Source organism: Methylorubrum extorquens, assembly GCF_024169925.1.
Lineage (GTDB): Bacteria > Pseudomonadota > Alphaproteobacteria > Rhizobiales > Beijerinckiaceae > Methylobacterium > Methylobacterium extorquens_A.
This window is the reverse complement of sequence record NZ_JALJXF010000001.1, coordinates 2,536,472-2,650,835: the sequence shown is the minus strand read 5'-3', so window position 1 is coordinate 2,650,835 and position 114,364 is coordinate 2,536,472. Positions and strand designations below refer to the sequence as shown.

At 69.6% G+C, this 114,364-nt stretch carries 97 protein-coding genes and 1 pseudogene (2 of these 98 cut by a window edge); 51 read left to right on the top strand and 47 right to left on the bottom strand.

The window, feature by feature from the left end; translation table 11 throughout:
• The 5 genes from J2W78_RS12460 to J2W78_RS12440 form a co-directional block, all read right to left on the bottom strand.
• Positions 1 to 1,253: the 5' portion of a sensor histidine kinase gene (locus J2W78_RS12460; protein ID WP_253370865.1), read on the bottom strand. The gene continues 499 nt to the left of window position 1, outside the view; 1,253 of the gene's 1,752 nt are visible here — the first part of the coding sequence; the start codon lies at positions 1,251 to 1,253; its stop codon lies off the left edge, out of view.
• 107 nt (positions 1,254 to 1,360) lie between these two features.
• Positions 1,361 to 2,293 (bottom strand): glycosyltransferase family 2 protein, encoded by a 933-nt coding sequence (locus J2W78_RS12455; protein WP_253370863.1) that lies wholly within the window; start codon positions 2,291 to 2,293, stop codon positions 1,361 to 1,363.
• The gene (locus tag J2W78_RS12450) at positions 2,290 to 3,195 is read right to left on the bottom strand and encodes a glycosyltransferase family 2 protein (protein ID WP_253370861.1); all 906 of its coding nucleotides are present in this window, start codon (positions 3,193 to 3,195) and stop codon (positions 2,290 to 2,292) included. Before J2W78_RS12450 ends, J2W78_RS12455 begins: the two co-directional genes overlap by 4 nt.
• Before the next feature lie 70 nt (positions 3,196 to 3,265).
• Positions 3,266 to 4,768 carry a M48 family metalloprotease gene (locus J2W78_RS12445; protein WP_437178548.1) on the bottom strand — a complete coding sequence of 501 codons (1,503 nt, stop codon included), beginning with the start codon at positions 4,766 to 4,768 and terminating at the stop codon, positions 3,266 to 3,268.
• Between the two features lie 6 nt (positions 4,769 to 4,774).
• The gene (locus J2W78_RS12440; protein WP_437178561.1) at positions 4,775 to 5,647 is read right to left on the bottom strand and encodes a thermonuclease family protein; all 873 of its coding nucleotides are present in this window, start codon (positions 5,645 to 5,647) and stop codon (positions 4,775 to 4,777) included.
• 732 nt (positions 5,648 to 6,379) lie between these two features.
• On the opposite strand from J2W78_RS12440, the gene J2W78_RS12435 reads away from it, so the two are divergent.
• The 3 genes from J2W78_RS12435 to trmB all read left to right on the top strand — a co-directional run bounded on the left by J2W78_RS12435 (position 6,380) and on the right by trmB (position 8,924).
• On the top strand, positions 6,380 to 6,787 hold the full coding sequence (locus J2W78_RS12435; protein WP_253370855.1) for a helix-turn-helix domain-containing protein: 408 nt from the start codon (positions 6,380 to 6,382) through the stop codon (positions 6,785 to 6,787).
• A gap of 214 nt (positions 6,788 to 7,001) precedes the next feature.
• Positions 7,002 to 8,177 (top strand): methionine adenosyltransferase, encoded by a 1,176-nt coding sequence (gene metK / locus J2W78_RS12430; RefSeq protein WP_253370853.1) that lies wholly within the window; start codon positions 7,002 to 7,004, stop codon positions 8,175 to 8,177.
• A gap of 9 nt (positions 8,178 to 8,186) precedes the next feature.
• On the top strand, positions 8,187 to 8,924 hold the full coding sequence (trmB, locus tag J2W78_RS12425; protein ID WP_253370851.1) for a tRNA (guanine(46)-N(7))-methyltransferase TrmB: 738 nt from the start codon (positions 8,187 to 8,189) through the stop codon (positions 8,922 to 8,924).
• A 360-nt stretch (positions 8,925 to 9,284) separates the two neighbouring features.
• Here trmB and topA read toward each other — a convergent pair whose 3' ends face one another.
• From topA to J2W78_RS12405, 4 genes are all read right to left on the bottom strand, one after another.
• A complete protein-coding gene (topA, locus tag J2W78_RS12420) occupies positions 9,285 to 12,005 on the bottom strand; it encodes a type I DNA topoisomerase (protein WP_253370849.1) in 2,721 nt (906 codons plus the stop codon).
• Positions 12,006 to 12,153: 148 nt separating this feature from the next.
• On the bottom strand, positions 12,154 to 13,116 hold the full coding sequence (locus J2W78_RS12415; protein WP_437178549.1) for a molybdopterin-dependent oxidoreductase: 963 nt from the start codon (positions 13,114 to 13,116) through the stop codon (positions 12,154 to 12,156).
• Positions 13,113 to 13,985, bottom strand: coding sequence for a cytochrome b/b6 domain-containing protein (locus tag J2W78_RS12410; RefSeq protein WP_253370847.1), 873 nt, complete (start codon positions 13,983 to 13,985; stop codon positions 13,113 to 13,115). The genes J2W78_RS12415 and J2W78_RS12410 overlap by 4 nt, the downstream gene beginning before the upstream one ends.
• A 163-nt stretch (positions 13,986 to 14,148) precedes the next feature.
• Complete coding sequence (locus tag J2W78_RS12405; protein ID WP_253370845.1) at positions 14,149 to 14,460, bottom strand: hypothetical protein; 312 nt, start codon at positions 14,458 to 14,460, stop codon at positions 14,149 to 14,151.
• A 274-nt stretch (positions 14,461 to 14,734) separates the two neighbouring features.
• Between J2W78_RS12405 and J2W78_RS12400 the strand changes: the two genes are divergently transcribed.
• The 7 genes from J2W78_RS12400 (at position 14,735) to J2W78_RS12370 (ending at position 21,930) form a co-directional block, all read left to right on the top strand.
• The gene (locus J2W78_RS12400; protein ID WP_253370843.1) at positions 14,735 to 15,682 is read left to right on the top strand and encodes an aspartate carbamoyltransferase catalytic subunit; all 948 of its coding nucleotides are present in this window, start codon (positions 14,735 to 14,737) and stop codon (positions 15,680 to 15,682) included.
• 5 nt (positions 15,683 to 15,687) lie between these two features.
• On the top strand, positions 15,688 to 16,992 hold the full coding sequence (locus tag J2W78_RS12395) for a dihydroorotase (RefSeq protein ID WP_253370841.1): 1,305 nt from the start codon (positions 15,688 to 15,690) through the stop codon (positions 16,990 to 16,992).
• The gene (plsY, locus tag J2W78_RS12390; protein ID WP_253370839.1) at positions 16,989 to 17,597 is read left to right on the top strand and encodes a glycerol-3-phosphate 1-O-acyltransferase PlsY; all 609 of its coding nucleotides are present in this window, start codon (positions 16,989 to 16,991) and stop codon (positions 17,595 to 17,597) included. The genes J2W78_RS12395 and plsY overlap by 4 nt, the downstream gene beginning before the upstream one ends.
• 31 nt (positions 17,598 to 17,628) lie before the next feature.
• Positions 17,629 to 18,822, top strand: a complete 1,194-nt coding sequence (gene dprA / locus J2W78_RS12385; protein WP_253370837.1) for a DNA-processing protein DprA — start codon at positions 17,629 to 17,631, stop codon at positions 18,820 to 18,822.
• A gap of 318 nt (positions 18,823 to 19,140) precedes the next feature.
• On the top strand, positions 19,141 to 19,974 hold the full coding sequence (locus tag J2W78_RS12380; protein ID WP_253370835.1) for an SGNH/GDSL hydrolase family protein: 834 nt from the start codon (positions 19,141 to 19,143) through the stop codon (positions 19,972 to 19,974).
• Positions 19,971 to 21,122, top strand: a complete 1,152-nt coding sequence (locus tag J2W78_RS12375; RefSeq protein ID WP_253370833.1) for a hypothetical protein — start codon at positions 19,971 to 19,973, stop codon at positions 21,120 to 21,122. The genes J2W78_RS12380 and J2W78_RS12375 overlap by 4 nt, the downstream gene beginning before the upstream one ends.
• A gap of 127 nt (positions 21,123 to 21,249) precedes the next feature.
• A complete protein-coding gene (locus J2W78_RS12370) occupies positions 21,250 to 21,930 on the top strand; it encodes a DJ-1/PfpI family protein (RefSeq protein ID WP_253370831.1) in 681 nt (226 codons plus the stop codon).
• On the opposite strand, the gene ruvX is transcribed toward J2W78_RS12370, so the two are convergent.
• Positions 21,927 to 22,424 carry a Holliday junction resolvase RuvX gene (ruvX, locus tag J2W78_RS12365; RefSeq protein ID WP_253370829.1) on the bottom strand — a complete coding sequence of 166 codons (498 nt, stop codon included), beginning with the start codon at positions 22,422 to 22,424 and terminating at the stop codon, positions 21,927 to 21,929. The genes J2W78_RS12370 and ruvX overlap by 4 nt on opposite strands.
• Positions 22,421 to 22,999 carry an SMI1/KNR4 family protein gene (locus J2W78_RS12360; protein ID WP_253370827.1) on the bottom strand — a complete coding sequence of 193 codons (579 nt, stop codon included), beginning with the start codon at positions 22,997 to 22,999 and terminating at the stop codon, positions 22,421 to 22,423. The genes ruvX and J2W78_RS12360 overlap by 4 nt, the downstream gene beginning before the upstream one ends.
• A gap of 214 nt (positions 23,000 to 23,213) precedes the next feature.
• Here J2W78_RS12360 and J2W78_RS24735 point away from each other — a divergent pair, with 214 nt between their 5' ends.
• The 4 genes from J2W78_RS24735 to J2W78_RS12345 all read left to right on the top strand — a co-directional run bounded on the left by J2W78_RS24735 (position 23,214) and on the right by J2W78_RS12345 (position 25,713).
• Positions 23,214 to 23,345: a hypothetical protein gene (locus J2W78_RS24735; RefSeq protein WP_301288575.1), complete on the top strand. Its 132-nt coding sequence runs from the start codon at positions 23,214 to 23,216 to the stop codon at positions 23,343 to 23,345.
• Between the two features lie 200 nt (positions 23,346 to 23,545).
• Positions 23,546 to 23,833: an Asp-tRNA(Asn)/Glu-tRNA(Gln) amidotransferase subunit GatC gene (gene gatC / locus J2W78_RS12355; RefSeq protein ID WP_253370825.1), complete on the top strand. Its 288-nt coding sequence runs from the start codon at positions 23,546 to 23,548 to the stop codon at positions 23,831 to 23,833.
• 96 nt (positions 23,834 to 23,929) lie between these two features.
• Positions 23,930 to 25,411, top strand: a complete 1,482-nt coding sequence (gene gatA / locus J2W78_RS12350) for an Asp-tRNA(Asn)/Glu-tRNA(Gln) amidotransferase subunit GatA (protein WP_253370823.1) — start codon at positions 23,930 to 23,932, stop codon at positions 25,409 to 25,411.
• Positions 25,408 to 25,713 carry a hypothetical protein gene (locus J2W78_RS12345; protein ID WP_253370821.1) on the top strand — a complete coding sequence of 102 codons (306 nt, stop codon included), beginning with the start codon at positions 25,408 to 25,410 and terminating at the stop codon, positions 25,711 to 25,713. The genes gatA and J2W78_RS12345 overlap by 4 nt, the downstream gene beginning before the upstream one ends.
• 186 nt (positions 25,714 to 25,899) lie before the next feature.
• Here J2W78_RS12345 and J2W78_RS24895 read toward each other — a convergent pair whose 3' ends face one another.
• From J2W78_RS24895 to J2W78_RS12325, 4 genes are all read right to left on the bottom strand, one after another.
• Positions 25,900 to 26,094: a hypothetical protein gene (locus J2W78_RS24895; RefSeq protein WP_437178550.1), complete on the bottom strand. Its 195-nt coding sequence runs from the start codon at positions 26,092 to 26,094 to the stop codon at positions 25,900 to 25,902.
• A 145-nt stretch (positions 26,095 to 26,239) separates the two neighbouring features.
• Complete coding sequence (locus J2W78_RS12335) at positions 26,240 to 29,404, bottom strand: multidrug efflux RND transporter permease subunit (RefSeq protein WP_253370819.1); 3,165 nt, start codon at positions 29,402 to 29,404, stop codon at positions 26,240 to 26,242.
• A 78-nt stretch (positions 29,405 to 29,482) separates the two neighbouring features.
• Positions 29,483 to 30,808: an efflux RND transporter periplasmic adaptor subunit gene (locus tag J2W78_RS12330; RefSeq protein ID WP_253370817.1), complete on the bottom strand. Its 1,326-nt coding sequence runs from the start codon at positions 30,806 to 30,808 to the stop codon at positions 29,483 to 29,485.
• A 379-nt stretch (positions 30,809 to 31,187) separates the two neighbouring features.
• Entirely contained in the window at positions 31,188 to 31,556 is a 369-nt protein-coding gene (locus J2W78_RS12325) for a hypothetical protein (protein ID WP_253374028.1), read from the bottom strand.
• A gap of 441 nt (positions 31,557 to 31,997) precedes the next feature.
• Here J2W78_RS12325 and J2W78_RS12320 point away from each other — a divergent pair, with 441 nt between their 5' ends.
• On the top strand, positions 31,998 to 32,597 hold the full coding sequence (locus J2W78_RS12320) for a L,D-transpeptidase (protein ID WP_253374027.1): 600 nt from the start codon (positions 31,998 to 32,000) through the stop codon (positions 32,595 to 32,597).
• A 72-nt stretch (positions 32,598 to 32,669) separates the two neighbouring features.
• On the opposite strand, the gene J2W78_RS12315 is transcribed toward J2W78_RS12320, so the two are convergent.
• The 10 genes from J2W78_RS12315 to urtA form a co-directional block, all read right to left on the bottom strand.
• Complete coding sequence (locus J2W78_RS12315) at positions 32,670 to 33,722, bottom strand: aliphatic amidase (RefSeq protein ID WP_253370815.1); 1,053 nt, start codon at positions 33,720 to 33,722, stop codon at positions 32,670 to 32,672.
• 76 nt (positions 33,723 to 33,798) lie between these two features.
• The gene (locus J2W78_RS12310) at positions 33,799 to 35,259 is read right to left on the bottom strand and encodes a carbohydrate porin (RefSeq protein WP_253370813.1); all 1,461 of its coding nucleotides are present in this window, start codon (positions 35,257 to 35,259) and stop codon (positions 33,799 to 33,801) included.
• A gap of 166 nt (positions 35,260 to 35,425) precedes the next feature.
• A complete protein-coding gene (locus tag J2W78_RS12305) occupies positions 35,426 to 35,743 on the bottom strand; it encodes an FmdB family zinc ribbon protein (RefSeq protein WP_253370811.1) in 318 nt (105 codons plus the stop codon).
• Between the two features lie 64 nt (positions 35,744 to 35,807).
• The gene (gene fmdA, locus J2W78_RS12300; RefSeq protein ID WP_253370809.1) at positions 35,808 to 37,037 is read right to left on the bottom strand and encodes a formamidase; all 1,230 of its coding nucleotides are present in this window, start codon (positions 37,035 to 37,037) and stop codon (positions 35,808 to 35,810) included.
• Between the two features lie 168 nt (positions 37,038 to 37,205).
• Complete coding sequence (locus J2W78_RS12295) at positions 37,206 to 38,222, bottom strand: alpha/beta fold hydrolase (protein WP_253370807.1); 1,017 nt, start codon at positions 38,220 to 38,222, stop codon at positions 37,206 to 37,208.
• 11 nt (positions 38,223 to 38,233) lie between these two features.
• A complete protein-coding gene (gene urtE, locus J2W78_RS12290; RefSeq protein WP_253374026.1) occupies positions 38,234 to 38,923 on the bottom strand; it encodes an urea ABC transporter ATP-binding subunit UrtE in 690 nt (229 codons plus the stop codon).
• 133 nt (positions 38,924 to 39,056) lie between these two features.
• Positions 39,057 to 39,845: an urea ABC transporter ATP-binding protein UrtD gene (urtD, locus tag J2W78_RS12285; RefSeq protein ID WP_253370805.1), complete on the bottom strand. Its 789-nt coding sequence runs from the start codon at positions 39,843 to 39,845 to the stop codon at positions 39,057 to 39,059.
• Between the two features lie 10 nt (positions 39,846 to 39,855).
• Entirely contained in the window at positions 39,856 to 41,025 is a 1,170-nt protein-coding gene (gene urtC, locus J2W78_RS12280; RefSeq protein ID WP_253370803.1) for an urea ABC transporter permease subunit UrtC, read from the bottom strand.
• Between the two features lie 13 nt (positions 41,026 to 41,038).
• Positions 41,039 to 41,965, bottom strand: coding sequence for an urea ABC transporter permease subunit UrtB (gene urtB / locus J2W78_RS12275; RefSeq protein WP_253370801.1), 927 nt, complete (start codon positions 41,963 to 41,965; stop codon positions 41,039 to 41,041).
• Positions 41,966 to 42,074: 109 nt separating this feature from the next.
• Positions 42,075 to 43,328: an urea ABC transporter substrate-binding protein gene (urtA, locus tag J2W78_RS12270; protein ID WP_253370799.1), complete on the bottom strand. Its 1,254-nt coding sequence runs from the start codon at positions 43,326 to 43,328 to the stop codon at positions 42,075 to 42,077.
• Positions 43,329 to 43,787: 459 nt separating this feature from the next.
• On the opposite strand from urtA, the gene J2W78_RS12265 reads away from it, so the two are divergent.
• Both J2W78_RS12265 and J2W78_RS12260 read left to right on the top strand, forming a co-directional pair.
• On the top strand, positions 43,788 to 47,003 hold the full coding sequence (locus J2W78_RS12265; RefSeq protein WP_253370796.1) for a hybrid sensor histidine kinase/response regulator: 3,216 nt from the start codon (positions 43,788 to 43,790) through the stop codon (positions 47,001 to 47,003).
• Positions 46,996 to 47,898 (top strand): response regulator transcription factor, encoded by a 903-nt coding sequence (locus J2W78_RS12260; protein ID WP_253370794.1) that lies wholly within the window; start codon positions 46,996 to 46,998, stop codon positions 47,896 to 47,898. The genes J2W78_RS12265 and J2W78_RS12260 overlap by 8 nt, the downstream gene beginning before the upstream one ends.
• Before the next feature lie 60 nt (positions 47,899 to 47,958).
• Here the strand turns inward: J2W78_RS12260 and J2W78_RS12255 are convergent, their stop codons facing one another.
• Positions 47,959 to 48,723: an SDR family NAD(P)-dependent oxidoreductase gene (locus tag J2W78_RS12255; protein WP_253370792.1), complete on the bottom strand. Its 765-nt coding sequence runs from the start codon at positions 48,721 to 48,723 to the stop codon at positions 47,959 to 47,961.
• A 423-nt stretch (positions 48,724 to 49,146) separates the two neighbouring features.
• Here J2W78_RS12255 and J2W78_RS12250 point away from each other — a divergent pair, with 423 nt between their 5' ends.
• From J2W78_RS12250 to J2W78_RS12240, 3 genes are all read left to right on the top strand, one after another.
• On the top strand, positions 49,147 to 49,950 hold the full coding sequence (locus J2W78_RS12250; protein WP_253370790.1) for an invasion associated locus B family protein: 804 nt from the start codon (positions 49,147 to 49,149) through the stop codon (positions 49,948 to 49,950).
• Between the two features lie 554 nt (positions 49,951 to 50,504).
• Positions 50,505 to 51,275, top strand: coding sequence for a precorrin-6A synthase (deacetylating) (cobF, locus tag J2W78_RS12245; RefSeq protein WP_253370788.1), 771 nt, complete (start codon positions 50,505 to 50,507; stop codon positions 51,273 to 51,275).
• Between the two features lie 247 nt (positions 51,276 to 51,522).
• Positions 51,523 to 52,851 (top strand): hypothetical protein, encoded by a 1,329-nt coding sequence (locus tag J2W78_RS12240; RefSeq protein ID WP_253370786.1) that lies wholly within the window; start codon positions 51,523 to 51,525, stop codon positions 52,849 to 52,851.
• Positions 52,852 to 52,974: 123 nt separating this feature from the next.
• Here the strand turns inward: J2W78_RS12240 and J2W78_RS12235 are convergent, their stop codons facing one another.
• The gene (locus J2W78_RS12235; RefSeq protein ID WP_253370784.1) at positions 52,975 to 53,541 is read right to left on the bottom strand and encodes a hypothetical protein; all 567 of its coding nucleotides are present in this window, start codon (positions 53,539 to 53,541) and stop codon (positions 52,975 to 52,977) included.
• A gap of 359 nt (positions 53,542 to 53,900) precedes the next feature.
• Here J2W78_RS12235 and J2W78_RS12230 point away from each other — a divergent pair, with 359 nt between their 5' ends.
• From J2W78_RS12230 to J2W78_RS12220, 3 genes are all read left to right on the top strand, one after another.
• Entirely contained in the window at positions 53,901 to 54,581 is a 681-nt protein-coding gene (locus tag J2W78_RS12230; protein ID WP_253370782.1) for a ParA family protein, read from the top strand.
• On the top strand, positions 54,565 to 54,918 hold the full coding sequence (locus J2W78_RS12225; RefSeq protein ID WP_253370780.1) for a ribbon-helix-helix domain-containing protein: 354 nt from the start codon (positions 54,565 to 54,567) through the stop codon (positions 54,916 to 54,918). Before J2W78_RS12230 ends, J2W78_RS12225 begins: the two co-directional genes overlap by 17 nt.
• 234 nt (positions 54,919 to 55,152) lie before the next feature.
• Entirely contained in the window at positions 55,153 to 56,565 is a 1,413-nt protein-coding gene (locus J2W78_RS12220) for a septal ring lytic transglycosylase RlpA family protein (RefSeq protein WP_253370778.1), read from the top strand.
• 172 nt (positions 56,566 to 56,737) lie between these two features.
• Here the strand turns inward: J2W78_RS12220 and J2W78_RS12215 are convergent, their stop codons facing one another.
• Positions 56,738 to 58,636 carry a hypothetical protein gene (locus J2W78_RS12215; RefSeq protein ID WP_253370776.1) on the bottom strand — a complete coding sequence of 633 codons (1,899 nt, stop codon included), beginning with the start codon at positions 58,634 to 58,636 and terminating at the stop codon, positions 56,738 to 56,740.
• 298 nt (positions 58,637 to 58,934) lie between these two features.
• Positions 58,935 to 59,261, bottom strand: a complete 327-nt coding sequence (locus J2W78_RS12210) for a HesB/IscA family protein (RefSeq protein ID WP_004447459.1) — start codon at positions 59,259 to 59,261, stop codon at positions 58,935 to 58,937.
• Between the two features lie 132 nt (positions 59,262 to 59,393).
• On the opposite strand from J2W78_RS12210, the gene J2W78_RS12205 reads away from it, so the two are divergent.
• A complete protein-coding gene (locus tag J2W78_RS12205) occupies positions 59,394 to 60,641 on the top strand; it encodes a deoxyguanosinetriphosphate triphosphohydrolase (protein ID WP_253370774.1) in 1,248 nt (415 codons plus the stop codon).
• A gap of 27 nt (positions 60,642 to 60,668) precedes the next feature.
• Here J2W78_RS12205 and J2W78_RS12200 read toward each other — a convergent pair whose 3' ends face one another.
• The gene (locus J2W78_RS12200) at positions 60,669 to 61,202 is read right to left on the bottom strand and encodes a hypothetical protein (RefSeq protein ID WP_253370772.1); all 534 of its coding nucleotides are present in this window, start codon (positions 61,200 to 61,202) and stop codon (positions 60,669 to 60,671) included.
• 145 nt (positions 61,203 to 61,347) lie between these two features.
• Here J2W78_RS12200 and J2W78_RS12195 point away from each other — a divergent pair, with 145 nt between their 5' ends.
• From J2W78_RS12195 to J2W78_RS12160, 8 genes are all read left to right on the top strand, one after another.
• A complete protein-coding gene (locus J2W78_RS12195) occupies positions 61,348 to 61,809 on the top strand; it encodes an acyl-CoA thioesterase (protein ID WP_253370770.1) in 462 nt (153 codons plus the stop codon).
• Positions 61,810 to 61,900: 91 nt separating this feature from the next.
• Entirely contained in the window at positions 61,901 to 63,670 is a 1,770-nt protein-coding gene (gene argS / locus J2W78_RS12190) for an arginine--tRNA ligase (protein WP_253370768.1), read from the top strand.
• 29 nt (positions 63,671 to 63,699) lie between these two features.
• Positions 63,700 to 65,133: an SPOR domain-containing protein gene (locus tag J2W78_RS12185; protein WP_253370767.1), complete on the top strand. Its 1,434-nt coding sequence runs from the start codon at positions 63,700 to 63,702 to the stop codon at positions 65,131 to 65,133.
• A 193-nt stretch (positions 65,134 to 65,326) separates the two neighbouring features.
• Positions 65,327 to 66,355: a beta-N-acetylhexosaminidase gene (gene nagZ / locus J2W78_RS12180; protein ID WP_253370765.1), complete on the top strand. Its 1,029-nt coding sequence runs from the start codon at positions 65,327 to 65,329 to the stop codon at positions 66,353 to 66,355.
• A 266-nt stretch (positions 66,356 to 66,621) separates the two neighbouring features.
• On the top strand, positions 66,622 to 66,909 hold the full coding sequence (locus J2W78_RS12175; protein ID WP_012254652.1) for a twin-arginine translocase TatA/TatE family subunit: 288 nt from the start codon (positions 66,622 to 66,624) through the stop codon (positions 66,907 to 66,909).
• Positions 66,910 to 67,041: 132 nt separating this feature from the next.
• On the top strand, positions 67,042 to 67,521 hold the full coding sequence (gene tatB, locus J2W78_RS12170) for a Sec-independent protein translocase protein TatB (RefSeq protein ID WP_253370763.1): 480 nt from the start codon (positions 67,042 to 67,044) through the stop codon (positions 67,519 to 67,521).
• The gene (gene tatC / locus J2W78_RS12165; RefSeq protein WP_253370761.1) at positions 67,518 to 68,318 is read left to right on the top strand and encodes a twin-arginine translocase subunit TatC; all 801 of its coding nucleotides are present in this window, start codon (positions 67,518 to 67,520) and stop codon (positions 68,316 to 68,318) included. The genes tatB and tatC overlap by 4 nt, the downstream gene beginning before the upstream one ends.
• Positions 68,319 to 68,445: 127 nt before the next feature.
• Positions 68,446 to 69,156, top strand: a complete 711-nt coding sequence (locus J2W78_RS12160) for a metal ABC transporter permease (RefSeq protein WP_253370760.1) — start codon at positions 68,446 to 68,448, stop codon at positions 69,154 to 69,156.
• A gap of 7 nt (positions 69,157 to 69,163) precedes the next feature.
• Here J2W78_RS12160 and J2W78_RS12155 read toward each other — a convergent pair whose 3' ends face one another.
• Positions 69,164 to 70,339 carry an MFS transporter gene (locus J2W78_RS12155; RefSeq protein WP_253370757.1) on the bottom strand — a complete coding sequence of 392 codons (1,176 nt, stop codon included), beginning with the start codon at positions 70,337 to 70,339 and terminating at the stop codon, positions 69,164 to 69,166.
• 420 nt (positions 70,340 to 70,759) lie between these two features.
• Here J2W78_RS12155 and msuE point away from each other — a divergent pair, with 420 nt between their 5' ends.
• The 10 genes and pseudogenes from msuE to J2W78_RS12105 all read left to right on the top strand — a co-directional run bounded on the left by msuE (position 70,760) and on the right by J2W78_RS12105 (position 80,085).
• Positions 70,760 to 71,329 (top strand): FMN reductase, encoded by a 570-nt coding sequence (gene msuE / locus J2W78_RS12150; protein WP_253370755.1) that lies wholly within the window; start codon positions 70,760 to 70,762, stop codon positions 71,327 to 71,329.
• Between the two features lies 1 nt (position 71,330).
• Positions 71,331 to 72,315 (top strand): annotated as a pseudogene (locus tag J2W78_RS12145) (aliphatic sulfonate ABC transporter substrate-binding protein).
• A gap of 8 nt (positions 72,316 to 72,323) precedes the next feature.
• On the top strand, positions 72,324 to 73,169 hold the full coding sequence (locus J2W78_RS12140; protein ID WP_253370752.1) for an ABC transporter permease subunit: 846 nt from the start codon (positions 72,324 to 72,326) through the stop codon (positions 73,167 to 73,169).
• A gap of 21 nt (positions 73,170 to 73,190) precedes the next feature.
• Complete coding sequence (locus J2W78_RS12135) at positions 73,191 to 73,961, top strand: ATP-binding cassette domain-containing protein (protein ID WP_253370750.1); 771 nt, start codon at positions 73,191 to 73,193, stop codon at positions 73,959 to 73,961.
• A 31-nt stretch (positions 73,962 to 73,992) separates the two neighbouring features.
• Positions 73,993 to 75,180, top strand: coding sequence for an FMNH2-dependent alkanesulfonate monooxygenase (ssuD, locus tag J2W78_RS12130; protein WP_253370748.1), 1,188 nt, complete (start codon positions 73,993 to 73,995; stop codon positions 75,178 to 75,180).
• A gap of 17 nt (positions 75,181 to 75,197) precedes the next feature.
• The gene (locus J2W78_RS12125; protein WP_253370746.1) at positions 75,198 to 76,175 is read left to right on the top strand and encodes a sulfonate ABC transporter substrate-binding protein; all 978 of its coding nucleotides are present in this window, start codon (positions 75,198 to 75,200) and stop codon (positions 76,173 to 76,175) included.
• Positions 76,176 to 76,236: 61 nt separating this feature from the next.
• Positions 76,237 to 77,199 (top strand): aliphatic sulfonate ABC transporter substrate-binding protein, encoded by a 963-nt coding sequence (locus tag J2W78_RS12120; RefSeq protein ID WP_253370745.1) that lies wholly within the window; start codon positions 76,237 to 76,239, stop codon positions 77,197 to 77,199.
• Between the two features lie 42 nt (positions 77,200 to 77,241).
• Entirely contained in the window at positions 77,242 to 78,624 is a 1,383-nt protein-coding gene (locus tag J2W78_RS12115) for an FAD/NAD(P)-binding protein (RefSeq protein ID WP_253370743.1), read from the top strand.
• Positions 78,625 to 78,955: 331 nt separating this feature from the next.
• Positions 78,956 to 79,165, top strand: a complete 210-nt coding sequence (locus J2W78_RS12110; protein WP_253370741.1) for a hypothetical protein — start codon at positions 78,956 to 78,958, stop codon at positions 79,163 to 79,165.
• A 236-nt stretch (positions 79,166 to 79,401) separates the two neighbouring features.
• Positions 79,402 to 80,085 (top strand): DUF2147 domain-containing protein, encoded by a 684-nt coding sequence (locus tag J2W78_RS12105; RefSeq protein ID WP_253370739.1) that lies wholly within the window; start codon positions 79,402 to 79,404, stop codon positions 80,083 to 80,085.
• A gap of 113 nt (positions 80,086 to 80,198) precedes the next feature.
• Here J2W78_RS12105 and J2W78_RS12100 read toward each other — a convergent pair whose 3' ends face one another.
• The gene (locus J2W78_RS12100) at positions 80,199 to 81,359 is read right to left on the bottom strand and encodes a zinc-binding metallopeptidase family protein (RefSeq protein ID WP_253370737.1); all 1,161 of its coding nucleotides are present in this window, start codon (positions 81,357 to 81,359) and stop codon (positions 80,199 to 80,201) included.
• A gap of 179 nt (positions 81,360 to 81,538) precedes the next feature.
• On the opposite strand from J2W78_RS12100, the gene J2W78_RS12095 reads away from it, so the two are divergent.
• From J2W78_RS12095 to J2W78_RS12085, 3 genes are all read left to right on the top strand, one after another.
• On the top strand, positions 81,539 to 84,889 hold the full coding sequence (locus tag J2W78_RS12095) for a DUF2126 domain-containing protein (protein WP_253370735.1): 3,351 nt from the start codon (positions 81,539 to 81,541) through the stop codon (positions 84,887 to 84,889).
• A 137-nt stretch (positions 84,890 to 85,026) separates the two neighbouring features.
• Positions 85,027 to 87,504, top strand: coding sequence for a circularly permuted type 2 ATP-grasp protein (locus J2W78_RS12090; RefSeq protein WP_253370733.1), 2,478 nt, complete (start codon positions 85,027 to 85,029; stop codon positions 87,502 to 87,504).
• Positions 87,501 to 88,397, top strand: a complete 897-nt coding sequence (locus tag J2W78_RS12085; RefSeq protein ID WP_253370731.1) for a transglutaminase family protein — start codon at positions 87,501 to 87,503, stop codon at positions 88,395 to 88,397. The genes J2W78_RS12090 and J2W78_RS12085 overlap by 4 nt, the downstream gene beginning before the upstream one ends.
• Positions 88,398 to 88,406: 9 nt before the next feature.
• Here J2W78_RS12085 and J2W78_RS12080 read toward each other — a convergent pair whose 3' ends face one another.
• Complete coding sequence (locus J2W78_RS12080; RefSeq protein ID WP_253374025.1) at positions 88,407 to 89,573, bottom strand: multidrug effflux MFS transporter; 1,167 nt, start codon at positions 89,571 to 89,573, stop codon at positions 88,407 to 88,409.
• A gap of 313 nt (positions 89,574 to 89,886) precedes the next feature.
• Positions 89,887 to 90,492: a hypothetical protein gene (locus J2W78_RS12075; protein WP_253374024.1), complete on the bottom strand. Its 606-nt coding sequence runs from the start codon at positions 90,490 to 90,492 to the stop codon at positions 89,887 to 89,889.
• Between the two features lie 236 nt (positions 90,493 to 90,728).
• On the opposite strand from J2W78_RS12075, the gene J2W78_RS12070 reads away from it, so the two are divergent.
• The 3 genes from J2W78_RS12070 to J2W78_RS12060 all read left to right on the top strand — a co-directional run bounded on the left by J2W78_RS12070 (position 90,729) and on the right by J2W78_RS12060 (position 96,411).
• Complete coding sequence (locus J2W78_RS12070) at positions 90,729 to 92,534, top strand: serine hydrolase (protein WP_253370729.1); 1,806 nt, start codon at positions 90,729 to 90,731, stop codon at positions 92,532 to 92,534.
• A 201-nt stretch (positions 92,535 to 92,735) separates the two neighbouring features.
• Positions 92,736 to 94,259, top strand: a complete 1,524-nt coding sequence (gene adh, locus J2W78_RS12065) for an aldehyde dehydrogenase (protein ID WP_253370727.1) — start codon at positions 92,736 to 92,738, stop codon at positions 94,257 to 94,259.
• A 475-nt stretch (positions 94,260 to 94,734) separates the two neighbouring features.
• Positions 94,735 to 96,411, top strand: coding sequence for a methyl-accepting chemotaxis protein (locus tag J2W78_RS12060; protein ID WP_253370725.1), 1,677 nt, complete (start codon positions 94,735 to 94,737; stop codon positions 96,409 to 96,411).
• A gap of 110 nt (positions 96,412 to 96,521) precedes the next feature.
• On the opposite strand, the gene J2W78_RS12055 is transcribed toward J2W78_RS12060, so the two are convergent.
• Genes J2W78_RS12055 through J2W78_RS12045 form a run of 3 tightly spaced genes read right to left on the bottom strand, consistent with a single transcriptional unit; the run spans position 96,522 to position 99,607 of the window.
• The gene (locus J2W78_RS12055; protein ID WP_253370723.1) at positions 96,522 to 97,814 is read right to left on the bottom strand and encodes a type III PLP-dependent enzyme; all 1,293 of its coding nucleotides are present in this window, start codon (positions 97,812 to 97,814) and stop codon (positions 96,522 to 96,524) included.
• 4 nt (positions 97,815 to 97,818) lie between these two features.
• The gene (locus J2W78_RS12050; RefSeq protein ID WP_253370721.1) at positions 97,819 to 99,336 is read right to left on the bottom strand and encodes an AMP-binding protein; all 1,518 of its coding nucleotides are present in this window, start codon (positions 99,334 to 99,336) and stop codon (positions 97,819 to 97,821) included.
• Positions 99,337 to 99,355: 19 nt separating this feature from the next.
• Complete coding sequence (locus J2W78_RS12045) at positions 99,356 to 99,607, bottom strand: acyl carrier protein (RefSeq protein WP_003602486.1); 252 nt, start codon at positions 99,605 to 99,607, stop codon at positions 99,356 to 99,358.
• A 210-nt stretch (positions 99,608 to 99,817) separates the two neighbouring features.
• On the opposite strand from J2W78_RS12045, the gene J2W78_RS12040 reads away from it, so the two are divergent.
• Positions 99,818 to 100,345 (top strand): DoxX family protein, encoded by a 528-nt coding sequence (locus J2W78_RS12040; RefSeq protein ID WP_253370719.1) that lies wholly within the window; start codon positions 99,818 to 99,820, stop codon positions 100,343 to 100,345.
• Here the strand turns inward: J2W78_RS12040 and J2W78_RS12035 are convergent.
• Positions 100,302 to 101,783 carry an MFS transporter gene (locus J2W78_RS12035; protein ID WP_253374023.1) on the bottom strand — a complete coding sequence of 494 codons (1,482 nt, stop codon included), beginning with the start codon at positions 101,781 to 101,783 and terminating at the stop codon, positions 100,302 to 100,304. The genes J2W78_RS12040 and J2W78_RS12035 overlap by 44 nt on opposite strands.
• 295 nt (positions 101,784 to 102,078) lie before the next feature.
• On the opposite strand from J2W78_RS12035, the gene J2W78_RS12030 reads away from it, so the two are divergent.
• The gene (locus J2W78_RS12030; protein ID WP_253370717.1) at positions 102,079 to 102,966 is read left to right on the top strand and encodes a DUF3313 domain-containing protein; all 888 of its coding nucleotides are present in this window, start codon (positions 102,079 to 102,081) and stop codon (positions 102,964 to 102,966) included.
• 82 nt (positions 102,967 to 103,048) lie between these two features.
• Here the strand turns inward: J2W78_RS12030 and J2W78_RS12025 are convergent, their stop codons facing one another.
• Positions 103,049 to 104,854 (bottom strand): adenine deaminase C-terminal domain-containing protein, encoded by a 1,806-nt coding sequence (locus J2W78_RS12025; protein ID WP_253370715.1) that lies wholly within the window; start codon positions 104,852 to 104,854, stop codon positions 103,049 to 103,051.
• An 85-nt stretch (positions 104,855 to 104,939) separates the two neighbouring features.
• The gene (locus J2W78_RS12020; protein WP_253370713.1) at positions 104,940 to 105,659 is read right to left on the bottom strand and encodes an RlmE family RNA methyltransferase; all 720 of its coding nucleotides are present in this window, start codon (positions 105,657 to 105,659) and stop codon (positions 104,940 to 104,942) included.
• Between the two features lie 230 nt (positions 105,660 to 105,889).
• On the opposite strand from J2W78_RS12020, the gene J2W78_RS12015 reads away from it, so the two are divergent.
• Complete coding sequence (locus tag J2W78_RS12015) at positions 105,890 to 106,339, top strand: DUF4440 domain-containing protein (protein WP_253370711.1); 450 nt, start codon at positions 105,890 to 105,892, stop codon at positions 106,337 to 106,339.
• Between the two features lie 209 nt (positions 106,340 to 106,548).
• Here the strand turns inward: J2W78_RS12015 and J2W78_RS12010 are convergent, their stop codons facing one another.
• The 7 genes from J2W78_RS12010 to J2W78_RS11980 all read right to left on the bottom strand — a co-directional run.
• Complete coding sequence (locus J2W78_RS12010; RefSeq protein ID WP_253370709.1) at positions 106,549 to 107,676, bottom strand: Ppx/GppA phosphatase family protein; 1,128 nt, start codon at positions 107,674 to 107,676, stop codon at positions 106,549 to 106,551.
• A 160-nt stretch (positions 107,677 to 107,836) separates the two neighbouring features.
• Positions 107,837 to 108,991, bottom strand: a complete 1,155-nt coding sequence (locus tag J2W78_RS12005) for a glycosyltransferase (protein ID WP_253370707.1) — start codon at positions 108,989 to 108,991, stop codon at positions 107,837 to 107,839.
• On the bottom strand, positions 108,988 to 109,803 hold the full coding sequence (locus J2W78_RS12000; RefSeq protein ID WP_253370706.1) for a lysophospholipid acyltransferase family protein: 816 nt from the start codon (positions 109,801 to 109,803) through the stop codon (positions 108,988 to 108,990). The genes J2W78_RS12005 and J2W78_RS12000 overlap by 4 nt, the downstream gene beginning before the upstream one ends.
• Before the next feature lie 11 nt (positions 109,804 to 109,814).
• Entirely contained in the window at positions 109,815 to 111,353 is a 1,539-nt protein-coding gene (locus J2W78_RS11995; RefSeq protein WP_253370704.1) for a phytoene desaturase family protein, read from the bottom strand.
• Between the two features lie 70 nt (positions 111,354 to 111,423).
• Positions 111,424 to 112,311, bottom strand: coding sequence for a type 1 glutamine amidotransferase (locus J2W78_RS11990; RefSeq protein ID WP_253370702.1), 888 nt, complete (start codon positions 112,309 to 112,311; stop codon positions 111,424 to 111,426).
• Between the two features lie 129 nt (positions 112,312 to 112,440).
• Positions 112,441 to 113,652 carry an ABC transporter permease gene (locus J2W78_RS11985; protein WP_253370700.1) on the bottom strand — a complete coding sequence of 404 codons (1,212 nt, stop codon included), beginning with the start codon at positions 113,650 to 113,652 and terminating at the stop codon, positions 112,441 to 112,443.
• On the bottom strand, positions 113,649 to 114,364 hold the 3' portion of the coding sequence (locus tag J2W78_RS11980) for an ABC transporter ATP-binding protein (protein ID WP_253370698.1). 250 nt of this gene lie beyond the right edge of the window; only the last 716 of its 966 coding nucleotides appear in the window; the start codon falls outside the window, past its right edge; the stop codon is at positions 113,649 to 113,651. Before J2W78_RS11980 ends, J2W78_RS11985 begins: the two co-directional genes overlap by 4 nt.

The window sequence follows — 114,364 nt, the reverse complement described above, 5'->3', positions numbered from 1 at the left end:
AAGGCCTCGTGGAAGCTGTCGATGCTGGTGGCGGTGCGCGCCGTCGACCCGACGATGGCCTGGACCGTGGCGAGCGTGTTCTTCACCCGGTGGTGCAACTCGCGGATCAGGAGGCTGCGGCGCTCCTCGGAGAGGTGGCGGTCGGTCACGTCGGCGACGACGCCGATCAGGCGCCGCGGTAGCCCGCCCGGCCGGGTTCGCTCGAACCGTCCGGCCATGTCGATGGTGCGCCAGAGGCCGTCGTCGTGGCGGCGGATGCGGCCGGTGGCGTGCAGGATCGTGTCCTCCCGCAGCGCCCGCAGGATCGCCTGCCGGAAGACGGGGCGATCCTCGGGGTGGAGGATTTCCTTGAGGAAGGCGGACTTGCCGATGCTGCCCTCGTCCGGCCGGCGGCCGAAGATCGCGAACATCCGCTCGTTCTCCCAGGTCGCCCGGTCATCGAGGACGTGCCACTCGAAGATGCCGAGATCGGCCACCGTGGTGGCGACCCGCAGGCGCTCCTCGCGCTCGGCCAGAGCCTCCCGGGCCTCGACCCGGGTGGTGACGTCCTGCACGACGCCGACGATACCGATGGGCGCGCCGTCGGCGGCCAGCAGCGCCTCGCCGCGGGCGCCGATCCAGATCTCGGCGCCATCGGTGGCGCGCCGAAAGCGGGTCTGGAACGCGTAGGCGCGCCGTTCGGCGATGGCCGCGGCGACCGCGACCTGAATCCGTTCGGCATCCTCCGGATCGACCTGGCCGCGCATCCCCTCCCAGGTGACGGAGCGCCCCGGCGCGTAGCCGAGGATCTGCGCCGCGCGGCGGGAAAACACCATCTGCCCGGTGACGAGGTCCCAGCGCCACTCCCCGAGGCCCGCCGCGGTCAGGGCGTCGCGGTTCTGCTCGGCTCGCACCAGATCGTCGGCATCGACGAGGTTCACCACCGCGACCGTCTCGGCGCCGTCCGCCCCGGAGAGGGTCAGGCGCAGGTCGAGGCTGCCGCCGTCCGCCCGCAGCCAGCGGCGGATGCCGGCTTTCAGACCGGTTGCCTCACCGTCGAACGCGTCGCGGCCGATCACTTCGTCGATCGGGCGGCCGTCGAGGGCGCCCGAGGGATAGCCGAGCCACCGATAGAGGCAGGGATTGGCAGTGTGGAGCGTGCGCCCATCGGGCGAGAAGACGGCGAGCCCCACCGGCGCGCGGTCGAAGGCCGCGCGGTACAAGGCGGGCGACAGATCCGCCGGTGGAAAGCCCTTGTCCGCGCTGTCGTACACGATACTCCCCGTTCAGCCGCCCGCCGCGGGTGCAAGCGGGACCGTCCGGAGGGCGGCACCATGACGGAGGCCGCCGCGGACAACAAGATGCGCAGGTGAGGCAAGCCTCATCGAAAGCGGCCGGTCAACAGGTGCGGCAGGGCCCGTGTCAGCATCAGCCCAGCGCGGATCACCGCACCCGCATCTCCCCACGAGCCGCGCACCAACGCCCGGCCGAGGCGGACGGGCAGGTTCACGGCCAGCGCCGCCGCCAGCACGGCCAGCGACACCGCCCGGCCGTGATGCTTGTGCGCGTAGAGCGTCTGCGCCCGTAGGAAGTAGAACAGGCGACGGTCCTTCACCGCCTCGGTGGTGCCCTGGCCACGGTGGCGGATTTCGGCCCCTGCGACGTGACACACCGCAGAGCCGGCAGCGGCGGCGCGGGCACAGAGGTCGGCATCCTCCCAGTAGACGAAGAAGCGCTCGTCGAACCCGCCGAGCGCAGCGAAGAGCGGGCGCCGGATCATCAGGAAGGCGCCCATCACCGCATCGACCGGCCGGGTCTCGGCGTGATCCCAGTCGAGCAGGAAGTGCGGGCGCACGAGGCGCGGCAGCAGCCGGTCGAGGAACAGGGTGTGGGCGATCAGGCGGGCCCCCGTCGGGTGGCGGGCACAGGTGCGGTGCGTCTGCCCCGCCTCATCGACCAGCCGCGCGCCGACGATGCCGGTGCCGGGATCGGCATCGAGCCGCGCGCGGGCGACACGGATCCCATCCCGGCTCACCTCCGTATCGGGGTTGAGAAACAGGATGGAAGCGGCCGATCCCAGCGCCGCGCCCTGGTTGCAGGCACGGGCGAAGCCACGATTGTCGGCGTTGCGCAGCACCGTGAGCGCGAGGCCCGGCGAATCCAGCCCCTCTACCGAACCGTCGGAGGAAGCGTTGTCGACGACGACGACGCGCAGCTGCTCCGCCCCCGCGCTCGCGGCGAGGCTCGTCAGACAGTCCCGGAGCTGATCCCCGGCATTCCAGTTGACGATGACGACGTCGAGCGTCGCGGTCACGGCGGGGCGTCCGCCGGCCGGCCGAGCTGCCCGGTCAGACCCTGGGCCAGCGCCGCGAGAAGGCGCGCGAGCACGCGGGGCGAGAACCGGTGGCGGCCCCAGTAGAGACCGATCTGGAGCGGCAGGTAGGCGGCCTGCTTCAGCTTCCACCGAGCCGGCACGTGCGGAAGGCGCCAGCTATAGGCGGAGTTGCGCACGTAGACGGCCATGCGGAACAGCGGCTGGTCGGGCATCGCCACCGGCAGGAATCGCATCCGGATCGTGCCGCGCCCGACGCTGTGCGGGATGGCGGTGCCGGGGTCCATCCAGCAGCTTCGCCCGCGCGCCCAAGCACGAAAGCACCATTCGAGATCGACCGCATCGATGAAGAAATCCTCGCGGAACGGGCCGACACGCGCGAAGGCTGCCAGATCCACGAGCGAGCCGGAGGTCGCCAGGAACTCGACCGGCCGAAGGTCTTTGCGGGGCGCCACGCCGGAGCGCGGCGGATAGACCGGTGCCTTGTGGCCGGGCTTCGGCGCGGGCGCGGGGCCGACGAGGGCAGGGGGCGGGTCCGCGCCCACGGCCCGGTCGAGGGCGTGGCCCAGCGCCCGCGCCGTCTCCACGGTGGCGTCGGCATCCTGATCGAGCAGGAACAGGCGGCGGAACCCGGCAGCCGTCGCCGCCTCGGCCAGCGCGTTGAGGGCGGCGGCGATGCCGCGGTTGCGGCCCTCGCCGAGCCGCGTGAGCCCCTCCGCGCACCGCAACTGCGCAAGTGCCTCGGGCGGGATGCCGCCATTGTCGTAGATGAGGACGGGCAAGCGCCCGGCAAAGCGCTCGACGATCCGCGCCACCTGCTCGGGGGAGGGACGGAAGAAGACGACCGCGACGGCGGTGTCGGCGGAGGGATCGGAGCGCTGCACGTCGGACCTGTTTTGCGGCCAAGGGCCTAAGCGCCGGTCCCCGAACGTGCAACCCCGACGGCCTCGCCCCTCACTCGACGACGAGCTTGTAGCTCAGACCGGGCTTCACCACCGCACCGCGCTGCAGGCTGTTGAGCACGAGGAAGCGATCGACGGCGCGGTCGGGCACGCTCATGCGGCGGGCCAGCCCCTCCACGGTGTCGCCCGGAGCGGCGGTGACGATCCGCAGATGCGCCGGCTTGAGGGCGGCGGTCTCCTCCGGCTCGATCGGGCGCAGGCTCTCCAGCCAGCGGCGGAAGGCCGGCTCGGGGTCGGTCGCGCCCTTGGCCGCCATGATCATGCGGTAGGTGGTCTCGCCCATGCGGATCGCGGCCAGCCGAAACGTCCAATCCTTGCCCCGCGACAGGGCGGTGGCGGCCGAGCGCCCGCCGACGATGCGATTCTCGACCGAACCCGCCTCGATGGCGTCGTTCCAGGTCGCGCGCAGCACATCCTCCAGGCTGCGGTCGCCGCTCGCCTCGACCTGATCGAACAGCAGGCGGCGGCTGCCCTCCGGCGTGGTGCCGAGCACGGCGTTGCGGGTGTTCTCGATGGCGAAGGCGTCCGGCACCTCGAAGGCGATGTTGAGGCCCGGATGCAGGAAGCGGCGCCCGCGCACCAGCCCTTCGCCGGGATTGTCGCCGTAGGCGAGTCCGTCGATCGCCGCGAGGTAGCGGGCGCGGTCGTCGGCGCCGAGGCCGGGGGCGCCGATGCGCCGGGCCGCGCGGGTGACGAGCGCGATGCGCTCGGCGGTCGCCGGATGGGTCGCGAGCATGTCGGGCTCGGCCGCACTGCCGTTGCCGGCCTTGAGCGCCATGGTGCGCTGGAGCGCGTCGAGGAAGCGGCCGGCACCGAAGGGATCGTAGCCGGCCTGGGCGAGCACGCGCACGCCATTGGTGTCGGCCTCCAGCTCCTGCTCGCGGGAGAAGCGGGCGAGGGTGAACTTCGACTGGCTCTCGAGCTGCGCCCCCGTAACGGGGTCGTTCAGCACGTCGGCGACCACGCGGCTGACGAGTTGCGAGCGCAGGGCCATCTCGCTGCGGGCGGTGGCATGGCGCAGGGTCACGTGGGCGATCTCATGCGCGAGCACCGCCGCGACCTCCGAGCTGTCGCCGGCGAGCGCCAGCAGGCCACGGGTGACGTAAAGCCGGCCGCTCGGCAGGGCGAAGGCATTGACGACGGGCGAATCGAGCAGCGTGACCGCGTAGCTTTCCTCCGGCCGGTCGCTGACCCGCACGAGCCGGTCGGTGATCTCGGTGATGAGCCGGTGAGCGGCCGGCGCGCGGTACTCGCCGCCGAACGAGGCCACGAGCTTGGCGTGGTCCGCCTCGTCCGACCGGGCGCGCCCCGTGGTCTTCGGTGCCTGCTCGGGCACCTTGATGACCGCCGGCGTCAGCACGCTTCCGGTCTGGTCGGCGGCGCAGGCCGCGAGCGAGCCCGCAAGCATGGCCAGTGCGGCCAGCCGTGCAAGTTCCCGAGGGCTACCCCCGCGCATGCGCCGCCGCCTCGATATGTGTTGCCGATCCCCCGTCATGCCGTTCTAGCGCCGCAGCGCCTGCTCCCCCTCGACAACCTCGATGCCTTCGACGCCAGCGAGATCGATGAACGGCCCCCGACCGATCTCGACCATGCCGCGGATTCTCACGAGCCGGCCCCTCAGCGTGGCCGCAGACAAACCCTGTTCACCCAGAATCCGCCAAGAGCGTTTCTGCACGGTTACGGTCAAGCCTTGCCCGCCCCGGCGCGCGAAGTCGAGATAGGTTCGGGCCGACCGCTCGCCGACATGGAGAATGCGCCCCTCCACCACCGTGAAGCGCCCGGCGCGCGCGCTCAGCGCCGCCACATCCGTCGCCGCGAGCGGGCCCCCAGCCCACAGGCCGAGCCCGGCCGCCCGCGGCGCCGCCTCAACGGCGCGGAGCGCCGGGCGGCAGAGCGTGTCGGCCTCGCCAGCATCGGCGTAGGCAAGCCCGGCCGCGACCAATCCTCCGGCGAGATCGACCGGCTCCGCCCCGCCCGCGATCCCGCCCGTGATCGCGTCAGCGTGACGGCGGCCCCAGCGGTCCTCGGCGCCGCGCTCGGTCAAAACCAGGGACGCGCCGCGAAAGGCGTTCAGCCAACCCCGCGCAGCCGCGTCGAACGCCGGCTCGTCGGGCCAGCGCAGCCCGGAGAGCACGGCCCGGCGGCCGGATGCGAAATGCAGCTCGCCCCTGGCTCCGATGTCGGCAAGGCGGTCCTCAACCGAGGCGGCCGGCCGGCATGCCTCTTCCATCCGCGGAGCGCTCGACGCGTTGCCGGGCGCGCCGCAGGTGGCGGCGAGCAGGCAGACGAGAGCCGGGGCGCCGCCTCGGCTCGTCCGGCTCCCACCATGAGGCCCCCCATGCGGGCCGATCTCGTGACCATCACCGGGCAACATCGTCACCGTTCGCGCTCGGCTTTTCGATTCAGGCGAGGATGCCGCGCGAAAAGTGCCCGGATCGCGGCACGCGAGAGCACCGCCGGCGCGCAATCGCGGATTGCCGGCTCGTGCGCCTCCCAAGCAACAGCTCGCCGAACGCGTGCTCCGGCTCTTCCCATACAATCGTCGACGGCCCAGGCCGGAGCGGTTGGCGCCCCCCTGTGATGATGCTAAGCCTGAACGGACGTCTCCGTAGCTCAGCTGGACAGAGCACAGGTTTCCTAAACTCCACAATTGGGCGCCGTGATGGGAAACCGCACGGCGGATCCGCTCAAATTCGGGGAAAGCTTCCGGCGCCGCAGCGCCCTGCCGATCCCGAGCCAAGCCCGAGGTCCGGTCACGGTCCGAGGGAAGGTGTAGAGACTAGACGGGTGGCACCTAAAGGCTTCGTTCGAAGCTCACGGTGAAGGGATAGTCCAGACCACGAACGCGCGAACAGCGTGGCGGCGAAAGTCGAAGTGGTATGAAACCTGGGGTCGCAGGTTCGAGCCCTGCCGGGGACGCCAATCGTTTCACTGCCTGAGATTGCAGGCGAACATTCGATACTTCCTGCGATCTGAGTGCGACGCCACGCCGCATCTATAACAAATGACATAACAGGTGTGTCGTCGCGATTGGCCTCCGAAGCGCCCTTGCAACAGGAAAGTTTTCGTTCGAAGCATCGCCCGAAAGAGCTTGGGCAGAACGAAAATGGCAGGCCAGAAGACCGATGAGCGCGACGTCCTTCTCGGACGTCGCATTGCCGAGCAGCGAAAACGCTCGAAACTGACGCAGCGCGCTGTCGCCGATAGCTTCGGGATGTCTGCCGCGCAGCTCCAGAAGTACGAGAAAGGCGTCAACCGGATCAGCGCGGTTCATCTTGCGATCCTCGGCCGCCTCACCAATACCCCGGTCTCGGACTTTCTCGATGGCATTCCCCATCCGGACCCGGAAACGGAACGCGGCTTCTCGGACAATGGCCAGCAAGCCTACGCTGTTGAGCCGTGGTCCGATCTTGCCCGTGCGTTCGCCCGGCAGTTCACCGAAACCTTCACCGAGCAGCAGCGCCGCGAACTCTCCGCCGCCGTCGAGATCCTGAGCCAGGAACTCAAGGGCTGATCGGTCGGCCAGGCATCGGGCAGGGGACGCCCGCACGACCTGTGGCAGGCACGGACGCACAGGGCGAGAGCTCTCATGTCAGCGTTCGTTAAAACGGACGATTTCGCCATTCCGGCTTGACCGTCCGAAACGGCGATGCGACAAGCCGCGCCTCTGGAGACCAGGGTAAGCGCCGTGACATACGAGGCGCGCCCGACAATCGGGGGTGCACACGATGCCTCGTTCCGACTACCTCTTCACCAGCGAATCCGTCTCCGAAGGCCACCCCGACAAGGTGAGCGACCGGATCTCGGACACCGTGGTCGATGCCTATCTCGCGGCGATGCCGGAGGCGCGCCTCGGCGTCGAGACGCTGACGACGACCAACCGCGTCGTGATCGCGGGTGAGGTGCGCGGCCCCGATTCCGTGACCTTCAAGGATCTGGAAGAACTGACCCGCGAGGCCGTGCGCGACATCGGCTACGAGCAGTCGGGCTTCCACTGGAAGAACAACGACGTCGCCATCTACCTGCATGCGCAGTCCGCCGACATCGCGCAGGGCGTGGACGCCGCCGGCAACAAGGACGAGGGCGCGGGCGACCAGGGCATCATGTTCGGCTACGCCGCCGACGAGACCCCGGCCCTGATGCCGGCCCCGATCTTCTACGCCCACAAGATCCTCAAGGACCTCGCCGACGCGCGCAAGGCCAAGCAGGGCGACGCGGCCAAGCTCGGCCCCGATGCCAAGAGCCAGGTCACCGTGCGCTACGCCGACGGCCGCCCGGTCGAGGTGACGCAGATCGTTCTCTCGACGCAGCATCTCGACGAGTCGCTCGACTCCGCCGACGTGCGCGCCATCGTCGAGCCCTACATCCTCAAGGCCCTGCCGCAGGGCTGGGTCAACGAGAGCACCGTCTGGCACGTCAACCCGACCGGCAAGTTCGTGATCGGCGGCCCCGACGGCGACGCCGGCCTCACCGGCCGCAAGATCATCGTCGACACCTACGGCGGCGCGGCGCCCCACGGCGGCGGCGCCTTCTCCGGCAAGGACCCGACCAAGGTCGATCGCTCGGCCGCCTATGCCGCCCGCTATCTGGCCAAGAACGTCGTCGCCGCCGGCCTCGCCCGCCGCGCCACGATCCAGCTCTCCTACGCCATCGGCGTGGCCAAGCCCCTGTCGATCTACGTCGATCTGCACGGCACCGGCACCGTGGACGAGGCCCGGCTCGAAGGCGTGCTGATGGACGCGCTCGATCTCTCGCCCCGCGGCATCCGCACGGCACTCCAGCTCAACAAGCCGATCTACGCCCGCACCTCGGCCTACGGCCATTTCGGCCGCGAGCCCGATGCCGACGGCGGCTTCTCCTGGGAGAAGACGGATCTGGCCGACAAGCTGAAGTCGGCGTTCTAAGCCCGAACCATGATGGGGAGGGATGCGGACATCCCTCCCGAGACGGGCGGGACGGCGGAGACCGAGCGGGCCTTCTACGGGCGCCGCAAGGGCAAGCGCCTTCGCCCGGGGCAGGAGCAGCGCCTCGAAGGGGCACTGCCGCACTTACGCGTCGCGCTGCCCGAGCGCGGCGAATTTTTGGACCCGCCAAGCCTGTTTCCGGGGCCGATCGACGAGGTCTGGCTCGAGATCGGCTTCGGCGGCGGCGAGCACCTCGCAGCCCAGGCCGAGTCCCACCGCCAAGTCGGCATCATCGGCTGCGAGCCCTTCGTCAACGGCGTGGTCAAGCTGCTGCGCGCAGTGGACGACCGCGGCTTGCGCAACGTCCGCGTATGGGACGAGGACGCGACAGCCCTGCTCGCCGCCCTGCCGGATGCGAGCCTCGCCCGCGTCTACCTGCTCTATCCCGACCCCTGGCCGAAGCGCCGCCAGCGCAAGCGCCGATTCGTGTCGGACGCCTCGCTCGCCGAGATCGCGCGCGTTCTGCGCCCCGGCGGCCATTTCCGCTTTGCCAGCGACATCGACGATTACGCGGGCTGGACCCTGGTCCGCGCCGCCCGCTGCCCGCAATTGCGCTGGACGGCCGAGACCGCCGACGACTGGCGCAAGCCGTTCGAGGGTTGGCCGGGCACCCGCTACGAGGCCAAGGCCCTCGCGGCCAGCCGGTGGCCGAGCTACCTCACGTTCGAGCGGGTCGGCACGGACTGATCCGGCTGCCGAACACTCCACGCCGTCATCACCGAGCGACGCCGAATCGGTCCAGCACGCTGCCTTTCTCTGAAAGGTCGCGTGGCTGGAGCGGTCCGCTGTCGCTCGCGATGACGGCCGGCTGAACGATCCGAGAGCAGAAGACGCGCGGCGAAATCGTCTGTGCGCCCCCTCGACCCGGATGAAGGGCAATCCGTAGTCCGGACGTCGAGAAAGACCCGACATCCGGAGGAAGCGGCCGCTTCAAGCAGCCCTCGTACCAAATCCGTTCGATCCCTTCGGGATGGCGGATTTGGGCGTCGCTCAGGCGCCGCGCGGGCTCTCTGACACGGTCCCCGGTTGAATCAAGCGGGGACCGTGTCAGCCCGCCTTCGTCTTCGCGGTAGCCTTCTTCGCAGCCGCCGGCTTGGCGGCGGCCTTCGTCGCCGGCGCCTTGGTCGTCGCCTTGCGCACGGCCGGCTTCTTCGCCTCGCCGGCCTCCGCCTTCTTCGCCGGGGCGCGGGCGCGGGCCGCCGTCTTGCGGACCGGCTTCTTGCCGCCGCCGGAGGCGCGCTTGGCGTTGACGAGGTCGATCGCCTGCTCCAGCGTCAGGCTCTCGGCGGCCATCGTCTTCGGCAGCGTCGCGTTGACCGAGCCGTCGCTGACATAGGGGCCGTACTTGCCGGCCTTGACCACGAGTGCAGCGCCGTCCGGATGTTGGCCGAGCGTGCGGCCGGGATCGGACGAGGGACGGCCGCGCCCGCCGCCCTGCTCCTTGGCGACGATGAGGTCGATGGCGCGGTTGGCGCCGATCTCCAGCACGTCGTCATCCTTGCCGAGATTGGCGTAGGTCTTTCCGTGCTGCACGTAGGGGCCGAAGCGCCCGAGATTGGCCAGGATCGGCTCGCCGGTCTCGGGATGCTTGGCCACCTCGCGCGGCAGCGACAGCAGGCGTAGGCCGATCTCCAGGGTCACGCTGCTAGGGCTTGTGCCCTTGGGCAGCGAGGAGCGCTTGGGCTTCTCCGCGCCCTTCTCGGCACTCGCCTCGCCGAGTTGCACGAACGGCCCGAAGCGCCCGTCGCGCAGGGTCACGGGGAGGCCGGTGGCCGGATCGTCGCCGAGCACCCGCACGCCGGGCTGGCCGCCCTCGGCCGAGGAGCCGTCGCCCTCACCCTCGACGCCCGACGCTGAGAGTTGGCGGGTGTACTTGCACTCGGGGTAGTTCGAGCAGCCGATGAAGGCGCCGAACTTGCCGAGCTTGAGCGAGAGCTGGCCCGCCCCGCAGGTTGGGCAGGCGCGCGGATCGCCGCCATCCGCCTTCTCGGGGAAGATGTGCGGCCCGAGCAGGCCGTTGAGCGCCTCGAGAACCTCCGCGACGCGCAACTCCTTGGTGCCGCCGATGGCCGCCGAGAAGTCGCGCCAGAAGTCGCGCAGCACCGAGCGCCAGTCGATCTCGGCATTCGAGACCCGGTCGAGCTGCTCTTCCAGGCTCGCGGTGAAATCGTATTCGACGTAGCGCTTGAAGAAGCTTTCGAGGAAGCCGGTGACGAGGCGGCCCTTGTCCTCCGGCTGGAGGCGCTTCTTCTCGATGCGGACGTATTCGCGGTCGCGCAGGGTCTGCAGCACCGCGGCATAGGTCGAAGGCCGGCCGATGCCGAGCTCCTCCATCCGCTTCACGAGGCTGGCCTCGGAGTAGCGCGGCGGCGGCTCGGTGAAGTGCTGGGTCGAGGCGATGCGCTCGCGCTTCAAGGCGTCGCCCGCCTTCATCGCCGGCAGGCGCTTGGAATCCTCGTCCTCCTCGTCGTCCTTGCCCTCTTGGTAGAGGGCGAGGAAGCCGTCGAACTTCACGACCTGACCGGTGGCGCGCAGGTCGATCCGGCGCGGGCCGACATTCGCGCTCACCTCGACGGTGGTGCGCTCCAGCTCGGCCGATTCCATCTGGCTGGCGATGGTGCGCGTCCAGATCAGTTCGTAGAGCTTGGCCTGCTCCGGTTCGAGATAGCGGGCGATCTGCTTCGGCAACCGGCCCATATCGGTCGGGCGCACGGCCTCGTGGGCCTCCTGCGCGTTCTTGGCCTTCACTTGGTACTTGCGCGGCGCGCCGGGGACGTAGTCGTCGCCGAACTCGCGGCCGATCACCCGGCGGGCGTCCTGGATCGCCTCCGGCGCCATGTCGACGCCGTCGGTTCGCATGTAGGTGATGATGCCGACGGTCTCACCGCCGACATCCACGCCCTCGTAGAGCCGCTGGGCGACCCGCATGGTCTGCGCCGGGGCCATGCCGAGCTTGCGCGAGGCCTCCTGCTGCAGGGTCGAGGTGGTGAAGGGCGGCTGCGGGTGGCGCTTGGCGGGCTTGGCCTCGACGGATGCCACCTGGAAGGTCGCGAGTTCGAGGTCGCGCTTGAACGCCGCCGCCTCCTCGGCATTGCCGACGTCGAGGCGCTGGATGCGCTTGCCGTCGGCGCCGACGAGGCGCGCCTCGAACACGCCGCCGGCTTCCGTCACCAGGGTGGCGACGATCGACCAGTACTCGCGGGCCTTGAAGCGCTCGATCTCCATCTCGCGCTCGACCACGAGGCGGAGCGCCACCGACTGCACCCGACCGGCCGAGCGGGCACCGGGCAGCTTGCGCCACAGCACCGGCGAGAGGTTGAAGCCGACGAGGTAATCGAGGGCGCGGCGCGCGAGATAGGCATCGACCAGGGCCTGGTCGATCTGGCGCGGCTTCTTCATCGCCGCGTCGACCGACGCCTTGGTGATGGCGTTGAAGGTCACGCGCTCGACGGGAATGCCCTTCAGCGCCTTGCGGGCGGTGAGCGCCTCGATGACGTGCCAGGAGATCGCCTCGCCCTCGCGATCCGGGTCGGTCGCGAGGATGAGCTTCTCGGCTCCCTTCACGGCGCGGGCGATCTCGGACACGCGCTTGGCGCCGCGATCCTCCACCTCCCAGATCATGGCGAAGTCGGCCTCCGGATCGACCGAGCCGTCCTTGGCCGGCAGATCGCGGATATGGCCGAAAGAGGCCAGAACCTCGTAATCGCGCCCCAGGTATTTGTTGATCGTCTTGGCCTTGGCCGGCGACTCGACGACGACGACTTTCATGAACCTCTGCCTCTCGCCAGAGCCTCACCGCAGATACGGTTTTGGGAATGGCGCGGATGCGTACCGGTCGGAGGCCGGCTCTCGCGCCGCGCAGAAGTGGGTGAGCCGCGCGGCGTTGTCAAATCGGGTGAACGCGCCGGACCTACCCTTAAATCCCCGCGTACCACTCGTAGCCGCGGTCTTCCCAGTAGCCGCCCTTGCCGTCGCCGATGCCGGTCAGGCCCTCGGTGACCTCGATCCGCATGATGTATTTCGCCTGCTTGTAACCGAGCTGGCGCTCAACCCGCAGGCGTAGCGGCGCGCCGTTCGAGACCGGCAGCGCTTGGCCGTTCAGGTCGTAGGCGAGAATGGTCTGCGGATGGTAGGCGTCGGTGAGATCGATGCTCTCGTAATAGCGAACCGGCGTGCCCTGGCTCTCCTCGTCCTCAGGCTTCGGTGCCTCCGCGCCCGCGGCCTGCGAATCGCTCGCCTGATTCTCGGCCCCTTCCGGTTGCGTCTCCATGCCGGGATTGGCGGTCTTTTCCGGTTCCGCCTCGTCCTCCCCACTACTCATGGCGTATTCCATCGTGTCGGCGCAGTGGAACACGACGTAGCGGGCCTTCGGCTTCAGGCCGGCCCGTTGCAGCACCTCGGCGAGCGGCACGCCGGTCCACTTGCCGATGGCGCTCCAGCCCTCGACGCAATCGTGCCGCGTGGTCTGGGTGCGGGCGGGCAGGGCCCTCAGATCGGCGAGGCTGAGATCCTGGGGCCGCTCGACGAGGCCGTCGACGCGCAGCTTGAACCCGTCGAAGCTCTTGGCGGCCAGCGCCTTGTAGGCCCGGTCCGGCGGCTCGATCGTGCCATTCGGCTTGAACCAGGGTGAGATCTCGGAATCCGGAAACTCCTTGGCGAGCGAGGCCGGCGTGAGGAGCAGACGCTGCACGAACAGGTTGGCATCCTCGCCCGCCTTCAGGGCCCGCTGCCCCGTCGGGCTCGCGGCGAAACGGTCGCAGCCGCCCAGCGCCGAGACGCCGAGCAGGCCGGCCGCCGCGGTGAGGAAACCGCGGCGATGAGGGCGGGGGATCTGGAGGCGGGGGGGCACGGGGCGGGAGGACATGGGGCGGGGGATCATGGGGTCTCTCCCGAACCGGCGGGAAGCTTCTTGCGCTCGATCACGAACCAGCCGGTGATCATGCTGCGCATGTTGTTGGCCACGCCGGAGAGCAGCACGAGCAGGACGTGGACGATCACGAACAGCACCAGCAGGTTCGTGACGATGAAGTGGATCGTGCGGGCCGATTGCCGGCCGCCGAACAGGTCGGGCAGGGGCACCACGGCGTTGACGCCCGGCGACATGGCGAGCCCCGTGAGCACCATCAACGGCAGCAGCACGGCCACCACGACGAGGTAGGAGAGCTTCTGCAGCACGTTGTAGCGCTTGGCCTCGTCGCCTTCCGGAAAGTGCAGGGTCAGGTGCTCGCGGATCGAGGAGCCGAACCCGCGCATCTGGTCGCCGTCGGGCACGAGGCGCCGCCGCAGCTGCCCGGTGCCGATTCCGTAGAGCAGATAGATCAGCCCGTTGATGACGAAGGCCCAGGCGAACAGGAAGTGCCAGCGCCGCCCCGTGGCGAGATCCTGGTGCGCCGGCAGGGTCGACCACGAGGGGAAAGCGCGGCCCGTGGGCTGGCCGTTGAGGTTCGACAGGCCGAGCACGCCCGTCGTCTCGAAGGTGTGACCGGCGACATAGACGATGCCGCGCGGCGTGCCGTCGTCCCGCTGGTCGTCGGTGATCGCGACGAACGGTGTGTCGAAGGTCGAGGCCGCGCCCCAATAGAGCGCGGGATGGGCATTGAAGATCTGCAACCCGCTCATCAGCAGGATGGCGAGGCAGACCACGTTGAGCCAGTGCGCCAGCCGGATCACCAGCGGATGGCGGAACATCCAGCGTCGCCGTACCGTCTCCACGATGTCCGGCCCCGAGAGCGTCGATCCTGCGGCCACGGCGCGGCTGTTCCTATTGCAGCAACCCATGCCGGGCGGGCGAGCCGCTCGGCGCGGGAGGACTTGAAAGGCTTCGTTCGACACGAAAAAGCCCGCCCGGTCTAACCGGGCGGGCCGATAGTCGCCTAGATGGCGAGTTGGTCACAGTCAGGTGACGTGGGGATCACATCCCGCCCGCGCCGGACTCCATGCCGGAGCCGGAATTCATGCGCTTCGAGCGCATCATCTTCTTGCTCTTCATCGGCTTTTTCATCTTCTTGGAGCTGCGCTTCATCGGGCGCTGCTCCTGGCCCATGTCGTCGCCCATGGCGCCCTGCTGCATTTGGCCGCCCATCTGGCCACCCATTTGCCCGCCCATCTGGCCTCCCATGCCGGGCTCCATACCGCCCCGCTGCATGCCCTGGGCATAGGCGCCGGACGAGAGAGCGAGACCGAGCGAGAGCGCACCGGCGGTCAGGAGAAGTCGCGTGTTCATAGGCTACCTTTCGTTTCCGGGCAGGCAGGCGAATACCGGGACAGGCATTCGACGCGCTCAAGCCCCGACAGATGTTGGGGAAACGGAAGCGAGGCCGGTTCGTTCAAATTTTTCTCGATCACGGGCTCGCGATGACCAAGAAAATCTCTCAGCTGCGACCGGGTGAGACCGTTATCCCTGGCGCCATCGCCCGCGCGGGCCAACCGGATACGCCTGCGCCTTGCCGGGCCTCTCCCAGACACCTATAGCGCGGAGCCGACGCCAGAACCGCCGCATGACCGCTCAGACAGCACCCGCCTTCCCGCACCGGCACCTGCTCGGCATCGAAGGCCTGAGCCGGCCGGACATCGAATCGCTGCTGGAGCGCGCCGACGCCGCCGTCGCCTTGTCGCGGCAGGTCGAGAAGAAGCGCACCGTCCTGCGGGGCCGCACGCAGATCAACCTGTTCTTCGAGCCCTCGACCCGCACGCAATCCTCGTTCGAACTCGCGGGCAAACGGCTCGGCGCCGACGTGATGAACATGTCGGTCGCCTCGTCCTCGGTGAAGAAGGGCGAGACGCTGATCGATACGGCCGCAACGCTCAACGCCATGCGGCCCGACATCATCGTGGTGCGCCACCACGCGGCGGGCGCAGTGCATCTCTTGGCCCGCAAGGTCGATTGCGCCGTGGTCAACGCCGGTGACGGCGCCCACGAGCACCCGACCCAGGCGCTGCTCGACGCGCTCACCATCCGCCGCAACAAGGGCGGCATAGAGGGGCTTCAGGTCGCGATCTGCGGCGACGTCCTGCACTCGCGGGTGGCGCGCTCCAACATCATCCTGCTTCAGGCGCTCGGCGCCCGGGTGCGGGTGATCGGCCCCTCGACCCTGCTGCCCACCGGCATCGAGCGCTTCGGCGTCGAGGTGTTCACCAACATGCGCGCGGGGCTGAAAGGCTGCGACATCGTGATGATGCTGCGCCTCCAGCGCGAGCGGATGAACGGCTCCTTCGTGCCCTCGGTGAAGGAGTACTTCCGCTATTACGGCCTCGACGGCGACAAGCTGGCGCTGGCCAAGCCCGACGCGCTGGTGATGCATCCGGGTCCGATGAACCGCGGCGTCGAGATCGCCTCCGACATCGCCGACGGGGCACAGTCTCTGATCCGCGAGCAGGTCGAGATGGGCGTCGCCGTGCGCATGGCCGTGCTGGAAGCGCTGGCGACCCACTTGCCGAACGGGTGACACTCATGAGCGCGCTCGTCCTCTCCAACGCCCATCTCCTCGATCCGGCCACCGGCCGCGAGGGTCCCGGCGCCGTGCTCGTGCGCGACGGCCGCATCGCCGACATCGCCTGGGGTGCCGCACCCGACACGCCGGAGGGCGCCCAAAAAATCGACTGCGGGGGTGTCACCCTCGCACCGGGCCTGATCGACCTGCGTGCCTTCGTCGGCGAGCCGGGCGCCGAGCACCGCGAGACCCTGGCCTCGGCGAGTGCCGCTGCAGCGGCCGGCGGCGTGACGACCCTGGTCTGCATGCCCGACACCAATCCCGTCATCGACGGGCCGGCCATCGTCGATTTCGTGCTGCGCCGCGCCCGCGACACGGCAAGCGTCAACGTCCTGCCCGCCGCCGCGATCACCAAGGGGCTGGCGGGGCGCGAGATGACCGAGTTCGGCCTGCTGGCGGAGGCCGGCGCCGTCGCCTTCACCGACGGGCTGAAAGCCGTGACCAACGCGCAGGTGATGCGCCGCGCGCTCACCTACGCCCGCGATTTCGGCGCGCTGCTGATGCAGCATATCGAGGAGCCGGACCTCGTCGGCGAAGGCGTAATGAACGAGGGTGAGATGGCCTCCCGCCTCGGCCTCATCGGCATCCCCCGCGAGGCCGAGACGGTGATGCTGGAACGCGACATCCGGCTCGTGCGCCTCACCGGCGCGCGCTACCACGCGGCGATGATCTCCTGCGCCGATTCCGTCGAGATCGTGCGGCGGGCGAAAGAGGCAGGGCTGCCCGTCACCTGCGGCGTGTCCGTCAACAACCTCGTGCTCAACGAGGGCGACATCGGTCACTACCGCACCTTCTGCAAGCTCTCGCCCCCCTTGCGCCGCGAGGACGACCGGCAGGCGGTCATCGCGGCCCTGAATGAAGGCGTGATCGACGTCATCGTCTCCGACCACAACCCGCAGGACGTCGAGACCAAGCGCCTGCCGTTCGCCGAGGCCGCGGATGGCGCGCTCGGCATCGAGACCCTGCTCGGGGCCGCCTTGCGCCTGCTCCATACCGGCGACATGCCGTTGGGAACGCTTCTGAAGGCCCTCTCGTCGAACCCCGCCGCGCTGCTCGGCCGCGAGGCGGGGCGGCTGGAGAAAGGCGCACCCGCCGACCTCGTGCTGATCGACCCCGATCTGCCCTACCTGCTCGACAAGCGGCAGTTGAAGTCGCGCTCCAAGAACTCGCCCTTCGACGAGGCGCGTCTCCAGGGCGCGGCGGTGCTGACGCTGGTGGCCGGCCGGATCGTCCACCGCTCCGCCCTCTCGGCCATCGCCGCATGACCACGCTTCTCGCGGCCGGCTGGCCGGTCCTCATCGCGGCCCTCGTCCTGGGCTACGCCTGCGGTGCGATTCCCTTCGGGCTGATCCTCACGAAGTTCGCCGGCCTCGGCGACGTGCGGGCGATCGGATCGGGCAACATCGGCGCGACCAACGTGCTGCGCACCGGCCGCAAGGGCCTCGCTGCCGCGACGCTGCTCTGCGACGCGCTCAAGGGCACGCTGCCGGTGCTCGCGGCAAGCCATTGGGGCGAGGGGCCGGCGCTGGCCGCGGGCCTCGGTGCCTTCCTCGGCCACCTGTTTCCGGTCTGGCTCGGCTTCAAGGGCGGCAAGGGCGTGGCGACCTTCATCGGCGTGCTGCTGGGCTTAAGCCCGCTGACGCTGGCCGCCTTCGCCGCGATCTGGCTCGGGCTCGCCTTTGCCCTGAAATACTCCTCGCTCGCCGCGCTCGCGGCGTCGGCCGCCACGCCGCTCATCCTGTGGGCGCTGGGACACGGAATGGTTGCAGCGCTCTTCCTCGTGCTCGCAGCTTTGCTATGGTGGAAGCACGCGCCCAACATCCGCCGCCTCGCCGCCGGTACCGAAGGGCGGATCGGGAAGAAGGGGTGAGCGCCGCCCCCTCCCGGACGGAGGGGGATCGATGCAGCTCACCGACGCGCAACGCCTCGATTGGCTGCGCCTGATCCGTACCGACGGCATCGGCCCGCGCACCTTCCGCGGCCTGATCAACCGTTTCGGCAGCGCATCGGCCGCCCTCGACGCCCTGCCGGACCTGACGAAGCGGGCGGGCAAGCGCGCCGTCCCGCCCACGAAGGCGGAGGCCGAGCGCGAGATGGCCGCCGCCGCCCGCCTCGGCATCCGCTTCCTCGCCATGGGCGAGGCGGCCTATCCGAAGGCGCTGCACGCCACCGACACCGCGCCGCCGCTGATCGCCGTTCGCGGCGATCCGGCCACGCTTCTCAAGCCTTCGGTGGCCATCGTCGGCTCGCGCAATGCCTCGACCGCCGGCCTTGCCTTCACCGAGCGGCTCGCCCGCGGCTTCGGCGAAGCCGGTCTCGTCGTGGTCTCGGGGCTCGCCCGAGGGATCGACGCCCGCGCCCACAAGGCCACGCTGGTCACCGGCACCGTCGCGGTCCTCGCGGGTGGGCAGGACCGGATCTATCCGGAGAACCATGCCGGCCTCGTCGAGGAGATCGTGGGCGAGGGCGGGGTGGTGGTCGCCGAGATGCCGATGGGCTGGGTGCCGCGCGGGCGCGACTTTCCCCGCCGCAACCGCATCATCTCCGGCCTGAGCCTCGGCACCGTCGTCGTCGAGGCCGCGCGCCGCTCCGGTTCGCTCATCACCGCCCGCTTCGCCCTGGAGCAGGGCCGGGAAGTCTTCGCGGTGCCCGGCTCGCCGCTCGATCCGCGGGCGGAGGGCACCAACGACCTGATCCGCCAGGGTGCGACGCTGGTCTCGGAGGTCGAGCACGTCCTCTCGGTGCTCGATCCGCTGATCGCCGGGGACGCGCCGCAAGCGGACGGCCTGAACGACCGCTCCGAAAGCTGGGGGGCGCCCGATTATTGGGACGAGATCGATTTCGACGGACGAGCCGAGACCGCCCTGCCGCTGTTTCCCGCTGCGGCGGAGCCGGTCGAGGATCCGCCCGAGCCCCGGGACGACCGCGCGCGGCTGATCGCGTGCCTCAGCCCGACACCGGTTGGGACCGATGCGCTTGCCCGCTCCACCGGCCTGCCGGTTCGGATCGTGCAGACGACGCTGCTCGAACTGGAACTCGACGGCCAAATCGAGCGGCACGGCAGCGGGACGGTCTCCCTGGTTTCGCGGGCGTGACGCGGTCGATCCCTGGCCCTGGAGGCCCATGATACAGGAGCCGGGCAGCACCGTTGCTGCGCTCGAACGCGCCCCTCAGACCACAAGCCGGCATCGAACAAACGGCTTCTATGACGAACAAATCTTTGATCCGAGTTTCGCACTTAAGACTCTATCAAACACTGCGCATTGCGGCTGTGGCGAATCACGATTATTGGGCCGTCATCCGGCCTCGGTTCGGTTAGAAGGGTCGATATCAGTCATTCCGCGAAAGCCCCTAATCGAGGCGGCCCGCGGGCGGGGGCTCGAACGGTGGTACGGTTTCTACGTCAGGCTCGGATGCGGCCGGTCTCGAGGGGGCGTCCGCGGCGGCTCGTCGGCGCGTCGGCGCTGATACTGGCCCTCTCCCTCTCCTCGACCGCAGTGCTCGCCTACGCCGACCTGCTGCCGCAACACCTCGATCTCGGCTTCGACTTCGATCTCGGCCTGTTCGAGGATGCGGCTCCGACCGGCCTGCCGCACGTCGCCCAGAAGATCGCACTGGGCGGACCGTTGAGCATCGTCGCCTTCGGCTCCTCCTCGACGGAAGGCATCGGCGCCTCGACGCCCGCCGCTGCCTATCCCGCTCGCCTCGAAGCGGGTCTGCGGCGCGCCCTGCCGCATCTCGGCAGCAAGATCACGGTCGCCAACCGCGGCATCGGCGGCGAGGCGGTGGACGAGATGCTGGCCCGGCTCGACCGGGACGTGATCGCGCCCCGGCCCGATCTCGTGATCTGGCAGACCGGCAGCAACGACGCCCTGCGCGGCGTCTCCCTCGATCACTTCCGCGAGGCCACCGAGGCGGCGCTGGAGCGCATCCGCGCGGCGGGGATCGACGTGGTTCTGATGGAGCCGCAATGGTGTCCGGCGCTCGACGCCACGCCCGGCGCCGACCGGTTCCGCGACGCCGTGCGCACCCTCGGCGCCGAGCTCGGCGTCCCGGTGATCCGCCGCTCCGACCTGATGCGCGACTGGATCGGGCAAGGCCGGCTGACTCGCACCGAACTGTTCGCAAGCGACGGCCTGCACATGGCCGATGGCGGCTACGCCCTGCTCGCCGAGGCCGCGCAGGACGCGGTGCTCGACGGGGCCGAAGCGGCACCGGTCGCGCTCGCCGAGGCGGGGACGGATTGAGGCCATCATCCGGGGCGGCCCGCGTCGCCCGTTGTTGCGCGATCGGCCTTCTGCTCGCGGCGGCGCCCGCCGGGGCGATCGATCTGCGGCTGCTGCCCGAAAACCCGCGCACTACCCGCAACCCGAAATGTGCCGACGTGACCGTGGTGGCGCCGGCCCGCCGGCCCGGCACGCATCCGCTCGACGACCGGATCAGCCCCAACCCGGCCCTGTCGCCGATGAGCCAGGGCGACAGCGCGATCTGCTTTGCCTACGCCACCGCCGACATGATCTCGCAGCGCGTCGGGGTCACCGTCTCGGCGCTCGATGTCGCCACCCGCTACTACTTCGCCGACCCGGCCGGCCTCGAACGCAGGCGGGACCGTGCCTTGCGTAGCTACCTGCGCCGGCATCCCGACCTCGCAGAAGAGATCGCCGAGAGCCGCAACGACACCGAGGCGAGCCGCGAGCGCAACCCCGGCCGCAAGCCCTATTTCGACAAGCTGGAGGACGGGCAGGAGGAGGCGGCGACCCTTCTCTACAACCTCGGCGGCCTCTGCACGGACCGCGACCTTCCTTCCTTCGACGGCTACGGCCAGCACGCGCGCACCTTCGGGGCCCTGCGCTGGCGCAGCCGCGTCGCCGCCCCCAAGATCTCGTGGCGCAGCCTCGGCGGGACGGTGCCGCGACTACGCGATCCGGCGACCGATGCCTTCAATGCCGGCTGGATCGCCCATGTCGAGCGGCGCTGCCGCCGCCAGCCCCTGCCGGTGCCGCTGGTCCCGGTCTCGGATTCGATCGCCGACAACCAGCTCGACTTCATGGACAAGGCCGCCCGCCGCGAGCCCGGCCTCGCGGCCGGCACCGACCGGCTGATGGGGATGATCGACTACGCCCTCGACCGGGGCCGCCTGCCGGTGGTGGGCTATTCCTGGTACGTGCTGGAGGAACGCCTGCCGAAGGACCCGGATATCGCCGCCGACCATTCGAGCCCGATCATCGCCCGGCGCAAAGTGGGTGGGCGCTGCCAGTACCATCTGCAGGACAATACCGGCGAGTACTGCGCCCGGATGCGGCCGGGCATCGCCGAGCGCTGCGACCTCGGCCGGGTCTGGCTCGACGAGGACGAATTGCGCGCCTCGCTCTACAGCGTGATCTATCTACGGTAGAGCGCATTCCGACGGAGTGGTCGCCGGTTCGTCGAAAGAATGCGTGTCAAAACAAGGACTTAGAGACGCCGGCCTGATGCAATCAGCTCGACGGCTCGAGGCGTTTTCAAGCGGAGGATTGAGGACCATGACGATCGAGATCGGCTTCCTCGTCTTCCCCCAGGTACAGCAATTGGACCTGACCGGGCCCTACGAGGTACTGGCCATGGTGCCGGGCGCCCGCGTCCATCTCGTTGCGAAGGCGCTGGAACCGATCGCGAGCGCCACCGGCCTCGTGCTGACGCCCACACTCACCTTCGCCGAATGCCCGGCCCTCGACGTGATCTGCGTACCCGGCGGTGCGGGGGTGAACCCGCTGATGGAGGATGCCGAGACCCTCGACTTCCTGCGCCGTCAGACGCGAAGCGCTCGCTACCTCACCTCCGTCTGCACCGGTACCCTGGTGCTCGGCGCGGCGGGACTGCTGCGGGGCAAACGCGCCACCACGCACTGGGCGGCGCACGATCTGCTGAGCTCCTTCGGGGCGATCCCGACGCAGGGGCGTGTCGTACGCGACGGCAACCTGATCACCGGCGGCGGCGTGACGGCGGGCATCGATTTCGGCCTGACGCTCGCGGCCGAACTCACCGACGCGGCGACCGCACAGGCGATCCAGCTCCAGCAGGAATACGCCCCGGCCCCGCCCTTCGATGCCGGCCGCCCCGAGACCGCCGGTCCGGAGATTCTCGCGGCCGCCCGCGAGCGGCTGTCGGCGACGCGCCGGGAGCGGGAGGCGATCGTGGCCCGACTCACGCAGGCAGGGGGTTAAAACCCGTCCGCCTCCTCGGCCGCGCCCGAAAACATCCCGCCCATCACGTCGAGACAGCTTTGCAGGATGTAGGTGGCGGCGAGCTTGTCCACGAGTTCGCCGCGCCGCGCCCGCGAGGCGTCGGCTTCGAGCAGCGTGCGGGTGACGGCGGCGGTGGAGAGGCGCTCGTCGAAGAACAGGACCGGCAGCGGCAAGAGCGGCTTGAGGTTGCGGGCAAAGCTCCGGCTCGATTGGGCCCGGGGGCCTTCGGAGCCGTCCATGTTGAGCGGCAGGCCGATCACGAGGCCGCCGACGGCGTGCGTCGCGCAGAGCGCTACGATCCGCGCCACGTCGGGCGTGAACTTCACCCGCCGGATCGTCTCCAGCGGCGAGGCGATCTGCCGGCCGACATCGGACAGGGCGATTCCGATGGTCTTGGTGCCCAGGTCGAGCCCGATCAGGCGCGGCGCGCCGGCCGAGGCTTCGACGAAGGCCGCCATCTCCTCCCGGTTCACGAAGCCGCCGCTCCGAGCTGTTCGAGGGCCGCCGCCTCGTCGCCCGCGAAAGTCGCGGGCAGCGGGCCTTCCCCGTCGCCGAGGATGTGCAGGATCTCGAGGCCCTGGAGCCCGCGCAGGAAGGTGGGCAGATCGGCACCGCCGAAATGCACCGTCTCCAGATCGGCGCACAGCACCCAGATGTCGTATTCGGGGAAACCCGGCGTCACGTCGAAGAACAGGAAATCGCCCCGCTCGGTCTGCCCGAAGAAGCAGGCCCGCTCCATCAGCCCGGCATCGGCATCACCCTCGATGGTGAAGCGGTGCGGCTCGTCGCTGCCCTCGTCGCGCAGGCCGTCGAGGGCGAGCGCCACGCCGTGCGAGATCAGGTGTGCCCGCGAGCCGAGATCCGCCGCCTCCACCGGAACCGGGGTGAAGATGCGCAGATGCCCGCCGATCCGCCCGGCGCCGCAGCTCTGCGCGAAGTTGCGGTAGCTCTGGGGGAGGGGGAAACCGAGTTCGGCCTCGGCACGGGCGAGATCCGCCTCGCTGGAGATCAGCCCCGGACGCAACTCCCGGAAGACGCTGTCCCACATGCCCCGTCCTCCTCGCACCCCGACAAGGGAGGGGCTTACGCCCGCCCCCGCGGACTTGTCCACCGCCCAGATTAACCATGGCGGGTGGTCGCCCCTCCCGGGATGGAGCGGAAAGCGGAAAGCGGTGTTAAGGTTTCGTTAACGATGCCGGAACCGCCCCGTGCCCCTCACGCCGACGCCGAGCCCTCCTGCCTCCGGCCGATCCCGCCGCCTCATGCGGCGGCACATGCTGATGCTGGCGCTCGCCCTGGAGATCCTCTGCGTCGGAGCCTACAACGCCGACCGCTACCGCCGCCCCGGCATCACCGTGGACATGCCGTCGACGCGGGGCCACGTCATCGTCTGAGCGGCCCTCCGCAGGGTCATCGCGCGGAGGCGGCAACCGGCGATCGCGGCTGGAAAGAAACCACGGCGATGCCGGTCTCGATCGTCCCGATGCCCGTCGCGTGCGGCGTTGCTCCTGCGCGAAGGCGGGTGCTATAGCCCGGCTGATCCCGGCGCGAGGTTTTCACCCGCGCTCACGGCAGGCGAGGCGACACGGGCGGCATGTCGGTCGACGAGACAACGGTACGGCGCATCGCGCATCTGGCCCGCATCGCGGTGACCGACGAGGAGGTCAGCCCGCTGAAGGGGGAGCTCAACGCGATCCTCGCCTTCGTCGAGCAACTCAGCGCGGTGGATGTGGAGGGCGTCGAGCCGATGACCTCCGTCACCCCGATGCGCATGAAGAAGCGCGCCGACGTAGTGAACGACGGCGGCCGGGCGAGCGACGTGGTCGCCAACGCCCCCGAGACCGAGGACAACTATTTTCTCGTGCCGAAGGTCGTCGAGTAGTCCCCTGGGACGCGACGGAGCGGCTCCTCTGCCACCCGCGAGACGCCACGCGCCCGCGGGATCGGTGCGGATACCTGGCAGACAGTTGGAACGGGCATGACGGCACTCAACGAACTCACCCTGGCCGAGGCTCGCGACGGGCTGAAGGGCAAAGATTTCTCGGCCCGCGAGATCGCGCAGGCGCATCTCGAGGCCATCGACAAGGCGCAGGCGCTCAACGCCTTCATCGTCGCGACGCCGGACCGCGCGCTGAAGATGGCCGAGGTCTCGGACCAAAAGATCGCCAAGGGCGAGGCGCGCCCGCTCGAAGGCCTTCCGCTCGGCATCAAGGATCTGTTCGCGACGCAAGGGGTGCACACCACCGCGGGCTCGAAGATCCTCGAAGGGTTCGAGCCGCATTACGAGTCGAACGTCTCGTCCCAGCTCTGGCGCGACGGCGCGGTGATGCTGGGCAAGCTCAACCTCGATGAGTTCGCCATGGGCTCGTCCAACGAGACCAGCGCCTACGGCAAGACGATCTCCCCCTGGCGCCGCCAGGGCTCGGAGGCGCCGCTGGTGCCCGGCGGCTCGTCCGGCGGTTCGGCGGCGGCGGTGGCCGCCCATCTGTGCCTCGGCGCCACCGCGACCGATACCGGCGGCTCGATCCGCCAGCCCGCCGCCTTCACCGGCACCGTCGGCATCAAGCCGACCTACGGTCGCTGCTCGCGCTGGGGCATCATCGCCTACGCCTCCTCGCTCGATCAGGCCGGCCCCATCGCCCGCACGGTGCAGGATTGCGCGATCCTGCTCGGCTCCATGGCCGGACACGACCCGCGCGACACGACCTCGGTCGATGTGCCGGTACCCGACTTCGAGGCCGCGATTGCGCGTGGCGTGAAGGGTCTCACCATCGGCATCCCGCGGGAATACCGGATCGAGGGCATGCCCGCCGAGATCCAGCGCCTCTGGGACCAGGGCGCGGACTGGCTGCGGGAGGCCGGTGCGACGATCAAGGACATCTCGCTGCCGCACACGCAGTACGCGCTGCCGGCCTATTACATCGTAGCGCCGGCCGAGGCCTCTTCGAACCTCGCCCGCTACGACGGCGTACGCTACGGCCTGCGCGTGCCCGGCAAGGACATTGCCGGGATGTACGAGAACACCCGCGCCGCCGGCTTCGGCCGCGAGGTGAAGCGGCGTATCATGATCGGCACCTACGTGCTCTCGGCGGGCTATTACGACGCCTACTACGTCCGGGCGCAGAAAATCCGCACGCTGATCAAGCGCGACTTCGAGGCGGCCTACGCCTCCGGCGTCGATGCGATCCTCACCCCCGCAACCCCGTCGGCGGCGTTCGGCATCGGCGAGATGGCGTCGGCCGACCCGGTCGAGATGTACCTCAACGACGTGTTCACGGTGACGGTGAACATGGCCGGCCTGCCCGGCATCTCGGTGCCGGCCGGCCTCGACGCGCAGGGGCTGCCGCTCGGCCTCCAGCTCATCGGGCGCCCCTTCGACGAGGAGACGCTGTTCGCCGCCGCGCAGACCATCGAGAATGCGGCCGGTCGGATCAGCCTGCCGAAGGCGTGGTGGGCGTGAACGCCGCCCCCGTCGTCCCGGTCTATTCGTTCTCGGTCTGGATCCTCGCCGGGTTCGATCCCCTCCTGATCCTGATCGCCGTGTTCCTCGGATGGAAGGCGGATCAGTTCGGCAAGGTCTTCATCGCGGCCATCGCCGCTTTGGGGATCTCGGTGCTGTTCGCGTGGCTCGTGACGCGGATCGGCCTGCCCTGGCCGGCCCCCGTCGCCGCTGACCTGCCGACGTTCTTTCCGGTGCGGACGGTCTCGGCGTTTCTCTGGGCAGTGGCCGGGTATGGCGCGCGGCGGGTTCTGAAGCGCTGAAGGCTGCCAATCCCGTCGTGATACCTGGAGGATCCTTCGAGGCCGCTTCGCGGCACCTCAGGATGAGGTGCTTGGGTTGGATGAACGGACGCGGGCGGACGGGCGCTTCGCCAGGAACTGCACCCTGTCCCAATCCTCTGCGATCAGCGCTTCCTTCTTGGCACGGCTCCAGCCCTTGATCCGTCGCTAGGCCGCGATCGCATCGGTGATGCGGTCGAACCACTCGGCGTTCACGAGCGACACCGGCCGACGGTGATAGGTGTCGCCGACACGCGTTCCGGCCTGATGCTCAGCCAGCCGCCCGTCGAGAGATTCACCTCGGGCCGAGCCGACATCGTCACTGCCGTCGGCGCAACGCAGCATGTCGACGAAGGCGGTCAAGGCGGCCTCAGCGGAAGAGAAGCGGCCCGGCAGCTTGTCGGATCCGCCCTCCCGGCTCAACGGATATGGAATCCACCCCCGCTCCTCATACTGAGGTGCGCGCGGCACGCGTGCCTCGAAGCGCGCGCACCGCCCCTCCCATCCGCTACTCCGCCGGCACCGAGTGCCCGTGATGCGCCGGAGCGGGCACCGCCTCCGCGTTCTCACCCGCAGCGACGTCCTTGCGCCGGAACAGGCGCATCACCACCACGAAGAACACCGGCACGAAGAACACCGCGAGCACGGTGGCCGAGATCATGCCGCCCATCACGCCGCTGCCGATCGCCTGCTGGCTCTTCGAGGAGGCGCCAGTGGCGATAGCCAGCGGCACCACGCCGAAGATGAAGGCGAGCGAGGTCATCACAATCGGGCGGAAGCGGAGCGTCGCCGCCTGGATCGTCGCCTGGACGATGTTGGTGCCGGGCTTCCACAGATCACGCGCGAACTCCACGATCAGGATCGCGTTCTTGGCCGAGAGGCCGATGATCGTGATGAGCCCGATCTTGAAGTAGACGTCGTTGGGCATCCCGCGCAGGTACACCGCTGCCACCGAGCCGATGACGCCCAGCGGAATCACCAGCAGCACCGAGATCGGGATCGACCAGCTCTCGTAGAGCGCGGCCAGACACAGGAACACGATCAAGACCGACAGCGCCAGCAGCAGCGAGGCCTGTGATCCGGCCTCCTTCTCTTGGAGCGACTGGCCGGTCCAGGCGTAGCCGAAGCCCTTCGGCAGGAAGGTCATCAGCCGCTCCATCTCCTTGATGGTGTCGCCGGAGGTGTAGCCGGGGGCCGGATCGCCGGTGATGCGCACCGACTGGTAGCCGTTGAAGCCGATGATCTGGGCCGGGCCGACGCCCCATTTCAGGTCGGCGAAGGAGGACATCGGTACCATCGTCCCCTGCGCGTTCTTGACCGAGTAGTTCAGCAGGTCAGAGGCGTGCAGGCGCTGGAGATCCTCGGACTGCACGATCACACGCTGCATCTTGCCGCGATTCGGGAAGTCGTTGACGTAGACCGAGCCGAGATTGACCTGGATCGTGTTGTTGATGTCCTCGAAATCGACGCCGAGGGCGGCCGCCTTCTCGCGGTCGATGATGAGTTCGGCCTCGGGCGCGGGCGGCAGGCCCTCGACATAGACCTTCGTCAGCACGGGGCTCTTACGCGCGAGCGAGAGCAGTTGCTCCTGCGCCGCCATCAGCGCCGAGTAGCCCTTCTGCGCCCGGTCCTGAAGGCGGAACGAGAAGCCCGAGGCGTTGCCGAGGTTGTCGATCGGCGGCGGCTCCAGCGCCTGGATCACCGCATCCTTGTAGCTCCCGAGCGCCTTGTTGGTCCCCTCAACCAGCCGGGCGGCCGAGTTCTCCGCGTCGCGCTCGCCCCACGGCTTGAGCGTCACGAAGGCCTGGCTCGTCATCTGGCCCTGGCCGGAGAACGAGAAGCCGTTGATGACGGTGATCGTCGCCACGCCCGGCTGGGCCAGGAGATGCTCCTCGACCCGCTTCACCGCAGCCTCGGTGCGGTTGAAGGAGGAGCCCGGCGGAGTCTGGATGTCGACGGTGAAGAAGCCCTGGTCCTCGAGTGGCAGGAAGCCCTCGGGCAGGCGCATGAAGGCGTAGGCCACGCCCGCCACCAGCACGAGATAGATCAGCATCACCCGGCCGGACTTGCCGATGAACCACGCCACGCCGCGGCCGTAGCGGGCGGTCTCCCGATCGACGAAGCGGTTGAAGAGACCGAACACACCGCCCTTGGCGTGGCCGTGCCCCTTCTCGATGGGTTTCAGCATCGTGGCGCAGAGCGCCGGGGTCAGCGACAGGGCGAGCAAGGCCGAGAAGGCGATGGAGGTCACCATCGCGATCGAGAACTGCCGGTAGATGATGCCGACCGAGCCAGGGAAGAACGCCATCGGGATGAACACGGCCACCAGCACCAGGGTGATGCCGATGATCGCCCCCGTGATCTGGCTCATGGCCTTGCGGGTCGCCTCCTTCGGAGGCAGGCCCTCCTCGTTCATGATGCGCTCGACGTTCTCGACGACGACGATGGCGTCGTCGACGAGGATGCCGATGGCCAGCACCATGCCGAACATCGTGAGCACGTTCACGGAGAAGCCCGCGAGCAGCATGACGGTGCAGGTGCCGAACAGCGCGATCGGCACGACGATGGTCGGGATCAGGGTGTAGCGGATGTTCTGGAGGAACACGAACATCACGATGAAGACCAGCACCACCGCCTCGACCAGCGTGTGCAGCACCTTCTCGATCGAGGCATCGACGGCGGGCGTGATGTCGTAGGGGATGTCCCACTTCACCGTGTCGGGGAAGAACTGCGACAGCTCCACCATCTTGGCGCGGATGGCTTTCGCCGTCTCGATGGCGTTGCCGTCGGGCGCCAGCGTCACCGAGATGCCCGCCGCCGGGCCGCCGTTGAGGCGGGTGGTGAACTTGTAGTCGTCGCCGCCGAGTTCGATCCGGGCGACGTCGCGAAGGCGCACGTTGGAGCCGTCGGGATTGGCGCGCAGGACGACGGCGCCGAACGCCTCCGGCTCGGTCATCTGCCCCTTGACGACGATGGGGAAGTTGACGGCGTGGCGCTCCGGGCTCGGCTGCGCGCCGACCGCGCCTGAGGCGATCTGCACGTTCTGCCGGCCGATCGCCTTGGTCACGTCGGCGGCGTTGAGGGAGTAGCCGCGCAGCTTGTCCGGATCGATCCAGATCCGCAGCGCCCGCTCGGTCGAGTAGAGGGTCGCGCGGCCGACGCCGGGGATGCGGCGGATCTCGTTGATGACGTTGCGGATCAGGAAGTCGCCGAGACCCACCTCGTCGGTCTTCCCGTCGGTGGAGACCAGGGTGATGATGTTCAGCGTCGCAGCGGAGGCCTCCTCCACGAGGATGCCCTGCTGGCGCACCTCGGCCGGCAGGCGCGCCTCGACGCGCTTCAAGCGGTTCTGCACCTCGACGCCGGCATAGCCGGGGTCGGTGCCGGGCTGGAAGCTCGCGGTGATCTCGACCACGCCGAACGAGTCGGAGGCCGATTCGAAGCTCAGGATGTTGGCCGCGCCGTTGAGCTCGTCCTCGATGAGGCGCGTCGTGCCGGTGTAGAGATTCTCCACCGAGGCGCCGGGATAGGAGGTCGAGAGCGCGATCGCGGGGGGCGCGATGATCGGGTACTGGGCGATCGGCAGTTGCGGGATCGAGAGCGCGCCGCCCAGCAGAATGAACAGGGCGACGACCCAGGCGAAGACCGGCCGGTCGATGAAGAAGCGAGCCATGAGGCGCGTTGATGTCCTATGTCATCGGGCCAGCGTGGCGTCGGGACGCCCGCCGGCCGCGCGATGCTTGGGAAAGGATCAGTCGGCGAACTGGGCGACGGGCTGGGTGGCCGGATCGGTCGCAGCCGAACTTTTCCCGCTCGTATCCCGGCCGTCGGTGTCGTGACTGTCGGCGTCGATCGGCTTGCCCTCGTCGGCGGAGGTCTCCGTCTTCCAGGGGACGGTCTTCACCTGGACGCCCGCGGTGATCTTCTGGAAGCCTTCGACGACGACCTTCTCGCCGCCCTCCAGGCCCTCGCGGATCAGCCAGTTGCCGCCGACCACGGGGCCGACCTCGACCGGCTGGAGCATGACCTTGCCGTCGGGCTTGACCACCCAGACCTCGGGCTTGCCGTCACTGGTGCGCTGGATCGACTGCTGCGGCACGGCGATGGCGTCCGAGTCGATGCCCTGCTTGATCCGGGCGCGGACATACATTCCGGGAAACAGCTCGTTGTGCGGGTTGGGGAACTGCACCCGCAACGTGACCTGGCCCGTGCTCGGGTCGGCGGTGACGTCGGAGAACAGCAGGCGCCCGGCCGAGCCGTAGAGCGTGCCGTCGTCCATGATGAGGTGGACGTTGGCGGTGTCGGCGGCGAGCTTGGCGAGTTCGCCCGAGGCGATGTCCCGGCGCAGCTTGTTCAGTTCGCCCACCGACTGGGTGATATCGACGTAAATCGGGTCGAGCTGCTGGATCGTGGCGAGCACACCGGTGATGCCGGATTCGATCAGCGTGCCCTCGGTGAGCAGCGCCCGTCCGATGCGGCCGGAGATCGGCGCGCGCACATCGGTCCAGGAGAGGTTGAGCCGCGCCCGGTCGCGGGCCGCCTTGGCGCCAGCGACTTCGGCCTCGGCCTGCTTCTTGGCGGCGAACGCCGTGTCGTACTGCGCCTGGCTCGCGGTGTTGCGGGCAAGAAGCGTTTCGAGGCGGTCGGCCTGCTGGTTGGCCAGCACGAGGGCGGCCTCCCGGTTGGCCAGCGTCGCCTCGGCGCTGGCGAGGTCCACCTGATAGGGGGCCGGGTCGATCTTGTAGAGGACGTCGCCCTCGTTGACGTGGCTGCCCTGCTCGAACAGGCGCCGGATCACCAGACCCGAGACGCGGGAGCGCACCTCGGCGATGCGCATCGGCGCGACGCGGCCGGGCAGGTCGCGGACATAGGGGATCGGCTGCGGACGCACGCTGACGACGCTGACCTCGGGCGGGGGCAGCGGCACGGGTGCGGCGGCCTTCTGCTCGTTGCAGGCCGAGACGGCGACGAGGAGGGCACCGACGAGAAGAGAGGCCGGCAGGGACCAGCGGGAGCGGCGGCTTCCGGCCTTGGCGGGGCCGGGGCTGCTGCCGGGCGACTGGGGAGACGGCGTCACGATGGAATTACTCCTACGATGCTCTCGGCTCTTGTTTTCACATCGTCTGTTTCCGAAAGCCGGCGGCCACCTTTCGGGACGATGCCGTGACGCGGCAGGCGGTCTCCCGGAAGGAGAGCGTCACCGCGCGTCACGGATGACGGGGGAGACCGGATCGGCCTCGCGCGCCGTTGCAATCACCGGGCCGCCGCGACGATCGGAGATCGAAGGCCCTGGACGTAAGATGCCGGAGGCATCGGGAATCGGCTGTGCGGGACAGCCAACCATGGTCGCGGTGCATCCTGGGCGCGAAGTTTGGCAATCCGACGACGGCGCGGGTCGGGACCGAGCCATCACCCCATCGCCTCGCAACGCCCGCACGACCGGGACGACGCACCTGTCAGACCCGGGGCGGACGCTCGGGCTGACCGCGCTCGGCGGCGGCGAGGCTTCGATCCGAGATGGGGCGGGGAAGAGACGATGCCTGCGCGCGGTCGAAACCCGGAACGATCGCGTTCAAGCGCCCGATGCCCGCCACCTCGTCGAGATCGAGCACGGCGTGGCCGATCTGAACACTGGTGAGCGGGTCCGTGTCGGGGCGCTGCTCGAACGTCACCGCACCGCGGGCCTGCGGGATCCCACCGAGGGCAGAGCCGTCGGTCGGCAATCCGATGACGACGAGCAGGCTCAGCAGCCCGACCAGCGTGGACAGGACGATGCGGGCCGGTCGGCCGGCCGGGGCGCGGCCCGTTGTGGCGTGGCGGTTCATGATGGTCACGGTGACATCATTGTGGTGGATGAAACCTTCCCGCGCAATCGACTGCGGCGTTCTAGCCAGGGCCATCGCTCGAAAGCGATGGCCCTGGTTCATTGCTGGCCTTATACCAAATCCGGCTGATCCCTTCGGGATGGCGGATTTGGGCTTCGCTCAAGCGGCTTCGAACAGTCGCACTGGCAATTTTGATCGGCCTCCCGGAACAGCCCTCCGGCCTTTCATCCTGCCGAGCATGCTTCGGCGGTGGGCCGATGTGCCGGGCCGCACCCAGTTCCAGACGGGTCGGACGTTTCGGCGCAGGCGTTGCCGAAAGCCCACACCCTTGCCTTCCTCCTGCCCCGACGGCCGGCCCTAAAGCGCTCGATGCGCCTGCCGCTGCCCTCTCTTGCAGCGCGGCCCCTTCGAGGAGGACTGAACGTCTTGTCGACCCGATCCCTGCCTGGTCGCCTCCGGCCGAACCGCTCCGCGCTGCCGCGCCTGGCCGCAACGCTTGCCCTCGGTGGCGCCCTCGCGGCGGCCACTCTCGTGCCGGCCCGCGCCAATCCGCTCGACAGCGGGCCGCTCGCGGACTTCATCAACGTCTTCAAGACACAGGCCATCCCGCGCGACACGGTGGCCTATGCCGGTGGAGAGAAGCCCGGCACGATCGTGATCTCCACGAGCCAGCGCCGACTCTACTACGTGCTCGGCCGTGGCGAGGCGATCCGCTACGGCGTCGGCGTGGGCCGGCGCGGCTTCTCGTGGTCGGGCACGAAGACGATCACCGGCAAGAAGGAATGGCCGGCCTGGCGCCCGCCGTCGCAGATGCTCGCCCGCCGCCCGGACCTGCCGCGCTACATGGCCGGCGGCCAGGACAACCCGCTGGGCGCCCGCGCCATGTATCTCGGCTCCTCGCTCTACCGCATTCACGGCTCCAACGAGCCGGAGACGATGGGCGCGGCGGTGTCCTCGGGCTGCATCCGCATGACCAACAAGGACGTGGTCGATCTCTACGACCGAGTGAAGGTCGGCACGAAGGTGGTTGTGAAGGACTGAATGTAGAACCTCCTCGCCGTTAAAAGGCGAGGAGGTTGGAAGTCCGCGTTCCGCCGGGGCCGGTCGAAGAGCTCAGCGCGGATCGGGCGGGCCTTCGCCCTTGCCGACGAAGGGGATGCCCTCGATCGGGCATTCCTCGGTGCCGACGCTGGAGCGGGTGATGGCGCGCACCGCGTCGCGGGTGCCGTCGGGGTCCTCGATCCAGCGGCGGTAGAAGTCGTAGGGGCATTCCGACATCCCGTGCCGGTTCTCCTTCGAGTTGATCATGCCCGTGTAGCCGCGGTGCAGCAGTTTGAAGAGGTGGTTCTCCGACTGGCCGTGGGCGCGGAAGTCGCGGATCAGGAACTTCGACAGCGCCGCGTACTGGATGCCCATCTCCTCCTCGCCGCACTCGCCGAGCGTGCGCCCGTCGAAGCCGATGATCGCCGAGTGGCCGAAGTAGCTGTAGACGCCGTCGAAGCCGGCGGCGTTGGCCACCGCGACGTAGGTGTTGTTGGCGAACGCCATCGCCTTCGAGATCAGAACCTGCTGTTCCTTGGCCGGGTACATGTAGCCCTGGCAGCGGATGATGAGTTCGGCGCCGCGCATGGCGCAGTCGCGCCAGATCTCCGGGTAGTTGCCGTCGTCGCAGATGATGAGGCTGATCTTGAGCCCCTTCGGGCCGTCGGAGACATAGGTGCGATCGCCCGGATACCAGCCCTCGATCGGGGTCCAGGGCATGATCTTGCGGTACTTCTGCACGATCTCGCCCTGGTCGTTCATCAGGATGAGCGTGTTGTAGGGCGCCTTGTGCGGATGCTCCTCGTGGCGCTCGCCGGTGAGCGAGAACACGCCCCACACCTTCGCCTTGCGGCAGGCATCGGCGAAGATGTCGGTCTCCGCACCGGGGATAGCGGAGGCGGTCTCGTACATCTCGCCCGCGTCGTACATGATGCCGTGGGTCGAGTATTCGGGGAAGATCACCAGATCGAGGCCCGGCAGACCGGCCTTCATCCCGATGATCATGTCGCCGATCTTCTTGGCGTTTTCGAGCACCTCGGCCTTCGTATGCAGCCGGGGCATCTTGTAGTTCACGACGGCGACGCCGACGCTGTCCTGACTCGACGAGATATCACCGTGCATCATGGCGGTGTTTCCTCCGATTGGTATTGAGGGGAGGGGCTCGTCGCGCGAGCCCCTCTTTCTTGGCTCGGGGCGAGGACTAGCCCGGCGCGAGGCCGAGGAGAGTGCCGAGCGGGACGACGAGGGTGGCGCCGGCGTAGAAGCCGTCACGCGCCCGCCGCGCGGTGAAGGGGTTCCAGAACGTGTTCGGGTTGACCACGTACTGCACCACCGGCTCGAAGATCACGCCCGCGCCGACATCGAAGTGTGCGTTGGCTTCGAACACGAACTTGTCGCGCGAGTACGGGGCGCCCGAACCGCCCGAGATGAAGTTCGCGTCCGCCAGGAACTGCGTGTAGTTCTCCGACAAACGCTGCCAGTTCATCTTCAGCCCATAGCTGTCGTTGGGCCGGCTCTGGTCGGGCGCGTCGAGGCGCACGCCGACGAACGAGTTGAAGCGGATCGGCACCGTCGGGTCGAAGGAATAGCCCGTGCCGGTATAGAGCGAGATCGCGGTGGGGTGCGGGTTGGCGACGAGGCCGTCGTCGGCGCGCCAGACCGTCTGCGTGCCGGTGAGCACGATGCCGGACGTGCCGTTCTTCTGCAGCACCGGGGCGCCGGGGTTCAGGCCCTTCGAGGTGCCGAACACCGTCTTGAAGTTGTCGTCGTGATCGGCGGTGTTGAAGAAGCCGGTGAGCGAGGCGCGGCCGGGATAGGCGGTCATGGTGTAGTCGGTCTTGGTGCCGATCTCGGTCATGACGAGCGCGCCCGAGAGCCGCTCGTAGCCGAAATCGTAGCCCGAGAGCGCGTTGGTGCCGGGGTTCACCGAGAAGGCGCCGGCCTGGACGTAGCTCGTCGGTGAGAGCTGGTAGGCGGCGTTGGCGCCCCAGACCGCGTAGAGCGGCGAGGTGAAGCCGGCATTGATGTAGAAGAGGTCCTGGAAGCAGGAGTTGATCGAGTTGCACGGCGGCAGGCCGTAGTAGCGATCCGGGTGGGTACGGCCGACCTCGATGACGAGGCGGTCGTCGAGCAGCTTCTGCTGGTAGGTCAGCAGCGAGAGGCGGTTGTTGTTGGGGTTGAACGGCGGCTGGTAGCCGACGGTGGTGTCGCCGATGTCGGCGGCCATGTTGAGGTTGCGGACGTTTCCGAAGAAGGTCTGGGTGAACTTGATGGTGCCGCCACTGATGTTGGCGATGCGCTGCATGTCGGCGGTCATGGAGAGGACGAAGTAGGTCGAGTTCGACTGCTCGCCGGTGCGCAGGCCGGCCGACGGGTTGGCCTGGTAGAAGTTGTAGATGTTGATGTCGAAGGTGAGCCCGCGCTCGGCCATGTGGGTGGCCCACGGCGCAAGCGGTCCGACGCGAACCGGGTCTGTGGCCTTCTCGGCGATGTTGGGATCGGTGCGCGGCTGGGTCTGATCGTTGAACTGGCCCACCGGCGAGGCCTGCTGCGCAAGGGCGCCGGTCGCGGTGGTGAGGCCCGCCGCCAGCAGGGCTCCGGCCGTTCCGATTCTCACGCCGCGGCGGCGTCTGGTCCGTGTCTGTGTCACTCGTTCGGTCATCGTCAGTCCCCAACCCGTCCTCTGCACCGGCCCGCCCACAGGGTTCGTCCCGCTTGTCGTGTCGCGGCCGGCGGCTCCTCCACGGAGCTGTTCTTCGGTTCGATCCATCCTCCCGGAGGTGGAGCGGCGGGCACGTCAGGCGCCCGCCGCGGAGACGGCCGTTCGATCAGTGGCTGATCATCCAGGGCCGCGCGTTCGGGAAGCTCTTGGCCGCCGCGGGGGCGGCGCTCGTCTTCTTCGGCGAGCAGCAGCCGCAGCCGGCCCCGTGGGCACCGGAGCGCCGCGGCTCGTGGCGGCTGCGCTCGTTGGTGGCGTGGGCGGCCTTCAGGCCCGCATCCATGCCGGAGATCCGCGGGGCGGTGAGGAAGGCGCGCTGGCATTCCCCGCCGCAATCCGGGCAGTCATGCGGGTCCTTGAACTGCGCCATCGGGCGCAGCACGGTGAAGGGTCCGCAAGCTTCGCAAGCGTAGTCGTAGACCGGCATATCAAGCGCTCTCAGGCAAAGTGTCTGCGGTTTGCCGCCCGGAGAGCGCGGCAAACCCAAAAGATCAAAGATCCGGCGAGAGCGGCATCTGGATTGAGCCGTCTAGGAACTTCGTCGGCCCGGCCTCGGACGGGTTGATGTCGAAGTCGAAGATGCCGGTCGGAATCCAGAGCGTGGCGCAGGCGTTCGGGATGTCGACGACGCCGGAGATGTGGCCCTGAACCGGGGCGGTGCCGAGGATCGAGTAGGCCTGGGCGCCCGAGTAGCCGAACTTCTTCAGGTACTCGATCGCGTTGAGGCAGGCCTGACGGTAGGCGACGGTGACGTCGAGGTAATGCTGCTTGCCGTACTCGTCGACCGAGACCCCCTCGAAAATCAGGTGATCGTCGTATTTCGGAGTCATCGGCGACGGCTTGAAGATCGGGTTCTTGATCCCGTACTTGGCCATGCCGTCCTTGATCAGGCTCACCTTGAGGTGGACCCAGCCCGCCATCTCGATGGCGCCGCAGAAGGTGATCTCGCCATCGCCCTGGCTGAAATGCAGGTCGCCCATGGAAAGGCCGGCGCCTGGTACGTAGACGGGGAAGTAGATCTTCGAGCCGCGCGAGAGATCCTTGATGTCGCAATTGCCGCCGTGCTCGCGCCCCGGCACCGTGCGGGCGCCGGTCGCCGCAGCCGCCTCCTTCGCGTCTCCTTTAAGCCGGCCCATATGCGCGGTCGGGCCGAAGGGGAGGGTGGCCAGCGCCGGCACCCGGCTCGGATTGGTGTCGTAGAGCGCCTTCTCGCGGGTGTTCCAGGTCTCCAGCATCTTCGGATCGGGCAGGCAGCCGATCAGGCCGGGATGGATCAGGCCGGGGAAGCGCACGCCGGGCACATGGCGCGACTTGGTGAACATGCCCTCGAAATCCCAGATCGACTTCTGGGCCTGGGGGAAGTGCTCGTCGAGGAAGCCGCCGCCATTGTTCTTCGAGAAGAAGCCGTTGAAGCCCCACTGGCTCTCGGGCTTGGCGCCGATGTCGAGCAGATCGACCACGAGCAGGTCGCCGGGCTCGGCACCCTCGACGCCGATCGGGCCCGACAGGAAGTGCACGATTGACAGGTCGATGTCGCGCACGTCGTCGGCGGAATCGTTGTTCTTGATGAAGCCGCCGGTCCAGTCGTAGGTCTCGACGATGAAGTCGTCGCCGGGCTTCACGGTGGCGACCATCGGGATGTCGGGGTGCCAGCGGTTGTGCACCATGTCGTTGTCGTAGGCCGACTGCGTGAGATCGACCTTGATCAGGGTCTCGGGCATTTCCTTCGCCGCTCCTTTTTACGTCCGGAATTCAGGCAGCCGTCCCCGTTGCGTACCCGGCATGAGTCCGGCCGCCCCCGTGGATCGTCATTGTCGTTCTTCGTTCACCCGGCGCGCTTCCGGCACCGGATCGGTTCGGGCGGGCCGCCAATGCGCCCCGCCGATGGCTCAGCGCGCGAGCAGCTCCTTCAGGGCCGCATCCAGCAACTTGATGTCGTCCGGAGAGGTGCCGGGGCCACCGGCGAAGTGGCCCCAATAGGTCTCGACCGTGCGCAGCTCCGCGTTCGGCATGTGCTCGACCTCGATGGCGCTGTCTTCCGGCGGGAAATACAGGTCGGTCGAGGCCGGCATCACGAAGGCCTTGGCCGTGATCGCGCCGAGCGCCTTCTTGACGTCACCGCCGTAGAGGTCGTTGGCCGAGATGTCGCCGTTCTGCCACGTCCAAAGCATGGCGAGCAGGTTGTTGGCGTCCTTCTCCAAGAGCCAGCCTTCCCAGAAGCCGACGAGGAAGTCTTCGAGCGAGGCGTAACCCATCTGCTTCAGGTCGGCCTCGACCCGGTAGAAGGTCTGCGAGAAGCCCCAGCCGGCATAGACTCGGGCGGCGGCACGCAGGCCCTTCTGCGGTTGCTCGGCGTAGAACCCGTCGGCGAAGGCGGCATCCGCCTGGAGCGCCGCCTTGACCCCCTCCAAGAAGACGAAGTTGTGCCGCGAGCATTTGGCCGAGCCCTGGAAGGGCAGAATGCGCTCGACCATGTCGGGGAAGATCGCCCCCCAGTGGAAGGTCTGGAGCGCGCCCATCGACCAGCCGGTCACGAGCTTGATCCGCTCGATGCCGAACACTTCCGTCACCAGCCGGTGCTGCTGCACGACGTTGTCGTAGGCCGTGACCTTCGGGAAACGCGGCCCGTTGAAGGGTGCTGGCGTGTTGCTCGGCGAGGACGACAGGCCGTTGCCGAACATGTTCGGCACGATGATGAAATACCGGTCCGGGTCGAGCGCCTTGCCCGGCCCGATCAGCCACTCGTTCTCAAGATGCGTGCCGGAATACCAGCACGGATAGACGATGACGTTGTCCCGTGCCGCGTTGAGCGTGCCGTAGGTCTTGAAGGCGAGCCGAGCTCCGCGGATCGTCTGCTTCGACTGCAGGACGACGTCGCCGAGTTCGAAGGTCTCGTAATCGGCCATCGCAACACTCCTCAGACTGAGAGGAACCGGGCGACCTGCGCCTCGTCGATGTCGGCGCGCAAACTCTCGTGGACGATCGAGCCGTTCTCGATCACGAGAACCCGGTCGGCCACGTCCATGGCAAAGCTTAGCACCTGCTCCGAGACGACGATCGACAGACCGCGCTCGTCGCGAATCTTCTTCAGCGTACGCCCCATCTCGCGAATGATCGAGGGTTGAATGCCCTCGGTCGGCTCGTCGAGGAGCAGAACCTTCGGATTGCTGGCAAGCGCCCTCGCGATGGCGAGCTGCTGCTGCTGGCCGCCGGACAGGTTGCCGCCGCGCCGGCCCTTCATCTCCAGGAGCACCGGGAACATCGTGTAGAGATCCTGCGGCACCTTGCGCGAGCCGGTGACGGTGAGCCCCGTCTCGATGTTCTCCTGCACCGTCATGGTGGAGAAGATCATCCGGCCCTGCGGCACGTAGGCCAGACCCTTGGCCACGCGGGCATGGCTCTTCAGGGCGGTGACGTCGGTGCCGTCCACGGCGATCGTGCCGGATTTCGTCGGCACGATCCCCATCAGCGTCTTCATGAGCGTGGACTTGCCCATGCCGTTGCGGCCCATCACGGCGACGATCTCGCCGGGCGCGACGTCGAGGTCGATGCCGTGCAGCACCTCGCTCTGGCCGTAGGCCGCGTGGAGATCCGAGATCGCGAGCATCGGTGCGGTGCCGGGCACGACCGGCGGCACAAGCGAGGAGGGAGAAGTCTGGAGCATGATCCGTTCGCCCTTAAAGCATCATCCCGAAAGGTGGTTGCCGGCTTTCGGAAGGAGATGATGCAAAAGCAATACTTTAGTGACCGAGATAGACTTCGATGACCTTCGGGTCGTTCTTGACCCGATCCATCGACCCTTCCGAGAGCACCTTGCCCTGGTGGAGCACGGTGACGCGGTGGGCGATGTCCTCGACGAACTTCATGTCGTGCTCGATGACGAGCACCGAGCGGCCCTTGATGATCTGGTTCAGGAGTTCAGCGGTCTTGATGCGCTCGCCGACGCTCATGCCGGCCACCGGCTCGTCGAGCATCAGCAGCTCCGGGTCCTGGATCAGCAGCATGCCGATCTCCAGCCACTGCTTCTGGCCGTGGCTCAGGAACTCGGCGCGCTCGTCGAGCTGATCCTTCAGGAAGATCGTCTGGGCGATCTCGTGGATGCGGTCGCGCACCTCGGCGTCGCGCTTGAAGGTCAGCGCCCCGAATACCGAGCGACCGCGGGGGAACGAGATCTCGAGATTCTCGAACACCGTCAGGTCGTCGTAGATCGAGGGCGTCTGGAACTTGCGGCCGACACCGGCCTGGACGATCGCGCTTTCGGAAAGCTTCGTCAGTTCCTGGCCCTTGTACTTGATCGAGCCGGAGCTGGCCCGCGTCCGCCCGCAGATCAGGTCGAGCACCGTGGTCTTGCCGGCGCCGTTGGGGCCGATGATGACCCGGATCTCGTCCGGATCGACGTAGAACGAGACGTCGTTGACCGCCTTGAACCCGTCGAAGGAAACGGTGAGCGCTTCGACCGCCAGCAGGAAGTCCTTCTCATCGGCGGGCGTGCCGATGGGGGCGGAGGAGGGGAGGATGGCCGCGTTCATGGGTGTTTCCTCACTCGGCCGGGGTGCCGTGGGGCAGGGCGGGGCCGGCGACGGGGGCCAGACCCTTGGCCTTGCGGAACAGGCGGGGTTCGATGTGCTCGCGCCAGATGCCGGCGAGACCGTTGGGGAAGATCAGCACCACGGCGATGAACAGGGCGCCGAGGCCGAACAGCCAGAGGTCGGGGAAGCTCTCGGAGAACGAGGTCTTGGCCCAGTTGACGAGCAGCGTCCCCCAAACCGCGCCGAACAGCGACAGGCGCCCGCCGACCGCGGTGTAGATCACCATCTCGACCGAGGGCACGATGCCGACGAAGGAAGGGGACATGAACCCGACCTGCAGGGTGAACATCGCCCCGCCGATCGCCGCGAAAGCCGCCGCGAGGCAGTAGGCGAACACCTTGAAGCCGGCCACCGAGTAGCCCGAGAACCGGACCCGGTCCTCCTTCTCGCGCATGGCCACGAGAATGCGCCCGAGCTTCGACTTCTTCACGTATTGAGCCATCAGGATACAGCCGATCAGCAGGCCGCCGTTGACGAAGTAGAGGATGAACTTCGCGCTATCCTGACGGATGTCCCAGCCGTGGAGGGTACGCAGATCGGTGATGCCGTTGATGCCCCCCGTGTAGCCCTGCTGGCCGACGATCAGGATCGTCAGGATCGCGGCGATGGCTTGGGTGATGATGGCGAAGTAGGTGCCGCCGACGCGGCGCTTGAACATCGCCACCGAGATGAGGAAAGCGAAAGCCACCGGCACCGCGACGACGAGGAGCAGCGTCAGCGGCAGGCTCTGGAACGGGTGCCAGAACCAGGGAAGCTCCGTGATCTGGTTCCAATCCATGAAGTCGGGAATGCCCGGCGTCGACTGGATCTTCGTGTTCTCGACGCTGGACGCCTCCAGCTTCAAGTACATCGCCATGCAGTAGCCGCCGAGCCCGAAGAACACGCCCTGGCCGAGCGACAGGATGCCGGCATAGCCCCAGCAGATGACGAGGCCGAGGGCGACGAAGGCGTAGGTGAGATACTTGCCGACGAGGTTGAGGCGGAAGCCGTCGAGCACGAGCGGCAGGACCACCAGGATCACGCCGGCCAGCAGCGCGAGGCTGACCCACTCGACCGGCTTCATGAAGGGGTTGTCGTTGACGGTGACCGCCTTCGACAGAGACTGGACTGGGCTCGTCATTGGGGCGCGCTCCTCAGCGACGGACCTTGAGGGTGAACAGGCCCTGCGGCCGCAGCATCAGGATTCCCACCACCGCGAGCAGGGTGAGCACCTTGGCCATTGAGCCGGAGAGGAAGAATTCGAGGGTGGATTGGGTCTGCGAGATCGAGAAGGCCGAGGCGATGGTGCCGAGCAGGCTTGCCGCGCCCCCGAAAACCACGATCAGGAAGGTGTCGACGATATAGAGCTGGCCCGAGGTCGGCCCGGTCGAGCCGATCATGGTGAAGGCCGAACCGGCGATGCCGGCGATGCCGCAGCCGAGACCGAAGGTGGTGCGGTCGACCTTCTCGGTATCGATGCCGACGGCACCCGCCATCGGGCGGTTGCTCATCACCGCGCGGATCTGCGCGCCGAAGCGCGAGCGGTACATGATCACCGCGACACCCACGGTGATGACAGTGGTGACCGCGATCACGAACAGGCCGTTGATCTGCACCTCAATGGAATCGGTGACCGGGATCGAGCCCATCATCCACGACGGCAGTTCGACGCCGACCTCGCGCGGGCCGAAGATCGTGCGGTAGGCCTGCTGCAGGATCAGCGAGAGGCCCCAGGTCGCGAGAAGCGTGTCGAGCGGGCGCTTGTAGAGGTGGCGGATCAGCGCCCATTCCACCAGCATCCCCATCGCCCCGGACGCCAGGAAGGCCAGCGCCATGGCGACGAAGAAGTACGCGCCGAACAGCGAGGGCAGGTAGGTCTGGAAGAAGCTCGAGCAGAGATAGGTGACGTAGGCGCCCAGGATCATGAACTCGCCGTGGGCCATGTTGATGACGCCCATCTGGCCGAAGATGATCGCCAGACCGAGCGCCATCAGCACGTAGACGGAAAACAGGATCAGACCTGCGAAGCCCTGCATCACGAAGATCGAGCTGAGGTCTGCGAGCGAATAGTCGCCGAACATGGCTTGTGACTCCGGCGGAATTTTCTGGGAGAGCGCAGCAAGTGTCGGGCCACGCCCGTCATGTCGCGGATGTCCCCTCCCGCGAGGGAGGGGACCGGAGCGCCCGCGACTACTGGTAGCCCTTCGGGAAGGGGTTCGGCTCGATCAGCTCGGGGCTCTCGTAGACCACCTCGAACTGGCCGCTCGGCAGGGCCTTGGCGACGCGGGTCTTCGACCAGAGGTGATGGTTCGGGTGGATCTTCACGTAGCCTTCCGGCGCTTCCTTGAACTCGATGTCGGCGGACGCCGCGGCGACCTTATCGACATCGAAGGAACCGGCCTTCTCCACCGCCATCTTCCACAGGAACGGGCCGAGATAGGCGGCCTGGGTCACGTCGCCGATGACGGTCTTGTCGCCCCACATCTTCTTGAAGGCGGCGACGAACTTCTCGTTGTTCGGGTTCTTCAGCGATTGGAAGTACTTCATGCAGGAATAGGCGCCGGCGATGTTGTCGCCGCCGATGCCGTCGATCTCGTCCTCGGTGACCGAGATCGTCAGCAGGGTCTGCTTGTTGAGATCGATGCCCGCCGCCTTGAGCTGCTTGTAGAAGGCGACGTTCGAGCCGCCGACGACGTCGGCGAAGATCACGTCCGGCTTCTTGAGCTTGATCTTGTTGATGACCGAGTTGAACTGCGTGTGGCCGAGGGGGAAGTACTCCTCGCCGGCAACCGTGCCCTTGAGCACGTTCTCGATGTGCTTGCGGGCGATCTTGTTCGAGGTGCGCGGCCAGATGTAGTCCGAGCCGACCATGAAGAACGACTTGGCGCCCTTCTCCTTGGCGACCCAATCGAGCGAGGCGAGGATCTGCTGCGTCGCCTCCTGGCCGGTATAGATCACGTTCTTGGACTGCTCCAGACCCTCGTAGAAGGTCGGGTAGTACAGGAGGCCGTTATACTGCTCGAAGACCGGCAGCGCGGCCTTGCGCGAGGCCGAGGTCCAGCAGCCCATCACCGCGGCGCAATGATCGTTGACGAGGAGCTTCTTGGCCTTCTCGGCAAAGGTCGGCCAATCGGAGGCGCCGTCCTCCTGGATCACCTTGATCTTGCGGCCGAGCACGCCGCCCATCTCGTTGATCTGGGCGATGGCGAGCTTCTCGGCCTGGATCGAGCCGGTCTCGGAGATCGCCATGGTGCCGGTGGCCGAGTGCAGGATGCCGACCGTGACCTCGCTATCGGTCACCGCGAGCCCGGTCGTGTTGACGGCCGAGGTCGGCGCGGCGGCAAACGCCATCCGCGGCATCATCGCCAGCGCGGGAAGCCCCGCGAGACCCATGAGAAGCTTGCGCCGCAGGGCCGAGTCCGGGCCCTTCTTGTCGTCCGCCATCGTGCCTCAACCCCTGTATCTTGTCTCGGCACGGCTCTGCCGGTCGGCGGCCGTGCTCGAACAGGGTGGAGGCTAGGCTTGATGGCGGGTCACGGCCCATACGCTGTTTTGCGTATGTCAGCGCGGCAGACCGGGCCGTAGCGTGCCGCTCTCGATTCCGTGAGCGCCGATCGTTAGGGTTCTCTTGTGCAGTGCCGTGACGGACGGTTGGACAGGTTCTTGGCCGGCACATCCGTTGCAAGCTGGTGATCCGCCCATCGTGAGGACGGCCCCCTGAGCGCCCGGTCCATCATCCCGATCCGTCGGGACTACAACCGCCTCGTCGCCGACGAGACGCTGGAAGACTATGCCCTGCGCTTCACCGCAAAGAAGGCGCGGCGCTGGTCGTCCTTCCGCATCGCGCAGACGGCGCTCGGCTCGCTCTCGTTCCTGGCGCTGGAAGCCATCGGCGGCACGCTGGTGCTCGCCACGGGCTTCACCAACACGTTCGCCGCCGTGCTCGTCGTCGGGCTCATCATCTTCGCCACCGCCGCGCCGATCACGATCTACGCCGCCCGCTACGGCGTCGATATCGACCTCCTCACCCGCGGGGCGGGCTTCGGCTATCTCGGCTCGACGATTACCTCGCTGATCTATGCCGGCTTCACCTTCCTTTTCTTCGCCATCGAAGCGGCGATCATGGCGCTGGCGCTGCAGCTCTGCTTCGGCCTGCCGCTCTGGATCGGCTACATCGTCAGCGCGGGGGCGGTGATCCCGCTGGTGATCTACGGCATCCGCCTCATCAGCCGTTTCCAACTCTGGACGCAGCCGCTCTGGATCGGCCTCAACCTGCTGCCGCTCGTCTGCATCTGGCTCTCGGGGCCGGTGCCGTTCGAAGCCTTCACCGGCTATCCCGGCCTGGAAGCCGCGGGCGCGGGCTTCGACCTGCGCCTGTTCGGGCTCGCTTCCGGCATCCTGCTGGCACTGCTGGCGCAGGTCGGCGAGCAGGTGGACTTCTTGCGGTTCATGCCGCCGCCCCAAGGGAAGGGCGATTGGCGCTGGTGGATCGGGGTGCTCTCGGCGGGTGCGGGCTGGATCGTGCCCGGCATGCTCAAGATCCTGCTCGGCGCCTTCCTGACGGTGCTGGCGCTGGGCCACGGCATCTCGCCGGAGCGCGCCGCCGAGCCGACGCAGATGTACGCCGTCGCCTTCGGCTACGTCTCGGGTTCGCCCGGCGTCGCGCTGGCGCTGACCGGCCTTTTCGTGGTGATCTCGCAGCTCAAGATCAACGTGACCAACGCCTATGCCGGTTCGATCGCGTGGTCGAACTTCTTCTCGCGCCTCACCCACAGCCATCCTGGGCGCGTCGTCTGGCTCGTGTTCAACGTCGCCATCGCGCTCCTGCTGATGGAACTCGGCATCGACAAGACCATCGAGAGCACGCTGCCGCTCTATGCCTGCGTGGTCTCGGCCTGGGTCGGGGCGCTTGCCGCCGATCTCGCGGTCAACAAGCCGCTCGGGCTGTCGCCGCCGGGCATCGAGTTCAAGCGGGCGCATCTCTACGCCATCAACCCCGTCGGCACCGGGGCGATGGTGCTCTCGCTCATCGCCGGCTGCCTCGTCCATGCCGGCCTGTTCGGCGACGCGATTCAGCCCTTCGCGCCGATGCTGGCGCTCGCCACCGCCTTCGCCGCCGCACCCGCCATCGCGCTCGCGACCGGGGGCAAGCGCTACCTCGCCCGCGACCCACAGACCGCCTGGGATCGGGAGGAGATCACCTGCCGGGTCTGCGAGCACCCGTTCGAGGCCGAGGACATGGCACAGTGCCCGGCCTATTCCGGGCCGATCTGCTCGCTGTGCTGCTCGCTCGACGCCCGCTGCGGCGACCTGTGCAAGCCGCACGGGCGGCTGGAGGTGCAGGCCCACGACGCGCTCTCCCGCGTGCTGCCCGCGCGCACCGCCGCCTGGATCGGCGCGCCGCTCGGCCGCTACCTCGCGCTGATGATGACCCTGATCACGGTGATCGGGCTGATCCTCGTCATCGTCCATGCGGGTGCGGCCGCCGCGCATCCGGAGCATGGCGAAACCCTGCGCGCGGCGCTCACCAGCCTGTTCTTCATCCTGATCGTCATTCTCGGCGTGGTCGCGTGGCTGTTCGTGCTGGCCCAGGAGAGCCGCCGCGTCGCGCAGGAAGAGACCGCGCGCCAGACCGCCCTCTACGAGGCCGAGATCGCCGCCCACAAGGTCACCGACGCCAAACTGCAGCAGGCCAAGGAGACGGCGGAGGCCGCCAACCTCGCCAAGAGCCGCTACGTCGTCGGCATCAGCCACGAGTTGCGCACGCCGCTCAACGCCGTTCTCGGCTACGCGCAGTTACTGGAGGGCGACCCCAGCATCCCGGAACCCCGCCGAAACGGCATCCGGGTGATCCGCCGCAGCGCCCAGCATCTTTCCGGACTGATCGACGGCCTGCTCGACATCTCGCGGATGGAGGCCGGCCGGCTCCAAACCCACCGCAACGAGATTCGGCTTGCCGACTTCCTCGCCCAGATCGTCGACATGGTGCGGCTCCAGGCCGAAGGTGCGGGGCTGCGTTTCCGCTTCACCCGGCCCGAAATCCTGCCGGCGGTGGTGGCGACGGACGAGAAGCGCCTGCGACAGATCCTGCTCAATCTCCTCTCCAACGCCATCAAGTTCACGCCCGAGGGCGAGGTCGCCCTGGAGATGACCTATCGCGGGCAGGTCGCCGTCTTCACGATCCGCGACACCGGTCTCGGCATTCCGGAGGCCGATCTCGGCCGGATCTTCGAGCCGTTCGAGCGCGGCTCGATGCCCGCCGCCCGCGCGGCGCCGGGCACCGGGCTCGGGCTGACCATCGCGGGTCTGCTGGCGCAGGTGATGGGCGGCGAGATCACCGTCGAGAGCCGGGTCGGGGCCGGCACCTGCTTCCGGGTGCGGCTGATGCTGGCCTCGGTGAACCGCCCCGTGCCCGCCGCGATGCCGCCCCCCGCCGCCTGGGCACGTCCGGCCCCGACGGAGGCCGGCCGCCTCGTTCTCGTCGCCGACGACGATCCCGCCCACCGTGCGCTGATGCGCGAGATCCTCGAACCTCTCGGCTTCACGGTCGCCGAGGCGCCGGACGGCCCGGCCTGTCTTGCCTTGGCGAAGGCGCGCGAGCCGGCGCTGATCCTGCTCGACATCGCCATGCCGGGCATGAGCGGCTGGGAAGTGGCGCGAACGTTGCGCGAGACCGGCTTTGCCGCCCGGATCGCGATGATGTCGGCCAACGTCCACGAGATCAGTCCGAGCCGCGGAGCGGATGCGCCGCATGACGACATCATCGCCAAGCCGTTCGACATGCAGGACCTTCTGGAGAGGATCACGGGGCTTCTGGGTACCGCCCGCCCACTGCCCGGCCCCGCCCCGGAAACCCGCCCGATCATGGGTCCCGAACGTCCGGCCGACGCCGCGAAGGACGACGTGGCGCGCGGCGGAGTCGTGCCGCCCGAGCACGTCACCGCGCTGCTGCGCCTCGGCCGGATCGGCCATGTGCGCGGCATCGAGGCCAAGCTCACCGAACTGGAGACCGACGCCGCCGTGCCGCCCGCCTTCATCGCGCAGATGCGCGGGCTGGTGACGGCCTACGACATGCGCCGCTACGTCGGCGTTCTGGAGGGGCTGGCCCGCGATGCCTGACACGCGGCGCGACATCGTCCTCGTCGTCGACGATTCCCCCGATACGCTGAGCTTCCTCACCGAGGCGATCGAGCGCTCCGGCGCCACCGTGCTGGTGGCGGTGGGCGGCGACCTCGCCCTCGATCTCGTCGAGGAGATCACCCCCGACATCATCCTGCTCGACGCGGTGATGCCGGGCATGGACGGTTTCGAAACCTGCCGCCGGCTCAAGGCCAAGGGACATCTCGCCCATGTGCCCGTCATCTTCATGACCGGGCTGTCGGAGACCGAGCACATCGTGAAGGGCCTCGGCGCGGGCGGGACCGACTACGTTACCAAGCCCATCGCCCCCGACGAGATCCTGGCGCGCATCCGCGTCCATCTGGCGAGCGCGCGGGCGGCGCAGAGTGCCCGGGCGGCGCTCGACACTGCCGGGCGCACCCTGTTCGCGGTGGATGCCGCGGGCGCGGTCCTGTGGTGTACACCGCAGGCCGCCCAGGTGCTTGCCGCGCTGGGGGCCAGCGAGCCGCTGAGCCTCCCCCCGAGCGGGCGCGACTGGCTCGCCAAATGCCTTGCCGGCGCCGCCGCGCCCCTTGCACTCACCGATGCGCAGGGGCGCATCCATACCTTGAGCTTCATCGGCCGCACCGGGCCGGAGATCTTGCTTCGCCTCTCCGGCGATCCCGCCGCCGCCGGGCTGGAACGGCTGCGCGAGCGCCTGCCGATCACCGGCCGCGAGGCGGAGGTGCTGCTCTGGCTTTCCCGCGGCAAGTCGAGCCGCGATATCGGCGAGATTTTAGGGTTGAGCCCCCGCACGGTGACGAAGCACTTGGAGGGCATCTACGCCAAGCTCGGCGTCGAAAACCGCACCGCCGCCTCGGCGGTCGCGGCGCGGCATCTGCGCGATCTGGATTGATCCGGCGCAGCACCGCCGTCGTCGCGAGGCGGCGCCGAAGCGATCCGGCGGTAGGCGCCCTCAGCTCAAAGCCGGCTGGCCGTTCGAGGCCGAGAGGCCGCCATCGACCGGCAGGTTCACCCCCGTGATGAAGTGCGCGTCCTCGCTCGCCAGAAAGGCGATGGCGCCGGAGATGTCGTCGGGCTGCGCGCCCCGTCCCATCGGGATGCGTTCCTCGAACTGGGCCACGAGCTCGGGCTGGTCCTGCATCCCGGCGGTGAAGGGCGTGTAGACGAGGCTCGGATTGACCGCGTTCACCCGCACGCCGCTCTTCGCCTCATCGAGCGCGACGGCGCGGGTGAAGTTCGTCACCGCTCCCTTGGCCGCGCAGTAGAAGCTGTGATTCCAGTCACCCCCCAGGCCTGAGACCGACGAGACGTTGACGATGCAGCCGCGGACTTCGCGCAGGTGCGGCAGGGCGAAGCGCGTCATGTAGAAGACGCCGTAGAGATCGGTCTCGATCACGGTCGAGAAGTCGCCGATGTCACCCTCGTCCACCCGGCCGAGATGATCCTTGCCGGCGTTGTTGATCAGTACGTCGAGCCGTCCGAACCGGGCCATCGCCGCCTCGATCACGCCCCGGCACGCGTCGGCCTTCGAGAGGTCGGCGGTCTCCGTGTGCACGTCCGCCGCCTCGATCTCGGCCGCGACGCGCCGCAGGCCGTCCGCGTTCCGGTCCGCGAGCACGAGGCTCGCACCCTCCCGGCCGAAGCGGCGCGCGGCGGCCTCGCCGATTCCGGAGGCGGCCCCCGTGACGAGAACCACCTTGTTCGAAAACCGGCCCATGCGGCCTCCCGTGCTGTGGGCGAGGCGGCTGGCCTTGCCCGAAGCCCGGTCAACCGTCCCCGTCGGGGCGGGTTCCTGACAGTCCGGCAGGGCCCGAACACGACATCTCGAGGCGTAAAAGCAGCCAAACCGCCCTTCGATCCGCACGCGATCCGGGCCTGCGACTTGAGGCGGCGCATGCAGGCGTGTACGGCGCAGGCGTCATGCCTTCGCCGCATTCCGGGGGAAAGCAGGCCGCCGTCTCGTTCGGGTAGAAATCGTGCCGCGCCCGAGGCCGCATATGCCGATCCGGCGCACCGCGCCAGGAAGGCCGCGCCTCGGACCGATCGGCCGGGCCTGCGGCCCTCCCGCGGGGCCGCGGCGGACCGAGTGAGCACCGCGTCACGTATCTACGCGCCATCCGTTGAAGGGGTCATAACGCCGATGTTCCTTGCCAAGTTCTCCATGGCCAAGCCTTCCGCGCGCCCGCTGCGCGTGGCCGCGATCCTCGCCATGGCGGGCCTGGGCGCCGGCCTGGGCGGAACCGCCTTCGCGCAGAAGAAGCCGGCCGCTCCCGCCCCGGCCCCGGCCCCCGCGCAGGCCCAGCCGGCCGCGCCGGCCCAGCAGCAGGCCCAGGGCGCCGGCCCGCAGCTCATCAACGTGAAGTCCGAGCCGAGCCAGGCCGACTGGACCAAGGTCTGCGGCAAGGATCAGGGTTCGGGCACCGACGTCTGCTACACCACCCGCGACTTCGTGTCGGATAGCGGCCAGCCGGTGCTCGCCGTCGCGATCTACGACATGAAGAACGCCGCGACGAAGCAGGAGGTGAAGGTCGTCCGCTTCCTGCTGCCGCTCGGCCTGATGCTGGCACCCGGCATGCGCTTCGATGTCGACGGCAAGGAAGTGACCGGAGGCAAGTTCGCGGTCTGCTTCCCCAACGGCTGCTTCGCCGAGGCCGGCGGCGTCTCGAACGAGCTGATGAACGGCTTCAAGAAGGGCACCACGCTCAACGTCCGCGTCCAGAACCAGACCCAGCGCGAGGTGGTGTTCGCGGTGCCGCTCACCGGCTTCGGCAAGGCCTTCGACGGCCCGGCCATCGACCCGAAGGTGCTGGAAGAGCAGCAGAAGAAGCTCCAGGCCGAGATGGAGAAGCGCAGCGAGGACATGCGCAAGAAGCTGGAGCAGCAGGGCTCGGCCGGCGCGGCCCCGGCGCCCGCAGCCCCGGCCGCCAACGCCGCGCCGAAGTAAGTCGCGCCGTTCAACGGATTTCGGAAAGAAAGCCCCGCCGTGCTCGCCACGGCGGGGCTTTCTCGTTCTCGGAGCGGACCGCCCGGCGGCTTCCCGATCGCCCAAAACGAAGGGCGGATCGCAACCTCAAGGAGCGTCGTGCGTTCAGCCTGTCCCAGATCAGCCGGGCGGCCACAGTCAATCGCCAAGTTGTCGTTAAGGATGTTTCGCCGAGCCGCCTTCGGGATAGCGGGAGCAATGGTGACGAAACGCACCGCGCAATCCCACTGCACAAGGTTAGGGGTTATTTAACGGATCACGGCGGCCGCGAAGGAGCCGCAACGGAGTTCAGGCAATGAGCCAGCGCATCGAAGACATCAAGTTCATGGCGACGATGACCTTCGTCACCCTGTTCGGCACCTGCCTCACGGCACTGGTGGGCTGAGCCTCAGCCGGTCCAGGCACCGTCCGATCCGGAGGCTCCTTTCATGGCCCGGATCCGTTAAGAAGCCGCTTCCACATTTTTCCCCTTGTGGGGATGTCGCCGGGACCAAGCCCGGCCGGAAGCGTGAACCGTGCGACACATCCACGTCATCGGCATCGGAACCGGCAACCCGGAGCACCTGACGATTCAGGGCATCCAGGCGCTGAAGGCGACCGATGCGGTCTTCGCCCTCGACAAGGGGGAAGCCAAAGCCGGCCTTCTCGGCGTGCGCCGCCAGATCTGCGACCGCTACATCGAAGGGCGGCCCTACCGCTTCGTCGAGGCCGCCGACCCCGAGCGCGACCGCCGCCCCGCGGATTACGGCGTGGCGGTGGAGGATTGGCACGCGGCCCGCGCGGCGGTCTACGAGGGGCTGATCACCGAGCATCTGCGCGAGGACGAGCGGGGCGCCTTCCTCGTCTGGGGCGACCCGTCCCTCTACGACAGCACGTTGCGCATCCTGGAGCGCGTGCTCGTCCGCGGCCGCGTCGGCTTCACCTACGACGTGATCCCCGGCATCACCAGTGTGCAGGCGCTCGCCGCCGCCCACCGCATCCCGCTCCACCGCATCGGAGAACCGGTGCGGATCACCACCGGCCGGCGGCTTCGCGACGGCTTGGGAGATGGCTTGGGCGAGGAGCCCGGCGCCACCGTTGTGATGCTCGATGGCGACCCGCGCTTCGAGGGGCTCGACCCCGCGCTGACGATCCACTGGGGCGCCTATCTCGGCACGCCGGACGAGTTGCTCGTCGCCGGCCGGCTCGGCGACGTGGCCGAGGAGATCCGACGGGTGCGCGCGGAGGCCCGCGCCCGCCACGGCTGGATCATGGACATCTATCTGCTGCTCAAGCCCGCTCCCTGACGCCACCGACGTCCCCCCTCGCACTGCGACATAGTGTCGAGGCAGGAAAGCACCCTGCCGCGAACGGGCCGCTCGAAACCGATTTCTTCCGCCCCTGCCGTCCCCGGCGACAAGGGCCGCCTCCGGACGCTTTTTCGCCCTGGCAAAGGCCTTGCTTCGCCGCTCTCGCGATGGACAATTCTCGGATCGAACGAGAATCCGAACCATCCTGTGGGGGCGAAGTATGGCGGCTGGCTCGCGGCGGGTCATGCGCGGCGCTGCTTGGCGCGGGGTTACCTGCGTCTCGGTGGGGCTGGCCGGAGCCCTGACGGCGGGAATCCTGCTCTCCGTCCCAGGCCGGCCGACAGGTCCGCGCGGGGCGATCGATCCGGTCGGCGGCGGGCTTACCACCCGCACCGAACTCCATGCGACCGCGCCGGAAGCGCCGGCGACCCGCATCGTTCTCGGGCCCGGCGAACGCGACATACGCCTGTTCGGCGAGCTGACCGAGGGGGCGGCCGAGCAGCTGGCCGGGCTGCTCGCGGCTCACCGCGCGGTCGAACGTATCCATCTCACCAGCGAGGGCGGCCTGGTCGATGAGGGTGCGGCCATCGGCGCGCTGATCGCGGAGCACGGCCTCGTCACCTACGTGCCGGATTACTGCGTCTCCGCCTGCACCCTGGCCTTCGTGCGCGGGCGCGAGCGGCTGGTTCTGGCGGAGACGCGGCTCGGCTTTCACGCACCCTACGAAACGGGTCCGTTCGGTATCGAGATCGCGGCCGATAGCGCGCCCGAGCGCGCCGCCTATCTCGCTGCGGGCGTGAGCGCCGATTTCATCGAGGCCGCCCTCAAGGTCCGGCCGGACGACCTAATGATCCCCGACACCGACACCCTGATGAGGGCCGGCGTCGCAACCGGCCGGGTCGATGCCTACCGCTTTCCCGATTCCACCCTCGACGCCGGCGCCGACCCGGAGCGGGCCCGCTTCGCGATCCTGCGCGACGTGCCGCTGCTGGACGCGGTGGAGGCCGACGCGCCGGGGACGATCGCGCCGATCGCAGCATGGTATCTCGACGGTTATCGCCGGGGCCGCCCGGAGGGGGACGCCGTCGATGGTGTCCGCCGGATGGCGGCGCAGGCCGTGGCGCGAAGCCTCGCCGAGGCCGACCCAGCCGCCCTGACCGATCTCGGCCGGATGATCCTGCGGACGATGCAGCGTCCGAACCCGGATCGGATGCGGATCTGCGCGTCGGCCGAGGACGGGGTCGGCGCGGTGCTGACGCGGCCACGCCTCGGCGCCGGACAGCTCGCCGAGGGACGGGCGGTCCTGTCGCGGGCGCTCGGGTTGAGGGCGACGGAGGCTGCGCCTCAGCCCCTCCGGGAGACGCCACCGAGGCAGGCCGCAATCGCGGCGGCGACGGTGGGGGCCTCACCAAAGCCGGCGCGTGGGCGCGGCTGCTCGGCCCTGCGAAAAGCCTTCGCCGCAGCCCTGGCCCGCCCCATGCCGGAGGCGGCGCAGGCCCTGCGCCCGCTCCTCTTCCCCGCGCCGCCGGCACGCCTGCGCCCCGCGCTCGAAGCTTCCGCGCAACCGCGATAGATCCCGGCGGACGCGCCGGTCATACCGGATTCGGTTGATCCCTTCGGCAAGGCGGATTTGGGCTTCGCTCAAACGCCGCGCGGGCTGCGATACGGTTCCCTCTTGAATTGAGCAGAAACCGTATCAGTGTACCTGCCGTCCGGTGCCGCGGAGATGGCGGGCAAGCTCGTGGCCGACCTCGACGGCGACCTCGTCGACGAGGCGGGCCAGGGGCGGGTTGCGCAGGCCCGCCACCAGCCCCTTCATCGCCGCGGCATGGTCGGCGAGACGGTTGGCCTGTCGCTGAGCTTGGTGGACCTCCGAATCGACCGGCCGGCGCCCTTCGGTCAGGTCGAAGGCGAGCCCCTGGGTCGTGAGAGCCCCCGTTTCGGGATCGCGCCCGCTGCGCCCCATCAGCCGCAGCCAGCGCGGACCGTCGGGGCCGGGCCGCGTGCGGAACTCGGCCTCGAACGGTCGTCCGTCCTCCCCCGCTGCCCGCAGCACGCTTTCCAGCCGGACTGCGTCCTCGGCCTCCACCGCCGCCAGGGCCAGCGTCAGAGGCGCTCCGGCCGCCAAGGCTGCCGGTACCGCCAGGAGGCGTGCCAGGACCGGAGACAGGGCGAGCCGGTTGGAATCCGGATCATGAGCCCAGGCACCGAGGCAGGCGGAGCCGGCGAAGGCGGAAGGAAGGTCAGGTTGAAAAGCCGTCATCTCAAGGCACCGGCATCACGTCCGCAGGCATGCGCAACCGCAGCCCGGGCCTCTCAGGGAGCCCCAGCATCGACCCGACGAACGCAGAATTTGCCGCCGATACGGCGAAAATTGCAATCTCAAGTGAATTTTCTGCGGCAAATCCTGCCTTAAGTTACGATAACGGAATGCAACCGCCCTCGTAAAGCGCTGAGGTAACGGAACTGGAAAAACCCAACCTCAAGTCAACAGAATGAGAGTCGAGGCCGCCCCCTGCCTTAACGGGTGGTTAACCATGTTGGGCGAAATCCGGGGTCTGGGCAGCCCCGGCATCACAGGACCGGCAGCCTGACGAAACCGAGAACGGTGGGGTGGCCGGCATGAAAGCGATCACGTTCGTCACGCAGAAGGGGGGCAGCGGCAAGAGCACCCTGTGCATCTCGCTCGCAGTCGCCGCACAGGAAGCCGGCCACGCAGTCTGCATCCTCGAGATGGACCGGCAGGCCACGATCACCGACTGGCTCGATCACCGCACCGCCGACGGCCCCGAAGTGGCCCAGATCGACGCCACGCAGATCGACCTCGTGATGGAGCGGCTGGCGGAGTCGTCCTACGACTACGTGTTCATCGATACCCCTGGCATCGATTCCAACGGGACGCTCTCGGCGATCCGCGCGGCGGATCTGTGCATCATTCCCTGCCGGCCGACCCCCGCTGACCTGCGCGCCTTCAAGCCGACGCTCGCCGCCGTCTACCGCCTGGAGAAGAAGTTCGCCTTCGTCCTGAACCAGACGCCGCCGCGCTCCTACCGCATCCGCGACGCCGCCGACGGGCTCGCGGTGCTCGGCATCCTGCCCGACGTCAACATCGTGGCGCGCAACGACCATCAGGACGCCATCGGCGTTGGCCAGGGCGTCACCGAGTTCAATCCGAAGGGTCAGGCTGCGGGCGAGGTGCGCCGGCTGTGGAGCTGGATCGAGCGCCGCATGCAGGCGACCGGGCAGCGGACGAGCAAGGCCGTGACGGCCAAGGATACGAGAAAGCATGTCAAGGCCGCCTAAGCTCGACCTCGCCTCGATCGTCGCCTCCGCCGGCCCGGCCGGCGGGCCGCGGAAGGGCGCAGCCCGATCGGCCGCGAAGGCGAACGCCCCGACCGGAGCGGAGGTCGTCCGGCTCGATCTGGCGGCCTCGGCGCCTGCTGCACGGGCCGGCACCCTCAAGGAGCGCGCCAAGCAGATGTCGGTCTATCTGGAGCCCCCGGTCTACGACCAGCTCCGGGATCTGGCCTATGCCGAGCGCACCAAGATGCACGCCCTGATGCTCGAAGCCCTCGACCTGCTGTTCAAGCAGCGCGGCGCCCGCTCCATCGAGCAGGTGCTGGGCGAGAACCCGCGCTGAGAAACGGAACGCGCGGCGCAGCTTTCCGCTCGATTCCTTGAGAATTTTTGCGTGCGCAACGCCCCGGCTCACCCGCGGCCCGGCCACCCGTTCAGCCTTCCTTTACCGCGTCCGGACGATCCTCTGGGGACGGCCGGGCGTCTGTTCCGGCTCGGCGTAGCGTGATCCCCTGAGGCCCAGCTTTCCGCGGCCTTGAGGGAACTCTGTGGCGTAGGCGGGGAGCGGGCGAGCGACATGACTCATGTCATGCCACGGGATTTGGCATCGATCGGGACGGCCGCGGACGCTCCGACGCGGGGTGCGGCGGCGGTCCTGCGACCGGCCCTGCAGCTCCTGGCGGTCTGCGCGGTGGCGCTGACGACCGCCAACTGCGCCAACAACCCGGCCAAGCTCGCGGGCGGCGCGTCCTCGGGCAGCGAGATCGATCCGAAATACGGCGTGAAGGCGAGCCGCCGCCTCTACAACGAGGGCGACGTGATCCCGAAGGGGGGCGGACGGCGCTTCTCGGGCAAGCCCTATGTGGTGGCGGGCAAGACCTACGTGCCGCGCGAGGATGCCCGCGGCTACGTGCGCGAGGGTCTCGCCTCCTGGTATGGCAGCGCCTTCCACGGCCGGGTCACGGCCAACGGCGAAGTCTTCGACCGCCACTCCATCGCCGCCGCGCACCCCACGCTGCCGCTGCCGAGCTATGTCCGAGTGACCAACCTCGACAACGGCCACTCGATGATCCTGCGCGTCAACGACCGCGGCCCCTACCATGCCAACCGTCTCATGGACGTGTCCGAAGAGGCGGCCCGCGCGCTCGAATTCCATCGCAAGGGCACGGCGCGGGTGCGCGTCGAGTATGCCGGCAAGGCCTCGGTCGCCGGCAGCGACGACCGCAAGCTTCTCGCGACCCTGCGCACCGACGGCCGCCCCGCCGCGATCGGGCGTGCGCCGGTGATGATGGCCGATCTGGGCCCCTCCGAGCCCGATGCCGCGCCCGAGCGGCTCGAACGCGCCTCCCGCGCACTCGCCTTCCGCCCGGCGGGCGAGCGCGACGACGACGCGCCGGAAATCGCAGCCCCGGTCGCGCGCCCGGCCCGGCCCGCGCCGATCGTGCTCGCCAGCGCGGCGGTGGCCGTCCCGGCAGCCCTGCAGCCGACCGCCGCCCGCGCCGCGCCGTTCCGCCCGGCTCCGGTGGCGCTCGCTGCCGCCTCGGCCAAGCCTGCCCCCGAACCGCGCCGCATGATGGCCGAAGCCGGCCGCTCCGCGCAGCCGGCACAGGGCCGGCACAAGGATACGACCGTTCCAGCCCCGGCGCGCTTGGCCTCCACTCCGGTCAAGGGCGCCTCCGTGCCCGTCCGTACTGCGCAAGCGGTGCCGATGAAGGCGGCGGCCGCCAAAACGCCGGTCCAGCAATTCGCCGCCACCAGCACCGTCAAAGGTGCATCCAAGCCCGCCGGCAAAGCCGCGGTGCCCGAACCCGCCTCGCGTATGGCGGCGATGCCGCCCACCTCGAAGCAGGCGATCGCCAAGCTTGCCAGCACGGCCCCGGCGCCGGGCACCAAGACGGCAGCCAAGACCGCCAGCAAGACGGCCGTGGCCCAGGCGTCCGGCCCGTCCGGCACGAAGGCGAAACGCTCCCAGGTGGCGGCAGCGAACTGACGCCGCCCTGCCGACAGGGCCATCGCTCGATGCGATCGGCCCTTGGTTTCCCACTGACCTCGAACAACGGCGCCCCAGCCTCCGCAGACCGTCGTCTGTGATGTTCGAAGTCGCCCAGGCGGCTCCGAGCGAGAGCATGGCCCTCGCCGAGGCGTAACGCGGGCCGAGAAGACTACTCGGCCTTGGCGTTCACCTCGAGCTTGTCGAGGACCGCCGCCGGGGTCGGGGCGGTGCTGACATCGACCATGCCGAGGCCCTCGCCGCTCTTCGCCTTGGCGCTGATCGAGAGGGTGCCGGGCTTGGCCACGAACTTGCCCATCGCCGCGCCGATCGCCTTGGCGGCGGCCGAGTTGCCGAGGATCACCGGCACGCCGATCACGCTCGCCGTGACGTATTCCTTGCGCAGTTCGTCGGGCTTGAGGCTCAGCACCTTCGCCTGGGCGTCGATGAAGCGCTCAAACAGGCCGCCATTCTCCAGCGTCAGGTCCAGCGCCTTGGCGGTGGCCGAGAGCATGGCAAAGCCCGAGACCGCAGCATCGGGATCGAACACCTCGGGGCCGATGCCGCCCAGCGTGGCGTTGAGATGCAGCCGGCCCATATCCTTGCCGGAGAGCGACAGCGCCTTGAAGCTCAGCTCGCGCTTGTCCTCGCTCCAGGCGGTGTCGGCCGTGGCGTCGAGATCGAGGTCGCGGTAGCCGTAGAGCCCCAGCGAGCCGAGACCGGGAACGCCCTCGACGGCGGAAGTCGGCATGGTGAGGCCGCTCAGGGTGAAGCGGGTCTCGGTCGGCACGCCATCCTTGGGCGGCCCGAAGCTCATGCTGGCGCCGCGCAGGCCGATATGGAGCGGCGGGAGCGGAACCCGATTCGGCGCCTTGAGCGGATCACCCGAGGCGGCCGGGGGCACGACCGCCACCTGCGCGAGATCGAGCCCGAGATCGGACAGGGTCAGCGTGCCGATGACCGGCGTCAGGCGGCGCAACTCCGCCTCCTGCAGGTCCGGCGCCGGAGCCGCCCCCTTCCCGAGATCGGTACCGGCGGGGAGCGGTGCCTTCGCGAGACGGCGAAGGGCGGCGATGGTCGGCTCCAGGGAGAAGCCAGTGAGGGAGAGGCGGGCGATCTTGCCCTGCGCCTCCTTGGCCCCGAAGCCGATCTCGGCAAGCGTGATGCCGGCCTCAGCTCCGCCGGCATAGCTCATGCGGCCGATGCTGAAGGAGAGCGGATCATCGCCCTTCACCTCCTTCACGGTCAGGTCCGTCGCCTCCAGGCTGCCGACCGAGACCGATTCGGCGAGATCCGCGAGCAGGCCGGCCGAGCGGGCGCGCTTGGCCCGGTCGTCCTCGGCCAGCCCGCCATCGCCCAAGGCCTCCACGGCGCCGCGCCAGGTCGCTGGCGTCTGGCGTCCGGCGAGGTCGCGGCCGGTCAGACGGGCGATCGACACCGTGGTGCCGCGCTCGTCGATGAAGGCGATGCTTTCGACGGCGAGTGCCACGTAGAGGCGCTGGAGCGGGCTGCTCGCGTCGCCGGCCTCGCTGTAGAGGCGTGCCAGGGCGGTGAGATCGACCTCCTCGGCGCGGATGCGGCCGTAGCTGCCGCTGCCCGCCTGCGGCGCGCCCTCGACGGAGAGCGTCGCGCCGGCCGCCGTCAGTTCGCTGATGCGCCCCGCCCGGATCGTGCGCGCGGCCACGTCGCGGTAGGTGACGACCTGCCGCCGGTCGCCGTCGCGGCGCTCGACGCGCAGCTCCGGCATGGTGAGGCTGCCGGCATCGAGGCGCTGAAGCCGAGCCGGCCAGAGATCCTTGACCGGATCCTTCGCGTCTTTCGCGTCGGCCTTGAAGATCGCGAGCAGGTCGTCGCGGGAGAGGCGCGTGCCGCTCACCGTGACCTTCGGCGCGGTGACGAGCGTGTCGCCGAAGGCGAGGCTCACGTTGTCGAGCACAAGATCCTGGACCGCGGACGCCGCCTCCTGTGCCACAGCCGGCGCCGAGGGCGCAGGCCCTGTCAGCAGCGCGACCGCGCAAGCCGAGGCGAGCAGTGCCCGCATGAAGACGGGACGGCGCGTCGATGACGTCATGGCTGGATCGGATCGCAGGCTGGCGGGAGATCGGAAAAGGGCCGTGAGACTTCCATCCCTGCCGGTTTTCCACAGGCGTGGCAATTGCGCCGGTGCCACGGCAGGACAGTCACTCGACGCCGCTTGCGCGGGCCCAGGGCGCGAACAGCGTCGCGCGGAGCGGGCTTTTCGGGGCTTGAGCCCCGGAAAGCGTCGAGCGGAGCGACAGCCCAAAGAGTCGAGACTGTCGGCGGAGGCGGTCACCGGCGCCTGAGGCCAGAATGGCGATCGCCCCGCCCGCGATCCTCGGATCGCGTCCTCAGATCGCGAAGGAGGTGCCGCAGCCGCAGGAGGCGGTGGCGAGCGGGTTCTCGATCTTGAACGACTGGCCGATCAGGTCGTTCACGAAGTCGATGGTCGCGCCGCCCATATATTCGAGCGAAACCGGATCGACGAGCACGGTGGCGCCGTCGCGCTCGATCACCACGTCGTCGCCCTCGCGGGCGCTGGTGATGTCGAAGGCATAGGAGAAGCCCGAGCAGCCGCCGCCGTTCACGCTGATGCGCAGCGACGAACCGGGGGGCTCGGCACCCATGATCTCGTTGATCCGCTTGGCGGCGCGGGCGGTGAGGTTGATGTCGGCCATCGTGGCGCGGCCCCGTTTCTCGAACCGGTGTCGTGAAGGTGAGGGCCCGCGATTGTCGCGGGCTCCCCCTTACCCAAGATATGGGGTGCAACGGCCGGCCGCAACGCGGCTGCGGAAGGAAGGGTTGAGCAGGTGCGGCAGAACGGCGAGCGCTGGCGGGCGCCCTACGCCACCGATCCGGCGGCGACCCGCGGGCGGCTGATCCCCGAGGCGTTCTCGCCCACCCGCAGCGACTTCCAGCGCGACCGCGACCGGATCATCCACTCCACCGCCTTCCGGCGGCTGAAGCACAAGACGCAGGTCTTCGTGCATCACGAGGGTGACCATTACCGCACGCGGCTCACCCACAGCCTGGAGGTGAGCCAGATCGCCCGGGCGCTCGCCCGCGCGCTCGGCCTCGACGAGGATCTCGCCGAGGCGCTGGCGCTGAGCCACGACCTCGGCCACACCTGTTTCGGGCATACCGGCGAGGACGCGCTGCACGCCTGCATGGCCGATTACGGCGGCTTCGACCACAACGCCCAGGCGTTGCGCATCGTTACCCGGCTGGAGCGGCGCTATGCCGGCTTCGACGGGCTCAACCTGACCTGGGAGACGCTGGAGGGGCTGGTCAAGCATAACGGCCCGCTCCTCGACGCCTCCGGTGCGCCGATCCCGCGCTACGCCGCCGACGGCATCCCGGCGGCCGTGCTGGAATACAATTCGGCCAACGACCTCGAACTGTCGCGCTTCGCCGGGCCGGAGGCGCAGGGCGCGGCGCTCGCCGACGACATCGCCTACGACGCCCACGACCTCGATGACGGCCTGCGGGCCGGGCTGTTCGATCTTTCCGACCTCGCGGCCGTACCGTTCCTGGCCGGGCTGCTTGACGAGATCGACACACTGCATCCCGGCCTGGAGCCGTCGCGAAAGATCCATGAGCTGGCGCGGCGCGTCATCACGCGCTTCGTCGAGGACGTGATCCGCGAGGGCGAGGCGCGCATCGCCGCGCTGGCACCGGGAAGTGTCGGCGACATCCGGGCCGCGCACGAGCCGGTCATCGCCTTCTCGCCCGCCATCGCCACGGCGGACGCGGACATCAAGCGCTTCCTGTTCGCGCGGATGTACCGCCACCCGGAAGTGATGGCGGTGCGGGCCAAGGCCGCGACCATCGTCGACGACCTGTTCTCGGCCTTCCGTGCCGACCCCGCACGGATGCCGGCCGAATGGTCGGAAGGTCTGGGGAATGCCAGCGAGGCCCGCCTCGCCCGGCGCATCGCAGACTACATCGCCGGCATGACCGACACCTACGCGGTGCTGGAGCACGGCCGGCTGTTTGCCGCGACGCCCAACCTGCACTGGAGCCCGCCGAGCCGCGGCCTGCCGCTGACCGAGCCGTGAGGCGCCGCCAGCGGAAGGCTCACGATCTCATTCGCAGACGCAGCCCGCGCCGTAGCCGGTGTTGTAGACCGGCGCGTAACCGGTGGTGACGGGCGCGTAGCCGTAGCCATAGGCCGGTGCCGCGTAGCCGTAGGCGGGCGCGCCGTAGCCGTAACCACCCCAGCCGCCGCCCAGCGCGCCCCCGGCGAGCCCGAGGCCCAGCCCGAGCCCGGCACCGGCCAGACCGATCCCGGCCCCCGCAAGGCCGAGGCCGGCGCCCCGTCCGTAGCCGTAGCCGCGGCCGTAGAGACCGCGCGCAGCGTGGCTGCGATAGGTGTAACCACCACCATAGCCGAAGCCGCGATGCCCGAAGCCGCCGCGATGGCCGGCGAACCCGCCGCGATAACCACCGAAGCGGCCGGCGTGACCGAAGCGGGCGCCATAACCGTGATGACCGTAGCCGCCATGATGGCGACCGCCGCCGACATAGCCGCCATGGCCGCCGAACTCGCGGGCCTCGACGGTTGCGGGAGCGAAGGCCAAGGCGGCGAGAGCGGTAGCGGCGAGGGCGAAGGACTTCATCGGGCGGTCTCCATGCAGGATCTTGCTCCGACAACGCCGCCGTTCGCGCCCTGCGTGCAACGGTGCATTCTACCGAGAGAGCGCCCTGTCCCCGCACGAAAGGCAGCAGGGGGCCAAGCAGGGGCCAGATATGGGAGAGGACCGATTGAGCACCGACCGCACCACCGCGCGCGACACCCGCGCCGCCTATTCCCGCCTCGTGCCGCTGACGACGCGCTGGGGTGACAACGACGTCTACGGGCACGTCAACAATGTCGTCTACTACGCCTTCTTCGACACGGCGGTGAACGGGATCCTGGTGGAGGTGGGCGCCCTCGACATCGCCCGTTCCCCCGTCATCGGCCTCGTGGTGGAGACGGGCTGCCGCTACTTCGCTCCGGTCGCCTTCCCCGACCGGATCACCGCCGGCGTGCGGGTGGCCCATCTCGGCCGCAGCAGCGTACGCTACGAGATCGCGATCTTTCGCGAGGACGACGTGGAGGCGGCCGCGCAGGGGCACTTCGTCCACGTCTATGTCGACCGGGAGACGCGCCGACCGGTGCCGCTGCCGGAGCGGCTGCGGGCGGTGCTGGCGGAACTCGCGGTCGGCCCGGAGGAGGCGCCGTGACACTCCCGCCCACCATTGCTATGCCGCCCCGACGCCGGCCGCCCGACGCGCGGGTGGGCCGGCTCGCGGCAACGACGAACACCTGAGCCTCATGAACATCTTCGCCCTCTTCGAGACGCGCGTGCGCGAGGCGCTCGAATCCCTCACCCGCTCCGGCCGGCTGCCCGAGGGGCTCGACCTGTCGCGCGTCGTGGTCGAGCCGCCGCGCGACGCCTCGCACGGGGATCTCGCCACCAACGCCGCCCTGGTGCTGGCGAAGGAGGCCAAGCAGAACCCGAAGGCGCTCGGCGAGGCGCTGGCTGAAGAACTGCGCACCGATCCCCGCATCGTCGAGGCGAGCGTGGCAGGGCCCGGCTTCATCAACCTGCGGCTCGCGCCGGAGGTTTTTCAGGATGTGATCCGTGCGGCGCTTCGCGAGGGCGAGGGGTTCGGGCGCGGACACATGCCGGGCGGCCCGGTCAACATCGAGTATGTCTCGGCCAACCCCACCGGGCCGATGCATGTCGGCCACGGGCGGGGCGCGGTGTTCGGCGACGCGCTCGCCAACCTGCTGGCCGCCGCCGGCCGGCCGGTGACGCGCGAGTACTACATCAACGATGCCGGCGCGCAGGTCGATGTGCTCGCCCGCTCCGCCTACCTGCGCTACCGCGAGGCGCTGGGCGAGACGATCACGATCCCCGAGGGGCTCTATCCCGGCGACTACCTCAAGCCGGTGGGCGCGCAACTGGCGGAGACGCATGGCCGGGCGCTCCTCGACCGGCCCGAGCACGAATGGCTGCCGCAGGTGCGCCGCTTCGCCATCGACGCGATGATGGCGATGATCCGCGAGGATCTCGCGGCGATCGGCATCCGCCACGACGTGTTCTTCTCGGAAGCCACGCTTCAGGGCGAGAACGGCGGCCAAGGGGGCAACAAGGTTGCGGAGCTGCTCGCCGCGCTGCGGCAGAAGGGCCTCGTCTACGAGGGACATCTGCCGCCGCCCAAGGGCCAGTTGCCCGACGATTGGGAGGACCGGGAGCAGACCCTGTTCCGCTCATCCCAGTTCGGCGACGACGTGGACCGGGCGCTGCTGAAGTCCGACGGCTCCTTCACCTACTTCGCCTCCGACATCGCCTACCACCGCGACAAGTGGCTGCGCGGCGCCAACGAGCTCATCGACGTGCTCGGCGCCGACCATGGCGGCTACGTCAAGCGGATGCAGGCGGCGGTGAAGGCGGTCAGCGACGGGCAGGCCCGGCTCGACGTCAAGCTCTGCCAACTCGTGCGGCTCTTGCGCGCAGGTGAGCCGGTGAAGATGTCGAAGCGGGCCGGCGAGTTCGTGACGCTGCGCGACGTCATCGACGAGGTCGGCCGCGACGCGATCCGCTTCATGATGCTCTACCGCAAGAACGACGCGACGCTGGATTTCGACCTCGCCAAGGTGGTGGAGCAGTCCAAGGATAACCCGGTCTTCTACGTGCAGTACGGCCACGCCCGGCGCTTCTCGGTGCTGCGCCAGGCCCGCGAGGCGATGCCCGGCGAGGACTTTTCGCCCGCGGCGCTGCTCGCCGATGCGGACCTGTCGGTGCTCACTGATCCCGGCGAGATCGAGATGATGCGCCTGATTGCACAGTATCCGCGGGTGCTCGAATCAGCGGCAGCGGCGCATGAACCGCACCGAATTGCGTTCTATCTCTATGAAACGGCGAGTTCGCTGCATAGTTTCTGGAACAAGGGCAAAGACTTGCCGCAATTACGGATTGTTAATCCAACCGACAGAAAGTCCACCCGGGCCCGCTTGGCCCTCGTGGAGGCCTTGGGCGGCGTTCTTGCCTCCGGCCTCGCGGTTTTGGGCGTCTCCGCACCCGATGAGATGCGGTGACCGAGGACGGCTGTTGAGAGGATGAGGCCATGACGGGACACGCTTCGCGCGCGACGGTCGACTTCGATGCCTTCGAGCGCGAGCTGCGTCAGACGTCGCAGGAGGCGATCCGGGGCAAGGCTCCGCAGGCCGCCCCCAAGGGCGACCCGCTCGCCGAGCTTGCCCGCATCGTCGGGCAGGACGATCCCTTCCGCGCCCTGCTGGAAGCGCGGGAGAAGGGCGCCGCCCAGGAGGCGGCTCCCGTGACGCGCGGATCGGAGACGGGCCGTCCGGCCCGCGTCGAGCCGACCTTCGTGGACGAGCCCGCCCACGACCCGGCCAGGAATCAAGCGCACAGCCAGGCGCATGCCGACGCGCAGACTCAGACCCCCGGCCAGTCCCAGAGCCCGGCGGACGCCTTCGACCAGTATCTCGCCTCCGTCGAACAGGGCATGTACGCCGACGGCACGACCGATCCGGCGGCCTTCGCCGAGGCCGACGAGACTTACCGGACACGGTCAGCGGAGCGTCCGCGCGCCCGCAACCGCCTCGTCCAGGTCGGTGCCAGCCTCGCCGTGGTCGCTGTCTGCGTCGGCGGTGCCCTGGCGTGGCGCGGCACCCATGGCGGCGGCAGCGGCGGCCCGATCACCGTGCTCGCCGACAAGACCCCGCTGAAGGTGCAGCCGGCAGCGACCGACGGCGTCGAGATTCCCGACCAGAACAAGCAGATCTACGACCGCAACGCCAAGGACGGTCAGATCAAGATCGTCAATCGCGAAGAGCAGCCGCTCGACGTCAACCAAGCCGCACGCACCGCGGCCGCCCGCAGCGACGGCGGCGAACCGGGGCAAGGCGGGGCGACACCCGGCAACACGTTGTCCGACACGTTCGGCGAGCCGCGCCGGGTACGCACCGTCTCGGTCAAGCCGGACACCCCGGTCCACCAGCCGCCTGCGCCCGCGGCCGAGACCGCCCAGGCGCAGACTTCGGCGATCCCGACCATGACGATGCCCGACGCCTCCGCCGCGAACACCGCGACGCCAGCCTCGGAGCCCCGCCGTTCCGCGTCGCGCACCCTGGCCACGGTGCCGGCGACCACGCCCGTCGCCGAGGCACCGTCTGAGACACCTGCGGCACCCGCCGCGCGCCCGAAGGCGCCGCAGCGCGTCGCCTCCGTCTCGCCCGAGACCACCGCCAGCACCTCCGAGCCGTCTCCCGCCTCCGGCTCGCTCACGGCGCCGGTCAGCGGCTACTCGGTCCAGCTCGGCGTGCGCGGCAGCGAGAGCGAAGCGCGTGCCGCCTTCCGCGAAATGCAGGGCAAGTACAGCCAGCTCTCCGGCAAGCCCGAGTTGATCCGGCAGGCCGAGGTGAACGGTAAGACCCTGTTCCGCGTCCGCGTCGGGCCGCTCGCCAAGAACGAAGCCTCCAGCCTGTGCAGCGCGCTGCAGGGTGCGGGCGGGCAGTGCTTCGTCGCCAAGAACTGAGCTGACACTGCGCTTGTTGTCGGCCGGTTTCGGCAAATCCCCGGAACCGGCTCGACTGCGCGCATCCTATCCGACCCCTCATCCTAAGATGCCCGCTGACGCGGGCATCTTAGGATGAGGGCGTGAGTGGGATCGACGCCGTGCTCGGCAAGCCCTTTCGCCCGTTTCGCCCCGTCCGAGGAACGCCGGCTCCATGACCTCCGCGAGCATGACTTCCGCCAGCACGCCCCGCGCCGTCATCCTCGGCTGTTCCGGCACGGCGCTGACGCCCGAGGAAGCCGCCTTCTTCCGCGATCTGCGGCCCTGGGGCTTCATCCTGTTCAAGCGCAACATCGGCACGCCGGACGACGTACGCGCCCTGACCGCCGCCTTGCGCGAGACGGTGGGGCGGGTGGATGCGCCGATCCTGATCGATCAGGAGGGCGGGCGGGTGCAGCGCATGGGCCCGCCGCACTGGCCGAAATATCCCGCGGGCGGCCGCTTCGGTGCCCTCGGCGATGACGCCGCCGACATCGCCCGGCTCGGCGCCCGGCTGATGGCGCACGACCTCGGGTCGGTCGGCATCAACGTCGATTGCGCGCCGATGCTCGACGTCCCCGTCGCGGGCTCGGACAACATCATCGGCGACCGGGCCTACGGCGACACGCCGGAGAGGGTGGTCGCACTCGGGCGCGCCGTGGCCGAGGGGCTGATGGCGGGCGGCGTGCTGCCGATCATCAAGCACATTCCCGGTCACGGCAGGGCGACCTGCGACAGCCATCTCGACCTGCCCGTGGTCGAGGCCGACCGGGTGAGCCTGGGCGCGAGCGACTTCCGCCCGTTCCGGGCGCTGGCCGACCTGCCGCTCGCCATGAGCGCGCATGTGGTGTTCACGGCCCTCGATCCCGAGCAGCCCGCCACCCTGTCGGAGCGCGTGATCCGCGAGATCGTGCGCGGCGAGATCGGCTTCGACGGCCTTCTGATGACCGACGACCTGTCGATGCACGCGCTCCAGGGCCCGTTCCGCGCGCGGGCGGAAGCCGCCTACCGTGCCGGCATCGACGTCGTCCTCCATTGCAACGGACGCATGGACGAGATGCGGGCCGTCGCCGAGGGCGCGTCCGATCTCGCAGGGGAGGGCGCCCGCCGGGCCGAGGCCGCACTTGCCCGCCTCACGCCTCCGGACGCCCTCGACGTGGCGGAGGCCCGCGCCCGCTTCGAAGCGGCCTTGGCGATCGCATAACAGCGACCACACCGCCTCTTTTCCGGCCTCGGACACCGGCAGCCGCTCCCGCGGCCTTGGCTTTCGCGCCGCGGGGCGCTCTACACGCCCGATGGTCCAGCGATACGCCCGGCAACGAGGCGGAATGCGACAAAGAAGGGCAGGCCCTGCGCGGCCTTTGCCCGCCTGTGCGCCGGGCACTGCTTGTGTTCGCGCCACGCGATCCCTAGGTTCGCCCGAATTCAAGTGGAGGCGCCGCCGGAGTTGGTGCGGTGCAGGAGGTTGCCATGGGCAGCATGAGTGTCTGGCACTGGGTCATCGTGGCGGTCGTCGTCATGCTGCTGTTCGGCCGCGGCAAGGTGTCCGAGCTGATGGGCGACGTCGCTAAGGGCATCAAGGCCTTCAAGAAGGGCATGGCCGACGACGAGACCCAGCCGAATACGGCGACGAGCGTTCCCCCGGTGGGCCCGAACGATCCGGTCCGCACGCTGCCGCACCAGGGCGCGCCGGGTACGGCCCCGCAGCCGCCGCATGTCCAGCCGCACGTGCCGGCGGGCGACCACAAGGCCGTCTGACCGACAGGCTCAACAAGGGGCGTGCAAGGGCTGCAACGGCTTTCGGGCACGGTTGAAGATCGGCTCCGGGCAGGATAGCGCGGGCCGCTCGCCCGTCCTCGACAGGCGCGGCCCCGCGGGACGGACGACGCAATGCTGGACATGAGCTGGGGCGAGGTGATGCTGATCGGCGGCGTCGCCCTGATCGTCATCGGGCCGAAGGATCTGCCGAAGGCCCTGCGCACGCTGGGTCAGATCACCACCAAGGTCCGGCGGATGGCCGGCGAGTTCCAGTCGCAATTCAACGAGGCGATCCGCGAAGCCGAGCTGGAAGAGGTCCGCCGCGACGTCGAGGGCGTCAAGCGCACCGTCGACGCCGCGCGCCCGACCTTCAACCCCGTGGACACGATCCGCAACGAGATCCGCAGCGCGGTCGAGAACCGCCCCGGCTCCGGCAGCAAGGAAGCCGGCGCGAAAGATGCCGATGTGAAGGACGCCGGCCGCTTCGACGTGCCGCGGCCGACGCCCGGCCAGCAGGCCGAACAGATGCACGCTGCGCCGGCACCCGCTGCCCCCGTCGAGACCTCTCCCATCACCCCCGGCACCAAGCCCGAAACAGGCCCGACTCCATGAGCGACGAGCGCGATGAGGCCGAGATCGAGGCCTCGCGGGCCCCCCTTCTGGAGCACCTGATCGAACTGCGCTCGCGACTGATCAAGTCGCTGATCGCGTTCATCGTGATGTTCTTTGGCTGCTTCTTCTTCTCGAAGCAGATCTACAACATCCTGGTGCACCCCTACGTCTCGATCGTGGGGCCGCAGAACGCCGAGCTGATCGCGACCCACTTCCTCGAACAAGTCTTCACCAACATCAAACTCAGCGTGTTCGGCGCGGGCTTCCTGGCCTTCCCCGTCATCGCCACGCAGGTCTACGCCTTCGTCGCGCCGGGCCTCTACCGCAACGAGCGCCAGGCCTTCCTGCCCTACCTCGTCGCGACGCCGATCTTCTTCCTCCTCGGCGCGCTGGTCGTCTTCTTCCTGGCGATGCCGCTCCTGATCCAGTTCTCGGTCTCGCTGCAGCAGATCGGGCAGCCGGGCGAGGCGACGATCAAGCTCCTGCCGAAGGTCGACGAGTACCTCTCGCTGATCATGACGCTGATCTTCGCCTTCGGGCTCGCGTTCCAGATGCCGGTGATCCTCACGCTTCTGGGGCAGATCGGCGTGATCGACGCGGCCTTCCTGCGGGAGAAGCGGCGCTACGCCATCGTGCTGGTGTTCGTCGCCGCCGCGGTGCTGACGCCGCCTGACGTGATCTCGCAGCTCTCGCTGGCGATCCCGATGCTGCTTCTCTACGAGGCCTCGGTATTCTCGGTCGCGCGCATGGAGAAGATCCGCGCCGCCCGGCGCCGGGCGCAAGGGATTGAGGACTGATCGAACCCCTGCCGGAACCGGCATCTGAGGAGAATATAAGCAAGATTGCGCATCACCATTTTGCGCGCAATCTTGAAAGACTCTCGCCCCGCGCCACCCTTCTCCGACCTCAAACGGAGAGAGTCTCATGTTCCAGACGATGCGGACTGCCCTTGCGGTCGCGGCCCTGACCACGCTGGCGGGTGCGGCCCAGGCGGCGGAGCTTCAGCGGGTGCGCGGCACGATCGAGAAAAGCGACGCCGGCACGGTCACGATCAAGACCACCGACGGCACGTCCGAGACGGTGCAGGTCGGTGGCGCCAAGTTCGCCTGGGTGGTGAAGTCGAGCCTCGACCAGATCAAGGAAGGCACCTTCATCGGCACTGCCACCAAGGGCGAGAACCCGATGACGGCGCTCGAAGTGGTGCTGTTCCCCGAATCCATGCGCGGCACGGCCGAGGGCCATTACGGCTGGGACGCGATCCCCGACCACACGGCGGGCGGTGGCGGGCCGGTGGTGAAGAGCTCCATGACCAACGGCACCGTGAAGGCCTCCGGTGCGGGCGCCAGCGCGGGCGGCGCGCCGAAGGTGAAGAGCTCGATGACCAACGCCACCGTGGCCAGCAGCAATGCCGGCTCCGGCAGCGGCGGCGAGCGCACGCTCACCGTGACCTACGACAAGGACGGCTCGAAGACGATCGTGGTGCCGCCCAAGGCGCCGATCGTCGCCTTCGACCCCGCCGACAAGTCGATCCTGACGCCGGGCGCGAAGATCTTCGTGGTTGCGGCCAAGGACGGGGCTAAGCTCGAAGGCAAGCTGGTCGCCGTCGGCAAGGACGGCCTCACCCCACCGATGTAATTCCGAGTCACGACCGTCCCTGGCTTGGCGCCAGGGACGGCCACAGGGGCCGCGCCGCCGCCGTGGCGGCGAGGGCGAGTCCGAGGAGCGAGACGAGGGCGGCCAGGGCCGGCAGCTCCGCATAGCCCGCGCCCAAAGTCAGCGCCGTGCCGCCGAGCCAGGCGCCCATGGCGTTGCCGAGATTGAACGCCCCCTGGTTCAAGGTCGAGGCGAGGTTCGGGGCGTCGCTGGCCGCCTCCAACACCCAGACCTGAAGCGGTGAAACCAGGGCGAAGGCGAGCCCGCTCCACAGCACCAGCACCGCCAGTGCCGGCCAGGTAAAGGGCGCGACCAGCGAGAACACGACGAGCACCGCGATGAGGCCGGCAAAGCTGCCGAGCACCGTGCGCATTAGGCCGCGGTCGGCGAGCCAGCCGCCGGCGAGATTGCCGACGGTGAGGCCGAGACCGGCCGCGAACAGCGCCCCCGTCACGCCGCCGGGCGTCAGATGCGTGACGGTGAGCAGGAACGGCGCGATATAGGTGAAGACGGTGAAGAAGCTCACCGAGGACAGGGTCGAGACCAGCATCGGCCGCAGCACCGGCCAGCGCCCGAGCGCCCGGAATTCCCGTCCGAGGCCGCCCCGCGTGCCGGGCATCCCACCGGGCAGGGCGAACGCGATGGCCGCTCCCGCCACAAGCCCGATGCCGACCACCGCCCAGAAGGTCGAGCGCCAGCCGAACGCCTGTCCGAGCGCCGTTCCGAGGGGCACGCCGAGAACGTTGGCGAGCGTCAGCCCCGCGAACATCAACGAGACGGCCTGCGTGCGCTTCTCCCGCGGCACGAGGTTGCGCGCGACGATGGCGCCGATGCCGAAGAAGGCGCCGTGCGCGAAGGCGGTGGCGACCCGCGCGGCCATCAGCCATTCGTAGCTCGGCGCCAGGGCGCAGGCGAGGTTGCCGAGGGTGAACACCGCCATCAAGGCCAGCAGGGCGGCTTTGCGCGGCAGGCGCGCGGTCGCCATCGCCACGAGCGGCGCGCCGATCACCACACCGAGCGCGTAGCCGGACACGAGGTGGCCCGCCTGCGGAATCGAGACATCGAAGTCGCGCGCCATCTCCGGCAGGAGGCCCATGATGACGAACTCGGTGGTGCCGATGCCGAAGGAGGCGACGGCGAGCGCGAGGATCGGCAGGGATACCATGCAGTATGCTCCGGGCGGCGCACGTGTTGCGCTGCAATACAAGCGCCGCAACATGGTCATCCCGGACGGACGCGACAGGCGCGTGACCGGGAGGCAGCCCTGCGCTCACATCAGAACGGCCGCGCGACAGGGCCCGGACCCAGCTTGGACAGCATGCCCTCCAATGCGCTGCTAAATGTCGATGAGTGCAAAAATAATCTCCCTGCCTCGACGTGAATTGCGAGAGAACTTTCCTCCGGGCCGGAAAAACAACGCAAAAACAATCCGTTGATTTGCCCCACCCCAGATCCCTAAATTTCAGGACAACAACGTCCCCACAACGCTCCGCAGCTTTTCGAAGATTCGAAGCCTGAAACGCTCCGTCCGGAGAGTTCTGGCACCGTTCTTCCTTGTCTGCGGTCCTGCCTTGGATCTTTCGCGATGCCCGCACGGATCGTTGCCTTCTCCGGCAACACGCACCGCCCCTCCCGCACCCGCACCCTCGTCGAGGCGGTCGCTGCCGAATTGTCGCGCCAGCGCCCGATCGACCTGAAGGTCTACGATCTCGTCGATGCGGGCACCGGCATCGCGGTTGCAAGCCGTTCGGCCCTGCCGCTGCCGGCGGCACGGATCGTCGAGGCGATCGAGACGGCCGACGCGTTGATCATCGGCTCGCCGGTCTACAAGGGCAGCTATGCGGGGCTGTTCAAGCACCTGATCGACTTCGTCGCCCCCGAGGCGCTGATCGGAAAGCCGGTGGTGCTCACCGCGACCGGTGGCGGGCCGCGCCACGCGCTGGTGGTCGAGCACAGCTTGCGCCCGCTCTTCGGCTTCTTCTCGGCACAGACCGCGCCGACTGCGGTCTATGCCGGCGACACCGAAATCGTCGAGGGCCGGGTCGCCGACGAGATCGTGCGAACCCGCGTGGCGCAGGCCGCCGCCGAACTCGCCCGGCTCCTCGACGTCGCGCAGGCCGCCTCGGCGCCGTTGGCGGCGGCCGCAGCACGCTGAGATGGCGATGCTCGACCGCCGCCGCCTTCTCGCGGCCGGCCTTGCCGCGGCCGGCTCCGCGCTCCCGCTCCGCCGCGCCCGCGCAAGCGAGCCGGGCGTGCTGCGCATCGGCTACCAGAAGAACGGCATCCTCGCCGTCGCCCGCGAGCAGACTGCGATCGAAGCCGCGCTGAAGCCGCAGAACGTGGCCGTGCGCTGGGTCGAGTTCTCCTTCGGCCCGCCGCTTCTGGAAGCCCTGAACCTCGGCGCGATCGATTTCGGCCAGACCGGCGACGCCCCGCCGATCTTCGCCCAGGCCGCGGGCGCGGGTCTCGTCTACGCGGCGGCACAGCCGGGGGGCGGCTCGGGCTCGGCGATCCTGCTGCCGAAGGGCTCCGCGATCGCCTCGCTCGCCGACCTCAAGGGCAAGCGCGTCGCCTTCGCCAAGGGGTCGAGCGCGCACAACCTCACCGTCGCCGCCCTGGAGAAGGCGGGTCTCGGCTACCGTGACATCACCCCGGTGCTGCTCGCGCCGGCCGACGGTGCCGCGGCGTTTGCCGGCGGGACGATCGACGCCTGGACGGTGTGGGATCCCTACTTCGCCATCGCCGAAGAGGGCCAAGGCGCACGCATCCTGGTACAGGCCCCGGACATCGCGCCGACAAACAACTTCTTCCTGGCCAACAAGACCTTCGCCGAGGAACGAGCCGACGTGCTCAAGGCGGCCATCGCCGCGCTCGGCGCGGTCGCAGTCTGGTGCGAGGGCAACCGCCCCAGCGTCGCGGCGAGCCTGTCGAAGATCACCGGCGTGCCGCTCGCCGCCACGCGCCGCGCGGTGGATCGCATCCGCTTCGTCATCGCGCCGATGGATGCGACCGTGACCGCCGAGCAGCAACGCATCGCCGACCGATTCCACGCCATCGGCGTGATCCCCCGCCCCGTGCGGGTGTCCGACATCGTCTGGACGCCGCCCGAGACCGCCAACAAGACCTAAGAACAACGGGTGAGCCGAACCATGGCCGATTCCGCCGCGATCCGATCGCTCCCCGGCCGCGCAGACCGCGCCGAGGCCGCCCCGCTCCAGCGCAGGTCGTCGCGCCTACCGACGGCTAAGCTGCTGCCCTGGCTGGTGCCGACCCTCGTCATCCTCGGCTGGCAGGCGGCGGCCTCGTTCGGGCTCGTCTCGACCCGCTTCATGCCCGCTCCCCTCGATGTCGCCGCCGCGGGCTGGCGCCTCGCCCAGACCGGCGAACTCTGGGAGAACCTGTGGGTCAGCTTCGCCCGGGCGGCCGCGGGCTTCCTCATCGGCGGCGGCATCGGGCTGACCTTCGGTCTGGCCAACGGCCTGTCGAACCTCTCGGAAAAGCTCACCGACACCACGCTGCAGATGGTGCGCAACGTGCCCCACCTGTCGCTGATCCCGCTGGTGATCCTATGGTTCGGCATCGACGAGGGGGCCAAGCTCTTCCTCGTGGCGCTCGGCGTGTTCTTCCCCGTCTACGCCAACACCCTGCACGGCATCCGCTCGGTCGATCCGCAACTGATCGAGATGGGCCGGGTCTACGGCATGAACCGGCGGGAGCTGTTCTGGCGCGTGGTGCTGCCGGGCGCGCTGCCCTCGATCTTCGTCGGCGTGCGCTACGCCCTGGGCATCATGTGGCTGACGCTCATCGTCGCCGAGACGATCTCGGCCAATTCCGGCCTCGGCTACATGGCGATGCAGGCCCGCGAGTTCATGCTGGTCGATGTCGTGGTGCTGGCGATCCTGATCTACGCCGGGCTCGGCAAGATCGCCGACAGCCTGACCCGGGCGCTGGAACGCACCTGCCTCGCCTGGAACCCGGCCTACCGCAACGCCTGATTTTTTCCGCGAGTGAACCCCATGTCCGCTGCCCTGCGCGTCGAGGACGCATCTGCGAGAGACCGCGACGCCGGCCTCGCCATCACCCTGCGCGGCCTCTCGAAAAGCTTCGACGGGGGGGCGCCCGTCATCCGCGGGCTCGACCTGCACGTGCCCGCCGGCCAGTTCGTCGCCGTGGTCGGCCGCTCCGGCTGCGGCAAGAGCACCCTGCTGCGCCTGATCCTCGGCCTCGAGGAGCCAAGCGCCGGCCGCGTGACCATCAATGGCGACCGGAATTCGAAAAGAATCATGTTCCAGGAGCCGCGGCTGCTGCCTTGGGCGCGGGTCTCCGACAACGTCGCGGTCGGGCTCGGGCGGGAAATCGGCCGTGCCGAGCGGCGCAAGCGGGCGCTCGCCGTCCTCGACGAGGTCGGGCTGGCCGACAAAGCCGGCAACTGGCCCGCGACGCTCTCCGGCGGCCAGCGCCAGCGTGTTGCGCTCGCCCGCGCCCTGGTGAGCCGCCCGGCGCTGCTCGCCCTGGACGAGCCGCTCGGGGCGCTGGACGCGCTCACCCGCATCGAGATGCAGGCGATGATCGAGCGGATCTGGGAGGACCAGGGCTTCACTGCGATCCTCGTCACCCACGATGTCGGCGAGGCGGTGGCGATGGCCGACCGCATCCTCGTGGTCGAGGAGGGCGCCATCGCGCTGGACGTCGCCGTGGACGTGCCCCGTCCGCGCCGCCGCGGTGACCCGGCGCTGGCCGAACTCGAAGGCCGCATCCTGGACCGGCTTCTCGGCCACGGCGCCTGACCCCTTCTTTCGTTTTTTCGGAGCGTACCCCATGACCGCCCAGAGTCGCCCCCCCGCCGACGGCAAGACCGACGTCCTCTGGTTCCTGCCGACCCATGGCGACGGCCGCTATCTCGGTGCCTCGGAAGGCGCCCGCGACGTCTCGCTGCCCTATCTGCGCCAGATCGCGCAGGCCGCGGACGACCTCGGCTATTACGGCGTGCTGCTGCCGACCGGCCGTTCCTGCGAGGATTCTTGGGTCGTCGCCTCCGCGCTGGCCCCACTGACGCAGCGCCTGCGTTTCCTCGTCGCCGTGCGCCCCGGCCTGCAGGAGCCCTCGGTCGCCGCGCGCATGGCAGCGACCCTGGACCGGATCTCGGACGGGCGCCTCCTCATCAACGTCGTCACCGGGGGTGATCCGGTGGAGCTGAAGGGCGACGGCGTCTTCCTCGACCACGACGAGCGCTACGCCGTCACCGACGAGTTCCTGCACATCTGGCGCGGACTGATGGCCGGCGAGACCGTGAACTTCGCCGGTCAGCACCTGCGCTCGGAGAACGGCCGGGTGATCTTCCGCCCCGTCCAGGCGCCCTATCCGCCGCTCTATTTCGGCGGCTCCTCGCCCGCCGGCATCGAGGTCGCGGCCGAGCATTGCGAGGTCTACCTGACCTGGGGCGAGCCCCCGGCCGGCGTCGCCGAGAAGATCGCCAAGGCGCGCGAGGCCGCCGAGAAAAAGGGCAAGACCTTCTCCTACGGCATCCGTCTGCACGTCATCGTCCGCGAGACGGAAGGCGAGGCCTGGGAGGCGGCGGACCGTCTGATCTCGCGGCTCGACGACGCCACCATCGCCCAGGCGCAAGCCACCCTGAAGCGCCAGGATTCCGTCGGCCAGAGCCGGATGATGGCGCTGCACGGCGGTGACCGGAACAAGCTCGTCGTCTCGCCCAACCTCTGGGCCGGCGTCGGCCTCGTGCGCGGCGGGGCGGGCACGGCTCTGGTCGGCTCGGCGGATCAGGTCGCCGACCGGATGAAGGAGTACATCGATCTCGGCATCGACCGCTTCATCCTCTCCGGCTACCCGCATCTGGAAGAGGCCTACCGCTTCGCCGAGCTGGTCTTCCCCAAGCTCCCCTTGCGCGCGACCACCGGCACGGCGCCGAGCACGGCCCGCAACAACGGCCCGTTCGGCGAGGTCATCGCCAACGACATCGTGCCGACCCGCCGCGTCAGCGCCCACTGATCGGGGAGTTTCGTCCGATGAATGCCCGCACCCGCTCCGCTTCCATCCCGTCGTCGCTGCTGCCGCGACTGTGGCTGGCGCTCGCCGCGCTGATCTTTGCCAGCCTGACGCTCGCCGCCCATGCTGACGAGCGGACGGTGCGGATCGGCTACCAGAAATACGGTACGCTGGTGCTGCTGAAGGGCCGCGGCAGCCTTGAGCCGAAGCTGAAGGCGCTGGGCTACCGGGTGCAGTGGTCGGAGTTTCCCTCCGGCCCGCCGCTGATGGAGGCGCTGAACGCGGGCGCGGTCGATTTCGGCTCGGCGGGCGAGACCCCGCCGATCTTCGCCCAGGCCGCGAGCGACGTGCTCGCTTACGTCGCCCACGAGCCCGCCGCGCCGAAGGGCGAGGCGATCCTGGTGCCGAAGGCGAGCCCGATCCAATCGGTCGCGGACCTGCGCGGCAAGAAGGTCGCGCTCAACAAGGGCTCGAACGTCCACTACCTGCTGGTGCGCGCGATCGAGGCGGCAGGCCTGACGCTCGCCGACATCACCCCGGTCTACCTTGCGCCCGCCGATGCGCGGGCGGCGTTCGAGCGCGGCGCGGTCGATGCCTGGGTGATCTGGGACCCGTACTTCGCGGCGGCCGAAGCCGGCGGCAACGCCCGGGTGCTCGCCGACGGCACCGGCCTCGTGCCGAACCACCAGTTCTACCTCTCCTCCAAGAGCTTCGCCGCCGAGAACGGCCCGGCGCTCGACGCCATCGTCGCGGCGGTCGCCGAGGTCGACGCCTGGGCCAAGGACAACACCGATGCGGTGGCCAAGGAACTGAGCCCCTCCGTCGGCATCCCGGCGCCGATCCTGAGCCTTGCCCTCAAGCGTCAGACCTACGGCATCCGCCCCCTCGACGAGGCGGTGACGCGGGAACAACAGCGCATCGCCGACACCTTCCACGGGCTCAAGCTCGTGCCGAAGACGGTCGACATCGCCGGGGCCGTGCGCAAGCCGGGCAGCTGATTTTTTGATACGCGCGCCCTCGCCACGATTCTCTCCTCCCGAGCAAACCCGAAAAGTCCCCATGAACCGCCGGTCCGCCGCCCGCCTCGTCCTCGCCGGCCTGACGCTGGGTCTCGCCCTCGGCCGCGATCCGGCCGCAGCGGAGGAATCCACCCTGCGCATCGGCTATCAGCGCTCCTCGGCGCTGATCGCGCTGCTGCGCGAGGACGCGGCGCTGGAGACGGCCCTGAAGCCGCTCGGCGTCACCGTCTCCTGGCACGAGTTCACCAGCGGCCTGCCGATCATGGAGGCGCTGAACGTCGGCCGCATCGACGTCTCGGCGGATGTCGCCGACACCGTGCCGGTCTTCGCACAGGCGGCGAATGCCCGGATCACCTACATCGCGCAGGAGGCCGCCTCGCCGGAAGCGCAGGCGATCCTCGTGGCGGGCGATTCCCCGCTGAAGACGGTCGCCGACCTCAAGGGCCGCAAGGTCGCGGTCACCAAGGGCGCCGGCAGCCACTATCTGCTGCTCGCCGCGCTGAAGGCGGAGGGGCTGCCCTTCAAGAGCATCAACCCGGCCTACCTCACCCCGGCGGACGGGCGCAGCGCGCTGGCCGGCGGCAGCGTCGATGCCTGGGTGGCGTGGGACCCGTTCCTCTCCGCCGCGCAGATCCAGGCCGGGGCGCGCATCCTGCGGGACGGCACCGGCCTCTCGGCCTACAAGCGCTACTATCTCGCCTCCGACGCCTACGCCGAAAAGCGCGCCGACGTGCTGACCCTGCTCGTCGCCAAGCTGCGCGAGGCCGGTGATTGGGTAAAAGCCAACCCGGACCCGGCCGCCGCGCGGCTCGGCGCCCTGTGGAAGATCGAGCCCGAAATCGTCAAATGGGCCAATGCCCGCCGCTCCTACCGGGTCGAGCCGGTAAGCCGCGCGGGGTTGGCCGAGCAGCAGACCATCGCCGACGCCTTCCGCGCCGAGGGGCTGCTGCCGCGCGCCGTGGATGCGTCCGCGCTGCCGGTCTGGGAATCGCCGTCACGCTGATCGAGGGAGCGTCACGCAAGAGATCGAACAGGATCGAACACGATGACCCGTCAGGCAAGCCTGCCCCCCATCGCCGTGATCGGCGCGGGGTTCAGCGGCACCATGGCCGCGCTCCAGCTCCTCTCGGCCCTGCCACCGGAGCAGCCGGTGCTGCTGTGCGAGCGCGGCGGCAGCTTCGCGCGTGGGCTCGCCTACGGCACCGGTAACCCGGCCCACCTCCTCAACGTGCGCGCCGCCAATATGAGCGCCTTTCCGGACCGGCCAGGCCATTTCGAGGAGTGGCTCTCCGGCGCCGATCTCGGCGAGGGCGTCGTGACGACGTCGGCCGGCACCTTCGTGGCGCGGGGCCATTACGGCAGCTACCTTACCGACCTGCTGACCGCGGCCGTCACCGGGCCGGGGCTGCCGCGTCTGCGCCTCGTCAACGATGCGGTGACCGATCTGGAGCCGCGGGCCGGCGGCTTCCTGCTGCACACCGAGGGCGGACAGACCCACCGGGTCGCCGGCGCCGTGCTCGCCATGGGCAACCTGGCCTCGGCCGCACCCAAGAGCCGCCACAGCCTCGACCCCTGGGCCCCGGAAAGCTTCGGCCGCCTGCACCCGCACGCGCCGGTCCTGATCGTCGGAACCGGCCTCACCATGCTCGACGCCGTGGCGAGCCTGCGGGCGCAGGGCTTTACCGGCGCGATCCTCGCCCTGTCGCGCCGGGGCCTGCTGCCGAACGCCCACGCCCCCGCCGACCTCTGGCCTACGCCGAACCTCAGGCCGGCCGACTTCGCCTCCCTGAGGCGGCTCCTCGCCCGCATCCGCTCGGACGTCGCGCGGGCCGCGGAACTGGGTATCGGCTGGCACGGCGTCATCGACGCCCTGCGTCCGCTCACCGATACGATCTGGCGCAGCCTGCCGCCGCGGGAGCAGGCCCGGTTCCAGCGCCACCTGCGCCCGTTCTGGGATGTGCATCGCCACCGCACCGCCCCACCCGCCGCGCAGACCATTGCCGACGAGATCGCCCGCGGCGCCCTGACGGTGCGGGCCGGGCGCCTGATCGAGATCGAGGACGAGGCGTCGCAGGCGGTGGTGACGCTGCGCCTGCGCGGGGCCGAGCGCCCGGAGCGCCTCGCCGTCCAAGCGATGATCGACGCCACCGGCTTCGGTCATCTCAAGGAGAACCGCGACCCGCTGCTGCGGCGCCTGTTCGAGCGTGGGCTCGTGCGTCCCGGCCCATTCGGGCTCGGCCTCGATGCGGGGGTGGATTACCGGGCGGTCCACACCGCGGCGGGGGAGGGCGGGGGACCGCTCTGGATCCTGGGGCCGCTCCTGCGCGGCATCCTGTGGGAATGCACCGCTGTGCCCGATATCCGCAACGAGGCCGCGGAACTCGCCGGCCTCGTCGCTGCAGCCCTCGACCGCGCGGCGGCGGCGTAGCGCACCCTCCTTCACGTCGTTCGGCAAGGCGTCCCGAAGCGCCGGAGAGCCTCGCCTCTCCGGCGCTTCACGCATTCGTGAGGTGTGGTCGGGTCCCTGTCCGATCGCCCCGCATTCTCCGCTTCCAGCGCAAACCTCTGCCCGGCCTACGGTTTCTCGCGGTGCAGGCATGCTCCCTCTCGCGCCGGCTCACAATTCGGAATCGTTCTAAAGAGCTTGATCCAAGTTTGGAGTTGTTCTAATTAAGGGTCGTGACGGCGGGACGTCTGGCGCCGAACGGCCCCGACGGCAGACCCGCCAACGAGCAACGAACGAAAACCGGAGAGACATCATGGCCACCTCGAGCAACGCTGCCTGCCAGAGCTGCCGCTTCTTCGACGACCACAAGACCAACGGCGCCCAGGCCGCGGGCGACCAGGGCCTTTGCCGCTTCAACCCGCCGGTGAGCCAGCCCGACGCGCAGAGCCAGGGCCTATGGCCGGTCGTCGCCTCCAAGGATTGGTGCGGCCACTTCACCGCCGACCTCGCCCCGGCCGAGTAAGCGCGGTTCGACCAGACTAATCCGAAAGGGCCGGTGCCACGTGCACCGGCCCTTTTCGTATGCGTGGTGCGAAGACGGGCGAATTGCGTCGCAACCGCCCCGCGGCGGTCATGATCCGGTCACCTTCCGATTCGATGGCTGCGGCGAAGGGGCAACGGTCCGTGAGCGGGCGGCCCAATCGTCAGGATGAACGGTGCGGCCCGTAACCGCCGCCGCGCCCGAGTGGGGATGTTTGCATGATCTTCGGACCGATCGGTGCGCGCGCGCCTTTCCTCCGCACCGGCCGCGTCGTGGCCCTCGCCGCCGGCCTGGCTGCCCTGTCGGCGGTTCCCGCCTCGGCCGCCGCGCCCGCGCATGACCCGAGCGGCACCTGGCTGACGCAGGACGGCAAGGCGCGCATCCGCGTCGAGAAGTGCGGCCCGCAGGAGAAGAACCTGTGCGGCTACGCCGTGTGGCTGAAGACGCCGCTCAACGACGAGGGCAAGCCGCGCATCGATTTCCGCAACCCCGATGCAAAGAAGCGCACCCGTGCCGCGCTGGGGCATCAGCTCATCCTCGGGCTCAAGCTGAACGAGGATGCCCGCTACGAGGGCAAGATCTACAACGCCGAGGACGGCAAGTTCTACGACGTCACGATCTGGTCGGACGAGCCGGAGGAGCTGACGGTCAAGGGCTGCCTGATCGCCTTCCTGTGCCAGTCGCAGACCTGGAAGAAGGTGACCGACGCCCAGCCCGGCCAGCTCACCGGCCCGACCAATGGGTCGAACGGCCCCCGCGCCGATGCCGAGTGGGCGCCCAAGGCCGCCCCCGGCACGGCCGCCAATGCGCCCGCCGCCACCGGCAGCGCTGGCCCCGCGACGAAGCCCGCGCCGAAGCCCGCCGCCCCCAAGACCCCGGCGGCACCGGCCCCGGCGCAGTAACCGGCGCCCAAGAACCGCTCATAAGACTGCCGCGATCGGAATGCCGGATGAGGCGAAAGCCTCATCCGGCCCGCATCGTGATGACGGATCGCTTTCGCCCCCGCGAGATCGGCTCACGACGTCGGGGCCGCCACCCGCTGGCGCAACCCCGCGATCACCGCCTTCAGCATCTCGGCGCTCGCCTCCTCCGTGATGCCGCCGGGTGCGCGCGCGGCGTAGATCCGCTCGTGCACGAAGGCGAGCTTGGCGATCACCGACGGCGTCAGCGTGAACGGATAGAGCGGCGGCTGTCCCATTGAGCGGCTGAGCGAGTTCACCGCGTAGGTGAGCGGGATCCACGCCTCGACCACCCGCTCGAAATCCGGCGTTTCGTAAGGGTCGAAATCGATGCAGGTGGCCGGGGCCGCCGGCTCGGCCTTGGCCCGCAGCTTCGGCTTCAGGCGGATCTCGAAGGCGCTGCCGGTCTCCAGCGTGTCGATGATGTGCAGGTAGTGGGCGAAGGTCTCGGCGAAATCCTCCCACGGATGGGCGGTGGCGTAGGACGAGACGAACGACTCCTCCCAACGCGGCGGCGGCCCCTCGGCGTGATGGCGCTGGAGCGCGGCCCCGTAATCGGCGCTCTCGTCGCCGAACAGGGCGCGAAAGGTCGGCAGGCTCGCGTCGTAACGCACCATCAGGTTCCAGAAGTAATGCCCGATCTCGTGGCGGAAATGGCCGAGCAGGGTGCGGTAATACTCGCCGAACAGCTTGCGGCGGCGTTCCCGCTCGACGTCGTCGGCCTCGGCGATGGACAGGGTGATGAGCCCGTCGAGATGGCCGGTCATCACCGGCGGTCCGGCGGATTCGGCGAGGAAATCGAAGGCGAGCCCGTCGGAGTATTGCTCCCGCGTCACCAGCGGAAGGTCGAGGCGCAGGAGCGAGTAGAACAACCGGTGCTTGGCCGCCTCGATCCGGCGCCAGCGGTCGAGATTCGTCCCGACGCCCAGGTCCGGCACCATCCGGTTGTGGCGGCAGGCGACGCAGAACGCTTCACCGGATTCCGCCGGCACCATCCAGTTGCAGGCGTCGTGGGCCGCGTTGGCGCAGAGGCGGTACTTGCGGCCCGGATGCGCGTAGGCGCGGAACAGCGGCCCGCGCCCATCCTCTCCGCTGGGCTCCAGCGCCGAGATCTCGTGCCGGTCGCAGACATAGCCGAGCCGCCGCTCACAGCTCTCGCAGACGGTGCTCTCGAACGACACCGGCTGGTCGCAGGCTTGGCACTGGAAGATTTTCATGGGAGGCCCCCGCTCCGGCCGCCGCGGGATCCCTACAAGAACCGGGCCGCACCGTCGCTCCCGCGGCTTCCGCACTTACCAAGGGTGCGAGCCGGACGAAGTTCCATGCCGGCCGGCGGCCACTGCACGGTTCTTGCTATCCCGATTGCTCCTTCCGGCCGCATGAACTGTAGTAAGGCATGCAATCGGCGGCCGAGCGCACCGCCCGCTCGTTCGAGACCATCGCAGAAGCCTTCGGAGCCTCCGTGTCGATCCAAGCCGCCCTGCACCACGTCACGCATTACCGCTACGACCGGCCGATCGCGCTGGGGCCGCAGACGATCCGGCTGCGCCCGGCGCCGCATGCGCGGACCCGGGTGCCGGCCTACGCGCTGAAGGTGACGCCGGAGAACCACTTCATCAACTGGCAGCAGGATCCGGCCGGCAACTGGCTCGCCCGCCTCGTCTTCCCGGAAAAGACCACGGAACTGCGCATCGAGGTTGATCTCACCGCCGACCTCGCGGTCATCAATCCGTTCGACTTCTTCGTCGAGCCCTACGCCGAGCGCCATCCCTTCGACTACGAGCCGGATCTGAAGGTCGCGCTCGCGCCCTACCTCGTCCTCGACGACGCGCACGGGCCGGAGATCGACGCCTTCCTGACGCGCATTCCCGGGGAGACCCACACGGTCACCTTCCTCGTGGCGCTCAACGCATTGCTGCGGGCGGAGGTGAATTACGGCGTGCGCATGGAGCCCGGCGTGCAGACGCCCGCCGAGACGCTGAATCTGCAGAGCGGCTCGTGCCGCGATTCCGCGTGGCTGCTGGTGCAGGTGCTGCGGCGCCTCGGCTTTGCCGCCCGCTTCGTCTCAGGCTACCTGATCCAGCTCGTGCCCGACACCACCGCCGTGGATGGCCCGACCGGCACCACGACCGACTTCACCGATCTCCACGCCTGGGCCGAGGTCTACCTTCCCGGCGCGGGCTGGATCGGCTTCGACGCCACCTCCGGCCTGCTCACGGGCGAGGGGCACATCCCGCTGGTCGCCACCGCGCACTATAACGCCGCCGCGCCGATCTCCGGGCTGGCCGAGCCGGCCAAGGTCGAGTTCGCCTACGAGATGACGGTCAGCCGTGTGGCTGAAGCCCCGCGCATCACCAAGCCGTTCTCGGACGAGGTCTGGACCTCGATGGATGCGCTCGGCGAGCGCATCGACGCGGATCTCGCCGAGCAGGACGTGCGCCTGACCATGGGCGGCGAGCCGACCTTCGTCTCGGTGGACGACTTCGAGTCACCCGAATGGAACGTCGCCGCCGTGGGGCCGACCAAGCGGGGCCTCGCCGACCAACTGATCCGCCGCCTGCGGAACCGCTTCGCGCCCGGCGGCATGCTGCATTACGGCCAGGGCAAGTGGTATCCCGGCGAGAGCCTGCCGCGCTGGGCCTTCGCCCTCTATTGGCGCAAGGACGGCGTGCCGATCTGGAAGAACGCCGACTTGATCGCCGTCGAGGACGGCGCGAAGACCGCCACCATCACGGATGCCGAGCGGCTGATCGGCACGCTTGCCGAGCGCCTCGAACTCGCCCGCTTCGTCTTCCCGGCCTACGAGGACGCCGTGTACTGGCGGACCCGCGAGAGCGAGCTGCCGGCCAACGTCACGACCGCGGAACCACGGACCGGCAGCCCGGAGACCGATGCCCGGTTCGCGCGCGTGTTCGGGCGCGGCCTCGACGCGCCCGTCGGCTACGTGCTGCCGCTGGCCAACCTCGCGGCGGGGGAGGGCCGTGCCTGGATCTCGGAGACCTGGAAGTTCCGCCGCGGCGGCGCCTACCTCAACCCCGGCGACTCGCCGCTGGGCTTCCGCCTGCCGCTCGGCTCGCTGCCCTACGTTCCGCCGGATTCCTACCCCTACTACCACCCGCAGGACCCGCTCGAAGCCCGCGGCGACCTGCCCGTCGAACCGGGCGGCCCCCGGGACGCCCCCCTGACGAAGGGCGCCGACCGGGCCAACGGAGCCGGCATCGAGGGCGTGGCCGTGCGCACCGCGCTGTCGGTCGAGCCGCGCGACGGCGTGCTCTGCGTGTTCATGCCGCCCGTGGAGCGGGCCGACGACTACATCGACCTCGTCGGACATCTCGAACGCGCCGCCGAGAGCATCGGCCAGCCGATCCACATCGAGGGCTACGAGCCGGCCTACGATCCGCGTCTGTCGGTCATCAAGGTCACGCCCGATCCCGGCGTGATCGAGGTCAACGTCCACCCCGCCGGCTCCTGGCGCGAGGCGGTCGCGATCACCCGAGGCCTCTATGAGGAGGCGCGCCAAACGCGCCTGGGCGCCGAGAAGTTCATGATCGACGGGCGCCACACCGGCACCGGCGGCGGCAACCACGTCGTGCTCGGCGGCGCGACCCCGTCCGACTCGCCGTTCCTGCGCCGGCCGGATCTCCTGAAGAGCCTCGTGCTGTTCTGGCAGCGGCACCCGTGCCTGTCCTACCTGTTCGCCGGCCTCTATGTCGGCCCGACGAGCCAAGCGCCGCGCATGGACGAAGCCCGCCATGACGGGCTCTACGAATTGGAGATCGCGCTGGCGCAGGTGCCGGAGCCGGATGGGGCCAACATCCCGCACTGGCTGGTGGACCGGTTGTTCCGCAACATCCTCGCCGACGTCACCGGCAACACCCATCGCGCCGAGATCTGCATCGACAAGCTGTTCTCGCCGGACGGCGCCACGGGCCGGCTCGGCCTGCTCGAATTCCGCTCCTTCGAGATGCCGCCGGACGCGCGCATGAACCTTGCCCAGCAGGTGCTGTTGCGGGCCATCGTGGCGTGGCTCTGGCGCGAGCCGCAGACGGGCGGCTGTGTCCGCTGGGGCACGGCGCTGCACGATCGCTTCATGCTGCCGCATTTCCTCTGGGCGGACTTCCTCTCCGTGCTGGAAGACCTGCGCGGCGGCGGCTACGACTTCGACCCTCAGGCCTTCGCGGCGCAAGCCGAGTTCCGCTTCCCCGTCTTCGGCCGGGTGGAGCAGGGCGGCGTCGGCCTCGAATTGCGCCAAGCGCTGGAGCCGTGGCACGTGCTGGGCGAAGAGGGGGCCGCCGGGGGAACCGTGCGCTTCGTGGATGCATCCGTCGAACGGCTTCAGGTGAAGGTCGAGGGCTTCGTGCCCGGCCGGCACGTCATCGCCTGCAATGGCCGACGCCTGCCGATGACGCCGACCGGCGCCAGCGGCGAGGCGGTCGCGGGCCTGCGCTTCAAGGCGTGGCAGCCCGCCTCCTCGATGCACCCGACGATCCCGCCGCACGGGCCGCTGACCTTCGACATCTTCGATGCCTGGAGCGGCCGTTCGATCGGCGGCTGCCGCTACCATGTCAGCCATCCGGGCGGGCGCAATTACGACAGCTTTCCCGTCAACGCCTACGAGGCGGAGGGGCGCCGCCTCGCGCGGTTCGAGGCCATGGGCCACACCCCCGGCCGCCTCGCGATGCCGGCCGAGGAGCGCACGGGCGACTTCCCCCTGACCCTCGACCTGCGCACGCCCGCACCCCGATGACCGCCGGAGCGCTCTCCGTCGAAGTGGTCACCGGTTCGTCGCAAGAGAGCGCGGCAAGACAAGAATCCGGAGGCGCCCTCGCAGACGGGCCAACGCCCGACGCCTCCGCCTGGGCGGCCGACGAGGCGGCCGCACGCATGCGCCGCTGGACGGAAGGCTACGCGCCCCGCCCCGGCCTCGCCGACGAACTGGTCGATGCGGGGGGCAACCTGCGCGGCGGCTGGCCGCGCTTTCTGGAGCGTCTCGCCCGGCTCGACGACCGCGAGGTCGCCGCCCGCTTCCTCTCCGCCGAGCGGCATATCCGCGACGCGGGCATCTCCTACCGGGTCTACGGCGACGGGCGCGAGCATCCCTGGCCGCTGGGCTCGCTGCCGCTCGTCATCGACGCCGCCGACTGGGCGGAGCTGTCAGCGGGAATCGTCCAGCGCGCCGGCCTGATGGAGCGCATCGTCGCCGACATCTACGGCGCGGGCCGGCTCATCGCGGACGGGTTTCTGCCCGCGGGCGTGGTCGCGGGGCATCCCGAATATCTCCGGCCCGTCCACGGCATCGCCCCGCCCGGCGGGCGCTGGCTGCCGATCTACGCGGCGGATGTCGGACGCGGCCCCGACGGGCGCTGGCAGGTGCTGGCCGACCGCACCCAGGCGCCCTCCGGCCTCGGCTACGCGCTGGAGAACCGGATGGTGCTCGCCCGCGCCTTCCCGGACCTGTTCGCCGACCTTCATGTCGAGCGCCTGCCCGGCTTCTTCCAGGCGTTCCGCGCCGGATTGGCCGCGGCCTGCGCCCGCACCGACCCGCGCATCTGCCTGCTGACCTCGGGGCCCTACAGCAGCACCTATGTCGAACAGGCCGCGCTCGCGCGCTATCTCGGCTTCCTGCTGGTGGAGGGCGACGACCTCGTGGTGCGGGACGGGCTCCTGCATGTCCGCACCATCGCCGGGCTCAAGCGCACCGATGCGGTCTGGCGCCGGATCGATGCCGATTATCTCGACCCGATGGAGCTGCGCTCGGATTCGCGCCTCGGCGTGCCCGGCATCCTCCAAGTGCTGCGCCGGGGCGGTGCCGTGGTCGGCAACATGCCGGGCTCCGGCGTGCTCGAATCGGCCGCGCTCTCGCCCTACCTGCCCGCCATCGCCCAGCGGCTCACCGGCGAGGAATTGCGGCTCACGGGGCCCCGCACCTGGTGGTGCGGCGATCCGGACGGCCTCGACCACGCGCTGGCCAACCTCGACCGCCTGACGCTGCGCGCCGCCGCGACCCCGGTGCGCGGCCCGGAGCGCGACGCGATGCTGGCCGGCCCGGCTCTCGACGCCGCCCGCGCCCGCGCCGTCGCGTCCCTCCGCGAGCGGCCGTTCGACTGGGTGGCGCAGGAGCCCGCGCCGCTCTCGACCATGCCTGCGTGGCAGGACGGGCGGCTCGTCGCACGCCCCTTCGTCATGCGCGTCTTCGCCGCCGCCACGCCCGACGGCTGGCGCGTGCTCCCGAGCGCCTTCTGCCGCGTCGCCGAGCACGAGGGTGCCGACCCGAGCGAGATGCGCGCCGGCATCCGCTCCGCCGACGTCTGGGTCCTGTCCGACACGCCCGTGGATACGCCGACCCTCGTGCACACGAGCGCGCCGCGCATCCGCCGCATCGCCGGCCACCTGCCGTCGCGGGCGGCCGACAACCTGTTCTGGTTCGGGCGCTACCTCGAGCGGGCGGAAGCGGTGATCCGCCTCGTCCAGGCCCATCTCGGGGTGTTCAGCGAGGCGATCGCGGCCGACGCCTCCGGGGCGGAGGGCGCGCCGACGGCGCTCGCCATCCGCGCGCTGCTCAAGGATTGGGGCGCGGTCAGCGCGGTCGATCTCTCACCCGCGGCCGTGGCCGGGGAAGCGCTTTCCGGCAAGACACTTCCCGGCAGGACGCTCCACGGCTCGGGCCTCGCCCATGTGCTGGAGGCCCGGCGCATCGCCGCCTCCCTGCGCGAGCGGCTGCCGGCCGAATCCTGGCGGGCGCTGGCCGACCTGCGCGACACCCTGGCCTACACGGAAGCCTGGGCGCCCACCGAGGCGCAGCTCTTCGGCAAGGCCGAGCGGGCGCTCGGCCACCTTGCCGCGCTCACCGGCCTGATCCACGAGAATATGGGCCACGCCGCCGGCTGGCGCTTCGCCGATATGGGCCGGCGCATCGAGCGGGCGATCAACACCTGCGGCTTCGCGGTCCGCTTCTGCGGCGAGGAAGCCGGCGCCGAGGATCTCGGCGTGATGCTCTCGCTCGCCGATTCGCAGATCGCCTACGGGGCGCGCTACCTCGTCGGCGTGAGCCGCGATGCGGTCTGCGACATGGCGGTGCTCGATCCCCACAACCCCCGTTCCGTCGCCTACCAGATTCAGGCGATGGTCGCCCATCTCGACGCCCTGCCGGCGCTCGCCGCCGACGGGCTGCCCGAGCCGCACCGCCGCCGGGCTCTGGCGCTAGCGGCCACGCTCCAGACGGCGGAGGCCGCCGCGTTCGACGCCGAGACCATGGAGCGGTTCGAGGCGGATCTGGAAGGCCTCGCCGACGGGATCGCCGGCCGCTACTTCCCCAACGGCCCCGATGCCCTGCGGCCCGAGAAGCTCACGGGTCTCGCTTGATCTACAGCCTGCGTCACCTGACGACCTATCGCTATGCGCGAGCCGTCCGCTTCGCGCGCTGCAACCTGCGCCTTCGCCCCCGCGACGGCGAGGGGCAGCGGGTGCTGGACAGCGCGCTTCACGTCACGCCCACGCCAACCAGCCGTCTTGAGCGGCGCGACTTCTTCGGTCTCGATACGCTGACCCTGACCCTCGACGAGCCTCACCGCGAATTCACGGTCGAGGCGGTCTCACGCGTCGCCGTAGAGCGGCCGGCTCCCCCGCCGCCCGAGGCGGGCCAGCCCTGGGAGGCCGTGCGCGCGGCGGCCGTTGCGCTCCCCTCGCTGGGGCCGGACGGGCCGGCGCATTTCCAGTTCCGCAGCCAGCGGGTGCCGCTCGAACCGGCAGTGACGGACTATGCCCGCGTCAGCTTTCCGCCGGGGCGCAGCGCCTATGGCGGCGCGGTCGAGCTGATGCATCGCATCCGCGAAGATTTCCGTTTCGACGCCAAGGCGACCACCGTCTCGACGCCGCTGGCGGAAGCCTTCGCCCTGAGGGCCGGCGTCTGCCAGGACTTCACGCACGTCATGATCGCCGGCCTGCGCGGCCTCGGCCTGCCGGCCGCCTATGTCAGCGGCTACCTGCGCACCCGGCCGCCGGCCGGGCGGCCGCGCCTGCGCGGGGCGGATGCCAGCCACGCCTGGGTCGCGCTGTGGTGCGGGCTGGAGGTGGGGGAGAGCGGCTGGATCGGGCTCGACCCGACCAATGCCTGCGTCGTACGCGACGACCACATCGTCGTGGCACGCGGGCGGGATTACACCGACGTCGCGCCGATCGACGGGATGGTCGCTTCCGCCGGGGCACAGAAGCTCACCGTCGAGGTCGACGTCATCCCCGAGGACGAGGCAGCCTGAGGGGCGTTCTCAGCCGGAGACACCGGCCCGGAAGAGCCGCCCGTGCTCGGTCCAGGCCACGACCAGCAGGGCGAGGCCGCCGAGCAGAGCGTAGCCGTAGGCCACCGGCATCACCGTGCCGTCGAAGGCGTGCCCGATGATGAAGCCGCAGAAGGCGCCGAGGATCGTGGTGTAGAAGCCGAGGAACGAGGACGCCGTGCCGGCGATCGCCCCGAGCGGCTGCAGGGCCAGCGCGTTGAAGTTCGGCAGGGCGAAGCTGATCAGGAACTGGTTGAGCGCCAGAACCGAGAGGAACAGCACCAGCGGCGGATGCCCCTGATAGTGCAGACCGATGCCGACCTGTACGACGCCCACCGCGGTGAAGGCGGTGACGCCCGCGTGCGAGAGCGTGCGCATCCCGAGCCGGCGCACGAGGCGGGAATTGATCAGCGTCGCCGCACCCATCGCGCCGGCCACGACGCCGAAGGCGACGGGAAACAACCCGCCGAGATGGTAGAGCCCGGTGTCGAACACCTGCTGGGCCGAGCCGACATAGCCCATGATGCAGCCCGTCAGCAGGCCGAGCGCCGTGGCGTAGCCGATCGCCGCGCGGGTGCGCAGCACCGTCAGCAGCGCCTGCCCCGTCGCCCCCAGCGAGAGCGGGCGGCGGTATTCGGGATGCAGCGTCTCGGGCATGCGCAGGGCGAACCAAAGGGTGAGGATGCCGCCGAGCGCCAGCATCGAGACGAACACCCAGATCCACGAGCCGAGCAGCAGCATGGTCGCGCCGATCGCCGGCCCGAGCATCGGCACGATCAGGAACACCATCATGATGAGCGACATCACGCTCGCCATCTCGCGCCCCGAGAAGCGGTCGCGCACGATCGCCGTCGAGAGCACCCGGCCGCCGGCCGCGCCCATGCCCTGGATGACGCGGGAGGCGAGCAGCCACTCGTAGCTCGGCGCCAGCATCGAGAGGATGCAGCCTGCGGTGTAGATGCCGAGGCTGATCAGCAGCGTCGGCCGCCGCCCGAGCGCATCCGAGACCGGCCCGTAGACGATCTGCGCCACCCCGAAGCCGATCATGTAGACGTAGACGAGAAGCTGCAGGCTGTTGGGGTCGGCGACCGAAAACCGCTCCTGGATCGCGGGGAAGGCCGGCAGCAGGTTGTCGATCGACATGGCGGTGACCGCCATCATCAGCGCGACGATGCCGACGAACTCGGCAAAGCCCGGCCCGGCCCAAGGCGATGGACTCGAAGGGGACGGGCTCGCCGGCGTGCCCGCGGGCACACGCGGGGCCGCCCCCGGCAAACCGCCCGGCGAGGCCTCGGAGGCGGGGCTTCCGAGGGTGGGCCGAGGGGAGGATGTCACGGTTGCGGATGCTCTCAGGGGCAGCCCCCGGCTCGAGACCGGGCGCAGCGGGACAAAGGGTGGCCTGTCGTAACGCGGAGGGAGCCGGCGCTATCCCTCCCTCGTACGGGTGGGAGGGTCGTCTGCGACGGCGCGCCTATTTCGGCGTCCCGTCGCCCGCGGCCATCGCCGCACTGAGCCGGGCGTAGTTCTGGGTCACGAGGGCGATGTTGGCCGGCGACGGCTTTTCGGGCTCGCCCGCCGCGAGCGCTGCCCTGATCTCCTCGACCGCCTCGGCCTTCTCCTTGGCGGGCATCGCCTTGTCGGCCTGGAGCGCGGCCAGTTGCTTCTTCAGCAACGGCGTTGCGCCGACATAGCTCTTCGTGTCGGGATCGATCCCGCCGAGCACCGCATCGACGGTGTCGCTGGCGTCCTGAAACGCTTCGAGGCTGGCAAAGCCGTTCCGCTTCACGATCGCCTCAGCCCGGGCTTGCGCCTGTTCCTCGGCCTTCGGATCGGGCTTGTCGGGCGCCGCGCCGGGCAGCCTCGCGAGTTCGGGCTGGGCGACGAGGAGGCCGTCGATCTGTCCTTGCGTCAGCGCGATCGCCTTGCCCGGCTCCGGCGCGGCGGCCTGAGCGGGCGCCGTGTCCTGCGGGGCGGCGGGCGGCTTCGCCTGGGCGAGGGCGGCGCCCGGAACCAGGGTGGTCCCGGCGAGGAGGGCGGAGAAGGACGCGGCGAACAGGCTGCGCGATCGGATCGTCATCATCGTCTGCCTCTGATGTCTCGTCGGCGGCGCCGAGGAAAACCCCGCAAGCGCGGCGGCTTTCGCCCGCGCCGGGGGCTTGTCGCAACGGGTCGCGGCGAAAGCGTGATGGCATCCGGGGGATGGCCCGCTCCGTGCGCTGCCGCATTTGCCACGCCGCAGCCGCAAAGCCGGCCTCTGCTTTGCGGCCAAGTTCGTTGCCAAGTTCGTTGCCGACCGTGAGGAGACAGGAGCCCGTGAGCGATGCCCCTGTGAACCATATCCCCGTAAGCCCGCGCCGCGCGCGGCCCGCCCGTGCAGCCTGGCTCGCCGTCGCGATCGCGCTGGCCACCCTGGGCCCGGCGCGCGCCGAAAACGATGACGCGGCGCGGAACCTCGTCGCCCCTTACGTCGAGGCGGGCCTGTTCTCGGGCGTCATCCTCGTGGCCCGGGACGGGCGTCCGGTCTTCCGCCAAGCCTACGGCCTTGCCGACCGCGAGTGGGAGATCCCCAACACGCCTCAGACCCATTTCCGCATCGGCTCGCTGACCAAGGCCTTCACCGCCGCCGCCGTGCTGAAGCTCGCCGAGGCCGGCCGGCTCGGGCTCGACGATCCCGTCCGCCGCTGGGTTCCATCCGTGCCGGAGGCCTGGGCGGGGGTGAGCCTGCGCCACCTGCTCCAGCACCGCTCCGGCATCATCAACTTCACGGCGCTGCCGAACTACTACGACCAGATCGCGCGGGTCGATCACACGCCCGCGCAGATCGTGGCGCTGACGGCGGGCGATCCGCTGCTGTTCCCGCCGGGCGAACGGTTCGAGTACAGCAACACCAACTACGTGCTGCTCGGGATGGTGATCGAGGCCGCCTCGGGCCTCTCCTACGAAGGATACCTGCGCGAAACCCTCCTCGCCCCGCTGGGGCTGAAGGCGACGGGCTACGACGACCTCGCCGCGATCCTGCCGCGGCGGGCCGCCGGCTACCGGCGGGGGCGGGCGCAGTGGCGCAACGCGGTGCCGATGGCGGCGAGTTCGGCCTATGCCGCGGGCGCGCTCTATTCCACGGTCGACGACCTGCTGGCCTGGGACGAGGCGCTCGTCGGCCCGCGCCTGCTCTCCGAGGCCTCGCGTGCGGCGATGTTCGATGATCGCGGCACCGGCTACGGCCTCGGCTGGTTCGTCTCCCGCGCCTTCGGCAAGCCGGGGGACAAGGCGAGCGGCCACCGCGTCTTCGGCCATGCCGGGTCGATCCCCGGCTTCCTCTCGATCAACGACGTCTATCCCGACGACCGGCTCACGGTGATCGTGCTCTCGAACACCGAGACCGCGCCGGCCCAGAAGATCGCCCGCGACCTCGCCGCGCTCCATCTCGGCCACTATGCGGCGCCGGAAGCCATCGTGCTGGAGGACGTGATCCTCGACCGTTACCCCGGCACCTACCGCCTCGGCCCCCGCGCCTTCCTCACGGTCGCCCGCGACGGCCGGGGCCTGACGGCGCGGGCGGAAGGGCCGGGAATGCGGGAGCCCGCCTTCCCCTTCGTGCCCGAGAGCGACCGCACCTTCGTCAGCCCCGTCGCCGACATGCGCCTCACCTTCGAGACGGAGCCCGACGGCACGCCCACGGGGGTGATCCTACATCGCGACGGCCGCGACCGGACCGGGCCGCGTGTGACCGCGGAGGAGGCGCGGGCCGTGCTCGCCGAGCCGCCGCGGGAGCACCGCGAAGTCGCCATCGACCGCTCCGGCCTGGCGGCGCTCGCCGGACGCTACGCCCTGGGGCCGGGCTCCGAGATCGCCGTGACCGTCGAGGACGGGCGGATCTTCGCGCAAGTCACGCGGCAGCCGCGCAACGAGCTGTTTCCGGAGGGCGAGCGTGCGTTCTTCCTGCGTGCGGTCGATGCGCAGATCCGCTTCACCGCCGACGAGACCGGCCGCGTCACCGGCCTGACCCTGCTCCAGAACGGCTACGAGACCGAAGCGCCCCGACGGCCCGACGAGGGGGCCACGCCCTCGCTTCTTGGACAAAGGGCGGGGTCGCCAGGGGACCCGAAAGGGTCTAACTGATGGAGCCGCAGCCGCCCCCGGCGGCCGGCAAAACAATTGCGAACACAGTCAAGTCGGCGGCCACCAGAAGCCGCGTTGGACAAAAGTCCACCTTGATCGGACGGGGCGACTGCTCTTGTCTCCCGCGAAGACGCGGCAACACCCGCGACACAAGACCGGCGACAAGAGCGGTCAACGAACAAGCGCAACGGAGGAAACGCGATGAACAAGCCCGAATTCCTGGCGGATGCCAAGACGAAGTCGCCGTTCTCGGCGCGCTACGACAACTTCATCGGCGGCCAGTGGGTCGCGCCGGCGAGCCGCCGCTATTTCGAGAACACCTCCCCCATCACCGGCAAGGTGATCTGCGAGGTCGCCCGCTCCGAGGCGCAGGACATCGAGCGGGCGCTCGACGCCGCGCACGCCGCCAAGGATGCCTGGGGCCGCACCGCGCCGGCCGAGCGCGCCCGCATCCTCAACAAGATCGCCGACCGGATGGAGGACAACCTCGATCTGATCGCGCTGGCCGAGACCTGGGACAACGGCAAGCCGATCCGCGAGACCACCGCCGCCGACATCCCGCTCGCCATCGACCACTGGCGCTACTTCGCGAGCTGCGTGCGGGCGCAGGAAGGTGCGATCTCCGAGATCGACCACGACACCGTGGCCTACCATTTCCACGAGCCGCTCGGCGTCGTCGGCCAGATCATTCCGTGGAACTTCCCGATCCTGATGGCGGTGTGGAAGCTGGCCCCCGCGCTCGCCGCCGGCAACTGCGTGGTGCTCAAGCCCGCCGAGCAGACCCCGGCCTCGATCCTCGTGGTGATGGAGCTGATCGGCGACCTGCTGCCGCCCGGCGTCATCAACGTCGTCAACGGCTTCGGCCTGGAGGCCGGCAAGCCGCTCGCCTCGAACCCGCGCATCGCCAAGATCGCCTTCACCGGTGAGACGACCACCGGCCGCCTCATCATGCAGTACGCTTCGCAGAACCTGATCCCGGTGACGCTGGAACTGGGCGGCAAGTCGCCGAACATCTTCTTTGGCGACGTCGCCAACGAGGACGACGACTTCTTCGACAAGGCGCTCGAAGGCTTCACCATGTTCGCCCTCAACCAGGGCGAAGTCTGCACCTGCCCGAGCCGCGCACTCGTGCACGAGTCGATCTACGACCGCTTCATCGAGCGCGCGATCAAGCGCGTCGAGGCGATCACGCAAGGCTCGCCGCTCGATCCGGCGACGATGATCGGGGCGCAGGCCTCCTCGGAGCAGCTCGAGAAGATCCTGAGCTACGTCGATATCGGCCGCCAGGAGGGCGCCGAGTGCCTCACGGGCGGCGCCCGCGGCACCCGCGACGGTGAACTCGCCGACGGCTTCTACATGCAGCCGACGGTGTTCAAGGGCCACAACAAGATGCGGATCTTCCAAGAAGAGATCTTCGGGCCCGTCCTGTCGGTCACGACCTTCAAGGACGACGAGGAGGCGCTCTCGATCGCCAACGACACGCTCTACGGCCTCGGTGCCGGCGTTTGGACCCGCGACGGCACCCGCGCCTACCGCTTCGGCCGTGCCATCCAGGCCGGCCGCGTCTGGACGAACTGCTACCACGCCTACCCGGCGCACGCGGCCTTCGGCGGCTACAAGCAATCCGGCATCGGCCGCGAGACCCACAAGATGATGCTCGACCACTACCAGCAGACCAAGAACATGCTGGTCAGCTACTCCTCGAAGAAGCTCGGGTTCTTCTAAACTTCCATTCAAAGAAGTTCGAGACCGACTTCAGCCCCGGCCGCAAGGCCGGGGTTTTTTGCTTTTCGGGATGTGCTTGCGGAACGAGCCCGATGTCTCTGCCCGGTCGCGGGGGTGTCTTTTCACCGGCCCGCCCCCCCGGAGCAGACCCTATCCCATCGAGGGCCCGGCATCCCTACGATGCGGACGGCAGCGCCTCTCGTGCCGGAGCCCAGTCTCGAAGGCCGGTCGCTTCGGTAGCTCCCCGATCACTCCTCCGCGGAAGCGGCGGAGGGGCAAACCTCGATGTCATCGTCCGGTGCCGGCCCGGCGGAAGAATATTTTCATACACCGAAATATAAGACCAGGGTTGCGTTCGATCGCCATCACTATAATTCTGAAAACAGGAATGAAGAGCATACGAATGTCCACTCGACTTTACGTTCCATTATCAAACGCAGGATAGACATCATAGGGGATTGACCTGGGGCGAAAAATGAAAATCAGCATCAAATCAATACTTGTCAGCATATTCGCTATCTTGACGATCGTATCCGCTATCCAGGGGATCGTTTCGATCAAAGCCCTTCAAACGAATGGCGAGAGCACGAACGTCATCATCACCAATGCAATTCCGTCTCTCAATCAGGCGGGCCGCATCAACAGGCTCATCCTGCAGGTCAGAACGACTCAGCTGCGTTTCCTGACCGCGCCTAATGATGAAATCAGGAAAGAAGACCTTGCCTTGGCGAATGAGTTGATCGAGGCGCGCAGCTCCGAGATCGCCAAGTATAAGGCTCTCGTCGCCAGCAGCGCCGAGCAGGCTGCCTACGACGACCTCATCCAGAGGGTCGACGTGCTGAAGCAGGACTGGTCCAACCTGCGGCGGCTTGCCGAAACAAACGTCGAGCAGGCCTTGGTGATGTTCCGTACGGAGAACCATACGCGGTATCGCGCCGCCGCCGCCGCCGCGACCCGGCTCGTCGATCTGAACTTCGAGGCCAGCAAGGCCGCCGGAGAGGCCGCGCAGATCCAACAATCTGAGGCGATCCGCACGGCCGTCACGATGCTGGCCGTGGGCCTCGTCGTCACGATCCTGGCCATGGCGTTCTCCATCTTCGGCGTGGCCCGGCCGATCCAGCAGATGACGGGCGCGATGCGCGACATCGCGAGCGGCGATACCGAGCGGGACGTTCCGTCCAAGGGCCGCCGGAACGAGATCGGCGAGATGGCATCCGCCGTCGAGGTGTTCCGCACCAACCTGATCCACACGCGCAAGCTGGAGGAGGACACCGCTCTCGCCCGCGCCTCGGCGGAGGAGCAGCGCAAGGCCGGCATGCGGCAGATGGCCGATCATTTCGAGACGATGGTCAGTGGGATCATCGGCATGGTGACCTCGTCCGCCAGCCAGTTGCAGGCGACGGCTCAGAGCATGTCGGGAACGGCCACCGAGACGGCATCGCAATCCCTGACCGTGGCGTCTGCGGCCGAGGAGGCGGCGGCGAACGTGCAGACCGTTGCCGCCGCAGCCGAGGAACTGGGCGCATCGGTTCAGGAGATCGGCCGCCAGGTGGCGAGTTCGGCGGATCTGGCCGAGAGTGCGGTCGGCGAGGCCGACCATACGGCGGTGCTCGTGCAGAACCTGTCGAACGCCGCCGCCCAGATCAACAACGTCGTTTCGATGATCTCGACGATCGCCGGTCAGACGAACCTGCTGGCGCTGAACGCGACGATCGAGGCCGCCCGTGCCGGCGAGGCGGGCCGCGGCTTCGCCGTCGTCGCGACGGAAGTGAAGGAACTCGCCACACAGACGTCGCGCGCCACCGACGAGATCGCCGCCCAGATCGGGACGATCCAGGGGGCGACCGGGCAGGCGGTGGCCGCGATCGGCGGTATTGCCGGCCGCATCAGGGAGATCAACGGCGTGGCGTCGAGCATCGCCGCCGCGGTCGAGCAGCAGGGGGCGGCGACCCAGGAGATCGTGCGCAACGTCGCCCAGGCCGCGATCGGCACCGGCGAGGTGACGACGAACATCAGCAGCGTGGCCGGTGCGGCCGAGGAGACGGGGGCTGCCGCGAGCCAGGTCCTGAGCGCCGCCGCGGAGCTGTCACGCCAGTCCGAGACCCTCTCGACGGAGGTTCAGCGCTTCCTCGCCACGGTGCGGGCCGCCTGATCGAAGCGCAAAGCCGCATCGGCACGTCCGAGCGGCACCCGAGGCTCCCGTCGCGCTCGCGCGATGGGGGCTTGCGCGACCGCACCGCGCGGCCCCGGATCGCGCCAGGATCAAGACCCGCGCGCCCGGATCTCCCTGGCCTCACCCCCCTCCACCAGCACCTCGGCCGGCATCGGGTGGCTGAGGAAGCCCGTGGGGCTCGCGGTAAGGCCATAGGCCCCCGATTGCAGCACCGCCACGAGGTCGCCCTCGGCGAGCGGCGGCAGGGGGGCGGCGCGGGCCAGCATGTCGAGGGGAGTGCAGAGCGGTCCGACCACGGCGGTGGGCGTCCGTTCCACCTCGGCCCCCTCAACCACCGCGGCCAGCGGAAAGTCGCGCTTGACGATCTGGCCGAGATTGCCGCTCGCGGCGAGATGGTGATGCATGCCGCCATCGGTGATGACGAAGCGGCTGCCACGCGATTCCTTCACCGCCAGCACCCGCGCCACGTAGACGCCCGCCGGCCCAGTGAGGTAGCGGCCGGGCTCCAGCACCACGCGGGCGCTCGCCAGCCTCGGGTCCGCCCGCAGGGTGGCGATCAGAGCGGGCAGCCCAGCCCGGATCGCGCCGAGATCGAGGGCGGTGTCGCCGGAGAAGTACGGGATGCCGAGGCCGCCGCCGAGATCGATCGTTTCCAGCGGCCGCCCGATCCTCCCCGCGATCTGCGCCGCAAGCCCGAGCCCGTAGCTCCACTGGCCGAGGAGGGTGTCCGCCTTCAGCCCTTGGGTGCCCGCGAACAGGTGGAGCCCGATGAGCCGCAGGCACGGTGAGGCTTCCACCGCGTCGATGGCGGCTTCGATGTCTTCCTCGTCGAAGCCGAACGGCGAGGGCTTGCCGCCCATCCGCATCGCCCCGCCCTGCGCGGTCGCGCCGGGATTGACCCGCAGCGCCACCCGCACGCACACGCCGTGGCGCTCGGCCGCCGCTGCGACGCGATCCATCTCCTCGCGGTTTTCGAGATGGATCTCGCCGATGCCGCCGCCGATCACCCGGTCGAGGTCGGCCGCGCCCTTACCCGGACCGGCGAACAGGATCTTGTCCGCAGGGACGCCCGCCCGGATGGCGGCGTCGAACTCGGCACCGGAGGCGATCTCGGCCCCCGCCCCCTCCTCGGAGAAGACGCGGATCACCGCCGGGTTGGGGTTCGCCTTGACCGAAAAATCCACCTCCGCGAAACCGGCGAGGGCCGCGCACAGCGCCCGGTAGGTCCGGCGCATCGTGTCGGCGTCGTAGACGAAGAGCGGCGTGCCGAACTCTTGTGTCAGCTCGGTCAGCGGCAGGCCGCCGACCTGGAGCACGCCGCCCGCATCGCGGGAAAAATTCTCGGCGATCAGCGCGGCGGCGAGGTCGGGTGCGTCAGCCATCGGCCTAGATCTCCGCCGCCGCGCGCTCGGCGGTGAGGCGCTTGTAATCGACCTTGCCGTTGGGCGTGGTCGGCAGCGCGGCCACCGCCTCGATGGTGCGGGGCACGAGGTGGGGCGCCAGCGCGGTGCGCAAGGCCTGCAGCACGTCCGCCGTGCCCGGCGCGCCCTCGGCGGGGACGGTGACGGCATGGATGCGCTGGCCGAGGCTCGGGTCGGGCAGGCCGATCACGGCGGCGGCGCGGAAGGCGCCCGTCTCCATCAAGGCCGCCTCGACCTCGGTGGGGCTCACGCGAAACCCTTGCGTCTTGATCATCGTGTCCTCGCGGCCGATGAACCGGAAGAAGCCCTCAGTATCCTCCACCACGAGGTCGCCAGAGCGGCAGACGAGATCCGGTTTGGCTCCGGGCGGCGGGAACGGGTCGGGCACCAGCACGCGGGCGGTGTCCTCGGGCCGCTTCCAGTAGCCCATCGAGACGGTCGGGCCGCGGTGGTGCAGGATGCCGGGCTCGCCGGGTCGCGCCCGGCGCCCTGCGAGGGTGATGGCGAAGATTTCGGTCTCGGGGATGGCGCGGCCGATCGAGTCCGGGCGCCGGTCGATCTCGTCCGGCGGCAGGTAGGTCGAGCGGAAGGCTTCCGTCAGGCCGTACATCAGCACGACGGCCGTATGCGGCAACCGCGCGCGCAGGCGCTCTATCGTCGGTAGCGCAAGGCTGCCGCCGGAATTGGTGATCGCCCGCAGGGCCGAAAGATCCGCCTTGGCCAGATGGGGTGCTGCCCGTGTCAGCAGCGTCCACAGCGTCGGCACGCCGGCCAGCACGGTGATGCGGTGCGCCTCCAGCGCCCGCACCACGTCGTCGCCGAGACGCGGGGTCAGCAGCACGATACGCGCGCCCTGCTCGATGCTGGTGAGGAGCTGGTTGAGGCCGTAATCGAACGAGAACGGCAGCACCGAGAGAAGGCGGTCTGCGGGGTTGATGCCGAGATAGGTCCGCACGATGCGGGTGCCGGCGATCAGGTTGGCATGGGAGAGCATCACGCCCTTGGGCAGGCCGGTCGAGCCCGAGGTGTAGAGGATCGCCGCCAACCCCTCCGGCGCCGGCTCGCCGGGTTGGAGGGCGGCGGCGTCGTCACCGGTTTCCCCGTCCAAGATGCGCAGATCCGCAACGTCATCCAGCGCACCTTCGAGCCCAGCGGCGTGGGCGGCATCGGTCAGCAGCACCCGCGCGCCGCTATCGGCGACGATGTGGTGGACCTGACGCGGGCGCAAGGATGGGTGGATCGGCACGAACACGCCGCCGGCCGCGCTGGCGGCAAAGATCGCGACGCATTCACGGATCGATTTCGGCAGCAGGATCGCGACTCGGTCACCGGGCCGCAGGCCGAGGCGCGCCAAGCGTTCCGCCAAGGCGGCGACGCGGGCCCGAAAGGCGCCGTAGGTGAGGGTTTCCCCCCCCTCAACGATCGCGGGGGAATCGTCCGCGCCGGCTCCTTCGAGCAGGTGGTGCAGCAGCGTCGGGGCCATGGGACGGGTCAGGCGCGGATCAGACGTCGGAACGCCGGTCGTCGATGAAATGGGCCAGCGTGTCGACGCTGGCGAAGTTCGCGAGGTCGAAGCTATCCTCGTCCACTTCGACGCCGAAGCGGTCGCCGAGATGCATCATCAGGTCGAGGATGCCGATCGAATCGAGCGCATCGCTGGTCACGAGGGAAGTCTCCCCGGTGACGGCGCCGGAGGGAAGGCCCGGGTTGCGGGCCGCGATGAAGGCGAAGATCGCCTCCCGCACGTCGGCCATCGACTGAACCACGGCTTGGATGCCCCTCGATCCGTCCTGTGCTGCTCTCGGGTTGCGGACTTAAGCCCAACGCTCGGGCAAGTCCATGGTGGGTCCATGGTTCATGGACGATCCCCAGGCATCCCTCGCTTCGCCGGGCCTCCTTAACCGGCGATTCACGCTGGCCCCCGAGGCTTCCCGGCATTCCTTCTCGCCCGGAGTCCTCGGCCCGTGTTCGGTTCAGCCCAGAACGGCATCCTTCTCGCCGCCCGCCTCCTCATAGCCTCGGCCCTGCTGCCGACCGGCGTGGCGCGCGCACTCAACGTCTCCGGCTTCGCGGTGACGCTGGCGGGCGCCGGCTGTCCCGCCCCCAACGCGGTCGCGACGGCGGCGGTGATCGTACAGGTGTTCGGGCCGCTCGCGGTGATCCTCGGCGTGATGCCGCGGCTCACCGGGCTCGCCATGGCCGGTTTCGTCGCCGGCATGGCCGCCCTGCTGCACCCGTTCTGGCTCCACGCCGGGGCCGCCGCGGTGACCGAGCGCAGCTTCCTTTTTGCGGATCTCGGGCTGGCCGGCGCCTTCCTGATGTACGCGATGACCGGCCCCGGCGCCTGGAGCTGGCGCGGGATCTTCAACTCGGGCGAGGCTCCGGCGCCCGTACGCACCCCTGCCAAGGTGGCGGCCAAGGCGCCCGCGCGGCCTAAGTCCGGCGGCGTCAAGCGGACGGGCGGCCGGGCTCCGGCGCGGGCTGCGGCGTAACAGGGGCAAGACTCTGAGGCGAGCCGTCAGCGGGTGTCGGCACGGCCGCAGCGACCCGTCGCTGACCCGAGACCTCCGCGCCGGCATCCGGCGCCAGCCGCCGGAACACGAAGAACGAGCCCGCCGAGACCAGAGCCACCCCAAGGAAGGCGAGGGAGAAATCCCCCGCCTCGATCCCGGCATGGCCGTGCCAGGCGGCGGCGCCCTCCAGCGCCAGGGCGCCGATGGAGACGCCGAGGCTCAGGGACAATTGCTGCGCGACGCTGGCCAGACTCGTGGCCGCGCTCATCTCCCGCGATTCGAGATCGGCATAGGCGATGGCGTTGACGCAGGTGAATTGCAGCGAGCGCACGCAGCCGCCGAGCAGCAGCACGCCGACGATGATCCAGTGCGGGGTCTCGACCGTGAACAGCCCGTTGGCGGCGAGAAAGGCGGCGGCGACCAGCGCGTTCGTCACCATCACCCGGCGGAAGCCATAAGCCCGCAGGATGCGCGGGCCGACGATCTTGATGAGAAGGGCGCCGGCCGCCGCGGCGAAGGTGATGAGCCCGGAATGCAGGGGATCGAGCCCGAAGCCGATCTGCAGCATCAGCGGCAGCAGGAAGGGGATGGCGCCCGTGCCGATGCGGAACAGGCTTCCCCCCGTCACCGCCGCGCGGAAGGTGTCGTGCTTGAGTAGGTCGAGGCGGATGAGCGGGTGCTCGGTGCGCTTGGCGTGGCGCAGGTAGAGCCCGATGAGCGCGAGGCCGCCGGCCATGCAGCCCCAGGAGACGCCGTCCGGCAGGAGATGGCGCCCGGTCGCGGCAAAGCCCAGCATCAGCAGGGCGAGCCCGCCGCCCGAGAGCAGGAAGCCCGTCACGTCGAGCGGCGGGCGCGTCTCCTCGCGGATGTCGCCGAAATACAGGGTCGCGAGCACGATGCCGGCGAGCCCGATCGGGATGTTGATGAAGAAGATCCAGCGCCAGTCGGCATAAGTGGTGATGAAGCCGCCGAGCGGCGGCCCGAGGATCGGGCCGATCAGCGCCGGAATCGTGAGGTAGGCCAGCGCCCCGACGAGTTCGGATTTCGGCACCGAGCGCAGGATCACGAGGCGGCCGACCGGCACCATCATCGCCCCGCCGACCCCCTGCACGAAGCGGGCGGCGACGAAGCCGGTGAGCGAGTTCGCGGCGGCGCAGGCGAGCGAGCCGGCCATGAACACGCACAGGGCGGCGCGAAAGACGTTGCGGGCGCCGTAGCGGTCGGCGGCCCAGCCCGAAACCGGAATGAAGATCGCCAGACTCACGAGATAGGCCGTGAGCGCCAGCTTGAGGGCGATCGGATCGACGCCGAGGCTCGCCGCGATCGCCGGCAGGGCCGTGGCGATCACCGTCGAGTCGGTGTTCTCCATGAACAAAGCGGTGGCGACGACGAGGGGGACGATCTGGGCGGGACGCATCGGCAGGGACAAGCGCGCGACGTGCCGAAGGGTTGCGCAGGCGCGCGCGTGAGGCGCGGAAGCGTTGCAGGGAGGCGACTCTATGATCCGGCGTTGCGTGGGGTTGGGATGAAACAACGTGGCTGAACGGTCACAGGCCCGCGGGATACGCGCACCGTCCCCCGCCCGATCCTTCCGGGACTGCCGGCTTAAGGCTAGGCTTCCGCCCGAAAAGCGATGCTGTCCCGCCGGTCTCGGCAGGATGCGCGTCCCCGAGCGTCTCCCGGCGCCGGCCTCCATCCCGCGAAAGAGCCTGATGCCCCTGCGGTCGAACCTTCGTCCCGGCGTTTCCCGTCTCGCGCTCGCCGCCGCCCTGCTCGCCGGGTTGGCCGGCTGCGGCGACGTGGTGCTCACCGACGGCGGCGCCCTCTCGCGCCGCGACCAGTTCGTGGCCAGCGACGCCGTCGCCTCCGAATCCAAGCTGTTCATCGATCCGACCCTGCCGCAGACGGTACGCACCGTGCGCATCGTGCCGACGGTCTTCTCCGAGGCCGTCTCCGGCCCCGGCCTGTCGCCGGTGGAGCGGCGCCTGATCGCCAACGCCGCCGACCGGGCGCTCTGCTACGACCTCTCGCTGCGCTACGACGTGGTGTCGTCGGGGCGCGCCGACCTCACGGTGCGCTCGGCGGTGACCCGGGTCGATCTCACCAACGTGCCGGCCTCCGGCGCGACCGTCGCCGCCACGACGGCGATTTCGGTGGCCGGCCAGGTCGGCGTCGGCTTCGCCAACACGATCGGCCGGATTCCGGTGCCGCGGGTGCCGATCGGGCTCGGCAGCCTGACCATCGAATCCGAGGCGCTCGACACCCGCAACCGCCAGCGCGCGGCGATGATCTGGGCGGGCGCGGCCAACTCCTTCACCAACCAAGCCCGCTTCTCGGCCGCCAGCGACGCCTACGATCTGGCCGGCGAGTTCGGCCAGGATTTCGGCTCCTACCTCGCTACCGGCAAGGATCCGTTCAAGGGCGAGCTGCAGTTGCCCACCTATGACCGGATCCGCATCACCACGCTCGGCGAAGCGCCCCTCGACCCGGATTGCGAGGCCTTCGGCCGGGCGCCCGGCTTCGACGGCATCCTGGCCGACATGATCGGTCTGCCGCCGGAATGGACCGACAAGGGTCCGGGCGTCTCGGCGGCACGCTGAGCCCGCGTTCGATCGCCCAGGTCAACGCGGATCTCCTCTCCCCGCTCGCGGGGAGAGGGGAGAGCCCGCCTCTTCGGCCGTCTCAAGCCGCCTCGAACAGCGGCACCGGGCGCATCTCCGGCACCAGCACCACGCCCTTGTCGGTGATGCGGATCTGCGGGATCACCGCGAGCGGGATCAGGTTGAAGCCCATATAGGGGATGCTGCAGCCGGCCCGCTCCCAGGCGCGCTTGAGCGCCTTGACCTCGTCCGCCACCGCGCCCACGCGCTTGTCGGAGAGGAGGCCCGCCACCGGCAGCGTCACCATCGCGACGACTTGGCCCTCCTCGACGACGCAGACGCCGCCCTGATGCCCGGCGATGGCGTCGAGAGCCACCCGCATGTCGGCTTCGTTCAGCCCCGCGACGACGACGTTGTGCGAATCGTGGCCGACGCTGCTCGCCACCGCGCCGCGCTTCAAGCCGAAGGCCGAGAGCAGCCCGTGGGCGACGCCGCCGGAGCGGCCGTGCCGCTCGACCACCGCGACGTGGCAGAGATCGTGCGCGGCGAGCGTCGCCGCCCAATCCGCGCCGGGGGTGAGCGCGACGCGCTCATGCGTCAGCTCGATGCCCGGCAGCGTGGTGCGGATCGCGTTGACCGTGCAGGGCGCGGGCGGCAGCGCCGGGATCAGCGCGGGAACGGGATCGGGCAGGCGGACCGTGGCGTAGGCCGGCGCCGGGTAGCGGTAGGGCCGGGCCAGCGCCTCTTCGAGCCGCGGCGTCGGTTTACGGTCCTCCACAACCTGCACACCGCCGTACCACGTCGCCTGCGGGACGAGATCGTCGTTCAGGAGCACGAGGTCGGCCCGGCGCCCGCCGCCGAGGCCGCCGACCTCGCCGTCGAGGCCGTAGCGGGTGGCCCCGTGCAGCGAGCCCATCGCCCAGGCGGCGGGTTTCGGAATGCCGCGCGCCACCGCCTCGCGCACCACCCAGTCGAGGCCGAAGGCGAGGAGGTCGTCGGCGTCGCGATCGTCGCTGCAGGCACAGACCCGCTTCCAGGCGGCGCCGTACTCGGTGACGGTGCCGATCGCCTTCGGCAGCGAGTGCCAGGGCGTGGTAGGCGGCCCCCCGCGCAGGAAGATCCAGAGGCCTGCCTCCAAAAGGTCGTCGGCAATGTCGGCATCCACCGCCTCGTGGGTGTCGGTGACGCCGCTCGCGGCGTAGGCCGCCACGAAGTCACGGCCGTAGACGTGACCCGAGACCGGGCGGCCCCGTTCCAGCGCGGCGCGGATGATGGCGTGCGCCCGCTCGTCCCCGGCGGCCACCGCGACGAAATCCATCTTCTCGCCGAGCCCGATCGCCTCGGGCCACGCATCGAACAGGGCGCCGATCTTCTCCGCCGTCAGGTCGCCGCCCGCGGTCTCGAGATCCGGCGTGGTGGCGGGCACCGTGCTCGGCACGGTCAGGAAGATATTGAGGGGCGCCGCGCGGGCATCCTCCAGCATCCATTCCACGCCGTTCACGTCGAGCACGTTGCCGATCTCGTGGCTGTCGCAGACGATCGTGGTGGTGCCGTTGATCAGCGCGGCCTCGGCATAGGCGCAGGCCGTCACCATGCTGCTCTCGATGTGCAGATGCGGATCGACCAGCCCCGGCGCGATCAGGCCGCCGCGCGCGTCGTAGCGTGGGGCGGCGCCGCGATGGTGGCCCGCCGGCTTCACCGCAGCGATGCGCCCGCCCGCGATCCAGATCTCGCGGTCGGGCAGGATGCGCTCGGAATAGGTCGAGAGCACCCGTGCGCCGGTGATCACCAGATCGGGCTCGGCGCGGCCTGCGGCGACGTCGGCGAGGCGCCGCGTCATTTGGGCCAGGGGCGCGACGGTGAAGCGAGTGAGGGGTTGGGCGGTCATCGGGGCCTTCCTTGCACGGCTCTCGGGCAGGACGCGCAGGCATCGTGCCACGAAAGGAAGGAAGGGCGCAGCCGCCCGTGACAGATCAGCCGTCTTCGTCCACCGCATCCCCTGCGCCGGTCTCACCGCGGAAGCCGGTGGCCAGCACGTAGAGCTCGCTCGAGTCCGCCCGGCTCGCCTGCGGCTTGACGTGGCGCACGACCGCGAAGTCGCGCTTCAGCTCGGTCAACAGGTCGCCCTCGGTGCCGCCCTGGAACACCTTGGCGAGGTAGGCCCCGCCCGGCGCCAGGATCTCGCGGGCGAAGGCGGCGGCGGTCTCGGCCAGACCGATGATGCGCAGGTGGTCGGTCTTCTTGTGGCCGGTGGTGTTGGCGGCCATGTCGGACAGGACGAGGTCGGCCCGCCCGCCCAGCAGCTCGGTCAGGCGCTCGGGGGCGGAGGGATCGAGGAAGTCGAGGGTGATGAAGGTCGCCCCCGGCATCGGCTCGATCTCGAGCAGATCGATGCCGACGATGCGGCCGCTCTCGCCGAGGATCCGCGCCGCCACCTGCGACCAGCCGCCGGGCGCCGCGCCGAGATCGACGATCCGCTGGCCGGGCTTCAAGAGCTTGAAGCGCTCGTCGATTTCGAGAAGCTTGAACGCCGCGCGGGAGCGGTAGCCCTCGCGCTTGGCGCGGGCGACGTAGGGGTCGTTGAGCTGGCGTTCCAGCCAACGCTTCTGGGAGAGGGTGCGCCCGCGGCCGGTCTTCACCCGCTGCTTCAGGTCGCCGCGCAGGCCGCCTGTCCCGCCTCGCCGGTCGCTCATGGTCCTGTCCCCAAGCATCGGCACGCGCCGATGCGCTCGCAGCCGCCGGATGGTCCCTATCCCGCCGCAGCGAGCGCGTGAAGCCGGTATCCCGGCGCGAGCTGTGATGAGGACGGCGTGGCTCCCGGATGACGAGCGCATTTGATACGTTATAACACTACGATCGCTGCCTCGGTTCGATGAACGGACCAGGCCTCGAGGAGCGTCGGACCAGGGAGACGGGAATGATCATGGCGGATGACACGCTGGAGGCCACTACGCGGACGGATGCGGGGGAGCGGACGGTCGCCGCCTGCCTGTCCGAGGCGGGCAAGGTGCTGTTGAGATGGGCCGAGACCGTCGGAACCCGCAACGTCGATGCAGTGCTCGCGCTCTACGCCCCCGACGCCATCCTCGTGCCGACGATGTCGGACGACGTCCGGGGCCGCGAGGCTGATCGTCGGCGCTACTTCGAGATCTTTCTCGACAATGACGGCATGAGTTGCGGCGTGACCGTGCAGAAACAGCGGGTGAGCCGAAAGCTCGGCACCGTCGTGATCGGTGGGCTCTACACCTTCCAGATCCGCCGCAATGGCGAGGAGACGGTGGTGCCGGCCCGGTTTCTCTTCACCTTCGAGGAAATCGACGGGCGTTGGCTGATAACAGGACACCATTCCTCAAAAGCGATCGAGGATGTCTGATACGGCGCCCACCGGATGAAAGCAGGCACCGTTTCGAGCCCGCGCGGGACATGAAGAGAAATCCCATCGCGTGAGCGCGATGGGGCCCTGCAAAGCGTCAGGTACAGATTACGAAGCGACCAACCGGATTCTGTACCAAGCCGATCGACCGGCATCCGCTCTTCACGCCGTGGACAGAGCGAGGGTCAGCCCGCGGGACGGCCCCATCCCTACCGATACCGCCCGCGACGCCAGACGCCGTCCTCGCGCATCATGTTCATGAGCAGGCCCTCGCGCAGACCCCGGTCGGCGATGCGCAGGCGCTCGGACGGGAACACCCGGCGGATCGCCTCCAGGATGGCGCAGCCGGCGAGCACGAGGTCGGCCCGGTCACGGCCGATGCAGGGGTTGTCGGCGCGCTGTTCGAGGCGGGTGTCGAGCAGATCCTCGATCGCGTCGCCGACCTCGTCGTCGCTCATCCATAGGCCATCGACCCGGCGCCGCTCGTAGCGGGCGAGCCGCAGATGCATGGCGGCGAGCGTGGTCACGGTGCCCGAGGTGCCGAGCAGGTGGAAATAGGGGGCGGTGGCCGCCGCCGCAGCGCGGATCGCGAAGGGGGAGATGAGGTCGCCGACCTCCTCGACCATGCCCTCGAAGGTCCGCCGCGTCACCTCGGTGCCGCCGTGGCGCTCGGCCAGCGTCACCACGCCAACGGGCAGGGAATCCCAGGCGCGGATGCGCAAGGTGGGGTCGGTCGAGGGGTTGGCCGCCGCCCCGTCGAGCCATGCGATCTCGGTGGAGCCGCCGCCGATGTCGAAGATCACGACCGATTCCGCCCGCGGGTCGGCGAGCGCGGCGCAGCCGGTCACGGCGAGATAGGCCTCCGTCTGCCGATCCACGATCTCGAGGTCGAGCCCGACCTCGGCGCGCACCCGCGCCACGAACTCGGCACCGTTGACGGCAAGCCGGCACGCTTCGGTGGCGATCACTTTGGAGCGGGCCACCGCACGGGACTTCATCTTGCCGCGGCAGATGCGCAGGGCCTCCACCGTGCGCTCGATCGCCGCCTCGGTGAGGCGGTTGGAATTGCCCAGCCCCTCGCCGAGCCGGACGATGCGGGAGAAGGCGTCGATCACCCGGAAGCCGTTGGGCGTCGGCTCGGCGACCAGCAGGCGGCAATTGTTGGTGCCGAGATCGAGCGCGGCATAGGCGTCGCGGCGGCCGTGACGACCGGTCTCGTAGCGGGGGGGGAAGCTCTCGATCGGGCGTCCGCCCGTGACCGTGCGGGCGCCCTCCCGCGATGTCTGCGGGTCGGCGGTGGGGCGGGCCGACACGGCGGCGGCGCTCTCATCCCTCATCGACGCGACCGAACTTCCTGGCGATGCGACCCGGCAAGGCACCGGGCCGTCGTGGCACCAAGGCTACAGGCGTTATTCAGGAACTGCAAAGGCTGGATGGCCGACGTTACACGATTTGCCGCATGGATTGTGCCCGGATGAAATTCGTCCGTGACCTTTCTCAGCCCGGATCCCGCTGCGGCTTCGGCGCTCCGCCCACCGCGTAGCTGCGCCCCTTCCATACCGCCCGGCCGGCCCGTCCCGGGCGCAGCAGCACGTTCCACTGGATCGCGAGCGCCGTGCCGACGGTGGCGGGGTGCAGGAGGATCGTCGCGAGCGGCTCGGCAACCCGCTGCGTGATCGCCGCCCGCGTGGCGAGCGAGACGAGGACGGCGGCCGCGGCCAAGACGGCGGGCGTACCGGCGCCCAGCACCAGGGCGGCGGCGAGAACGAGCCAGGGCAGGATATGGCCGCCGAACAGCAGCACCGTCCAGACCGGGAGTGCGGCGGGCGTCGCCATGCCCTCATGCGCGTTCTTCGAGAAGCCGGCCCAGCTCTGGGGAAAATCCCGGTACATCCGGCAGGCGGCGAGCGCGTGGCCCGCGACGAGATCGGTGCGTAAGCCCTGCTCGCGGAACAGCCGCGGCAGGCGCACGCCATCGTGCAGCGAAGTGCGGATCGCGCCGTGGCCGCCGGTGGCGGCATAGGCGTCGCGCGCGATCAGGATCATCTGCCCGCAGGCGGCGCCGAGCGCGGTGCGGGGCGAGGCGCGCATCAGGGCGATCGGCAGGTAGCCGAGCAGCAGGAAATCGATCATCGGCACGGTCAGGCGCTCGCCCAGGGTCTCCATCACCTGCCGGGGCACGCCGCTGACGAGATCGGCACCGCTCCTGACGGCATGGGCGGCCAGCGCCGCCGCGCCCTCGGGCGCCAGCGTTACGTCGGCATCGAGGAACAGCAGGCGCTCGCCGCGCGCCGCCTCGGAGAGGGCGGTGCAGGCGTGGTTCTTGCCGGTCCAGCCCTCGGGCAGGGCGGGCACGGAAATCAGCCGCAGGCGCGGATCGGTGCGGGCGAGGCGCGTAACGATTTCGGCGGTCGCGTCGGTCGAGTGGTCGTCGCCGACGATGACCTCGACCGGGACGCCGCGGCTCGCGAGTGCGGCCCGCACCGTACCCTCGATCACCGCGGCCTCGTTGCGGGCGGGTATCAGGATCGAGACGAGCCCGTCGCTCGACGTGGGTTCGGGGCTGCGCAGGATCGCGAGGTTGACCGCCGCGAGGCCCGCCGGGAGCAGGGCCAGCGCAAGGGCTACGAGCGCGAGGAGGGTGAGTGTCATCGGGTCCGCGTCTCCTCGGCGTCGCCGTCCCGGTGCCCCGGCTCGAAGCGGCGGCCGGTCAGCAGGGCCGCGAACCGCCGCCAGCCGTCATACACGCCGCCGACCCCGCGCCGACCCGCCAGCAGCGTCTCGAACCGGGCGGAGTCGCGGGCGATCACGTCGCCCGAGAGCCGGTCGAGGGTCGCGGTCAGCGCCGCCTCCATCCGGGCGAGACGCTCGGGGCGGGGCAGTCCGAGCAGTTCGGCGGAGGTGAGCGGCGCGCCGAAGGCGAGGAAGGCTTCCGCCCCGCGCTCGTCCCAGAAGGCGTATTCCACGGCAAGCGGCAGGAAGGTCGCCTCGGGCGCGATCTCCGCGAGCCGCGCGACGCCGGGCTTCAGCCCGAGGGGGCGGGTCCGCACGTCGGCGAAGCGCCCCTGCGCGGTGATCCAGAGGACGCGGTCGGGTCGCGCCAAGATCGCACGGGAGGCGGACAGGAATTGCGCGCCGCCCCGCGCGCTGTCGAGATCGACGGGGAAGGCGCCCATCTTCCGGAAGATGCCGTACTTCTCCAGCATCGCGGCCTCGATCGGCGCGAAGCTCTCGCGCCCCGGAAACAGCCGGTCGGTGGCCACGACCAGGACCGCCGCATCCCACCACGAAGGATGGTTGGCGTAGATCACCAGCGGCGCCGCGTCGGTGATGCTGGCCGGAACGCCCCAGCGCGCGAGGCGCAGGGCGTTCAGATGGCGCCGGACGAAGCGGTCGAAATAAGCGGCCATGAACCGCCAGAGCGGGGCCGAGCGCTCGGGCGGCAGCGGTTTCGCCCGTACCATGACGGAGAGACTCAGGCGGTCTTGCGCAGCTCCGGTTCCCCGCTGCCGCGCAGATCCTGATCGAGGGCGTCGGCGGCGATCCAGCCGGACATCATCACCATCGGCATGCCCGGCCCCGGATGGGCGGCGCCGCCCGCGAGGTAAAGGCCGCGCACCTCCCGCGAGCGGTTGCCGGGCTTGAACGCGCCCATCATCCGCCCGTGCGAGGCCAGCCCGTAGATCGCGCCGTTGAGCACCTTGTAGCGGTCGTGGATGTCCTGCGGGGTAAGGTGACGCTCGACGACGATGCGCTCCTCGAGGTCCGGCATGCCGCCGGTGCGCTTGAGCTTCTCCAGGATCGTCCGGCGATAGGCCGGAAACATCTTCGACCAATCGTGGTGCGGCCGCAGATACGGCGTATGGACGAGGACGTAGAGCGCCTCGCCGCCCTCCGGCGCCACGCTCGGATCGGTGGAGGAGGGGGCAGCGAGATAGGCGGTCGGGTCGGGGGCCGGCTCGCCCTTGCGGTAGATGAAGTCGAACTCCTCCTCTGGGTCGCGGGAGAAGACGAAATCGTGGTGGTTCAGGTGCTCGTAGCGCTTGTTCAGCCCGAGATAGAGCACCACGCCGGAGCAGGCCGGCTCGAAGGATTTCTTCTCGTAGGTTTTGCCGACCTCGCCGCCGACGAGTTCGCGGTAGGTGCGCACCGAATCCATATTGGAGATCACGGCGTCGTAAGGCGTGATGCCGTCGCGGGTGCGCAGGCCGCGGAGCTGGCCCGCGGCGATGTCGAGGCCCAGCACCTCGTCGGCGGGCTTCATCGTGGCGCCGAGTTCGGTGGCGAGCCGCATCAGCCCCTCGGCGACCGCGCGGGTGCCGCCCATCGGGTACCACACGCCTTCGGCCGTCTGCATGTGGGCGATGGCGCAGAGCACCGCCGGCGCACCATAGGGCGAGGAGCCGACATACTGCACGAAGTGGTCGAGCATCTGGGCAAGCCGCGCATCCTTCACCTTGCCGCGGATCGTGCTCGCGACGGTGGCGTGCATGCGCAGAGACAGCACATCGCGGAGCGTACCGGGGTTCATGTTGGCGCGGATGTCGATCGTATCGAACAGATCCTGCACCGCCTTCCAGAAGAAGAACCGCTCCGAGACGCCGTGCAGATGCTCGGAGACCGCGATGAACTTCTTGTAGCCGTCGCCCACCCCTTGGCCGGGCGCGAACCGGTCCATGGAGGCGGCCATGGCGTCCACGTCCTCAATCAGGTCGACGCGCGAGCCGTCATCGAAGAAGCAGCGCCATTGCGGGTCGAGGCGGCGCAGATCCATGTAATCGTGCACCGAGCGCCCGGCCTCGGAGAAGATGCGCTCCAGCACGCGGGGCACGGTGAGGATGGTCGGGCCCATGTCGAAGCGGAAGCCGCCCTCGTGCAGAACCGCCGCCTTGCCGCCCATCCAGTCGTTCTTGTCGTAGACCGTGACGCGATGGCCGCGCGCGGCCGCCACGCAGGCTGAGGCCAACCCACCGAGCCCGCTTCCGACGACCGCGACCGAAGAACCCTGGCTCATTGGAAACGCGTCTCCCGCGCGGCCTGAAAGGAAGGCCGACAAAGCAAAGCTAGATGCGCAGCAGGGCGGGTCAACGTGCCACCCGGTCGCGCTCGGTCCATTCCACGCCGCGGGCTGTGGACAGAGACGCGAGAAAATTGCCGATTTCCCGGCGCCGCTGCCCGGATTCGAGCACGTCCGCGCCGATTCCGAGACGCCAGGCGCGATGGCGGCGGGCGGCGCCCTCGCTCCCGTCGAGATCCGAAATCTCGCCCGCATAGGCTTCGACCGCGGCGGGATCGGCGGCCAGCCCGGCGGAGACGACGTCCTCAGCGCTCAGGCGCAGCATCGCGGCGAGTTCGTCGAGGTCGGTTTCCGGGTGGTACTGCGTGCCCCAGAACAGCCCACGCCCGTAGCGGATCTCGATCGCCTGCACGTCGAGCACGGCGTTCGCCGCGAGCACCCGCGCACCGGACGGCGCGCCGACGACCGCATCGCAATGGATCGCGGGCGCGTCCCAGGCGGGGGCGCGGCCGGCCAGCAGCGGGTGGGCGGCTCCGTCGCCCGTGGCGGTGAGGCGCCGGGCGAAACCGTATTCCGGCCCGCGCGGGTTCTCGCCGACATCCCCGCCCGCGATCGCCGCGGCGACCTGCATGCCCCAGCACGAGCCGAAGACCGGCAACCCGGCCTCCAGCGCCGCGCGCATCAGGTCGAGCTGGCGCCGCACCGCCGGCCCGCCATCGGCGAGCCGCAGGGTGGAGCCGGTGAGCACCATCCCGTCGAACCCGGCGAGATCGGACCCGATCCCGGCCTCGGCATCGGCGGGGTTCACCAGCGTGCAGTCCGCCTCGGGCGCGAGGTCGGCCACCACCGCGGCAAAGGCCTGCGAGGTAGTCCGGCCGACGGCGGCCTCGCGCTTCGCACGGCCGTCGCGGTCGTTGCCGTCGGCGATCAGCAGGCGCAGCATCGCATTGGTCATGGGGTTGGGGCGGCTCCGAAGGCATCGGGCAAGAAGGCATCCGGCAAGCGTGCCTGCGGATGAGACCGAAGGCCCTGCCCGATCTGCCCGGCGCCGTCGCGGAGACGGGTCGCCACGGGTCAATCCGCCTCAGACCGTTCTCCGGCCCACCACTCCTACGGCCACCGCCAGCCCCGCCACCGCCAGGCCCGCGAGCACGCCCCAGGCCGGGAGAGCGGCGGAAACACCCTCGCCGAGGGCAGCCTGGTAAGCCTCGATCGCCCAGGCGTTGGGCGTGAGCCAGCCGGCCTGCTGTAGCCAGGGAGGCATGAGGAAGCGGGGCACCATGCTGCCGCCGACCGCCGAGAGCAGCAGTACGCCGAAGGTCGCGGCCAGATGCGCCTGCTGACGGGTGGCCGAGAGCGCGCAGGCGGCGAGCGCAAGGCCGGCCGCCATGGCGGAAACGAGGATCGAGGTGACGAGCCAGCCGATCCAGTGGCCGGAGACGTCGACGCCGTGCAGCAGAGCGGCGGCGGAAAAGATCAGCCCGGCCTGGACCACGCCCTGGCCGAGCAGGAACAGGAATTTGCCCAGCACGATCACGGGCAGGCCGCCGGGGCCGGCGGCGAGGCGGTCGGCCAGCCCGCCCTCGCGCTCGTCCACCAGGGAGAGCGCGCCCTGCATCGCCGCGAACAGCAGGAACACGGCGGCGATGGCGCCCGCGTAGTAGCTGACCCGCTCGTTGCCGCGCCCGCTCGCGGTGGTGCGGGTCTCGACGAGACGGGTGAAGGAGAACGGCTCCTTCTTCGCTCGCTGCTCGGCGAAGGCCTCGTCGAGGAAGGCGCGCTCGTCCGGCCCGATCTTGCCGGAGCGCTCGACGTCCGCGACGATGCGCGAGAGCACGACATCGGGCAGGGCATCGTTGAGGGCGCGCTGAAGCTGGCCCAGCGCGATCGGCGTGGCGAGCGCCCGCGACGGGCTCTCGATCAGCAGCACCGGCTGGCTCGCCGCCGCGCTCCCCTTGTCCGTGCCGGCGGGCGCTGCGAGGTCGCTGCGCAGCACCAGAGCCACATCGACTTCGCCCCGGCGCACGGCGCGGACGGCCGCCGCCTCGTCCGTCACGTCAAGGCGCGCGATGCGCAGGGACGGCTCGGCCTCCAGCGCGGTCACGAGGCGTTGCGTGGTGGCGGTGCCCGCGAGGTCGGCAAGCCCGAGATGGATGCGGATGCGGTCGCCGATCGCGCCGGAAAAGATCGCCGCGAAAATCGCGAAGATGACGGTCGGCAGCACAAAGGCCATGGTCAGCGCCGCGCGGTCGCGCACGAGCGAGAGCCACATCACCCGGAACGCCGCCGCGATCACGCCGCCGTCTCCAGGCCCGAACGGTTGGCGAGGCTGTCGCGGTAGAGGGTTTCCAGGCCGGGGCGGCGCACGCGGATCTCGGCGACCGGCACGCCGGCTCCCCGCAGGGCGGCGAGCAGAGCTGCGCCGTCGAGCCCGCCGACGGCACCGTGGTCGGCGCGCCAGATGCGCGCGTCGCCCGCGAGCGGCGAGAAGCCGGATCGCCGCAGGGCCGCCTCGGCGGCGTCCGGAAGGCTCTCCAGCACCGCCTCGTGCTCGGGCGGGGCGGCCTCGAGCGGGCGCATCAGCGCAGGCAGGGTGCCTTCGAGCCGGACCCGCCCGTCGGCCAGGATGGCGACGCGGTCCGCAAGGCGCTCGGCTTCGGAGAAGTCGTGGGTGCTGACGACGAGCCCGGCGCCACCGGCGCGCAAGCTCGCCAGCACCGCGTGGATCGCTGCGCGCGCGTCGAGATCGACCCCCTGCGTCGGCTCGTCGAGCAGGATCAGGTCGGGCTCGCCGAGCAGGCTCACGGCGATGTTGACCCGGCGCTGGTAGCCGCCCGAGAGCGTGGCGACGAGCCGCCCCGCCACCTCGGCCAGCGCACAGCGCCCGATCGCCGCCGCGACCGCCTCGCGCCGCTCCCCGCGCTTCAGGCCGGCGAGCCGGGCGAACACGTCGAGATTCTCCGCGACGGTGAGGCGAGGATAGAGTGCAATCTCCTGCGGCACGAAGC

Bases quoted from the DNA above. Each gene is read 5' to 3' on its own strand.
- J2W78_RS12140 (WP_253370752.1), top strand. From the start codon at position 72,324: ATGGCCGATTCCGCCGCGATCCGATCGCTCCCCGGCCGCGCAGACCGC.
- J2W78_RS12220 (WP_253370778.1), top strand. From the start codon at position 55,153: ATGACTCATGTCATGCCACGGGATTTGGCATCGATCGGGACGGCCGCG.
- J2W78_RS12090 (WP_253370733.1), top strand. From the start codon at position 85,027: ATGCGCCGCTGGACGGAAGGCTACGCGCCCCGCCCCGGCCTCGCCGAC.
- J2W78_RS12445 (WP_437178548.1), bottom strand. From the start codon at position 4,768: ATGACGGGGGATCGGCAACACATATCGAGGCGGCGGCGCATGCGCGGG.
- tatB (WP_253370763.1), top strand. From the start codon at position 67,042: ATGCTGGACATGAGCTGGGGCGAGGTGATGCTGATCGGCGGCGTCGCC.
- J2W78_RS12020 (WP_253370713.1), bottom strand. From the start codon at position 105,659: ATGAGCGACCGGCGAGGCGGGACAGGCGGCCTGCGCGGCGACCTGAAG.
- J2W78_RS12235 (WP_253370784.1), bottom strand. From the start codon at position 53,541: ATGACGGCTTTTCAACCTGACCTTCCTTCCGCCTTCGCCGGCTCCGCC.
- argS (WP_253370768.1), top strand. From the start codon at position 61,901: ATGAACATCTTCGCCCTCTTCGAGACGCGCGTGCGCGAGGCGCTCGAA.
- J2W78_RS12115 (WP_253370743.1), top strand. From the start codon at position 77,242: ATGACCCGTCAGGCAAGCCTGCCCCCCATCGCCGTGATCGGCGCGGGG.
- J2W78_RS12435 (WP_253370855.1), top strand. From the start codon at position 6,380: ATGGCAGGCCAGAAGACCGATGAGCGCGACGTCCTTCTCGGACGTCGC.
- J2W78_RS24735 (WP_301288575.1), top strand. From the start codon at position 23,214: ATGCGGCGGCACATGCTGATGCTGGCGCTCGCCCTGGAGATCCTCTGC.
- gatA (WP_253370823.1), top strand. From the start codon at position 23,930: ATGACGGCACTCAACGAACTCACCCTGGCCGAGGCTCGCGACGGGCTG.
- ssuD (WP_253370748.1), top strand. From the start codon at position 73,993: ATGACCGCCCAGAGTCGCCCCCCCGCCGACGGCAAGACCGACGTCCTC.
- urtA (WP_253370799.1), bottom strand. From the start codon at position 43,328: ATGGCGGACGACAAGAAGGGCCCGGACTCGGCCCTGCGGCGCAAGCTT.
- urtB (WP_253370801.1), bottom strand. From the start codon at position 41,965: ATGTTCGGCGACTATTCGCTCGCAGACCTCAGCTCGATCTTCGTGATG.
- metK (WP_253370853.1), top strand. From the start codon at position 7,002: ATGCCTCGTTCCGACTACCTCTTCACCAGCGAATCCGTCTCCGAAGGC.
- J2W78_RS12395 (WP_253370841.1), top strand. From the start codon at position 15,688: ATGAGCGCGCTCGTCCTCTCCAACGCCCATCTCCTCGATCCGGCCACC.
- J2W78_RS12120 (WP_253370745.1), top strand. From the start codon at position 76,237: ATGAACCGCCGGTCCGCCGCCCGCCTCGTCCTCGCCGGCCTGACGCTG.
- urtE (WP_253374026.1), bottom strand. From the start codon at position 38,923: ATGCTCGCGATCTCGGATCTCCACGCGGCCTACGGCCAGAGCGAGGTG.
- J2W78_RS12360 (WP_253370827.1), bottom strand. From the start codon at position 22,999: ATGTGGGACAGCGTCTTCCGGGAGTTGCGTCCGGGGCTGATCTCCAGC.
- J2W78_RS12255 (WP_253370792.1), bottom strand. From the start codon at position 48,723: ATGGGCCGGTTTTCGAACAAGGTGGTTCTCGTCACGGGGGCCGCCTCC.
- urtC (WP_253370803.1), bottom strand. From the start codon at position 41,025: ATGACGAGCCCAGTCCAGTCTCTGTCGAAGGCGGTCACCGTCAACGAC.
- J2W78_RS12075 (WP_253374024.1), bottom strand. From the start codon at position 90,492: ATGACGATCCGATCGCGCAGCCTGTTCGCCGCGTCCTTCTCCGCCCTC.
- J2W78_RS12335 (WP_253370819.1), bottom strand. From the start codon at position 29,404: ATGGCTCGCTTCTTCATCGACCGGCCGGTCTTCGCCTGGGTCGTCGCC.
- J2W78_RS12110 (WP_253370741.1), top strand. From the start codon at position 78,956: ATGGCCACCTCGAGCAACGCTGCCTGCCAGAGCTGCCGCTTCTTCGAC.
- J2W78_RS12080 (WP_253374025.1), bottom strand. From the start codon at position 89,573: ATGGCGGTCACCGCCATGTCGATCGACAACCTGCTGCCGGCCTTCCCC.
- J2W78_RS12400 (WP_253370843.1), top strand. From the start codon at position 14,735: ATGACCGCTCAGACAGCACCCGCCTTCCCGCACCGGCACCTGCTCGGC.
- J2W78_RS12050 (WP_253370721.1), bottom strand. From the start codon at position 99,336: ATGGCCCCGACGCTGCTGCACCACCTGCTCGAAGGAGCCGGCGCGGAC.
- J2W78_RS12155 (WP_253370757.1), bottom strand. From the start codon at position 70,339: ATGGTATCCCTGCCGATCCTCGCGCTCGCCGTCGCCTCCTTCGGCATC.
- J2W78_RS12240 (WP_253370786.1), top strand. From the start codon at position 51,523: ATGCGCGGCGCTGCTTGGCGCGGGGTTACCTGCGTCTCGGTGGGGCTG.
- J2W78_RS12260 (WP_253370794.1), top strand. From the start codon at position 46,996: ATGCCTGACACGCGGCGCGACATCGTCCTCGTCGTCGACGATTCCCCC.
- J2W78_RS12005 (WP_253370707.1), bottom strand. From the start codon at position 108,991: ATGACACTCACCCTCCTCGCGCTCGTAGCCCTTGCGCTGGCCCTGCTC.
- J2W78_RS11990 (WP_253370702.1), bottom strand. From the start codon at position 112,311: ATGACCAATGCGATGCTGCGCCTGCTGATCGCCGACGGCAACGACCGC.
- J2W78_RS12295 (WP_253370807.1), bottom strand. From the start codon at position 38,222: ATGGCCGATTACGAGACCTTCGAACTCGGCGACGTCGTCCTGCAGTCG.
- J2W78_RS12325 (WP_253374028.1), bottom strand. From the start codon at position 31,556: ATGAACCGCCACGCCACAACGGGCCGCGCCCCGGCCGGCCGACCGGCC.
- J2W78_RS12230 (WP_253370782.1), top strand. From the start codon at position 53,901: ATGAAAGCGATCACGTTCGTCACGCAGAAGGGGGGCAGCGGCAAGAGC.
- J2W78_RS12210 (WP_004447459.1), bottom strand. From the start codon at position 59,261: ATGGCCGACATCAACCTCACCGCCCGCGCCGCCAAGCGGATCAACGAG.
- J2W78_RS12305 (WP_253370811.1), bottom strand. From the start codon at position 35,743: ATGCCGGTCTACGACTACGCTTGCGAAGCTTGCGGACCCTTCACCGTG.
- topA (WP_253370849.1), bottom strand. From the start codon at position 12,005: ATGAAAGTCGTCGTCGTCGAGTCGCCGGCCAAGGCCAAGACGATCAAC.
- adh (WP_253370727.1), top strand. From the start codon at position 92,736: ATGAACAAGCCCGAATTCCTGGCGGATGCCAAGACGAAGTCGCCGTTC.
- trmB (WP_253370851.1), top strand. From the start codon at position 8,187: ATGATGGGGAGGGATGCGGACATCCCTCCCGAGACGGGCGGGACGGCG.
- J2W78_RS12440 (WP_437178561.1), bottom strand. From the start codon at position 5,647: ATGTTGCCCGGTGATGGTCACGAGATCGGCCCGCATGGGGGGCCTCAT.
- J2W78_RS12200 (WP_253370772.1), bottom strand. From the start codon at position 61,202: ATGAAGTCCTTCGCCCTCGCCGCTACCGCTCTCGCCGCCTTGGCCTTC.
- J2W78_RS12370 (WP_253370831.1), top strand. From the start codon at position 21,250: ATGACGATCGAGATCGGCTTCCTCGTCTTCCCCCAGGTACAGCAATTG.
- J2W78_RS12100 (WP_253370737.1), bottom strand. From the start codon at position 81,359: ATGAAAATCTTCCAGTGCCAAGCCTGCGACCAGCCGGTGTCGTTCGAG.
- J2W78_RS12105 (WP_253370739.1), top strand. From the start codon at position 79,402: ATGATCTTCGGACCGATCGGTGCGCGCGCGCCTTTCCTCCGCACCGGC.
- tatC (WP_253370761.1), top strand. From the start codon at position 67,518: ATGAGCGACGAGCGCGATGAGGCCGAGATCGAGGCCTCGCGGGCCCCC.
- msuE (WP_253370755.1), top strand. From the start codon at position 70,760: ATGCCCGCACGGATCGTTGCCTTCTCCGGCAACACGCACCGCCCCTCC.
- J2W78_RS12055 (WP_253370723.1), bottom strand. From the start codon at position 97,814: ATGGCTGACGCACCCGACCTCGCCGCCGCGCTGATCGCCGAGAATTTT.
- J2W78_RS12030 (WP_253370717.1), top strand. From the start codon at position 102,079: ATGCCCCTGCGGTCGAACCTTCGTCCCGGCGTTTCCCGTCTCGCGCTC.
- J2W78_RS12250 (WP_253370790.1), top strand. From the start codon at position 49,147: ATGTTCCTTGCCAAGTTCTCCATGGCCAAGCCTTCCGCGCGCCCGCTG.
- J2W78_RS12415 (WP_437178549.1), bottom strand. From the start codon at position 13,116: ATGATCCCCCGCCCCATGTCCTCCCGCCCCGTGCCCCCCCGCCTCCAG.
- J2W78_RS11995 (WP_253370704.1), bottom strand. From the start codon at position 111,353: ATGAGCCAGGGTTCTTCGGTCGCGGTCGTCGGAAGCGGGCTCGGTGGG.
- J2W78_RS12035 (WP_253374023.1), bottom strand. From the start codon at position 101,783: ATGCGTCCCGCCCAGATCGTCCCCCTCGTCGTCGCCACCGCTTTGTTC.
- J2W78_RS12315 (WP_253370815.1), bottom strand. From the start codon at position 33,722: ATGATGCACGGTGATATCTCGTCGAGTCAGGACAGCGTCGGCGTCGCC.
- J2W78_RS12125 (WP_253370746.1), top strand. From the start codon at position 75,198: ATGAATGCCCGCACCCGCTCCGCTTCCATCCCGTCGTCGCTGCTGCCG.
- J2W78_RS12095 (WP_253370735.1), top strand. From the start codon at position 81,539: ATGCAATCGGCGGCCGAGCGCACCGCCCGCTCGTTCGAGACCATCGCA.
- J2W78_RS12225 (WP_253370780.1), top strand. From the start codon at position 54,565: ATGTCAAGGCCGCCTAAGCTCGACCTCGCCTCGATCGTCGCCTCCGCC.
- J2W78_RS12045 (WP_003602486.1), bottom strand. From the start codon at position 99,607: ATGGCCGACGTGCGGGAGGCGATCTTCGCCTTCATCGCGGCCCGCAAC.
- dprA (WP_253370837.1), top strand. From the start codon at position 17,629: ATGCAGCTCACCGACGCGCAACGCCTCGATTGGCTGCGCCTGATCCGT.
- J2W78_RS12175 (WP_012254652.1), top strand. From the start codon at position 66,622: ATGGGCAGCATGAGTGTCTGGCACTGGGTCATCGTGGCGGTCGTCGTC.
- plsY (WP_253370839.1), top strand. From the start codon at position 16,989: ATGACCACGCTTCTCGCGGCCGGCTGGCCGGTCCTCATCGCGGCCCTC.
- J2W78_RS12310 (WP_253370813.1), bottom strand. From the start codon at position 35,259: ATGACCGAACGAGTGACACAGACACGGACCAGACGCCGCCGCGGCGTG.
- J2W78_RS12010 (WP_253370709.1), bottom strand. From the start codon at position 107,676: ATGAGGGATGAGAGCGCCGCCGCCGTGTCGGCCCGCCCCACCGCCGAC.
- urtD (WP_253370805.1), bottom strand. From the start codon at position 39,845: ATGAACGCGGCCATCCTCCCCTCCTCCGCCCCCATCGGCACGCCCGCC.
- J2W78_RS12060 (WP_253370725.1), top strand. From the start codon at position 94,735: ATGAAAATCAGCATCAAATCAATACTTGTCAGCATATTCGCTATCTTG.
- fmdA (WP_253370809.1), bottom strand. From the start codon at position 37,037: ATGCCCGAGACCCTGATCAAGGTCGATCTCACGCAGTCGGCCTACGAC.
- J2W78_RS12160 (WP_253370760.1), top strand. From the start codon at position 68,446: ATGTTCCAGACGATGCGGACTGCCCTTGCGGTCGCGGCCCTGACCACG.
- J2W78_RS12215 (WP_253370776.1), bottom strand. From the start codon at position 58,636: ATGACGTCATCGACGCGCCGTCCCGTCTTCATGCGGGCACTGCTCGCC.
- J2W78_RS12405 (WP_253370845.1), bottom strand. From the start codon at position 14,460: ATGAACACGCGACTTCTCCTGACCGCCGGTGCGCTCTCGCTCGGTCTC.
- nagZ (WP_253370765.1), top strand. From the start codon at position 65,327: ATGACCTCCGCGAGCATGACTTCCGCCAGCACGCCCCGCGCCGTCATC.
- J2W78_RS12015 (WP_253370711.1), top strand. From the start codon at position 105,890: ATGGCGGATGACACGCTGGAGGCCACTACGCGGACGGATGCGGGGGAG.
- J2W78_RS12000 (WP_253370706.1), bottom strand. From the start codon at position 109,803: ATGGTACGGGCGAAACCGCTGCCGCCCGAGCGCTCGGCCCCGCTCTGG.
- J2W78_RS12380 (WP_253370835.1), top strand. From the start codon at position 19,141: ATGCGGCCGGTCTCGAGGGGGCGTCCGCGGCGGCTCGTCGGCGCGTCG.
- J2W78_RS12135 (WP_253370750.1), top strand. From the start codon at position 73,191: ATGTCCGCTGCCCTGCGCGTCGAGGACGCATCTGCGAGAGACCGCGAC.
- J2W78_RS12185 (WP_253370767.1), top strand. From the start codon at position 63,700: ATGACGGGACACGCTTCGCGCGCGACGGTCGACTTCGATGCCTTCGAG.
- J2W78_RS12025 (WP_253370715.1), bottom strand. From the start codon at position 104,854: ATGACCGCCCAACCCCTCACTCGCTTCACCGTCGCGCCCCTGGCCCAA.
- gatC (WP_253370825.1), top strand. From the start codon at position 23,546: ATGTCGGTCGACGAGACAACGGTACGGCGCATCGCGCATCTGGCCCGC.